This window comes from uncultured Maribacter sp., assembly GCF_963977385.1.
Taxonomy (GTDB): Bacteria; Bacteroidota; Bacteroidia; order Flavobacteriales; family Flavobacteriaceae; genus Maribacter.
Map to the genome: position 1 here is coordinate 230,687 of NZ_CAXBOU010000001.1, position 115,343 is coordinate 346,029.

Here is a 115,343-nt window from a genome sequence, read left to right on the forward strand (position 1 = left end):
GGTTTGGTCTATAAAAAACCAGATACCAAAGTATACAAGGTCAATTTTTTAATTTATGTGTTCAATAGGTTTGTTGGTAGGTTTATTGCCATTGCCATGGTAACTATTTGCATTGGGCTATTTCAATCTTTTGCACCATTTCAGACCAAAATGACATGGTATTGGTTTATTTATGCCTACATCATTTGGGAATTTGCCCATTTTCTATATCATTATTGGGGCCATAAAGTCCGTCTTTTTTGGTGTCTTCATTCCACACATCACGCACCTGAAAATATGAATCTTTCGGTAACGCATGCACACTTTTTTTTAGAGGCGCCTTATGCTGATACGATACGCACTACTGTCTGCATTTTGTTGGGTGTACAGCCAGAACTATTGTTCTTGATTATGTTTATAGACGGTACTTACGGGGCTTTCATTCATATTGGCGAAAATGTTATTAAAGATGCACGGTTTGGATTCTTGAACAAAATTATGCTGACACCGTCTCACCATCGTGTACATCATGCACGAAATCCATTATATATGGACACCAATTTCTGTAATCTACTCAACATTTGGGACCATGCTTTTGGTACGTATCAAGAAGAGAAAAATGAAATTAAAATAGAATATGGTATTACTAGAGAAATGGATTCGGGTAATTTTATGGATGTCTATTTTGGAGAATTCACCGCCCTTTTTAAAGATATAATAAAAGCTCCCGGAATAAAAAACAAAGTTATGTACGCTTTTATGCCACCGGGATGGAGTCATACAGGAGATCACAAAACCTCCAAAATTACACGAGCTGAGTTTTTTCGAAATAATCCTGCCTATAATGCATCTTTAACAGTTGAGCAGCCAAATCCAATAAATAGCGACCCTGTAAAGTAAGGTTCATACAAATTTCTTGTTGCGTTAAATAGGATTTGCTCGGTCGTGTTTCATAAATTACTGATAGAATTCAGCTTAACATACAATTCAATAAATTCAACCCCATTAGATTACCGACTTAGAAATTAACATTTCTTTTAACATAATCTTTCTCTGTATCATTTACTTATCGTTTCACTATTTCTTAATTTCCTATTTTAAACAAACTAATTCGAAAAATGACTACAAAAAACTCTAAGTGCAAGTCGGCATTATTGACCCTTGTACTAGCCATTTCGTGCATATCTGTGACGGTGGCGCAAACCGTACCTTCTCCAGAAGATGTTTATGGTTTCAAAGTGGGTACCGATTACAAACTAGCCGATTATTCACAGATTGAAGACTACCTAAGTAAACTTGATGTTGCTTCTAACAGGGTCAAAAAAGTTGAAATTGGCACTACCGTATTAGGTAGAAAAATGTACATCTTGTTTATATCAAGTGAGCAAAATTTGACTCAATTAGATAAGTGGAAAGATATTAGTACCAAATTAGCACGTGTGCAGGTTACTGAAGATGAAGCTTTAAAACTTTCAGAGGATGGTAAAGCGATTGTTTGGGTAGATGGCGGTATGCACTCAACCGAATTGGCGCACGGCCAAATGACATCTGAACTGGCGTATTCCTTGGCAACTTCTGAGACCACCGAAATGAAAAAAATCAGGGAGAATGTTATCACTATTTTAATGCCGGTAATGAACCCTGATGGGTTAGATATTGTTGTTGATTGGTATAGAAAGAATATGGGTACGGCGTATGAAACTTCACGTCCGCCAATTTTGTATCATTACTATATGGGCCATGATAATAATAGAGATTGGTTTATGAATACAATGCCAGAGACGTATAATGTCACTAAGATTTTATACAACGAATGGTACCCGCAGATTGTGTACAACCACCACCAATCTTCACCATCATGGACAAAAATTTCACTTCCGCCGTACGCAGATCCTGTGAACCCAAAAATTCACCCTGCCATTACTGCTGCTGTGAGTGAAGTAGGTTCTGCAATGACGAAACGATTTTCTTTAGAGAATATGCCTGGCGCAATTGCCGATAATTTCTATACGATGTTTTGGAATGGCGGAGGCCGTACAGTTCCTTATTATCATAATATGATTGGTATCTTAACGGAAGTAGGTCACACTACCCCAACACCGAGATTTTATGACCCAGAAAAATTACCTAAAACAGTAGCTGGTGGTACACCAACAGACGGTACGGACATCATGTATCCAGACCCTTGGAAAGGCGGCGAATCACATTTTCGTGATGCGGTAGATTATATGCTTACGGCAACATGGGCGACTTTAGACTTAGCTGCTGACCGTAAAAGCAACTACTTGCACAACATTTATAAAATGGGTGCTTCGGCCATTGAAAAGTCTAAAACAGAAGGTCCGTATGCGTATGTAATCAGTAAAGACCAATGGGATGCCTTTGAGTCCGTCAACTTGGTCAATGTTTTATTACGTGGCGGAATTGAAATTGAAAAGGCCACTAAGAATTTTGAGGCTAATGATAAGAAATATGAAGCAGGTTCGTATGTAATATATGCGGGACAAGCGTTTAGACCGTATTTGATGGATTTGTTGGAGAAACAAAATTACCCAACCCGTTTTCAATATCCTGGTGGACCACCGGATACACCATATGATTTAGCGGGATGGACATTACCTTTTCAAATGGGTGTTGCTGTAGATAGAATTGCAGAACCTATGGAAATTGCTACCGAAAAAGTAGCTGATTTAGCCAAGTATTATGAGGGCGATGTAAAGGGCAAGGCTTCTTTTGGCTATGCATTGAGCGCCAATACGAATGCCTCGGTTATCGCAACTAACAAAATATTAAAGGCTGGCGGTACGGCGTATAAAACCAAAGCGGCTTTTAAATCGGGAAAAATAACAATTCCGGCAGGTTCCTATATTGTTTCTGGCGGCAGTGAATCTATCGACGCATTGGCTAGCGAGTATGGTCTTGAGGTTACGGGTTTATCCGCAGAACCAAAAATTGAGAGGACTAAAATTCACCTTCCTAAAGTTGGTTTGTACAAGTCTTGGGTGTCGAATATGGATGAAGGCTGGACACGCTTTGTGATGGATGAATATGAGTTTGAAACCGATACCTTACATGATAGAGATATTCAAACGGCAGACTTATCTAAATACGATGTATTGATACTGCCTTCGCAACGTGTGAAATCACTTTTACACGGACATTCTACCTTAGATATGCCTGAAAAGTTTACTGGAGGATTAGGACTTGAAGGTTCTGTAGCCTTAAGTAATTATGTGAAGAATGGAGGTACTTTAATGGCTTTTGATGAAGCTAGTAATTATGTGATCGAACAATTTGGCCTACCGATTAAAGATGCTACAGAAGGTACGGATAATAAAGAATTCTTTATACCAGGATCCTTAATTAAAACCGGATTCGACACTACACATCCGTTGGCATTTGGTATGCAAGATACGGTAGCGGTATCGTTCAATAAAAGCCGTGCGTTTGAGATTGAAAAACAGGAAAAGAAGGGTGAAGGTGGTACAGAAGATATTAAAGATGCCCCTGTTCCTGAAATAGAGGTTATTGCCAATTACGCCGAAAAAGATTTGTTAATGAGCGGCTGGGCTATGGGTGAGAAAAAATACATTGCAAAAAAACCAGCTATGGTAAAAGCAAAGTATGGTAAAGGCGCTGTTGTATTATTTGCTTTCAGACCGCAGTTTAGAGCGCAACCTAGAGGCACGTACAAGCTTATTTTCAATACCATATATGAAGGAGCTTCAGACTAGTTGAAGTAGAGAAAATTAAGATTGATTTTTTAAGAGCGGTTTTAATCGTGATGTCACATTGAGCGCAGTCGAAATGCTTAATTGGTCAGCAAGTTTAAACTTCGATAAATGAATAATAAAAAAGCCCATCAGATTCTGATGGGCTTTTTTTAAATCAAGTTAGATGCAATTATTTTAAATAAGTAAACTTTTCATTTTATTAAAAGATACAATCTATTCGGTCATAGGTCTGTTATTAAGGTAACCTTTGGATGTTTCCATAAAATACTTGCCGGTAGAGTTGGGGTAATTTCCTTTGTGAGCCATTTAGTATATGCATCAGTTTTCCCCGTTCCGGTTACAATAAATAAGATTTCTTTTGCTTCCAAAATGGACTTTATGCCTAAAGTAACACCAATCGTTGGTTGAGTTTGTTCAGAGAGAATCATCGTATGATTTTGGGTAGATGGAGCCAATTGTGAAACATAACACGGATTTGAAGGCCATTTTTCACTGGGCTCTATAAAACCCAAATGTCCGTTTTTTCCCATTCCTAAAATGAGAATATCCAGCGGACCTTTCTCATCAAGTGCTTTTTGCATTGAAACTACTGAATTCGCAGCTTGAATTTTACCAATTAGATTTGAAGTAGGAGAAAAGTAATATGTTCTTTCTGCGGATATTCCCCATGGAATTCTCACCTCTTTTTCAATGTAACTTTTACAACTACGTTGATTTTCAGATAATCCCACCCATTCATCCAATTGAAACAAAGAGAGAGACTTTGTATACTCACTTCCTTTCTTTGCGATAGAGCGATACATTTCCAAAGGAGAATTTCCGGTGGCAATACCTATTTTTCCAACAGGGTTCTTTTTAACCTTTTGAAGTAACCATTCTGCAGCTGTTTCGCTTACTTCGTTATAGTCTTTACATTGATGTGTCTTCATTAGTACCATGCTATTTCATTAGTATAAGTAACGCAGCCTTTATAAGTTCCGGGGATAGGGTTGTATCGTAATCCTTCCATTATTCCAATTTTAGAGGAAAAATATCCCCACTGTGTAAGCGACTTAAGATCTTTAAAATAAGAAGGGGTTGTACTGGTTGGCGAATTTGCCTCTTCGTCTATTTTGGCAATGAAGTCATATTGTTTTTCTTCGGATAAGTCTAAAAACCCACTGCTCAATAATTGGTTTAGTCCAATGATGATGCGGTCTTTTCTTTCGATTTCATAACAGTCTTCTACTATGAGGCCAATAAAATGCTGTACGTTTGCCTCTTTTGCTCCAGGAGACGTTGGTGTTTCGGGTAAAATAATTTCAACGATAACTGCCAGAAGCGATTGATATTCGTGGTTTAATAAAGAGGGATTACTATCCTTAGCACACCCCTCAAGAAGCCAAGAAAAGGGTATAAAGCTTGCGGCAGACCATTGGGCTACCAATCCTAATGCATTTCTTCGATTTATTTTTTCCATAATAAGTACGGTTTTTTGGCATCGGTCTTAAAAGGCAACTTGATTTTTTTTCCTTCTCCTGCCGAAGCATATGCTGCGAAAAGGACCTCCAAAACGGCCTTACCATCCTCTCCGGTAACCAGGGGAGTACAGTCATTTTTAACACAATCTACAAAGTGGGCCATCTCTTGTGGAAACCCATAGTTCCACAGCTCTTCATACATGGTAAAGCTCCAGCCTTTTGTGTTTCCTGCTTTTTCCACGGCATAGCCAATCCCTTTTTCACTATAGGTTAATATGGAATTTCCTTGTAGTATATCGGCATAAGCGACTCCTTCGCTTCCATGTATTTCGGCTTTATCATCCATACCTCCCTTTTTAATCCAGCTTTCTTCTGCAATTGCGGTTACCCCATTGCTAAATTCTAAGATAAGCACGCTGTTGTCATCACCAATGGTTTTGTCTTTATGCACAGAGGTTTGCATTTGTGCATACACCGAAACAATAGAAGCGTTTGGGTTTAACCACCTGAAGAACTGAATGGCATGACATCCCATATCCATCATAACGCCACCCCCTGATTTTTCAACATCATAAAAATGGGCTGCGTGAGGGCCATCGTGCTTTTCAGACTGTTTAAAAAGCACCGGATACCCCAAAGCTCCTTCATCTAACAAGGCTTTTAAGCGCACATATTTTGGTGTAAAACACAATTCTTCCGCATACATAAGTTTCACCTTATTTTCTTTACAGGTTTCGATCATAAGATCTGCCTCCTGCAAGTTTAGGCAAAGGGGTTTTTCTACGACGACATGCTTTTTTGCTTGGGCAATTTTTACGGCTAATTCACAATGTAAAAAGTTGGGTGCTCCAAGAATAACCATATCAATATCGTCTAGGGCTAAAAAGCTATCTATATCAGTAAACCAATTCGGAATCTGGTGTTGTTTGGCAAAGGCTTTTACATGCTCTTCGTTGGGAGACATTACCGCAACTATCACTGCATCGGCTACTGTTTTCAATGCTTCAGCATGAATATTTGCGATAAATTGAGACCCTATAATACCAACGCCTACCTGTTTATGTTGCGTAATTTTCATAGCTGTTGTGTTTTTAAGTGTTCGGCGGCATAGGTTGCAGCTCTTGCTGTAAATGCCATATAAAGCAATGACGGACTTTGGTTTCCCGTACTCGTCATACATGCACCATCAGTGACAAATACATTCTTGCACAGGTGCAGTTGGTTATGCTCATTAAGCATAGATGTTTTTGGGTCGGTTCCCATTCTGCATCCCCCCATTTCGTGTATATCAAGGCCAGGTGCCTGTTTAGAATCGTTTTGTTCAATATCGATGCATCCCATAGTTTCAAGCATCGCTTTGCTTTCGGTTAAAAAGTCTTGCACCATCAATTCGTCATTATCGTCATAATTCACATCTGTAACGAGCTGTGGAATTCCCCAAGGATCTTTATCTGTCTTTGATAAATAAACCCTATTGGATGCTTTCGGAATCGTTTCGCCCTGCATATACATATATGCTTGCCAATCTCCCGGTAGTCGAAGTCCTTCTTTATAGGCCGCTCCAATACTTGGTCCATTTTCTTGAGCCTCTTGATTTCTAGGTCGTGATGCGCCACTGAAAATAGTGTATCCCCCAACAAAGGGCATATCATGCTTGTATACATTTCTATAATTGGCTAAAATTAATTCAGAGGGATTCCTTCCATAAACATACGTGTCTTTAAAACCATCAAACTTGCCCGAAGTCCATCCGCGGTAATTATGAAAACCTATATATCTCCCAAGGATATCATGATCATTTCCTAGGCCATTTGGAAACCGTTCTGAGGTGGAGTTTAATAGGATAAGATTAGAATTCAGTGCCGAGGCATTCACAAAAACGATACTGGCTTTTAATTCTTGCCGCTCCCCTGTAGTTGTATCTATATACTCAATACCCGTTGCCTTTTTTTTATCGTCATCATACATGATTTTAACCACTACCGCATCGGAGAGCATGGTTAAGTTTTCAGTTTTTTTTGCAGCGGGCAATGTGCTAGAATTACTGCTAAAATAGGCGCCAAAAGGGCATCCTCTCATACAAAGATTTCTAGATTGGCATTTTCCCCTGCCTAATGCTAAATGGTGTTCTTTAGGTTCGGTCAAATGTGCCCATCGTCCATGTACCAAGTGCCTGTCTGGATAGTTGTCGCTTAAGGTCTTACTCATGTGCTGTTCCACACAATTCATTTCAAACGGGGGCAAGAACTCCCCATCGGGCATAGATGCTAACCCATCTTTATTTCCACACACTCCAATAAAGTCTTCGACCATATGATACCAAGGTGCCATTTCGGTGTAATCTACGGGCCACTCAATACCATACTTATATTTGAAAGGAGATTCGAATTCCGATTGGCTCCACCGTTGGCACGCCCTACCCCATGTTAACGATTTTCCACCTACTTGATATCCACGGATCCAATCGAAAGGCTTTTCTTGTACATAAGGCTGATCCTTATCTTTAATAAAAAAGTGAGCAGTGTCTTCGCCAAAACCTGCCGCTTTAGAGATTAATGGGTTCTCTTCTTTGAAGGTATTTGTCATCATGCCGCCATGGGGAAAATCCCACGGTTGCAGGTGAGCGGTAGGATAATCTTTTTTGTGTTCCACATTCCTTCCCCGTTCCACAACACAGGTTTTTAGACCGTTTTCACACAATACTTTAGCGGCCCATCCACCAGAAATGCCGGACCCAATAACGATGGCATCGAATGTTGTATTCATTTAAAAAGGATTCTATTTCTTAAATATAATCAATACCTAGGGGATTTTAAAAGCAAAGTGACGGGGCGAGATACCTTATTTATAGCCTTACACTAAGAAATTGTCAATGCTGATGGGTGTGATTGTTGTAGTGTTCTTTTAGCAAGTCCCTACCAAAATCGCCATCAAAATCGCGCCATACCGAGTGTATGTGGTTGGCATTGTTTTGGCTGTTGTCAAATTCTATCATAAAGGTTTTACCCTGTATGCGGTAGTAGTGTGCTTTTCCAAGTTCTGTGGCACCCGCCCATGCAAATCGCATTTCATCGAGTTCCTCTTTACGGATGTTACTTATTCTCGCCATGGCCTGTTCTGCGGGGATAGTGGAAGCATATTCGTAAATAATATCCATTAACAGCTTTTTCTGATCAGCCGTCAGATTGTTGACCAATATACCTTCAACGGGAAGTTTTTCCGCAACGGGTTTGTTGAAGCTTACGATATCGTTATAAGCTTTTTCATTAAAAATGGCTGTTTGTTTCTGAGTTGTACTTAGCATGTTAATGAGCTGTAAACCCATGTCTTCTTCATTTACCAAAGGGCTAAATCCCTTTCGTGCGCCTTCCATAATCCTTCCAGGGTTTGAACCGAAGAATCTAGGGGTATATGAAACGGCATCTGCAACGGTAGTAAAATGTAGCGAAACATGATGCCCTTCAAAAGTCCACATCCAAACATCTTCCTGTGTTGGATCGCCGTAAATGGAAACGTAATATTGTTCTGGATCTCTGTAAACGGGGTCTCCTGAACTGGCCGCCAGTACTTTTTCTAAACCAATGATTTCAGTGGTTTGCTTATAACCTGTATCACTCAATGATGATTGTAGTAGTTTGTGTACTAGTTCTTTTTGCTCTGTACGTAACTCTTTTAACGGCAGCCCTTGTCGTTCATAAGAACTCCAAGGCAGAAAGTGCCAGTCGTCTCGGTCATCCGCTTTAAACTCATGAACAATCTTTGCTTTTTGGGGCGGTGTCAATGAGCTAATAAATTGATTGACGATGACTACATCTTGAGAGAATATCAATACTGGGAAAATAGTAATAACGAATAAAATAAAATGCTTTTTCATGTGCAGAGCTTAAATTAATACGTCACTTTAAAAATACTTCCACCAAAATCATCACAGACATATATGGCACCATCTGGCCCCTGTGCTAATCCGCATGGGCGATGTTTTAGTTCTCCACCTTCTAGGTTGGCCAAATCAAAACCGGCGAAGTTGTCTAAGAATATTTCCCAATCGCCACTAGGCTTTCCATTTTTAAAAGGAACGAAAGCCACAAAATAGCCTTTTTTAAGCGCTGACGATTGATTGTGAAATGCCACGAAGGCTCCGTTTTTATATTTTTCTGGGAACATATCGCCCGTATAGAAAAGTAAATCATTAGGTCCTAAATGCGCTGGGAATGCCACTATTGGATTAATAAAACCGTCTTCACTGGTTTGCTCGCCATCTCCACCATATTCGGGAGCTAGCATACGCTTATTTTTAATCGGATCATAATAGGTGTTAGGCCATCCCGCATTATCACCCTCCTTTAGCTCATATAAGGTTTCGGCAGGTAATTCAGCATCTTGTTTTTGTGTGTATAGTTCAGGATAAAAATTATGGAATCCGCCACGGCCATGGTCGGTGGCGAATAAGGAGTTCGTGTTATGATTCCATGTGATTCCCACTGCATTTTTAAGTCCCGTAGCGTATTGTGAACCATCGGCAAAAGTCTGATTCAATTTATCGGTTTTAAATTTCCAAATTCCTCCTGCAGAATCTAAAATCGTACAAGGCATCATTCCTGCTTTAGCATCGTTATCTCTACAGGCATCGTTCCAAGAACCAATGGTCACATAAAGGTTGTCATTATCATCAATGGTAAAAGGCTTGGCATTATCCATTCCCATATCAATGAGTCCGTCTACTATTTTTTCTGGAGTGTTTGTATCAATAACTTCATGGTCGCTATTTAATTTATAGCGAAATACACCAGAATTGGAGGACGCATATAAGTAATCGTCTGTTGCTAGAATACCGGTACCTGGCATATCGGCAAAGTACTGTTGTTCATCAATAGCACCGTCTTTGTTGTTATCCTTCAGTAAGACAATCGCCTTATCATCTTTTAAGACGGACCTGTTGGCATAAATATCTCCGTTTTTAGAAATCGTCAGATGCCGCACAGCCCCTAAATCTTTCGCAACCTCTGTGACCGAGAAGCCTTCAGGAGCTGTTAAGATAGTTTTATTCGTTATCGTTTTTACAACTGGTTTTGTTTCGGTTTTACATTGTACAAGAAACGTTGCACATGCTATGGTGGTAATAAACAGTAAGGGTTTTTTGGTGATGGATACTAGTATCATACGTTGGTTTTTGTTGATCGGTAAAGTTTGATTATTTATAATGTATGTGAAATAAGATGTGTTATCCTCTAGAAATTATGCTAAGTGATACTTCACGAAAAACCAATGATGACATCCATATGGTAAAAGATGACATCATCTAGTTTCCCTAGAATATTGTAAGCGGAATATGGTGTTATAAAATCGGAGTCAGCACTATATTTCTATAGGCAACATTACCGTGGTCTCCCTGTAAATAAAGAGGACCAGCAGCAAAAACATCAGAGCTGATTGCTCCGCCTGTTGGGCCTTCTGCAGGGGCATTATCGACAATCTTTTTTCCGTTTAAAATAACCGTTACATGGCGGTCTACCAGAGTAATATCCATGGTCTGCCATTCACCAGCGGGCTTTTCAGCATTTTCGCTAGGGGTAGCACGACTGTATAAGGCACCCATATTATGACTGTCAAGAGGCTGGCCGTAAGAGTCTACCACTTGTATTTCATATAATCCTCTAAGATAAACGCCACTATTATGTCCCTTTGGCACATTGACCTCTAGCTTTAAATTGAAATCTTCAAACTCTTGGTCGGTACGTAAGTTACCATAATAGATATGCTCGCCATTTTCTGGTTGTACGGGGTCATTCTGCAGGGTACCGTTTACTACTTTAAATCCGTTTGGGCTATTTGGGTCAATCGTCCTCCAGCCGGTCAAATCTTTTCCATTAAAGAGTTTTATGGGCTTACCGAATTTTAAGGCACTTAAATCTGGTGCTGGGCCAACGGCAGGCATACGTCTACCAGCGAAATAACTAAGTTCTTCTCCGTCATGACCCCAAGAAGGGCCTGTCATGGTTCCGGCAATTTCATCATTCTTTTTAGTAATGCGCATGGTCCACGTTCTTGTATGGGTGCGTTCTTTACCTGAAGTTGTTTTTAACTTTTGTTCAGACGTACGGGTAACCACTAGGGTATTTTCGTCTACTACATAGATATCGGATACCGGAAGCACACTGCCACCAATCCATAATAATTCGCCATCTAATACGCCTTGCTCTTCATGAACTTTTAGCCAAGCCACACCACCACCAACAACGTCAATGGTCCAAGTACCCAGAAAACTATTTTCTGATTCAGGGATTGGTTCACAGGGGGTATGTGCACATAAAGAGGCAAAGGCCAAAAGAAAGGCCATGAGAAAACTAGGAAAATTTTTCATGATGTCGTTGGTTTAAGTTTGTTGGTTTGGTGGTACATGAAGCATGTATCGTAATTAAAAATAAGGATAATAATAGAAGACGCTCCCTGTAGTTTTAAAGTTTAACAGCGAATTATGGTAAGCTTAACAAAGTTGTTTAAGCGGGTGTAGAACCATCACAATTGGTGTGTAGAGATGCGGATTAATTTTAAGATTTGAATGAACAATACAATGTTCGTATATAAAATGACAAAGGAGGGAATTAAAGGTTCAATTATGAATAAAAATGCGTGACCAATTTCCTGTGAAATAACATCTTTATATAACAGGGGAAAAGAAAATTATTATCTACTTTTTAACGTTTGTTTATAAACAGTTGCATTAGTGATTATGAGCACCTATGTATGCTAAGGGTTATTCAAAGTTAATGCGGTCGCGTATGGTGCCATCTTCTCTGTGAATAATGACATCGGCCTTGTATTTGCGGGCAAGGCGTTTAGCTTTGTTAATCGCTGTAGTCTGGAGTCTGTGCTTAGAGGTAATGCGTTTATTGCCTTCGCGCCGTACTGCCCATGCATTTTTATAGGGTACTACATGTTGGTGCCATGTTCTTCCTCTTTTGTCTTGGCGGGCACTATTAAAAAAAACTTCTACCAGTTCAATTAAAATAGTAAACCAAGATCGGGTAGTGTTGTTTTTGGGCATGGTACATTAGGTATAGCTATCGAAGATACTATTTTCAGAGAAAAAGGTGAACGCTTTGGAACCCGAGAGCTTCGCGATGCTAATTTTCTCGTACCTCAAAAATTCATTCGAAGTGACATTCATTTGTTTTTGCTGCTTCGTTGTTTAATGCTATCGTCAGTTCGAGTGAAACCCTGAAAGAGGTTTAATATCGAGAACACTTTGGTGCACGCGAGCTTCTCGATACATTTTTATTTCCGCTCTCGCTCAATGAAAACACTCGAAGTGACATAAGGGTCATAAGTGAGAAATGGATATCAGAGTATCAAATGTCAGTTCGAGTGGCGTCCTGAAAGAGACGTTGTATCGAGAACACTTTGGTGCACGCGAGCTTCTCGATACATTTTCATTTCCGCTCTCGCTCAATGAAAACACTCGAAGTGACAAAAGGGGTCATAAGTGAAAAATGGATATCAGAGTATCAAATGTCAGTTCGAGTGGCGTCCTGAAAGTGACGTTGTATCGAGAACGCTTTGGAACACGCTAGCTTCTCGATACAATTTCATTTGCGCTCTCGCTCAATGAAAACACTCGAAGTGACAAATTGGGTACGAAGTGATAATGGAATCTCAGGGTATCAAATGTCAGTTTTAGTGATGTCTTGAAAGTAAAAAAAGGAGTAATTTTATAAAGGAATAAACAATTTTTATGTTTGGTTTTACAATTAAAAGTTTAAAAAATAGTTTGAAAGAATTATATTACAAATCCTAAAATTAAAAAGTATACGTAGTAATGGCAAAGATTGAAATAAAAGGTTCCCCCGAAGAACTTGAAAGAGTAACCACTTTCTTGGCAAACAACAACATAAAGTTTAACGTCGTAAATGATTATGGAAATCACTCATTAGACGATATCGACAGGTATCAACATCTTATGCGTAAGTATACCTAGAATTTTTTGTACCTTATTTAAATATGTTCAAAATATTATGAAAGGCTTACAAGAAATTAAATCAGCAATAGACCTTTATGTAGACGATACCAATAGGTCTGCACTAGAGGTTGTAGATGCGCTTCACAAATATTACTTCAATAAGGCGGTAACGGCCGAGATTAAACTATACAAGAAGAAAAAGAAAAAGGTAGCTCAAATTACGAAGGACTTAAAAATATCGCACCGACGGTTTTATAGAATTTTGGAAGACAAGAAAGTGGAGTTCACCAAGTACAATAAGTCTAAGGAAGAAGACGAGGCGTAATTGTTAGCATCCTTTTTAAAAAAAGGATTGATAAAGGAGAATAAAAATGAATCAAGAAGCACTATCAAAACTTAGTTCAGTAGAATTGCTTAAAAGGTATACGGCAGTAAAAACCATGGTATGGCTGCTAGCAATAGGGTTGACAGGTGTGTTGCTATTCTTTATTTATATGTCGATACAAGATGGATTTACCCCTTTACTTGCGGTACCTTTAGCGCTTTCGGTAATTATTCCTTTAAATGTAAAGAACATGAAAGCACTTAAAAAGGAATTAGATTCAAGGAAATAAATAAATTTAAATGAAGAGAAAAACACTATCAATCATTGGGATGGTAATCGCCTTAATAACCATACTTTCTAGTTTTTTTGCTATGGGAGACACAGGCCAAATTTTCGGATTTGAAATGGATATTTGGGTATATCGCCTAATTTGGCTTGCATTGTTCGGTATAATTCTAAATGGGTATATCAAGGAAACTAAAAAATTCAAATAGCGGATTTATTCAAAAATGTAGTTACCAAAAGTTGAAGGTGATTATACCTCTAACCTTTATATCCCATGAAAATTCGAAAACCCAAAATCAGCGATATCATCTTTGTGGTGTTCATAGCCTTGTTATTAATCCCACAAACTAGAACACCCATTCAAGTTGCGCTCAATAAGTTAAAAGTTGCCGTATGGTCGCCAAGTATTTCAGACACCGAAGACCAAGAAAAGGTAGTTCCTTTTGAATATGCGGTACAAGAGTTGAATGGAACACCAAAACGGATTGGTATAGGCCAAGGGAAAGTTACTTTTTTAAGCTATTGGGCAACATGGTGTCCGCCCTGTATTGCCGAGCTTCCCGGAATTCAAGAATTATATGCCGATTATGGAGACAAAGTTGATTTTGTTTTGCTGACCCAAGAAGAGACGGAGAAAGTGCAGCGATTTATCACTAAAAAAGGCTATGATGTACCGGTGTATATTCCGCAAATGCAAGCGCCTGAACTATTACAAAGCAACAGTCTTCCTACCAATTATATCATAGATGCTAAAGGTAACATTATCATCAAAGAAACCGGTGCCGCCGATTGGAACAGTGCTAAGGTTAGGAAGCTCTTAGAGGGCTTATTGGCCGAATAGTTAAGGTGTCTAATGCACCCTACAATTGACGAAAAGGTACAAAAAAAGCCGAAACTAAGTTCCGGCCCTTTCCACATCTCCCAATCAAAGAAAAGTTAATCGTTTACCTCACTTAATACGTTACCACTGTCATTAAAGACAACATCTTTTTCATCATTCCATCCTTTTTCAAGTTCTACCTCATATACAGATGAGCCGTTTACTGTCGTCTTTTCAACAGAATCTACTTTGTAACCGGCATAATTGCTAGCAATAGCTGTTTTAATAGATTGCGGCAAATCGGCTTCCGTTATTTCTTGCTCCATTTTTGAGGTATTGCCATCTGGTGCATACCAAATTTCATAATCCTGCCTATCAATTTCAAATTCCACTTTATACGAAGTCCCCTCCATTTCCCATTCCACATCATGGGCTGTAGGGTAGCTTTGCACAAAGCTTGTTCTTAAATTTTCAGGTACCGTATTCGGATTAATATCTTGTGCAGATACGCTGAATACACCTAGTAATGCTAAAGTTGCTATTATTAAATTTTTGTTTTTCATCTTATGTAATTTTTAATTCCCTCCAAAGAAAAGGAGCAAATCTAGAATGAATTGGGAATGCTATTTTTTTGATAATTCATTCTAGTGGTACATACATAGTGGTAGTATTCCCATTTCTTTTTAGAATGTTATTATATTGTTGTTAGAAACAATACTCAATGAAGATTCTGATTATAGAAGACGAACCGCAAATGCTCGAGAATATGCGACAGACTTTAGAGCGTGAGCAATATATAGTAGAAACGGCATCTAATTTTGCCGATGCCAATGATAAAATTGGAGTTTATAACTATGATTGTATTTTGTTAGATATTACGTTGCCCGACGGTAATGGTTTAGAGCTTTTGAAACAGTTGAAAGCAATGGGAAAAGAAGATGGGGTTATTATAGTTTCTGCAAAAGATTCATTAGATGACCGTATAAAAGGGCTCAATTTAGGAGCAGATGATTACCTGCCGAAACCTTTTCATATGGCAGAACTACATGCTCGTGTTAAGGCAATTGTACGCAGGCGTAATTTTGAGGGTAATAATCGCATAGAAATTGGAAACGTTAGTCTAGACCCGGAAAGCCGAAGTGTTGTCATTCATGGGAAAGAAGTGGTGCTAAACCGTAAAGAGTATGATGTGTTGACCTATATGATTTCGAACAAAACACGCTTAGTTACCAAAACGGCATTGGCAGAACATGTGTGGGGCGACCATATTGACCAAGCCGATAGTTTTGACTTTATCTATTCTCAAATAAAAAACCTTCGTAAAAAATTATCCGATGCCGAGGCCACTATTGAAATTGATGCGGTGTATGGGGTCGGGTATAAATTACAGCTGATTTAAGGTGTAAATTCGAATCGTTTTTATGCTTATTATTTGCCTTTTATAAATTAACCTATGAAACTTCTTAATCACACTACAAAATACTTCGCAATACTGTTGATTGTGCTAATATCGGTGTGGGCGGTCATATTTTATTTTGCAATGTTAGATGAGGTATATGACAGCTTAGATGACGGTCTTGAAAATCAAAAGGAAATAATCATAAAAGCGGCTGTTAATAATCCAGAATTATTAAACGATACGGAATTCGGAGTCAATAATTACACGATTAAAGAAACCGATATAGAGGGACATAAAAAATTTAAGGACAGCTACCGTGATACATTGATGTATATGCAGAACGAAGAAGATTATGAGCCAGTTCGCATTCTAGAGAGTGTTTTTGAGCAAGATGGCTCGTACCACAAAATAAAGCTGATCACCTCTATGGTTGAAGAGGATGACCAGATAGAAAACCTGTTTATTTACCTTGTTGGATTATACATTGCCTTAATTCTCAGTATCGTCGTGCTCAACAATTTTGTGATGAAAAAGATATGGAAACCGTTCTATAAGCTCATCGATAGGTTGAAGACATTTCGTATTGAAAAAGATGACCCAATTACGGCTGAACCCACGAACATTGATGAATTTAAACTGCTCAATAAAAATGTAGAGCGATTAACAACAAAATCTCGTGATAGTTATGTTGCACAAAAAGAGTTTATAGAAAATGCGGCGCATGAGTTACAGACTCCTTTGGCGATAGCCATTAATAAATTAGAATTGTTATTGGAGAAAGACCAATTTTCGGTGATCCAATCGCAAGAAATAGGGAGTGTGTTAGACAACTTATCGCGATTAACACGGTTGAACAAATCATTGTTGCTGTTGTCTAAAATTGACAACCGACAATATGTTGAAGAAGAATATATTGATTTTAATCAGCTTGTGGAGGGCATCGTTGATGACTTCTCTGATTTTGCAACACACCGTAATATTCCGTTGCAGTTGTCTTCTAACGCGACACTTCATTTTAAAATGAATAGAGATCTAGCCATTGTATTGATGACCAATTTGGTTAAAAATGCTATAGTACATGGTGAGCAAGGGAATCCGGTAGAAATCAATATTGCAAAGAATCACATTAGTATCAATAATTTTGGGCAGAAAGAAACCCTGAAGAGTGATGATATTTTTAAACGCTTTCGAAAAACCGGAACTGATAACCGATCTACAGGTTTAGGACTTGCTATTTCAAAAGCTATTGCAGAGAAGTATGATGTGCGATTGAATTATGCATACCAAGAAAAGCACGAATTCTACCTTGATTTCCCCATAAAAAGTTAAGTTTTTTGTAAAATCTTCGAACACAGCCAAATTCCTAATTGTTTTCAGATTTGGCAGCTATTTTTGTAGTAATAAAGTTCCGTGTACATTTTTTATGCATTGCATTTCAATAAAACGCGAACTGATCTCGATAGTTGAAAAACCTCTTAAAATGTACAGCAGGTTTATAAAAATATGGAATGATGAATGCAACTAAGAACACAATAAATATGGTGAAAATAAAATTCTGGACAGTGGTAGCCTTAATTCTTTGCATGGGTTTTATGTTCATGAATTTTAAAGATTGGTCACCAATTGATACTACCGACAAGGTAGCTTATGAAATTGTGGGCCGATGGGAATTACCTGTAGCGCTTCGAGAGGTTTCAGGAATATCATGGCTTGATAACAATAGAATTGCAGCCGTACAGGATGAAGACGGAATCATTTTTATTTATGACCTAAATCAGAAAAAGGTTGTTGAAGAACTAAAATTCGGGAATGCAGGAGATTATGAAGGTTTGGCTATACAGGGTAAGAATGCCTATGTATTGGAGAGTAGCGGTAGAATTACCATCGTTGAAAATTTTCAGGACGATGATAGAACGGTACTATCTTTTGATACCGGATTTGATATTGAGAACAATATGGAGAGTCTTGAGTTTGACAAAGAGCATAACCAATTATTGATGATACCTAAAGACCGTGATTCAACTTCCGATAGAATAAAGTGTGTTTATGCCTTTTCTTTGGATAATAATAGATTGATTCCAGAACCAGTATTTAAGATTGATATGGGTGATGAGGTATTGAAGCATTTTAGGGAAAAGAAGCTATACAAAACTTTTCGCCCATCTGATATAGCGATTCATCCGCAGACCAAGGAAATCTATGTGTTAGAAGGTACTAAGCCGAAATTGTTGATTTTAGACAGCAATGGATCTGCTAAACGTGCCTATAAATTTGATTCCAAAATATTTCCGCAACCAGAGGGAATTACATTTAGTCCTGATGGAACACTATATATTTCAAGTGAAGGAAAGAAGGACGGTAATGGTACTATTACCGAACTAAAATTACAGAAATAAGCGAATACCAGGTTTAATTATACCAATTTTTGTTGAATGTACGAATGCATGAGATCCTTTTTCTCTAATGCCTTTTCGGCAAAATCAAAAAGACTCAAACACCTATCTAAATTTTGATTCTCATAAGCGACTTTATAGTACTTATTATTATCTAAATAATCCGTTAGCGCCCGCAACCCATGAATGAAGGGCATAAATACGGCACCAAGAGGTAAGCTTTGTTTTTCGGCTTCGGTTAAAAATGAGTCGTTAGATGCTAGTCCGTCAACAAAGGCTTCAAACAATTCTGTGTTAAAAGTAATGAGGTCATGATTTTGCTCATCCTCAGGGGCAACATTGACAACAGTTCTTATCGCATCACCAAAATCATAATAGAAATAGCCTTTCATAATAGTGTCCAAATCAATTAAGCAAAGTGCCTTATCGGTGGTTTGTGAGAACAACATATTATTTAGTTTGGTGTCATTATGACAGATACGCACGGGCAAAGTTTCATTGTTTAAAGCATCTAATTCTTTTAAAAAATGATGAGCTTTTTTTATAGCTTCCTTGGCTATTTGACGCTTTTCTGAATCGGAAGCCGCTAATGCTTCTTCAAACTCATTGGCCCTGTGTGCAAGGTTGTGAAATTTAGGAAGGGTATCTTTAAACAGGTCTACTTCAGTCTTTTTCAATAGCTTATGAAACCCGCCTACGATTCGCCCCGCTTCAAAAGCAGTATGGGTATTAGTGGTTGTATTATATGTAGTGCTATCAGGAATATAGGTCATAATTCGCCAGAAACCATCAGTACCTTTTAAGCAATTTTCTCCATTTTTAGTAGGCAGAAAAGTTATCTGAGCATAATCATCAGCCTTCAAATGAGGTAGCGCATAATTGATATTATCCATCAATATACCTGCGTTCTTAAATACATTTTGATTTATTCTTTGAAGAATATATTGTTGCTTCTCCTCATCTGTTACTAAAAACGTATCGTTTATGAGTCCCGCAGTTAAGGATGTCCATTGAAACTGATTTCCGTTGAGGTTAAATTCTTGAAGTATATCAAGAATATTATGCTGTTGGGTCATAGAAGTGCTATACAATTTGGGCACTAAAGATATTAAAACCATTTATGGCAAGCATAGGCTCTTGAGATTAGTTGTGCTAATTTGTTTCAGAAAAGTCAAAATGTTTCATTTTAAAAAACAGTTTAAAACGACACAAAGTGTTTTTCGGTAGAACACCTTCAACTTAACAAAATAATTAATTTAATTACGAACAAAGGCAATAGGGGCTATAGGTTATACGTTTGTAAGTCAATTCATACAATATTAAAATTTGAAAAGACAACGCGTTGTCAAACCAAAATTAGTGCCGGTTCAAGTTAAACAAACCGTTTAACCTTTTTTAAGGTAGTATACCTAATGCATAAATGATTTGAACCATTTGAAAGTTTTTGAAAGAGATTATAAAAACCCCCAAGAATGATTGAGATTAAAACCTATTTAAAAATTTCCGTATTATTTTTTACTTCTTATTACACACAAGCCCAATGTGAGGTTTTTAAAAGTGAAATTACCGATGTGCAGAATTATATGATGCAGGTAAGTCAACTAAGTGATTCGTTGAGTACCGCTGCTGAAACTGCTTCTTATGATGCGCGGTTGAGTACGGCACGCACAAATACCAAAACGGTTATGTTACTTATGGGACAAGCGGTTACTGCTGCCGATGAAGCTGTTGTTCTTGCTTCAGAAGCGCAATATGATTCTGAAAGTTGTGGATTAGAAGAAGCTGTTAGCTATACAATTGATGCAGAAAGAAACGCTATCGATGCACGTGATTTTTCTAGTGAGGCGTTTGAAAATGTAAAGAATGCTTCAAAATCAAAGAACCTTGGGAACCTACAGTTTTATATGCGTAAAGCACAAAGGTTAATCAGAGAGGCTCGAGATTCTGCCGATGCTTCGGCCTATGCTGCAGAAAACGCACACTATAGCTGTAGCCATGATATGGACCATGCTAGTTTAGATAGATAAATTTTCCTACTGGTTTTAGGCATAAATAATAAGAAAGGTTTGTTGTAGAGTTGCTACATCAAACCTTTTCTGCTTTTCCTGCGCCTAAACCCATATATAGTTTAATGAAGGAAATACCAAAAAGTACCATAATCGCATAGTCCCAATTGCCAGTTATGTCAAAAATGGCACCAAACAACATGGGTCCGGTAGCGGCTACTAAATAGCCGACAGATTGCGCCATTCCTGATAATTCTGTTGCGCTTTCGGTATCATGTGAACGTAAGACCAAGAATAGTAAGGCAAGGCCGAATGTGCCGCCTAAAGCAATTCCTAGTATTGAAACCCATAAAGCGACCATACCAAATTCAGGAAATAGGAGTCCGGTTAAACTGATTAGTTCAAGAAGCACCAAAACCACGACGATACCGCGTTGGTTTTTTTGTTTTCCAGCTAAATAGGGTATGACTAAAGACCCGATAAATCCCGTTGCTTGAGATAGGGAGAGCATCCATCCGGCGAAGGCGGCATCATAACCTCTACTTTGTAGAATGACAGGTAGCCACGCTAAAATTGTATAAAATACCATCGACTGTAGCCCCATAAATAAGGCTATTTTCCACGCCAATTTAGACTTCACCATTTTTTTCATAGCTACTGCAAAACTTCTATTGCTGGTACTTTTTTTCAATTTACCCACTTGCGGCATCCAAATAAAAATAGCTATAAATGAAAGTAAGCTCCAAACGACTAATGAACCACGCCACCCCAAATTAAGATTATCCGCCAAGGGTACACTTAACCCTGCAGCCAAAGCGGCCCCTACTGACATAATACTAGAGTACATACTGGTAATAAACCCAGAGTTTTCACTGAAATTTCGCTTGGTTAAACTTGGTAACAATACATTCCCCAAGGCGATTGCAATACCTAATAAAAAAGTACCTAAATAAAGAGCAGGTATCCATTCAATAGAGCGCAGGGAAATACCAATCGTCAACAAGATCATAGCGCCCAATAAAGTACCGCCAATACCAAAACGTTTAGTAAATAAAGGTGTTAGGGTAGAAACTACTCCGAATGCAATAAGCGGTAGCGTCGTCAACAAGCCTAAAAGTGTGTTCGATAGTCCTGTACTATCTCGAATTTCTTCAATTAAAGGACCTACACTTGCTAATGCGGGGCGTAGATTTAGGGCTATAAAAACAATACCGGCTATCAATAGATAGTTGGTAGTTTTTTTTGAATTTTTTATTTGGGATTCTGACATATTGATAGCCTTAAAAAGCCAATGCAAAAGTATCGAAACCTATTCCTTAAATGATGTATTGAAATTTAAAATTTATAGACAAAACCGAGCGAATAGCTATCCGCATCATTTGAAAAACTTAGCTGCATATGTTCTTTTTGGTAGGGTGTGGTAAAAATATAGGCACTACCAACACCCACGACGGCTCCTGCCAGTACATCCCAGCCATCATGTTTTTGGGCATTTATACGGCTGTAGCCCGTATAGCCCGCTAAAATATAGGCCGGTATTCCATAGCTCCACCCATATCTTTTTTGAATAAAGGCAGCACTTTGGAAAGTGGTTGATGTATGCCCAGAAGGGAAGGCCCTTTCCCCATTATTATAGGGTCTGTTTTTGTTCGTTGTATATTTAAGTCCAATAGTGACCGCTTGGTTAAGGGCAAAACTTTTTGCAAATTGTAAGGTGCCTTTATAATCGCCCGCAATAAGACTACCCGTAAGGGCAGATGCTGGCATTGCAAACAGTAAAACATCACCAGAAGTTTGTATAGCATCACTTTGGCTGTAAGCAGTTGTTGAAATAACTATGATAAAAAGAAGAGCCAGTTTAGTGCACAGTATTTTTGGCTCAAAATAAGTAAGCATATATCGCTGTATTTTAATTTTGATCGAAAATTAAAATACAATTCTAAAGAGAATTTAAAGTTGAGCTAATTCGTGCTGTTTCTGAGACAGTTATTTTGCCGTAAGCACACACAATGATTGTTCTAGCAAGGAAATCGTAAGCTCGTTATTATCAATTCGGTTATGCTCCCCATCTATCTGGGTGTCGAAGAAATCTGAATGTTCACACTTAAGGTTTACTTCTTTCGTCTGAAAGCTTCTCGATTCTTTTAACCAATGTACTTTTCTAATGAGGATTAAGAATCCTAACCAAAGCATTTTCAGCCTTCCAATTTTCTTGATGATAAGCACATCTAGTAACCCATCTTGTAATGATGCTTTTGGAGTCAAGCTAAGTTTATAACCCATTTCATTGGAGTTGGAAATAAGAATGATAAACGGATTTACTATTGGTGCTTCCCCATCGATACCAATGGAAAGTGGTGTATTTTTTTCAATATCACGAAAGGTAATTGCGCAAGCACTTATATACCCTAACAATGTTCTTTTTTCTGATGACTCATAGTTCTTTATTAGACGCGCATCAAAACCTACCCCGGTATTACTAAAGAAGTAATGGCCATTTATATTACCAACATCCATACGTTCGGTATGTTTGTCTCTAATAATTTCTAGAGCCTTTCGTCTTTTTTTCGGAATTTTAAGATTGGATGCCAAGCCGTTACCAGAACCCATTGGCACGATACCTAAAGCAATATCAGTACCTATTAAACAGGTAGCCACTTCGTTTATAGTACCGTCACCACCGCAAGCAACAATTATATCTGCCTTTTCTTGGATAGATGCTTTTGTTAATTCTGTAGCATGCGCTTTAAATTCAGAAACTTTTATGGTCAAATCATGTACGCCTTGTATAAAATAAGGCTGCAACTCTTCTTTGGTCAATGGAGCATTACCATGGCCAGCAATCGGGTTTACAATAAAATGTATGCGAATCATTGATTAAGCGATTTTAATTGGAGTCCGCTATTATGGTAAAGTTCATCTGCCACTTGATAGTTAGAGATGGCTATACTTTTAAACGACTCATTCATAGGTGTTATTTGTAGGCTATTGTCCATAGCATTCCAGTTGTAAAAATTAACGGTTTTTCCATCACCAAGTACCAATATTTTACCGTCTTTCAAATATCCTAATTTTCTATAATTACCTATAAGTGCACGTTCATCTTTCGGACCCATTTTAAGGATATCCATACCGAAAAGATTACTGTCATATTCCCACCCTAAGGTAGAAAACAATGTAGGAAAAACATCTATCTGAGAGCAAAGTGTATTTATTTTAGCGTTTTGTTGCTTAGGTACATTATAAATAAAGGCTGGTATGTGGTAGTTGGCCACGTCTAATTCCCATTTACCTGCACTACTGGCGCAATGATCACTCATGATTACAAAGACAGTATTTTTGAACCAAGGTTTAGTTTTGGCCTCTTTTAAAAACGCTCCAATTGCATAATCCGTATATTTTACAGCACCATTTCTTCCGGTACCTGAAGGAATATCTATTTTTCCTTCCGGATAGGTAAAAGGCTTATGATTCGAAGTAGTCATAACAAAATCGAAAAAAGGTTTACCAGAGGAATAAGCCATATCAGCTTCTTTCAAAACCTTGTTATAAATATCCTCATCACAAACACCCCAGGCATTTTCAAAAGTAACTTCGTCATCTTCAATATTGGTGCGTTTTACGGTAATCGCTTTATCTAATAAAAAACCACGACCCCTATCGATAATGTTGAATCCGTTTCCGCCAAAGAACGTATTCATATTGTCAAAATAACCGTCACCACCATAAAAGAAATTACGGTCATAACCTTGTTCTTTAAATACTTCACCAATAGTAAAAAGACCCGTGTTATTTTTTCTTTTTACAATACTACGCCCAGGGGTAGGTGGTATAGATAATGTAATGGCTTCCATTCCTCTAACGGTACGCGTACCTGTGGCATACAAATTGGTAAAGAAAAGACTTTGGTTGGCAAGGGCATCTAATACCGGAGTAATGTTCTCATCACTACCTAAACTGTTCAGATATTTACCACTTAAACTTTCGATACAGATAAATATTACGTTAGGTTTTTGTTCAATGCCAGTGGTATCAATAGCATGTATCGTTCTGTAAATTTCATTTTTATCAGGATGTGTAAATTCATCTTTAAAAGGCAAGTACTGACTTTTTACATTGGCAAAAGCTTCCTTTTCAGATATGGTGCTGTAAAATTCTGAAAATGCCAGCTCATTGTTTCTAAAAGCTGCGAAGAACGAATAAACGCCCGCTTTTGATATTTCGTTGTTATATCTGTTTTTCGACCATTCTGCTTGGTCGTTAGTAATGAAAAACACGAAGAGTAAACAAATGGAAACCCACGGCAAGGAAGCTGAGAATCGTTGTTTAAAAGAGGTGTTGTTTGTAAAGGTTTTATGAAACAGTTTTCTTTTATAGCAGATGAAAATGGTAACCGCCACCAAAGAAATCAGAGACCCTAAAAGTAACGGTAGCGGATACGATTCATTAATATTCTTGACCACCTCATAGGTATATATCAAATAATCTACCGCTATAAAATTGAAGCGTCGCTGAAATTCTTCCCAAAAAGTAAACTCACCAAAAAAGGATAAATAGATGATAAGTACGGCTAAGAAAAAGCCAAACCAAGTGCTGATTCTATCAGCCAAAGAACCATACCATTTCTTGGGAAAAATTAATAGATAAACCAAGAAAGGCATTAAGAATATGGAGAGGGTTCCTATATCATAAAATAACCCAGTAATGAATGTTCTGGCTATTGCACCGATATGAACATCTACCTCAGAAAAATCCCAAATAAAAAATGTAAGTCGTACTAAAAACGACATACAAATAAATAGTAGCACGAATGCTTTAAGAAGTGAAAAGCGTTTTGGAAACAGAAGAGTCCACATATATAACATTGTTAGGGTAATTTGACCCTAAATGTATATGTCGATTCTTAAGAGAATTTAAAGTTCATTCAATAATGGGTGGGTTTTTTCAAGTTTCTATGGGATATAAAAATTAAGGTACCCATTATTAGTATAGAAACAATTGAAGCTGGAAGCGTTCCTAAATCGAGGCCTCCTTTTTCTAGCGGTTTGGTCAAGAAATCACCGAAGGTTGCACCGAAAGGTCGTGTAAAAATAAAGGCAATCCAGAACAATACAATCTGGTTGGTTTTTGTAAAGTAATGTAGGACTACCACCAGTATAATGATACCGGCAGTAACCAAAGCGCCATTTAAATAACTTAAGCCAATAACGTCGGTTAAGTAATCACCAAAGGCGGTACCCAGGCTATTGGAAAATAATATAGCAATCCAATAATAGATTTCTTTACTTTTTTCGGCTATGGGGTATACTTCTAGATTATTGTATTTTTTGTACCAAAGGAATAAGGTTGTGAGTAGACCAAAAAACAACAATAGACTACCCCACGAATAGCCTAAGTGTAGGCTACGGTCAATAAAGTCAGATATTTCGGTGCCCAAGGTTGTAGTGGCTATAATAACAAGCCAAAACCAAATGGGGATGTACTTTTTACGGGTTAATTGAATTACTAAAACAATACCGAAAAAAGCAAAGGTGCTAAGTAGGCCTACGGTGTAGCCTAAATCTAATGTCTGTGCAATGAAATCTCCTAAGGTTTCCCCCAATGTAGTGGCAACGATTTTCATTAACCAAAACAATAGGGTAATCTGGGCAACTTTGTTTAAGGACTTCATATGGGTTTTCATTAAATTTTATATTTAAAGCCTAAACGGAATAATTGGGTCTCAAAATAATTATGATAGGTTGCGGTGAAACCTTCGTTTCGAACTTCTTGACGAATACCAAAACGGTTGAAGATATCGGTAGCAGAAAAGGTGAGCTCTGCTTTTTTGTTCCATAGGTTTTTCTTGATACCAAAGTCAATAGAAGAACGCGCCAATTCTTTTCCTTGAGGAATGTTTTTATCGGAATAGTAAACACCAGTCAATTGAAAAGTAAATTCCTTAGGTAAACTAAGTTCTGAAGTAAGCTTGGCATTCCATGCATTTGCGGTAGAGGCTTCAATAGTAAAAGGCCGTACAAAAGGGAAAAGCACGGTGCCTTCATATTGGTCAATAGCATTTGAGTACCAGTTTACCGTACTTGAAAGACGCCAATTTTGGGTAAGGTCTTGACTAGCCAACAACTCCAATCCCGTATTAGTTGCCCTGCCTGTGTTTTGGTAAATACGATTCACGATATCGTAATTAGGGTTCGAATCATCGATACTAAAAATACGCATGTACTGATCCTGTATAATTCGATGGTACACAGCTGAGAATAACGAGCCGGAATTCCATGAATATTTATGGGCTACTTCAAAGGCATCTGTAAATTGAGGGCGTAAATAGGGGTTGCCAACTTTCAGTAATTCTGGGTCATCATATTTAGGAAACACACGTAATTCTGGTTCACCTGGTCTATCGATGCGTCGATTATAAAATGCGGATATCTTATTATGCTCGTTTAGTTTATAGGTAAACCGAGCGCTAGGGAAAAGCTCGAAATAGTCGTACTTATCATTGTTCGGGTAGTACGTGTTTGCAGGGTCTAAGTCATAAAAAACATTGGTCTGTTCGGCTCTTAATCCCGCTTCAATATCATAGAATTCTTTTTCTAGAAGGTAATTGACATAACCCGCATATAAATTTTCTCCCCAATCGGAAAAAGAGCCAAGTCCAGGATAAATAATAGATTCATTACCTGGGGTAATCGTGTAATCTACAGGTAGCCTTCGAATACGAAGTTTCGCGCCAAGTTCTAGCCTACCATTACTAAGCGGTTTTACATAATCTGAGAATATGCTAGTGGTGTTTTCTATGGCCTTAATATTGGTTTTGTCTCTACCCACACGAACGGCCGAACTATCGTTTAATGAATAGGTTTCATCTTCTAGGCCTTGTGTATATTGAGCATTGGCACTTAAGGTATGACCGGGTTGTTCAAATGAATGTCGATAATTAACTGCGGCATTGATGTAACGGGTAACCTCTTCTTCTTGCCAATTATAAAATCGATTTCTAGTATTGGTATTCAAATCTATAAATGCTACTTGAGAAGTATCGATATGCCGTTCTCGGTCATATAAACCAGAGAACGTAAAGCTATTGTTGTCATCTAAATTATAGTCAATTCCGCCATTGATGATAGAACGAAATTGCTTTCTATTTTCAGGTACTTGAGAAATAATATTGCGTCCATCATCATAATTTCTAGTCGTAAATTCATTGTTTGGTAAGGCTTCTTGAATTATAAATTCTGACTGTAGAAAGTAATTGAGTTTCCCTTTTCTATAATTAAGATTTAGACTAGGAATTAGTTTTGGATTAATTGAAAAACTACCTAAATCAGTAGGAGTGTCAGCTCTTCTTTTGCCCAATGCACCAAGTCCGAAAGAAAGTCCCACATCACCATTTAAACCTTTTTGAGTCTCTTTTTTGTAGATAATATTGACGATTCCGGCAAAACCGTTAGCGTCATATTTTGCAGATGGATTATTTATAATCTCTATTTTTTCAATATTGGAAGCTGGTATGTTAGCCAAACCTTTTTGATTGCCAAAACCGGTTAAGCTACTTTGTTTGCCATCAATAAGTACTACGACTTTATCACTACCACGCAATACTACTTTCCCATCTTGGTCAAATGTAACCCCAGGCATAGTTTTCATGGCATCTAGTACAGAGCCACCTGCTTGGGCTATATTATTATCGAGATTAAATGATTTTTTATTGAGATCACTATTGGTAGTAGCTTCTTGTCCAACAACCTGTACTTCATTCAATTGTTCTGCACTTGGCTGTAATGCAATTTGTCCCAAGTCGAAGACACTGTTTAATCCGCCAGCGATAAGCTGTTTTTCTATCGTTTCATATCCTATAAATGAAAAAACTAAGGTGTATTTTCCTGTGGATAGGCCTAAAATTTCAAAACGGCCGTTGTCATCGGTTATGGCACCGGTCACCATCGAATTGTCTTCAGCGTTTTGAACGGTTACATTGGCAAATGCTAACGTTTCTTGAGAGATTACATCATTCAATTGCCCTGTTACACTTATTGAACTTTGAGAAAAAGCGGTGGTAAGGGAGCTGAAAACTAGTAATAAGTAGAAAAGCTTTTTCATAAAATGAACTTTAAGAGGCAATGATACTATTAGAATCTAAAGATAATTTTAAGAACATTATTGTTTTGGAAAGGAAATGGTAAAATGATGTTCGTTATTGGTATACCTATAGGAAGGTTGAAAGCCATATAAATCACATATCTTTTTTACAATTGCCAACCCTAGTCCGGTAGACTTTACTTCATCTGACTCTTTGTAAAATCGTTGAAACAACTGGTCTGGTTTTAATATGGCACGTTTGCCTTCGTTTTTTACAGAGAGTGATTCTTTTTCTAGATTCACCACTATTGGGGTATTGGGCAAGCTATACTTAATAGCGTTTGAAAGTAGGTTGTCGCAAAGAACTTCGGCAAGATGTGCATCCATTAAAAGAACAACATCTTCATTACTTTCAAATAGTATTTCTGACGGATAAAGTTCAGATAGATTTTCAATTCTATTATTTAGAATATGGTTTAAATTATACGGACTTATATTGGTAAATTGGTCATTTTCAATTTTGGAAATAAGGCCAAGTTTTTTATTTAATTGCTTTAGGCGTTGAATATCATTTTGAATCGATGATAATTGTTCAAATTGTACATCATTGAGATCCTCACCATTTATAATAGTATCTACTTTAGCCTGAATTATCGCCAAAGGAGTTTGAAGTTCGTGGGAAACATCTTCTGTAAATTGTTTCAGGTTTTTATAATCTGACCGAACTTTTTCTGTCAAGGTGGTTATTTCAGTATTGAGTTCAGAAAATTCTAAAATATCACTATCCATTAATGAAATCGGAGATTCTGAAGTCAGTGAAAACAGTTTCATCTGTTCCAAATTCTTAAAAAATGGAGTCCATAATTTTTGAGTTCTAGACTTGTTGAAATAGAAAAGAAAGACAAAAACTGATAAGATTACAATCAGGTACGAAATAATAACAGCAATTAAAATATCTTCCGATTCTACAATAAGCGTTCGTACGGTAATGCGATAATTGTGGTTATTAATTTTAGAATACGTGGTCAACTCACGAAAATCTTCTATCTCATCTTGAGAAGGATCGTAAATTAAAGTGTCTTTTAAATGTTCTACGCCCAAGTTTGAGACTTCGGTAACTTCCACCATTGGTGGCAATTGATATATCGGGTTATTACCCGAAATTGAACTTTCAATTCTCGCTTCGGTAGAGCGTAGTTCTTCTTCTATTTCGCTTTGTAAAAGGTTTCGAACATAAAAATAAAGGGCTACAGTACTGAATAACATTAAAACAATACCAATTGAAAGGAATGTTTTAGAGGTCTTACGTAATAATCCTATCTTTTTAGTTTGATTAGTCATGGATTATTCTTCTTTAAATTTATATCCGCTACCATAAGCGGTCTTTATATATTTTGCTCCGGTATCGGTCAGTTTATTACGTAGATTATTAATGTGAACATAGATAAAGTCGTAGTTATCTACCATGTCACTGTGGTCGCCCCATAAATGTTCGGCAATGATTTCTTTAGAAAGTACTCTTCCCTTATTGGTGATAAAAAATAAAAGTAGGTCATATTCTTTTCGCGTAAGTGCCATTGGTTTTTCACCAATATATGCGGTTCTAGACCGAGTGTCGATTGAAATTTCGTTAAACTCCAACCGATCTGTTCCGCCAAATTTCCCTCTTCGTAATACAGCTTTTATTCGAGAGTTTAGTTCCGCTAAATGAAAGGGTTTGGTAAGGTAATCGTCTGCACCTAAATCAAGCCCTTTTAACTTATCATCTAAAGAGTTGTTGGCAGAAATTATAATAGTAGCCGATTCCTTTTTGTCTTTCTTTAAAAGCTTAAGAATATCTAGACCACTGCCAGTAATTAAATTAATGTCGAGCACTAACAAATCATACTCGTAAAGGTCAATTTTATAAAGTGCATCTTCATAGGTAGATGCGGTCTCACATACATTTCCATCTTTTTCCAGGTAATTGGCGATAGATTGTAGTAAAGCAACTTCGTCTTCTACTATTAAAATTTTCATAGTATAAATCTAAGGCACTATTCTAAAGAAAACCTTAAGCCTAAAATATCTTTCACAAGACTTGTCAATCAATCCTCTTTCTTATTTACCAACCCCTTGGTAAACTCATTAAGTGTTTCAACTTTTTCCTCAAAATCGCCTTTAATAGTCTTTCGATATTCGTTGAGGTTCTTTACAAGGTCATCAATGTTTTCAGGAATAACATCTTCAAAAAATTGTCGTAATCTTTTGGCGGTAGTTGGAGATTTTCCGTTGGTAGAAATAGCCACTTTTACGTTTCCTTTCGTAACAATGCCACCCATATAAAAATCACAAAATGGAGGATTGTCGGCCACGTTTACAAGAATTTGTTGCGCTCTACAGTCGTGGTATACTTGTTCATTTACCTGTACATTATCAGTAGTTGCGATAGCTATATGTTTGCCTTTTAAATAAGAGGCATCATATGGCGTCACATTCATTTTAATATCGAATTTATTGGCCAATGCAATGGTTTCATCCCTAAACATTGGTGACACCATTTCTACCTGCGCATTCGGACTTGATTTCAACAAGAAAGTTAATTTCTCAAGGGCCACATTGCCGCCGCCAACAATTAAAATTTGAAGGTTAGAAACCTTTAAAAATACAGGGTAAAGCTCATTCTGTTCCATGTGCAATCTTATTTTCTTCTGTTTTATAGTTTATGGTCACACGTGTTCCTTTACCAAGTTCAGAATTGATAAATAAACGACCATTAATGTAGTCGATTCGCTCTTTCATAAAAAAGAGACCCATGCCACCTTCACTATTATTCTTAGGTAATTGTCCCAAAATGGAATCATCAAATCCTTTACCGTCATCATCAATTACAACACTCAGTATTGGGCTTGTATAATTTAAGGTAACCAAAATGTAATTTGCATCGGCATATTTTATCGCGTTATTAACGGCCTCTTGTGTTACCCTATAAATATTAGTCTCTGCCAAAGAATCGAAACGGATGTTTTCTTCCGTTTTGTTTTTAAATAGGATGTTCTTTCCGGTCAATTTAGAAAGTTCAGTGGTCATTTTCTGTAACGCGGGGAAAATTCCGTGATCACTTAATTCTGGCGGAGTAAGGTTGAAAGTTGCCGTTCTAACTCCTTTTATTAAATCTGAAGTCAAGGCTTTTAAATACGCAATCTTTTCGATTGTTTTGGTTTTGTCTTCGATATCAATTGATTCAATATTGAATTTTAGAGCTGTTAACATTTGCCCTATTCCATCATGTATATCCTTTGCAATTCGCTTTCGCTCTTCCTCTTGACCCTCTACAATCTGACTTGCTTGTGCCTTTTTCTGAAGCATACGTTCCTCAAAATTTTGTTTGGTAAGCTCGGCTACTTTTAACTGGTTTTGCTTGCGCTCGGTAATATCTGAACAAAGAATTAAAATGTCTTGTTCGAGGGTAGATTGGTGCATCGGTACAATTGACATATCTAGCCAAATGGTAGATCCGTTGGTAGTTACTACTTGTAACTCTTCATTTCGGATAACATTTTTTCGATTTACTTTTAAAACCTCCTTTAAATAGGCTTGTTGTCCTTCTTCAACGGTGAGAATTTCTGAAAATGGCTTATTAAGGGTGCTCTCTTCATGACCTAGTAAGGTTAAAAACTTCTTACTTATAAAAACGATAGTACCGTTTTTTCGGATACTTGCAAACAAGGCTGCATTGTCAATAACAAAATTGAGTTCTTGTAATTCTGTTAATGAGCGCTCTTTCTCATTGTATAAGGTTTGAATTTTATTAAGTTGAACTTTTGATTCTTCTTGAGTACCGATTAAATGACCAATAGTTTTTTTAATTTGAATTGATAACGGCCGGAATATAAAAAGAATTTCAAGTAGTAGAATCAGTAATGAAAATCCTAATAACCAATATTCTTTTTCCTTTAATTTTTGAAGTTGCTCATTACTACGGGCGTCGTATGCATTTACGATTTGGTCCATTAGATTTAAAAATGGACGCTCGTTTTTAAGGAGGATATTTGCATCAAGTTCCAGATTTTCTGGATTCAATTCACTAACTATTGAAGACGTTTGAAGAATATGTTCCAAAGCTTGAACCATTTCTCTGTGATAAGGTTCAATTTGTTCAAATAATGCCTGAATCTCTGGGTCATCCTCAAATGGAAGGTTGAATGATGCATCACCTAATTGCAACCCTAAATGAGAACTTTTCCAAACTGCCAAAGTGCTATCAATCTCAAAGAGCAGTCTGATTTTCTCATCAGAATTTGACACATTTTTCAAGAGTAATACCTCTTTTACCAATTTTTGGCTATACGCACGTTGTCGCCCGGCAACATTGATGACTTTTGAGTCGCCAGACTGGGATTTTATATGTAATTGTATGAGAATCTGCGCAAGAATGATAGCCAAAGCAATTGCCGCCAAAGCCAATAGGTACCAATTGCGAACACGTAAAAATGTAGCCGTATCTAAAGGTGTTTTGTGTTCGGTATTGGCCATAAAAATTGTATAGAAAGATTAATTAGGCGCTTAATGCCTTGGTAACCAAATCTAGGGCATATTTAGATAGCGGTAACTTTAAAGCTGCTTCTTGTCCCTTTGGTGACATTTTTCGCCATGTTTTTTGAAGGATATCAATGGTTTTATCCTCTGGATGTTTCAGGGCGAAAGGTTCAAAATAATACTGTAAGAAAACCAAACAGATTACATCTTCTAAACATTGCGTGTCCTCATTTCTTTTAAGCTGTTTTTTCTCTAACAGAAAAGTGACGGTATCAATTGTTTCTTGATCGTAACCAACTTCTTGTAAAATATCGGTAGCTTTTTTGGCATGGAATTTTTTCAAATCTTGTCTCCAGCGCAAATACCCTTCGCGATTCATATCATAAGATTCTCGTGGAATTTCCCATCTGCAAATATGTTGACAACGGGCGGTAAGACGCAATGCTTCTGATGCCGTAGGATTAAATTCATTCAAACGTTCGGTCATCCGAATTCCATAAAGCACTTCTTTAGGGTAGGTTGTACCCTCAAAAACTTCAGTGTTCGGGTCTTGTTTATTGGCAGCATCAAAATGTTGAAAAGCTTCTAATAATCTATCTTTGGTCGCCATAATCTTCGAGTATGCTCAAAGCTATTCAGAAAAGCCAACATACACAAAGCCATCTTCCACTTTTACAGGATAAGTGGCAATTGCCTCTAAAGAACCATTTAAGTTTTCGCCTGTTTTTAATGAAAAAGTGTTTTTGTGTAATGGGCATGCAACTTTTGCCTCCATATTCTCTTCCCCTATCATACCTCTAGAAAGCACCATTTCCATTTTATGAGGACAAAGATTTTGACAGGCATACCACGTTTTTTCTCTGGTAAAGTTGAAGACCGCAATTTGTTTGTCCTGGTATTTAATACAAGCTCCCCCATTTTTAGGAAATTTTGCTATAGGTGCCGCTTTGAACCAGACTTTTACATCACTTGTCTCTACACTTTCATAGGTGTTTAATACAGATATAGACATAATATTTATTTTACTTATTTAATATTTTAAAACTCACCATTGATTCATTTCTTACCATCAACCATCAACCATCAACCATTAAGCCCACTCCTTAGGCATTTTTTGGTCTCTAAGTGCTATAAATTCGATGTTGTTATCTGCTTCTTCAGAATTTACGAAATGGGTATATCGCTCTCTGATTTCTGGAGTTTCAACGGCTTCTTTCCATTCACATACATAAGAATCTACCAAGGCTTGCATTTCCGCATCTAATTCTTTAGCAATACCGAGTGAATCATTAATCACCACATTTTGTAAGTAGGTGACTCCACCTTCCAATTTTTCTAACCATGGTGCGGTACGTTGTAGAGGCGCAGCGGTTTTTATATAGAACATGATAAAACGATCAACATATTTTATTGCTGTTTCTTTATCTACTTTTTCTGCCAGTAAAATGGCGTGTTTTGGACTAGCGCCACCATTACCACCTACATACACATTCCATCCACCTTCAACGGCGATGAAGCCAAAATCTTTGCCACGCGCTTCTGCACATTCACGAATACAACCCGATACGCCTCCTTTAAATTTATGCGGAGAACGAATTCCCTTATATCTATTTTCTATTTCTATCGCAAAGCTGACACTCTCATCCATACCATACCTACACCATGTAGAACCCACACAACTTTTAACCGTTCGTAAAGATTTACCGTAGGCCTGCCCGGTTTCGAATCCTTCTTTTATGAGCTCTTCCCAGATAAGGGGAAGTTCATGCAGTTTTGCCCCGAACATGTCTATACGCTGACCACCAGTGATTTTTGTATATAAATCGTATTTCTGGGCAATTCTGCCCATGGCCATTAATTGTTTTGGAGTGATTTCCCCACCGGCTACGCGTGGCACGACTGAATAGGTTCCATTACGTTGAATATTTGCCAAGTAGCGATCATTACTGTCTTGAATAGATTCCTGTTTATTAGCAGTTTCATTATAGATACTGGCAAAAATGGCAGCTACAGCCGGTTTACATACCTCGCAACCATTACCGGCTCCAACTTCATCCAGCAAATCATCATAATCATCAATACCTCTTAATTTCACGATATCAAAAAGTTCTTGTCGTGAAAAGTCAAAATGTTCGCAAAGTCGGTCTTTTACGGTTTTGCCTAAAGTTTTTAAACTTTCCTTCACCAAATCGGCAACCATTGGTTTGCAACCACCACAACCCGTTGTTGCTTTAGTTGCTTTAGCCACAGATTTTACGGTTTCATTGCCATCTTCTAGTACGGAGCAACAAACAGCGCCTTTGGTAACCGCTTCGCAAGAACAAATAACAGCTGTATCGGGCAAGTCCATAGCGCTACCAAAAGCAGAGCCACCTTCACCACGAGAACCTACAATCAGCTCTTCTGCATTATCAGGCAAGGGCATATTATTAAGAAACATTTGGTGTAGAATACTATAATCTTCAGCATCTCCCACCATAATTCCTCCTAAAAGAGTTTTGCCATCATGACTAACATTTATCCTCTTATAAATACCCTTGGTCTTATTTTCATAAATTATAGAGAGTCCTTTGTTAGCAGGCATATAAGGGATGCCAAAACTTGCCACATCTACCCCAATTAACTTCAATTTGGTAGACATATCTATTTCAGATTTCATCACTACATCAGTTGAATTGAGAATTTGATTAACAGCAACTTCTGCCATTTCATATCCAGGAGCAACAAGTCCGTAAATCATTTGGTTATATAGTGCAACTTCACCAATAGCGTATATAGTTGGGTCAGACGTTTGCATTTTATTATTCACGATAATTCCGCCACGAATACCCATTTCTAAATTGCAGGTTTTTGCTAATTCATCTCTAGGTCGTATACCTGCTGATATTACGAGCATATCAACATCTAATGTGTCATCCTCCCCAAAATCCATTCCTGTAATGGCACCATTTCCCAATATGCTATTGGTTGCCTTACCGGTATGTATAGAAATGCCAATAGTTTCAAGGGTGAGTTGAAGCACATTGCTGCTTCTAGAATCTAATTGTCTGGGCATTAATTTAGGGGCAAATTCAACAACATGGGGTTCAAGGCCCATATCCATTACTGCTTTTCCAGCTTCAAGCCCTAAGAGTCCGCCGCCTAATATCGCTGCCTTTCCGTTAGATTTAGATTTTTTAATCTCTTCGGCATATGTTAACATATCTTCAAGGTCCTCTATGGTTCTATAAACGAACACACCTTTTTTTTCAACTCCTTTAATAGGAGGAACAAAAGGTGCCGAACCAGTCGCTAATACCAGATAGTCATAATTGAATTCCTTTTCACTAGCTGTGGTAATTGTTTTTTTAGTTCTATGAATGTCGGTTACCCTTTCATTAACAATAAGGTCTATATTATTATCGGCATACCAGTGTAAAGGAGCCAATTCTAAAGCCTTCGCATCTCTATTACCGAAAAATTCACTTAGATGCACACGATCATAGGCTACACGTGGCTCTTCACCAAATACGATAAGCTTGTATTGTTTGCTCTCTTCACGAGCTACAAACTTCTCACAGAATTTGTAGCCTACCATTCCATTTCCGACAACTAGTATAGTTTTCATACCCTTATAATTTATCTACGTAACAATATTACGTATTAATACGTATATAATATCTAATTATATTGAAAAAATTACGTATTATTGTTGCTGATTTGATAATTATTAATACTAAATCACACGAAAATGAAGTTGAATAAAAATGCAAAAGTATCCTTAGTTGGAGCAGGACCAGGAGCTGAAGACCTAATTACAGTAAGGGGTTTAAGAATTTTACAAAACGCAGATGTTATTCTATATGATGCATTAGTAAGCAAAGAACTATTATTACAAATACGTACTGATATACCTAAAGTATACATAGGTAAACGATGTGGTTTACACTCACATACGCAAGAAGAAATCAATGAACTCATCGTTACATATGCTTTTGAATTTGGACATGTAGTTCGATTAAAAGGAGGAGACCCTTTTGTATTTGGTAGAGCAAATGAAGAAATTGAATATGTAGAATCATTTGGTATACCTGTAAGTTTAGTGCCAGGTATTTCGAGTGCAATTGCCGTACCATCTAGTCAGGGGATACCCATGACAAAAAGAGGGGTTAGCAGTAGTTTTTGGGTGATGACCGCAACTAAAAGAGACGGTTCGTTTTCACAAGATTTAGTATATGCATCGAAATCATCAACCACAATGGTCATATTAATGGGGGTTCGAAAACTGAACCAAATAGTTGACGAGGTTATTAAGTACAGGGGTAAAATGACACCTATTGCTTTAATTCAAAATGGGACTACAGAAAATGAGCGCTGTATTGTGGCAACTTTAGAAACCATTAAAAAATATATAGAGGCTATTAGAATGGAACTGCCAGGTATAATTGTTATTGGCGATGTTGTTGCAGACCATCCTTCCTTTTTTGAAGAAGAAGTACAACGTGTTTTACACTCAGCATACTAGACCATAAGCGTTTTATTATTAGTAGTAGTATACTACGTATTTCAGGTTGACTTTGACCACTGCCGGAATGTTAGATATGTGAATTCTGCAAATTTTGGCAGTGATAATTCCGAATCATTTATTTTAAAGCACTTCAGATTCTAACTCAGATAAAAATACGTACTTAATCGTAAAAATTATTAAAACTAAGTATATATACGTATTTTAAATAGTAGGTTTGTACATCATAATTAATTAAAACCGTGTACATTATGGAAAATCAATCTAAAAAATCGACCACATTAAAGTTAACCAACTTAAAAAGTATGCCCATACGTACTTTTTGGATTACGTCTATCGCATTCTTTATATGCTTCTTTGCATGGTTTGGAATAGTACCTTTTATGCCAGATGTAGTGAAGGATTTAGGACTTTCTCCTGACCAAAAATGGAATTCCATTATACTGGCTGTAACCGGAACCGTATTTGCAAGATTACTTATCGGAAAATTGTGCGATAAATACGGACCACGATTATGCTATACCTATCTATTAATTTTAGGCGCAATACCCGTGATTCTAATAGGGTTTGTGCAAACTCCGACGCAATTTTTAATCTGTAGATTATTTATTGGTTTCATAGGAGCATCCTTTGTGATTACACAATTTCATACCTCTATTATGTTTGCGCCCAACATTGTGGGTACTGCAAATGCAACCTCTGCGGGCTGGGGAAATTTAGGAGGAGGCGCCAATCGTTTAGGTATGCCATTAATTGCGGCAGCGGTAGTTAGTTTTGGTGTTGCTGATGAAATTGCTTGGCGCTATTCTATGATAATAGCAGGCATAATTGCGATGCTTATGGGCGTAATTTATTTCTTCTTTACTCAAGACACTCCAGAAGGTAATTTTAAAGAATTAAAAGAGGCGGGTAAAATGCCAAAGTTTAAAAAGGATGAGGAGTCTTTTATGAGCGTGTTAAAAGATTACCGCGTTTGGATACTTTTCATTGTATATGCCGCATGTTTTGGAATGGAATTGACGGTTTATGGTACAATGGATGATTATTTGCAAAATACCTTTGGCCTTACGAGATCTACAGCTGGTAATTTGGTGCTATCGTTTGCACTGATGAATATTTTTGCCCGTACGTTAGGCGGTTTTTTTGGTGATCGTTTCGGAAAACTTAAAGGGCTGAGAGGTAGGGTAATCTTCTTGACGGTTATTTTAGCGCTTGAAGGGGCAATGTTATCTATTTTCTCACTTACGACCAGTTTCGCAATGGGAATTATCTTTCTAATCGCATTTAGTCTAACCGTTCAAATGGCAGAAGGCGCAACATTTTCTGTAGTTCCTTTTATCAATAAAAAAGCGATTGGTTCTATATCTGGAATCGTGGGAGCGGGTGGAAATGTGGGAGCATTTTTAGCAGCACTCTTTTTAAAATCAAAATCTGCGATGGCTGAAACTACCGCTTTAGCTGCCAACTCAAATTTAGGAGAAGAGGCTATGAAAGCAGCTCAAGCAGCTGCAGCTTCAAGCGCAGTATCAAGCGGATATTTTGTTATTGGAGGTTTGGTAGTGGTAAGTGCGCTTACAACATTGGCCATCAAGTTTTCTACGGCAGATGAAAAAGCGGTACAGGCAGAGCTTAAAAGAGAATTGTCATTTTCTACTGCGGAATAATTGCTAGAAACCCAATTTTAATTGGAAAACAATCAATTGTCCAATATTGGGCAGGTAATTTATTTCTCGATAACCTTAATCAATTCATCACATGAAAAATCAATATATAATAGTATTGCTTGCCGTACTATGCGTACAGTTTTCTGTTGCCCAATTTACTTTAGATGGTCAGTTTAGACCAAGAACAGAGTATAGGCATGGATATGGCAATGTAATACCCGACGCTGCAGATGCAGGTTTTGCCATATCAACCCGAGCACGTTTAAATGTATCTTACGATATCGATTCATATCTATTTTATTTGAGTTTTCAAGACGTAATGGTTTGGGGAGAAAACAGACAGATTTTACCCGATGACCAGAATGATTCATTTGCGGTGTTTGAGGCTTGGGCAGCTATTAATTTAGGCAAAGGCTGGTCGACAAAATTGGGCAGACAAGTTATATCGTATGATGACCAACGCATATTTGGGGGATTAGATTGGGCGCAGCAGGGTAGAAATCATGATGCTGGCCTTTTAAAGTATAAAAAGGAAAAATTCATGTTGGATGTTGGTCTTGCCTTCAGTCAAGATTTTGATAATCCTGCAGGGTTTCAATCCGTTGGAACGGCTTATAACACTACAGGATTTTTCACCTATAAAACAATGCAGTACCTGTATGCAAAACAGCAATGGACAGATTTTTCTGGAAGCATCCTAGCATTGAACAACGGATTTCAAAATTTCAACATCCTGGATGAAGCTGACGGAACGAGCAATCTACAGACCATAGGTGCGCATTTGGAATATAAAAAAGGAAGCTTCAATGCAAGTGCAAATGTATTCTTGCAAACAGGAGAACGACAAAATATTGTAAAAGTTGGCGGTGCTTATTTGATTGGTCTAGAGTTAGGTTACAAAGCTAGTGACAAGGTAGCTTTAGGTCTGGGAACGGAAATAATTAGTGGTAATAAGGCAGATACGACAGATAAAACGGAAGCATTCTTTCCGCTTTATGGTACCAATCATAAGTTCAATGGTTTTATGGATTATTTCTACGTAGGCAATCATGCAAACTCCGTTGGGTTGACCGATATTCATGCGAGTGCAAAATTTGATTTAGGTAAAAAATCTAGCTTACTGGTGAAAGTTCTGAATTTTAGTGGGCAGCAAGAATTAGCTAGTGGCGAAAAATCGTTAGGCACAGAATTGGATTTGGTATTTTCTAAATCATTCAATGGTTATGGTTTAGCTGTGGGATATTCTCAAATGTTTGCTTCAGATGGGATGTATGAATTGAAAGGTGTTACAGAAGAACTTGCAGCCAATAGTCAAAATTGGGCATGGGTTATGTTGACAATTAAGCCTAAGCTTTTTAGTTCGTCAAAAGAATAATTGATTTTTAACAATGCCTCGATAGGAGCTGTCTATACCTTTTTGTGGTACGGATGGCTCTTTTTCATTTTAAAATTATACGTAATTTAGCACGATACGTATAATTACCTATATTTTGAGTGAAGTAACAAGAATTGTATTGGCAGATGACCATGCCTTGGTTAGGGACGGAATCCGTTCTTTGTTGGAGAGCGAGGCCGATTTGAAAGTCATTGGTGAAGCATCAAATGGTCAAGAGGCGATTGAATTGGTTGAAAAGGTACAACCAGACTTGCTTATTATAGATATTAGAATGCCCGTTATGAATGGTATCGATGCTGTTGAAGCACTTACAAAGAGTAATACTCAGGTTAAATCTATAATTCTTTCAATGCACGATTCTGAAGAGTATATCTTAAAATCTATAAGCGCGGGTGCAAATGGGTATTTATTGAAAGATACCGATAAGACTGAATTTATAAAAGCTATACATACGGTTCGCGATGGTGGAAAATATTTTAGTGGAGATATTAGCAATGTTCTAGTGAACAATCTGTTGAGCACGAATAAGCCATTGGCTACAAAGGTGAATAAAAACGAAGTTGGTGACAATGTTTTTGATTTGACCAATAAGGAACTTATGGTATTGGAGCTTGTTCTTTCTGGGTTGACAAATCAACAGATTTCCGAAAAATTAAAGAATAGTAAGCGTACCATAGAAACGCACCGTTTTAATTTAATGCGTAAGATGGAGGTGAAGAATCTTATTGACCTCTCTAAAAAAGCACAAAAGCATAATTTGGTATAGAATATCGTCTACAATTCATTGCTTTTTGAATTAATCGTATCAATACGGGGTAATTATTCCTAATCCTGAGAAATTAGCCTATATCTTTTATTGAAAATTAACTACGTATTAATACGTATTTTTATAATTTGCAGTGTATAAATTTAGTTGTTCATCAACCTCCCTATTATGCAAAATAAAAAAACACATAAAACCATTTGTTCTTATTGCGGCGTTGGCTGCGGTATGTTGGTAAACGTTGATGCAAAGGGCACTATTTCGGTCGAAGGAAATCCTGATTATCCATCAAATAAGGGAATGTTGTGTACAAAGGGGCGTAATTTGAATTACGTAGCTCAAGATACTTCAGATCGCATTTTATATCCGGAGATGAAATGGAGCCGCAACCATCCTTTACAACGGGTTAGTTGGGATGCAGCTTTTGAACGTGCAGCAGCTGTTTTTAAGAGTATAATCGCTAAGTACGGCCCAGATAGTGTCGGTTTTTATGTTTCCGGGCAATGTTTGACCGAAGAGTATTATTTAATTAACAAGCTGACCAAAGGTTTTATTGGGACCAATAATATAGACACAAACTCTAGATTGTGTATGAGTTCTGCGGTGGTGGGATATAAAAAAACACTCGGCGAAGACTCGGTACCAATCTCGTATGAGGATATTGAATTGGCAGATTGCTTTTTAATAGCAGGTGCTAATCCGGCTTGGTGCCATCCTATTTTGTACCGTAGGTTAGAAAAGCATAAAGAAGAATATCCGCAAGTAAAAATAATTGTAGTCGATCCAAGAAAAACCCAAACCTGTGCGGCAGCAGATTTACACTTACAAATTTTACCAGGTACGGATGTTATTCTTTTCAATGCCATTGCACGTAGGCTGATTGAAAAAAGAAAAATCGATACAGCGTTCATTAAAAAACATACCGTAAATTTTGAAGCTTGTAAAGAAACGGCTTTCACGTTATCAATTAAAGAAGCTGCTAAAAAGTGTGGTATAGAATCTAGTGATATTAAAAAGGCTGCCGAGTATATTGGGAATGCCAAAAAGTTCATTAGTATGTGGACTATGGGGCTCAACCAAAGTGTTATCGGTGTCGCAAAGAATGTTTCGCTTTTAAACTTATCATTATTGACGGGCCAAATTGGGAAACCCGGTGCAGGGCCATTTTCGTTAACGGGCCAACCCAATGCCATGGGAGGTCGTGAAGTAGGTGGCATGGCTAGTTTATTGGCAGCGCATAAAGATTTAGCGAACCCAGTACACAGAAAAGAAGTATCAGATTTTTGGGGTAGTGGAGAAATTCAATCAGAGCCTGGCTATACCGCAACTGAAATGTTCGATGCGCTAGAAAATGGAAAACTAAAAGCAATCTGGATTATTTGTACCAACCCTGCAGTGAGTATGCCCAATGCCAATAAAGTTGAAAAAGCGTTAAAGAACGCAAAATTTGTTGTGGTACAGGACATTTCCCATAATTCTGAAACCACAAAATTTGCCGATCTTTTATTGCCGGCGGCTGGTTGGTTAGAGAAAGAAGGTACCATGACCAATTCTGAACGACGTATTAGTTACTTGCCCAAGGTAATAGATGCTCCTGGGGAAGCGTTGCCCGATGCTGAAATTATATGGCGATTTGCACAGGCAATGGGGTATCATGGTTTTGATTATAAAAATAGTAGTGAAGTATATGATGAGCATTGTTTGTTGACTAAGGGTACTGAAATTGACATTTCTGGGTTATCATATGAACGCCTTAAAAATGAAGGGAGCTTTCAATGGCCGGTTCCACATAATACACACCCCGGTACTCCACGCTTATTTATTGATCGTCAATTTTTCACTAACGATAAAAAAGCGCACTTTAATGCGCCTAGCACCTTATATAATAAATCTGAAGAAACAGATACAGCATATCCTTTAATTCTAAATTCAGGTAGGGTTCGCGACCAATGGCATACCCGCACCAAAACAGGAAAGGTAAAACGATTGCTTACCCATATTCCACAGCCGTATTTGGAAATGAATAAGGTAGATGCTTATTTAAGAAAGATTAGTGAAGGAGATATAGCGGTTGTAAAAAGCCGAAGGGGGCAGGTGCAGGTGAAGGTGCAGCTTAACTATGATATTCGTGAATCTGTTGTTTTTTTACCAATGCACTGGGGCAAAGTGTTGAACAATGATTTTGGTAGGGCGAACAACCTTACGAACGACTTGGTAGACCCTGTTTCTAAAGAACCGGATTTTAAATATTGCGCCGTTGAAGTCTCTAAGTTCGTAAAGGAAAAACAGAAGATAATTGTAATTGGGGCAGGAGCTGCTGCGTATCGATTTATACAATCGTATCGAGAAAAGAATACGACGGACTCCCTACATGTGTTTTCAAAAGAAAAAGACCCGTTTTACAATAGGGTCCTTTTGCCGGAATATGTGAGCAATGAACTTTCTTGGGAAGCTTTAGAGAAATTGAAAAAGGGAGAATTACAAAAACTGGAAGTTGAATTGCATTCGGGTATTGGTATCGACAATATAGATGCAGACAATAAGACGGCAGTAGATTCAAATGGTGTGCAGCATTCATATGATTTATTAATCATGGCGACGGGTAGTAGAGCATTTATACCAAGCGATGTTCAGATACAATTACCGGGCCGATTTACCATGCGCGAACGTGGCGATGCAGATAAACTAAGGAAGTACTTAATAGAAACCGGATTGCCGGCCCACGAACAAAATGTCGTTATCGTTGGTGGTGGATTATTAGGATTGGAACTTGCCGCAGCACTTAAAAAAATCAACATAAATATTAGTATTATTCAACGTGCGCCCCGTTTAATGGAGCGGCAATTAGATAATGTAGCCAGTCGCCTATTGGCCGAAGATGTAGTGGAAAGAGGTATAAATCTTTATTTTGATAATGAAGTAAGTACCGTTTTTGAAGATAGAGACGTAAAACACAGCCTTTCGGTCAACCTGAAAACGGGACGCACCATTCAATGTAATGCGATTGTATATGCCATTGGTACCCGGCCAAATATTGAATTGGCAAAGCATACAGGGATTAATACCCGAAGAGGGGTAGTGGTCAATTCTTATTTACAAAGTAGCGACCCTTCAATTTTTGCATTAGGGGAAATTGCGGAGTTCAATAATTCACTCTTTGGCATTACCTCAGCAGCCGAACAACAGGCCAATATTGCGGCAAATTATATACTTGGCGACTTTAGTAGCATATATAATGGTTCGGTATTAATGAACATTTTAAAGTTCGAAAATTTAGACCTTTGTAGTATAGGTATGGTTAACGCTCCAGTAGGTGACACATCGTACGAAGAAATAATTTTGATGGATGTAAGCAAGCGCTTTTATAAGAAGTGTATCGTAAAAGATGATACATTAAAAGGTGCTATTTTAATGGGTGATAAAAATGAGTTTGCCGAGTTTAAAAGGTTGATTGAGGAAGAAATAGAACTATCGGAAAAAAGAAATGAATTGTTGCGGGGAGCTTCTTCTTCTGTGCCGTTAAAAGGCAAGTTGGTATGTTCTTGTAGTCAGGTTGGAGAAGGTAATATCCAAGATGCTATACAAGGTGGGTGTACAAATTTCAATACGCTGTGTTCAGAAACAGGAGCTGGCTTAGGGTGTGGAAGTTGTAAGCCCGAAATAAAGGAATTATTGAAAAATCATATGGTTTTGACCAATTAAAATATCAGGTATGAACGACGATCTTCATAGAATATTGATTAAAGGCGGGGTGACCTCACCTGGTGAATTGAAAGATATAATTACGATGCTAGAGTCAGCAGGCCTTACAAGTGTTAACTTTGGGTCTAGACAAGATATTCTATTTCCGTTAAAAGATGCAAAAGAAGAACAACTAGAAAGTATCTCTAAGTTTAATACCGACATCATTGGCAATCGGTCTTATCAAAATATTGTAAGCTCGTATGTGTCTGCAGATATTTTTGATATGACCCATTGGTTAAAAGGCTCTACCTATCTCTATATACTTGAGGGGTTTGATTTTTTACCAAAATTGAAAATTAATATTACCGACCCTAAGCAGCGTTTGGTTCCTATTTTTAATGGCAACCTTAATTTTATAGCTTCTGATAATGAAGATTATTGGTATTTAAATATTAAGTTGCCACACTGGAAATCGTCTGCATTTTACCCGGTATTAATCTATAGTTGGGACATCAATTTAATCTCCAAACAAATTGAAGAAATACACGAGGATATATCTGATGTGGATGAGCTTTTTTTTGTGATGAATAAGAATCTTGAAACGAACAATAAAACCATTGAAAAAGAATTAAAGATTCCGTTTCAAACCTTTCCGTATTATGAAGGAATGAACAGGTTGGGTTCAGACTCCTATTGGTTGGGCCTGTATTGGAGAAACAATAAATACGACCTGTCTTTTTTGAAAGAATTCTGCGGTTTTTGTTTGGATAACAGTATTGGAAAAATTTGTATTACGCCTTGGAAATCGTTTGTTGTAAAAGGGATTAAAAAATCAAGCAGGCCAGAGCTGGAAAGATTTTTAGGAAAACGAGGTATTAACGTAAGACATTCACAGTTAGAAATGAATTGGCATGTGCCCATAGATGACGGTGAAGCATTGGAATTGAAGAAATTTTTGGTGCGTAGTTTTGACCAAAATGATATTAGCACTTACGGTCTCACATTTGGTATTAGCAATGAAGTGGGTAAACGCTCACACTTTGCCTCGGTGATTATTGAAAAGAACAGTTTACCCACTCTTGTTAAAGAATTTGAAGTAAGGCCTTCGTATAACGTATTGCATTTTGAGCATTTCGACCCCAATAGCCAGAACTATATAACGTATGCTCAGGACATTGATAAGATTGAATTACCAGGATTATTAATGGAATTAAGTAAAATGTATTTTGATCAATTGGGCAGGTCAGGTGATACTGAAGAAACCACGAGTGTTGAAATTATAGATGCAAAAACAACTTTATTTCAATGCCAAGATTGTTTTACGGTTTATGATGAGGCTTTTGGTGATGAAAGTTTACATATTTTGTCAGGAACAAAATTTCAGGATCTAGAAGATTATGAATGCCCTGTATGTTCAGCTCCAAAGAAGAGTTTTAAAGAAACTCAGATTCAGCTTTTCTAAGAAGTTCGATTAGTACGAACCAATTCTTAATACAGGTAACATAATCGTTAATCAAGTTAATACATGTGAGTTGTAGGTACTAAATTTGAATTTAGATAACCAAAATACTATTGCTCATGACCAGAGTTAACATTGATAAACAAGAAACGGAATCGTCAATTGTAAAAGCATTAAAGTTCACCATCGTTGTTGCTGTAATTGGTGTTCTATTATGTATAGTTTTTTTAGCTTTAGAACGATAAGGTTTTAACTTTTATAAATAATAAATTAGCCCACTAAGGCTGCATAACTGGTAGTTCCAATACACGGTCTGGCCCATAAAATTTTAGGGCAATACCAAATACAATAACTGATATTACCATACCAATCATAAAGATGGTGTACGTCCAACGAAGTAATCTGTACTTTCTTTCCAAAACAATTCCAAGAAAATAAAGGTCCTTCGTAAGAGAACTATAGATATAATCTTTATCCTTAATTAGCTCAGACATTGCCCATTCGTATTGAGACAATTTCATTTTATGAAAGTTACCAAAGAAAAGTAGGTTTACCTTTTTTGATTTCACTTCCTCTTCGGTAAACTGCCCAGAAGTAACATTAGGCTTAGTGGCTAAAATTGACATCACCATAGAAACGACACTAAAAAGTATAAATGTAAATGTTGGATAAATGAGATATTCGTTCGTCGGGTTATCTAACTTAGGTATAAGGTTGGCCAAGGCCATTGATATTATAATTGCATTGACCGATAGAAGAATGTTTGCTTTTGTATCAGCGATATCACTTAGTTTTAAGTGATTTTGTAACGTAACACGATATAAGGTTTGTATGCCCCTATCAGGCAGTTCTCCTTTAAACTGTGCTTTTAGACTTTCTTTCTTAACGAGGTCGTTGCTCTTCTTTTTTGCCTTAATGAGCCTTTTGATATTCTTGTCTTTTCCTTCTTGCCAATTTTCTAATGCATATTCGGTGTAAAAGCGATGTTCGGTTCTTAATATGCGAATATTTTCTTCTCTCCAGTCTGCAATTGAATACTTCTGTCTACCAATTGAGGCAAGTTCTTCGCGTTGTAATTCTGAGATTGCCATATAATTTTTAATAGCCAAATGCGAAGAGTCTGCATCGCAAATAATTTTCTCAAGGTGGTTCTTTGGCTCGTAATCTTTAACGGTGGCCATAATAAGTGCACATACACTATCTATAAATGATGGAGAACAATCATTTTTAGTCAAAAAATCTTTTACCAGTTCACAGCTGTGCTTTTCATGGTCATTGTAAGAAATCGTGTAACCAACATCATGAAACCACGCGGCAACCAAAAGTTGTTCAGCATTTTTTTCGTCAACTTTTTCACCCGTAATCAATTCTTTGGTACTATCAACTACATGTTGTGTATGCCTAAGATTATGATAAAGATAATTTGCGACAGAATCGGATGTCAATTTAATGGTAGCAAATTCTTCTGCTTTAGAAACTATAGTCGACATGTTTTTTGTTTAAAAATAACTCTTATGTTGAACAAATTTAAAGCGCCTATATTAAATAGAGAGTCCGAAACCTATTTGAATTAGGTTACTTTCTTTAGAATTAAAATATCCAATATTAAAAGTTAATGCTTTTAAACTACTAATCCAAAAGCCACCACCTTGAGAGGTATGCCAAACGTTAGAGTCTTCGTTAGGTTGCCAAACCCTTCCGTAATCAAAACCGCCATACACACCTATGGTCACCGGTGAAACTGCTGTTACATACCGCTTGAGCTTTAATTTCAGGTCAGAAGATTGATAGAAATATGATTTACCCGTAAATCGCTCGTCTCTAAAACCTCGTAAACCATTTCGACCACCTAATGCAGGAGTGTGGTAAAAGTATACATCGTTATAATCGAATAAACCTTTGTACTCGGCCATTGTACTATAAATTAAAGAGCCCGATGATTCTAGTTTGTGATCAAAACCAACTTTTAAAGAAGCATAGCCAAATTTGTTCGAATTAAAACTAAGGTTTGTTTTATAACCAGCCGAAAAACCAAAGTAAATTGCCTTTGAAGGAAAATCGCCAGCATCATCATGATCATATTCACCAGTTAATTCAAATCCGCCATAGTTTTGATTATCAAAAAGGGCTTCATCTAAATTCTCGGAATTAAAAAGTCGTTCTGGGTTGTCTGACACCTTAAAAGATTCGAATATCGTTTTGAACCGTAAATCATAATAAGCCAAGCCTGCACTCGCTTTAAATTTTTGAATTCTAGCCCTATAGTAATCCCTTCCAACCGCATCTTCATTATTTGCCGTTTCATTTCCATAACCAAAAAAATTACTAACGTAACGATCATTGGTATAGTAGGCATCTAATTCGAAATTCCATCCGGGAAAAACACTTCCATATTTTCCAGAATACGAAATTTCCGCAGCTTTAAAATTAAAAAAGTAATTAGCATTAATACTGTGTTGTTGTCGAAATGAATTACAGTTTATTCCATTTTGAGTATAGGTATTGGAGGCACCTAAAAACAAACCGTCATCTGTTCTAAAACCAAGAGTTGGCACTAAGATATTCGTATTAGGGGTAAAGTATCTAAAATGGTAGGTATTCGTCTTATAATTATCGGTTAGTACAGTTATCGGTTTTACTTGTTCGAAATTGATTTTTTCATGTTCCCAATCATAAATTCGAACTTTCTTTTTATTTTCAATATCGTAGGTGTCTTTTCCATAGCCGCCGATAATTTTAAGTTTCGTATTAGAATTCCCATTACCTTCTACAATAAAAATATCATCATCACCAAGACCGTAGATCCAAAGTTCTTTTGTTAGAGAATCATTAAAAGTTCTGGAATACATCAACTCATTTTTCTCATCAGATAATAGTCGTTTCACGGTGACTTCTGTATCTCCGTTACTGCTTTTTGTAATAGTGAAAATATCATCTTTTTCAGTCCCTCTAACGGCAACAATTTTATTTAGATATTCTGCGTAATCTTCGGCAACTTCAGGTAAGGCGGCAAGTCGCTGCATTAAATTTTCTTTGATAGAATTCGAAGTTTCATCTTGTACAGCAGTAGGAAGGCGTTTAAATGCTTTTTCAATAACCTCAGGCGTCATGCCTCTCTGAATTGCTTTTGCTTCTTCAATCCAAACATCTGGCCCATATGATGTCAATAAAGTTCTGTCTAATCTGTTGCCGGATAGGTTTAGCCATTTTACATTGTCTACATCACCATCAAAAGTTTCCCAGTTTCTTGCGTTTGGCACGAACCATTGAATAAACGGAATAACTTTACCATCGAACTTAGGAAAAGCATTGTCACGGTCTCTTGGTATCGGCATAAACTCTTTCTCTCCGTCGGGGCTTTCATATTCTACCCATCTCCATTGGTCTTGATGACGGTCCCAATCACCTATTAACATATCAAAAATTCGAGCACGTATTAAACCTCTTTCATCGACCGAATAAGATTCATCGCTTTTAATTTTTTCAAGCATATCGGTTGTACTTTCATAATCTGTCACCTTACCAGAATTAGTGTCTATACTTCTTCTGTACCCCTTATAATTTGCTTGTTCTTCGGATGGTCTTCTTTCTATAAAATACAATTCATCACCAAAATCTTCATTATATTCTTTTAAGCCATCTTGCTTTGGCACATAGAATAATTCGGTATCAGAATGATTTATTTCAGCAGATGCGGCTAAGGGATCTACCACCAATTGCATATACGGGTGTGCCGTGGTAAAAAAGTCAGAGATTGCTTTCTCTGCCCAAGTATCTTGATAATCGGCAGTGTTATAAGAAATGCCAGGTAATTTGAATTTTAGAAATTTTAAGGCGCTTTTACGCAAAGATCGCATTGCATATTGTTTACCGTTGGCATCTTCTAAACGCAATGAAAACGACTGGTGGCCACCACCTTCTTTTACCACTTTTAGTCCGCCATATAGCGTATCTAAATTAACGACAGGCGCTTCTACATTTTCACCGAAGTATGTACGGTAACGTTCTCCCCATAAAAATTTATAAAATTCGCTTTTGTTATAATCTTTTGGGTCGTCAAGGATTTTTTCTTTCTTGGTTTTGGTATTAATGATTGTAAAATTGGTGAACTCCTTTTTTGATTCTAGTTTAGGTAGTACAGGAAAAGTAGTACTTGCAGTTAGGTTTTCTTCTGAAATGAAAGTTACGGTAGAACTGCCGTCTTCAAAATAATCTAATCTTGCAAAACCACGGTCCCCAAAGGCATATTCACCTTCAAAATCCATAGAACCGCCAATAGCACTAATTTTACCTGGGCCTAATTTGGTTGCACTTTTGGTACCTAACGAGCCGCTTATAATTTGATGAATGCCACCACCTTCAAGTAATTGAAGGCTCTCTTCATGACCAGAAATTAAGGTAATTCTATCATTCGCTTGCGCTAAGGCACTAACAGCTATTCTTAGATAATTATATCTTCTTGAATTAACATGTTCTGGGTCAAAAGCACCTAAATCCATAACAGTGTTTTTAATGGTGCCGTATATCGGTAAGGGTTTTAAATGATCTTTAATAGTTGTATTGCCGGCATAAATACCATTGGTAAAAACAGGGTGATGCATAGCAATAACAATATTTTTTCCTTGGCCATCACCGATATAGCCCTCTAATTCTTCCATAAATCTTCTGCGGGTGATGATGTCTGTACATTTACTATTAATACCTTCTACTCTAGACCAGTTAGAAACAAACCATTTAGAGTCAATCAGAATTAAATCTAATTCATCATTTATTACCCTATAATCAATAGGACAACCGTTATTAGGAACTACTTTGGTATTCTCCCTATCAACATCTTTCAGGTAATTTTCAACCTTTTCAATTTTATCGAGTTTGTAGCTTTTCCATTCATTATTACCGGGTAAGAATACCGTTTCTCCTTTAAAGTTTGCAGAAAGATGTAATTGCTTATCGATTAGTACACTATCTATTTTCCAATTTTCAGTTGTCGGACTTATGTTGTCCCCAGTAAACACTAACGTGCTATTTTCAGGAGCATTATCCAGCTCTTTTTTAAATCGTTCTAAAAGAGAATTGTTTGATGTAGATGAAGTATTCCCTAACCCACCGGCAATATAAAATGAGTAACTAATTTTTTGACTAGTACTATCATTTTCTTCTACAATATTACTTTGCTCCTTAAATGTTGCACAAGATGAAATAAGTAATAGAACAATAAGAATACTTGTAAAGTTTTTAAATTTCAAGTTTTTATATTGATATTGAAAAGGCTGAATAGTCATAGATTATTTTGGTTGATTTTTTTTAATGTCTGTATTCTAATTGTTGAAAAACACGTTAGAAATGAGTATACCGATAATTAAAATGGCTAGAAATACGACAAGTATTGTTACTCCTATTTTTGTTTTTTTATTCTTTTGAAGAATGAACTCCTGAGTTTTATCTTCTGGTTCCTTAATAAATTTCGTTTCTTCTGTTCCTTGTTTCATATGTTCTATTTTTTGATATAAACTGTTTTTTTGTTGACAAACTCTAAAATACCTTCTCGTGATAATTCTCTACCATACCCCGAAGCTTTTGTGCCGCCAAATGGAAGTCTGGGGTCAGATTTGACCATATCATTTATAAAAAATCCGCCATCTGGTATTTCCGATATAACATTTATTGCGCCCTCTATATCTTGAGTAAACAGCATACTGCCGAGTCCCAGTCTAGAATTGGCGGCCAAAGAAATTGCTTCTTTTCGGTCCTTAGCTTTTATAATTGCCGCTACAGGCCCAAATGTTTCTTCATTAAATACGGGCATATCAACAGTTACTTCAGTTAAAATGGTTGGAGAAAAGAATGCTCCGTCTCGTTTGTTGCCCAAAACGACTTTTGCACCTTTTTTAATAGAAGCATCGATTTGGTCTTGTAATGTTTTAGCTAAATCTTCTCGCGCCATAACACCGATAAAAGTGTCCTTTTTCATGGGGTCACCAATTTTTAAGGCGTTCACCTTTGTAGTAAATTGTTCTAAAAACGAATCATAAATGTCTTCACAGACAATGAATCGTTTTGCCGCGATACAGCTTTGCCCCATATTTTGCATTCGTGCAGTTACCATGGTATCCATATACTTTTTTAAATCAGCATCTTCCCAAATAATACAGGCATTATTACCACCTAACTCAAGAACAGTTTTCTTAAGATTTTCACCAGCCGTTCTTGCAATTGATTTCCCTGCTTTTTCACTGCCTGTTAGCGTTACAGCTTTAATACCATCATGCGCAATCAATTTCTCAATGTCCTCATGTGTGGCCTTAACACTTTGAAAGCAACCTTCTGGATAACCAGCGTCGAGAAATAATTTTTCTATAGCCATTGAACACCCAGTTACATTTTGTGCGTGTTTTAACAGGGCTGTATTACCTGCGGTCAATGTTGGGGCGGCAAATCGTATTACTTGCCAAAAAGGATAATTCCAAGGCATGATTGCCAAAATGCATCCTAATGGGTCGTTGCTTATAAAACTTTCATCAGCATCAGTAGCAATGAGCTCATCTGCTAAAAGGTCTTCTGCATTTAGCGCATAAAAATCACAGGCCCATGCACATTTCTTAATTTCTGCAATACTTTGAGATATAGGCTTGCCCATCTCCCTAGTTATCAGTTCGGCATACTCCTCTTTTCGGTCTAAAAGTAAATCTGCCACTTTGGTTAGTAGATTACACCTATCATCAATTGGCGTGTTGGCCCAAGTAGTTTCAATGGCCAATGCTTTATCTAATTTGGCAATAATAGTACTTTGCGTATCTTTAGAATACGTTTCTAATATATCACCGTTATATGGATTCTTTGATTGTATCTCTTTCATGAAACAAATTTATAATTAACGACGGTTTACTGTTAATTCGTTCCGTTTAATTCTTAACCCTTTTGGGCTGTTATTACCGTTAATATTTCTTGGTTTAGAGTTAAGCGATGATAGAAAAATAGATGATCTTTGTAGTCGTAGAACAAGTTGATTCTACGTTATTTAAGAAAAAGTTTAATTAAAAATTTAGAATATGAACAACAGCGGAAATACATTACTAGCTATTATTGCAGGTTCTGCCATAGGAGCAGCATTAGGAATTCTATATGCACCAGATAAAGGTGAGAATACAAGAAGATTAATAGCAGATCAAGCAGCTGCGACAAGAGATAATTTTGCCGAAAGCGCAATCGACCTGAAAAACAGAGTAGCTTCAAAAGTTTTAGACGAAAGAGAAACCTTAGATACACGAGTAGAATCGTTAGTTTCAGACATAAGCTACAAAACGGAAGATGTGATTTCAACTTTAGAGAAAAAATTGGCTGAGTTGAAGTCTAAAAACAAGAAATTACAGAAAACAGTATAAATGGGAGTTATTGATTCACTTAACGAAACCTCTAATAAAGCTATTGACGTAGGTGAGGTATACTATAAGAAAACTCAAGAGTATTATAGGCTAAAAGTGTTTCAACAATTAACTATGACCACCGGTATGCTGTTGAAAATAGCAGTTATTGGTGGTCTTGGTTTTTTGGCACTTATGTTCTTAACCGTTGCGGGTATTATCTATTTAGGAAATATACTTAATAGCATGGTAGGTGCTTGCTTAATTGCAGGAGCCTTATTTATAGTTTTATTAATTCTTGCTTATGTCTTCAGAAGAAAGATTGATAATATGTTAGTAAAAAAACTATCTGTTAAATTCTTTAATTAAAGGAATATGTATAAAAATTTTGATGAAATAGAGTTTAATTTAAAACGCTTAAAATTAGAGCGTCAAATTGCTTTAGAAGAACTTAAGGGATTAAAACAAGATGTCCAGGAAGATTTGAGTCCATATAATTGGGTGTCTACGGCATTTTCTGCAGCAAAGAAATTCGGTATGCTTTATTTAATGCGTAAAATAGTCAAGTAGTATTATTTAAATACAAAGGGCTTTTTAACAATAAGTATAAAACAAAAAAACACCTCTTATTTAAGAGGTGTTTTTTTATATACGATTACTTAATAATTATTCTTTTGTCCAAGCATCAAGCATCCAACTTACTTTTTCAATACTACCAATATAACCGCCAATCATATCGATTGTACCTTCATCACCACCAGCTTCAGCTTTTTTAACAACTTTGCTCATTTGTTTTAGTAATACTTCATGTTGGTTAAGAATATGTTTTACCATTTCATTATCTGAAATAAGTGAAGAAGTTTCTTTTATAGAAGCGATTTCAAAATATTTTGAAAATTCACTTGTTGGGTTATGTCTTAAAGTCAAAATACGTTCTGCAATTTCATCAATTTTAATTCTTGCATCGGTATATAGTTCTTCGAATTTAATGTGTAAGTCGAAAAAGTTCTTTCCTGAAACATTCCAATGGTACCCTCTTAAGTTTTGATAGTATAAATTGTAATCTGCCAATAATGTGTTTAGTTCTTCAACGATTGGTTCTATATCTTTTGATTTAATGTCTAAATAGCTCATAATAATATTTTTTTAATTCTTGTATAAAATTAATGAACCTGATATGAATTTATTGACTCAGATGCCTTTTTATAGGCCCATTTAACAGTATTTAACGTCATTATGAATCATATTATTTAACCAATGGTTTCAGGTTGATATAAGAGTAGTTTATTTCGCCAACATGATCGTATTCGGTTGAATTTTGTTTTAAGGAACCCCAATCGAATTGATCATCTAAATTATTCTCTTTATAGTAGTCGGTCAAGCCTTCAGTTAAGAGTAGGTATTCGTTCATTCTAATTTTATTCTTTAAAAGCTTGTGGGCAACGATTAAGTCTTCTCCAAAGAGTTTTATGCTATTTCCAACTTTAGTCAAAGCGATTTCTTTGCCATAATGCAATATTATTTTCAGGCCTAATATTTCTGGTATGGTTTCGGCAGCTTCATCATTTTTATGTTTCACGCGAAGAGATTCTAGTTCTTTGTAAAACTCTGTGTAGAATATTCTACATTGATTTATTAAAGCCTCTAAACTCGGCATTTTACCAGTTTTGAAGAAAAGGACCGCATCGCCTTCAATTTCAGAAACTTTAAGTCCGATTTCATTCGTATAAATTATCTGATTTAATAATGCCGGAATTATTTTCGAGCTCAGTTCAAAATCAGTTTCGCTCATAAATTCTGTAAAACCACTTATGTCGGGTATACATATTAACATGGGTGATCCTTTCATAAGTTATAGTAAATAGTTGTGCTGAAAGATATCGAACATATCATTTTCAAATGTCGCCGTTCCATTAAAATTGTAATGCAATCCATTTAAAATAGGCTTTATTAAAAAATGTAAAACAAGGTAGTTTTATGGATTTAATTTGCGATCAGAATTAGAAATAAAATGAGGAATGGAATTAATAAATTAATTTATTCGCTCTACTTCATTCTCACTTTTAAGAACATAATTGCCATCATCTTGTTTAATGTATAAGGCTTTATTGTCCTTTTCTGCGTTTCGCGTTACCTCACTTCCTTTAATGGTTTTGGTGATTTTAGAGGTGTACGTTTCTTCAACTTTGCCTTCAGCTGAGCCATTACCCCAGTACCATTTTACAACTGTGCCTTTTCGAATCATTAAAAATAGATTTTATGTTTGTGCATTCCATCACTTCTAAATTCTGGAGAACAAGTGATGGAATATTCCTTGTAAATAAGGACACAAACTAGAGAACTAATTGAGGGTTACAAGTTCGATATTCAAAATAAAATTATTGTTTAAAAGGCACCTTTTTATTAACTCAAAAATCATCAATATTAACCCATTTCAAAGGAGTTAATGGTAATACGTTTTAAGGCAAAAAATCTACGAAATCGAAGTTATTTTTGAATTAGGATATATTAAAACATGAGTTATGGTAGAAATATTTGCAGGAATTTCAATAGTAATTGCTTCTGGCTTTATAGGCTTATTAATTAGAGATTATATAGCAAATATGTTTAACGCCCGTTCTAATGAAATTGAAGAAGATGCATTTTGCGAGATTGATATTAATCATATGTTAATGTATTCAAAGAAATCAGAAAGGAAAGATGTTGGAGAATTAAAACGAAAAATAGAAGAATTTAAGAATAGAAATAAATTTTATAAGATGTAATTGTGATTGACATCTTTAAATAAAAAATCACATAATTTAATACTACAAACAATGAGTACATATACAGAAGTAATTGGAGAGAAATTAAATGACCTTTTAGAAAAAACATATGATGCTGAAAAGGGCTTTAAAAAAGCAGCAGAGAATACAGACCATAAGCAGCTGAAATCTTTTTTCGAAAACAAGGCAAAACAGCGTTATGATTTTGGACATGAGCTAAAAGTAGAAATTAAAACTTTTGGTCAAAAAGTTGATAAAGGAGATAGTATTGCAGGAAAAGCACACAGAGCTTGGATGGATGTAAAAGCCTTGTTCTCATTAGACAGCGCCGAAGCTATGTTAGAAGAAGCTATAAGAGGTGAAAAAGCTGCAGTAGAGGAGTATAAAGAGGTTTTAGAGGATACTTCTTTGCCTTCATCAACAGCGGCTATATTGAGAAATCAAAAAGAAGCTATTGAAAACGGATTAGCTAATATTAAAATGCTAGAAGACTTAAGGTAGAGAGTATTATAATTATTGAAAAGAGACCTTTTTGGTCTCTTTTTTTATGCTCAAAAAAGTAATATTTTAAGGTTATTATTTCTAAATCTATTGAGAACTATAGACACCCCATTTCAATGAATCTTTATTATAGAGTGTTGAAAAATATTCAAGCTGAAAATAGAATAAATAACTTGTTTTTAATGGATTAGATTTAAATGGTTTTGCAATAATTACAACAGCGTTATTTGACGAACTTGCTTAATAAAAGCAAAAGATTGATATGTATTTTAAAATTTCAAATACAGCAGAAATGAAGGAGATAGAGCGTGAAGTAAATGCTTTATTTAAGTACCCAAACTTTTATACTCCACAAGTTGTTATAAGCGGCCTAGACGAAGTTTCTATACCTATTGTTACTATGGAAAATTCAAATGTCATTTCTTTAGCGATATGGGGTCTATTGCCCAAGAGCTATAACGATGACTGGGAACTATTTCAAAAATTAACCAACACCCTTAATATAAAATCAGACACTTTAGAATCTGAATTATGGTATCGAGATGCTCTCAGTAAAGGAAGGTGTATAATACCAGTAACAGGCTTCTTTACTTCCGTTTTAAGAAATGGGGAAATATATCCATATTTCATAAGTCCTAAAAAAGAGCGGTTATTATATCTGGCGGGTGTGTATACAGTTTTAGAAGATGGATTTATTACGTGTTCTGTGCTAACAGGCCCGCTTGAAGATGAAATGGTGAATTATCAAAACTTGGTCGATTTCATGCCAATTATTATTGATCATAATGATAAGTCAGATTGGCTTTCTAACAACATAGAATTATCTCAGGTTAAAAACATGATGAAACCACCGCATACTACTAAGTTAGATATAAAACCTATTGCAAGAGACCTCTTTAATCAAGATATATCATATGATAGTATGTTAATGCCGAATGATTGCCCTGAAGACTAGCTTAACGAAGAATTCTTGTTTTTTAAATGTTTTCTATAATCTGTAGGGAGAATTGCATAAGCCTCAAAGAATATTTTAGAAAAGTAACTTCTACTTTTAATACCTATGGAATACACAATTTCAGAAACTGATAAATCAGTGTTTTTGAGATAATCTCGCGAAATTTCAAGCTTCAATTGTCTGATATATTCATTCACTGTTTTTGAAAACAATATTTTGAAACCTAGCTGAAGCTTTTTTGGACTTAATCCAGATTCTGAGCTTAGAATATTTATTGAGATATCTTCAGAAATATGGTCTACAATGTAACTTGTTAGTTTATGAATTTTAGAGATATCTTCTTTTGAAATTGCTTCGGGTAAGTTCATTTTTTCTACAAAATTATTATGTTCCAACAGTTGTAATGATAATATGAGATAAAGTCTGCCCTCTAAAGAAAGTGATCTTAACATACCACTGTCTTGAACATTATTTAAGAGTTTGATCTCATCTGCAATTCTAAGACTAAAACTACCACCATGTTGATATGCGTCGTCGCCAACATTATCGTTAAACAATGTCACTAATAAGTCATTTAAATAACAGATATTGTTGTTTTTCTTTTTTAAATATTCCTTTCGAATTATTCGAATAAAATTTACTTTCAATTTCACACCTTTCGGAAAAAGAAAAGTGTTTTTAGCGGAGCGTTTGGGTGATATTATAGTGTTCTGAAATTGCGCTAATGTAGTATAAGAACTGGTATTGTTTTCACTGTAATTAAGAAACCCTTCGGTGATGAAAATAAATTCGATAGGAGATAATTTCTCGTTATCAAAAATAATTTTAGTTTCTTCATAAAGAGTCATATCACAATCAATTAAAGAAACCCCCCAATTGAAACTTATGGTTCGTATAATACCCTTACCTATTTCGTTATCAAACGTTAGTACCGTTTCGCCCCATTCTTGTCTCATTTCACCATTAATACAAGAATGTATTTGTGAAAATATCATTTTAGGGTCAGAACTTTTTATTATTAACTCTTTCATAATCCAATCATCGTGTAACGCTCTTAACGTTTCTACAAAAAAACTGGAAATCAAGTGATTGTGTTAACAGTTATGAAATGTTAATTAACACAAATGCGGACTTTTGAGTTTGTCAAAAATGTTAAAATTTATTATTATGAATTGAAAAGATGACTATTTTAAGGCTCTATTATATAGTTTCTGTCTTGCCTTGATTGATAGATTCTAATTTTAGCAGGTACTGTTTAGGTGTCATGGCATACCGCTGTTTGAATAGTTTTGAAAAATAACTTCTAGAATTAATACCTATTCTATAAGTGATTTCTGTGATGTTCATGGTGGTGGTTTCCATTAAATGGCGAGCCATTTCCATCCTTTTATTTTGAGTATACTCTTTTACAGATAGGCCAAATAGACTTTGAAAACCATTCTGTAGCGTGTTTTGGTTTAATCCGACTTTTTTTGAGAGGTTAATAATACTGGTCGCTTGTTCAAGAGTATCATCAATGATATTAGCAGCCTCCTCAATTTTAACTACGGTAGATTGTCTTAAAATGGTACGCTTTTCATCGGGTGAAGAATCATCTACATATTGTCTCAGATGATGTGCGAGTATTTCATAGCATTTGCCTTCAATGAATACACTTTTGGTAAACCCTGAATCTTCAGATGCGTTAATTTCTTCAATGCATTTAGCAATGTCTAGGCTATAATGGTCTGTATGAAAAAAGAGGTTGATACCGTTTACATCTCTAAAAAGACCTTCAAGGTCTTCATTCATTTCAGGAAGAAATGATTCTATTTTTTCTTCAAAAAGTTTTCTGTTTATCTCGAGATTAAAAAAACAAATAGGCTCATTTGCTTTTAAGGTAAGCACATTTCCATATTTACTATTACATGAAAAAATAGCACTTTCTAAATGCTTTATTTCTGTCTGTTTTTCTTGACCTTCGAACTCGTGATATAATGTTGTTTCTCTATTAAAAATTATTTCTAAAGGTTTTACTAAAGACTGATTGAGAACAAATCGCACTTCTTTTTTTAAACGTATATCTACATTCATAACGCCTACGCCATGAGAAAAACTAATTGCTTTTATATGGCCAATACCTGCTTCTTCAGGAATATCCATACAAATTTCATTATTCTCTTCTTCATAATCAACATTAAGTCTGTTGGCAATATCCCTGACAACATCAATTACGTTTAGCGCTTTAAGTTCCTTTTTAGTACTCATTCTTTAGTTAAAATAGACAAGTACAATATAAGGTAAATAATTTTAGACGTTAAGACTGTTTATTATCAAGTATCGTATCTTTTGATTCATTTAAAACCCTGACAATCAAGTAATTTAATACTTTTAGGTAGATGAGTTAATATTTGATTTTTTACAACCAAGGTTAACGGTTTTATAATAGCATTTTTGTTTGAGTAGGTAGAGATATACTAATAAATTATTGAGTTAATTTCTTTACTGAACAGTTAAAATGTTAACCTAATTATTAAAAATCTATAGTATGAGAAAATCACTATTTATGTTTGTATTTGCACTTATGACAATAAGTTTTGCAACAAGTTGTAGAGAAGAAAAATCTGCAGGAGAGAAAATGGAAGAAGGTATTGATGATGTTGGTGATGGTATCGAAGAAGGAGCAGAAGAAGTTGAAGATGCTGTCGAAGATGCCACAGACGACAACTAGTATAAAAGTAATTGTTATGAAAAGAAAAGCCAGGTAGTTATGCTAACCTGGCTTTTTAATTTCAAAGTAAATTATTCATCTTTCTTACCATTTCCTGTTAATACATCTAATAGGCCATCTTGTAAATTAATCCACAAGTAGTTGAAAAACGATTTATTTTTTGTCCGTTCGGTTGAGATATTTCCATATCTATAGCCCTCTGTATCTGCCTTTGAGCCGTCATTGACGAATAGGTTTCCAATAAAGGAGAGAACTTTCTTTACTCCGTTTCTTTCTTTATTTAATACTTGAAATTTAAAATCTTCATATCTCATTTTAATGTCACCAGTAGCGATATTTCCATCACCAGAAATTGTAAAATAGAGTTGGTCAATGGTGCCTGTGGTTTTTGTTCTTAGGTTAGGAACTAGAAAGTCATTTAAATTTGCTGTGTTGAAATTGGATAATTCCCCAGATATTAAGAATGTATTACGTGTGTCTTGAACTTTAAACTCCCAATCGAGATTAAAACTACCTACCCCCATTAAATTGGCATTTAGTTTAATCTTTAAATTTTCTTTGTTCGATGCTAAATTTGAAAAGTTACTTATATCGGCATCTAGTTTTTCAAAACTTAAAACACCAGCACTTTCTTCGTTCGGTAAATCTTCTTCATAGCGTACCATTCCATGCTTAATTAATATAGAATCAATAGCTACTTTAAACGGAAGTTCTCTGAATAATTCAGCATATAATGGTCTTCGATTAAAATTTTCTAATCTTGATTTGTCACGATACATTTCTAAATTCGGTGCATTTAATATCAGTGATTTAAAGTTGACCTGAAGAGAGTCGTTAGATACAATGTAATTATGATTTTCAATATTAATTTCTGGAATTTCTAATTGGATATGGTCTCGTTGGTAGGTTATTTCTTGGCTCAATGCTAACTTAGAAAGAGCGGTAGACAATGAAATATTAGTGATATGTATAGATGAGTTATCTAACTTCATAGTTTTCATTTGCAACACTTCAAACTTTCCTAAAGGTGCTGTCATGTTTTGAATAGTAATGCCATATTCTGAAAAAGTGAAAGGCACATACTTCTTAATTATCTGAGGATCAGTCGCCACATTTTTTAAATTTAGGTCGATAGACTTAACAGATAAAAGTTCTGTTTCTTCACTTGAATCCCAAATTTCAACTATACCAGAATCGAAAATAAGCTCCTCAATAAAAATCTCTTTTAAAAGATTTATCGGGTTCGGCTTTGTAACCTCTTTCTCGGTTGGATCTTTAGGGCAAGTCTTAAAATTTAAATGTGGTTTTGAAAGTGTAAGGGATTTTAAATAAATCGATTTCTCGAAGAGTAGTTTCCAATAACTGAATCTACTAATTGATAGATTATCAGCATTAATTAAAATTTCGCATGATGAAGTTTGGCGGCCAGAACTTTCAACTTCGACCTTTTCAAATTCTAAATCACCATTAAAAAGATTGATGTTTAGCTTTTCATATGAAAAAGCAATATGATCGGGGACCTTCTGATTTAAGAAATCTACAATTTCTTTCTTCATTTTCCAGGTGGCCACCATGTAGGCTCCTATGAAAAATACGAACAGCACTAAAAACCATTTGAGAATTCGCGTCATGAATGTTGAAGGTTAACTTATCCTTTTAAAATTATAGAAATTTAAGCCAAACCTCTACTACAATAATCATGAATAAAGAGATTGTAGATTTAATCTTTTTTATAGGGCTTATCAATACCTTTGCTATCAGGCTCCATATATTGTATGAAATCTGAAGCGCTTTTCAATTCAATAAATTCTTTGCCTTTTATAATAATAGCGTTTTTGAGTAAACTAGGATTTTTATCTAAAACCTTCAACCAACCTTCATCATCTAAGTCGATATCCGTTTCACCGTAGGCAGATTTAAAATCTGGATGGTCGGTATTTACCAAATCAGAAAGTTTTTTACCTAAACCATCAGCCAACTCAGCCCATTGAGTGCCGGTAACATTAGTCTTAGAGATATCAATTGTTAAATGTTTTTTACCTGAAGATTCGACATAGGCATTGAGTTGTTTGCCCAATGAATTCTTCGAACTATAATAGAGTGTTATCTGTTTTTTATCCATAGCAATTACTCCCATTACTTTTTTTTAAAAGTAGTCAGTTCTTTATGTAGTAATTAACTCGTTTCGAACGAAAAGTATCTGTAAAGGTTTTAAAAAGCAGGGCTTAGTCAATTTATGTTATCTTGTTATTAAACAATTAAACTAACAGATGAATACGATTTTATGGCTTGCTTATATATCGGTCACCTTATGGAGTATTGTCAATATAATCTTCAATGGTTCAAGGGCTACAAAAATGATAAGTTGGTCATTATCGGTAATAATTTTTCCTTTTTTAGGACCTCTTTTATATTATTTATTTGGTATTAATAGAAGAAAATTTAAGCTGTTTAAATTAAAACAAACAGAAAAGAGAAGGCTGTATACAGAAACCTATAAAGAGCTAGAGGGTGGTGAACAAAGTGTTCACACGTTTAAAGATTATAAGCAAGATAAATTAGCATCTCTCATTCGAAAGAATAGTTATTTCGCACCTTATGAAGGTAATGACATAACGTTGCTGAATAGTGGAGAAGAAACTTTTAGTGCAATTTTCAAAGCAATTGAAGAGGCAAAAGAATTTATACATCTTCAATATTATATTTTAGAAGAGGGTATTCTTTTAGACCGTTTTTATGAGCTATTTCAAAAAAAGGTGAAAGAGGGTGTAGAAATTAGAATGTTATATGATTCGCTGGGCAGTAATTCTATGCGTGGAAAAGTGGTAAAGCGATTTAAAGATATAGGCGTAAAAGCATTTTCTACCATGCCTATTAGATTCGGTAATCTCTTGTTTACCCTCAATTATAGAAATCATAGGAAAATCGTAATTGTAGATGGAAAGATAGGGTTTACTGGCGGATTCAATGTGTCTGATAAATACATGAAAGCAGTTTCTGATTTAGGAATATGGCAAGATTTACACTTAAGAATAGCAGGTCCTGCGGTGAATAGTTTACAGCGAGTATTCGTTAAAGATTACCATTTTGCAGGTAAAGAAGAGTTATTGCTTCAAGATAAATACTTTCCTAAGGTTGAACCCTCTGGAAATACTATAGCTCAAATAATTTCTAGTGGGCCTGATTCTAGATATCCTGCTATTATGCAACAATATTTGGCAATGATAAATATTGCGACAGACAGTATTAGTATAGCAAATCCGTATTTTATACCTGGCGAACCTGTATTAGAAGCGTTACGAATTGCAGCCCTAAGTGGAGTAAAAGTTACTTTGCTTACGCCTAAAAATTCAGATTCTCTTCTAGCTCAGTATAGTATGTTTTCAACATTTGATAGTCTGTTAGAAGTTGAAGCCAATATTTATCTACGACCAGATTTTTCGCATAGTAAGGTCATTATCATTGATGGTGAAATTGTGTCGGTTGGGTCAGGAAATTTCGACTACAGAAGCTTTGAACATAATTTTGAAACGAATGCCATTCTTTACGACAAAGAAAAAGCGACCGAAATTGAAGAACTGTTTTTGAGGCATTGTACTGATGACGTAAAGCTAGAACTTGAGGCATTTAGAAAGCGGTCGCCTGTCAGTAAGTTTTTAGAAGGACTCGCCAAATTCTTTAGTCCGTTACTTTAATAATAACATTATCTCGAAACATTTTGAACTATTTATTTCTTATTATTTTAAATATAAATATGGTTGCATACGCACAACATATAATTCCCAATGTAATAGAATCAGAGGCAAAAATAGCCTTGTCTCATTATCCAGAACTTGCTCAAACGTCAATAGAATTTAAATTTAAAAAACATATTAAGAAGTCTACAATGCAGGCGCAACCCACGTTCTTAAGTATTTTTAAAATGAAAAAGAAGAGGTCGTACAAAATATTGATTAGTGAAAGAATAAAGATTTCAGACTCGGTATATTATACAAAAGATATGCCTTCGAAAATTATGATAGGTTGGCTAGGTCATGAGTTAGGTCATGTGATGGATTTTGAACAACGTAGTGGTTTAAATCTAGTCAGTTTTGGCTTTAGTTATTTAACCTCAAAGAAATATATACGCGGAGCCGAACGAAGAGCAGATTCTTATGCGGTAACACATGGTATGGAAACTTACATTCTTGCAACCAAAGAGTTTATACTCGAAAAAGCAGGACTTACTCAAAAGTATATAGACCGTATTAAAGATTTCTACCTATCGCCAGAAGAAATTATGATACTAGTTGAAGAACGTGATACTGTAGCCAAGGATTAGGGAGTAGGTGATTAGCTTTGTTTCTCAACGAAGTCTTCCCACTCAGCAAATTTTTGCTCTTTCATGACTCTTTCCATTTTTACTTGACCACCTTTCTTTTTATTTGCGTCATTCCAATTATAAAATACATTGGGATCAACCATAAAAACTTTCACTCCTTTTAATGCCTTAGAGCGGGCGATCTTATAATTTTTGTTAGCAGTTTTAAGAGACTCATCTAACTTTTGAGCCACCTCTTCCGGGTCTTGCTTTGAAGCTGTGCCTAAGTACCAGGTATGATAAAATCCGTCTTCATATTTTTTTGCACATAGGGTATATTCCGGTATTTCAATATCAAAGGTTTCCATGATATCTTGCAATGCATCATCTAATTTGTTGACAGATAATTGCGAGCCGACCGTATTCAGGAAAAACTTAGTGCGGCCTGTTATCTTAATTTCTGCACGTTCAACATCAGTAAATTCGATAGTATCACCAATTAAATAGCGCCAAGCACCACTAACTGTACTAATAATCAACACATAATTCTGACCTTTTTCAACCTCAGAAAGTGAAAGAGATGTCGCGTCTTGTGAGAGAGAGCCATCTTCTAAAATATAATGAGGATTAAAAGGCACAAACTCAAAGTAAATTCCATTATCGGTAACCAGTTTCATAGCATCAGTTTCTGGTCGACTTTGAAAAGCAATGAAACCTTCAGAGGCCAGATAGGTGTCAATTACGGTAACAGGCTTACCCATTAAAGCATTAAAACTCTTTTCGTAAGGCCCAAAGGCTACCCCGCCAGAAGTATATACCTGAAGGTTCGGCCATATATCGTGAATGTTGTTGAGGTTGTGTTTTTTGATGACTTCTTTAAGCATTAACTCAATCCAAGAAGGAATACCACTAAGTGCACCAATATCCCAATCGGGAGCTTTTTCGGCAATCTTGGCAACCCTTTGGTCCCAATCTTCAATTTTGGCAATTTCTCGTCCAGGTTTATAATATCCACTAAACCATGAAGGAATATTGCTTGCGCTGATTCCGCTAATCTCACCTTCAAGATGGTCGCCATTTTCTATTAAATCTGTAGAGCTACCAAGCATTAGTATTCCTGTTTCAAAAAAATCTGCAGGCAAATCAAAATTAGAAAGCGCTAACACTTGTTTAATGCCAGCTTGCCTGATAGCATCAATCATTTCGTCGGTTACGGGTATTCGCTTACTAGTTTTGCCCGTAGTCCCTGAACTTAGCGCAAAATAATCAGGACTGCCGGGCCAAGTTACATCCGTTTGATCTTCATGTAATTTATGCCACCATTTATTATTGATTTCATTGTAGTCAAAATAAGGAACGGCGTGTTTGAAAGATGTCTGAATATCTTCATTTTCTAATATGCTATCAAATCCGTAAGCCTTTCCAAAGGAAGTGCCCTTCGCAGATTTCAATAGGCTTATGAGAACCTCTTTCTGCTCTTCAATTGGGTTGTCATCACCAGTAATTTTATCGGTTACGTTAATAACACCTTTTATGAAATTCCCAATAATATTCATATGATAGCGGATTTCTAGTTTAGTGATATAAAAGTATTTTTTATTCACCATTTAAATTAACCCGAATCTGTAATAAATAGACGGTATTCAACTTTGGTCTTTAAATTGAATTAATAACGTAATATGGGTATTAGCCAAGCATTATGAGAATTGCACCAACAGCAGTTAAGACTAGAATCATCTTTCTGAAAAAAGCTTCTTTAATCAATTTTATGAATCTTACCCCAATAAAAAAGCCAAGCAATATTCCCGGAAGAAGCATTAGGTTCAATGATAATGATTCAAATGTAATCGTCTCCCATACAAAAAAGTGGAAGGGTAGTTTTATTAAATTCATTATTAGAAATAGCCAAGCAGCCGTACCTATAAAATGATTTTTTGGTAATTGCATCGCCAAAAAATAGATGTTAGAAAAAGCACCGGCCAAATTACCGACCATTGTCGTAATACCTGCTATGGTGCCAATAGAACTGGCAAAAGCCCAATGTGTAGGCACTGTTTTAATTTTTTTACGATCCCACCAATACATCATAAAAACCGTAGTGATAATAATGATAGACATTCCGATTTTAAAGAATTTTTCTGGTAGGTCTTTACCAATAACTACACCAATCAAAACACCAAAAATCATCCAGGGTAATACTTTGAAAACATATTTCCATTGCGTGTGTCTATTGTAATAGATTACTGCAAAAATATCGGCTAGAATAAGCAACGGCACTACCATACCAGTTGATTCTTTTGCACCAAAGGCTAAAGCCATAAGCGTTACGTTCATTACGGCAATGCCTTTGATCCCAGCTTTTGATAATCCTATGATAAATGTTGCCCCATAAGCAAGAATCCAAGCTGTTGGGGTTATTTCAGAAGTTATTGATAGTAGCACATAGTACGTTTAGCGTATTAGCGACAAAAATATCCTAAAAAAACATATCTTTAGCCATCAACTTAAAACCATTTTATGGAACTAAGTACCTTAGACTATACTTTTATTATAGTGTTCTTCTCCCTTGTGTTAGGCATAGGCGTATACGTATCAAAAAAATCTGGAAAAAGTTCGTCAGAATTTTTTCTTTCTGGCCGAACGATGCCTTGGTGGCTATTAGGCCTTTCAATGGTCGCCACCACATTTTCAACTGACACGCCTAATTTGGTAACCGACATAGTTCGAACAAACGGTGTCTCAGGAAACTGGGTTTGGTGGTGTTTTCTAATAACAGGTATGTTAACCGTATTTGTTTATGCCAAACTTTGGCGAAAGTCTAATGTAAATACGGATCTAGAATTCTATGAAATGCGTTACGGTGGTAAGCCGGCAAGTTTTTTGAGAAAATTTAGAGCGATTTATTTAGGAGTTATTTTCAACGTAATTACAATGTCGGCCGTTACGTTGGCAGCTATTAAAATCGGAAGTATCATGTTAGGTCTTGAACCTTGGCAAACTGTTGTTAGTGCAGGTTTGATTACGGTAACGTTTAGTGCATTGGGCGGTTTTAAAGGAGTGGTATATACCGATTTTCTTTTATTCTTTGTTGCAATGGCAGGTGCAATAGGTGCGGCTTACTATTTGGTAAATATTCCAGAAGTTGGCGGTATTAAAGCGTTAATGGCAAATGAGGATGTAGCTTCGAAACTAAATATACTTCCAGATTTTAGTAATAAGAAGGCATTGATTACGCTATTTATAATTCCGCTTGCAGTGCAATGGTGGAGCTCTTGGTATCCTGGCGCAGAACCAGGTGGTGGTGGTTACATTGCACAACGTATGTTGGCTGCGAAAGATGAAAACCATGCAATTGGAGCTACCTTCTTTTTCAACATCATGCATTATGCTTTAAGACCATGGCCATGGATTTTGGTAGCCTTAGCGTCTATTGTGGTTTACCCAGATTTAGCTAGCATACAAGAAGCTTTCCCGAATGTGACTCCAGATAAATTAGGGCATGATTTGGCATATTCAGCAATGTTGACAAAACTACCTAGCGGACTTTTAGGGGTTGTTCTGGCCTCTTTGGTTGCTGCTTATATGAGTACCATTAGTACGCAGTTGAATTGGGGGTCTTCCTATATTGTTTATGATTTTTATAAGCAACAGATAAACCCTAATGCATCAGAGAAAAGGTTGGTGGCAGTAGGTAGAATTTCTACTGTAGTTCTAATGATTTTCAGTGCAGCCTTGGCTTTATTGCTTCAAAATGCACTACAATTATTTGATGTATTATTAGCATTTGGTGCTGGTACGGGACTAATTTTTATACTAAGATGGTTTTGGTGGCGAATTAATGCATGGAGTGAAATTACAGCAATGTTCGCCTCGGGTATTATATCAATCATTTTAAAATTGACACCGTTTGGAGCTTACCTTTTTGCCACGGATACAGGAATATTACCAGATTGGTCCGAATACATTTTTATAGTAGTGTTGACAACCCTAATTTGGTTGATAGCAACCTTTGTGACTCAACCCGAATCTAAGGATACCTTACGTAGCTTTTACATAAAAATACAACCTGGCGGTCCAGGTTGGGCTAAAGTTGTAAGTGATGCTGATACTGATTCTGTAGAGATAGTGAAATCGAAAGAGAAATGGAGTGTGCCAGCAGGTATAACAGCAATGTTATTAGGTGTAGTACTTATTTACTCCATCATGTTTGCTACTGGATATTGGATTTATGGAAGAACTACTCAGGCTATAGCTTTAACGGTTGTTTCTATAATATCAGGAGTGTTATTGATAAAAGCTTGGAATCGATTGAAAGAGAATCTCCTATAAAATTAGAATGGTAAAGGAAAGAATTCTATCGGTTGATATTTTTAGGGGAGCTACTATCTTGCTCATGGTTTTGGTGAATACACCAGGAACTTGGTCAAATGTTTATGGTCCTTTTCTACATGCCGATTGGCATGGGTATACACCAACCGATTTAGTCTTTCCTTTCTTTTTATTTATTGTAGGTACCTCAATTGCTTTTTCTTATAAGGGTAGAAAAGTTAATGCTGAAGTATACAAGAAAATAGGAGTTAGGACTTTGAAATTAATTGCATTAGGTGTTTTTCTTGGTGCCTTTATAATACATTTTCCGTTCTTTAAAGATTTTGAAAAAATCCGTTTTCCGGGAGTATTACAACGAATAGGGGTAGTGTTTTTCTTTGCCGCTATTTTATTTATCAATCTTGATTGGAAAAAATTAATTTGGGTAACGGCCATTTTATTAATAGGCTATTGGCTTTTAATGACGTTCGTTCCAGTGGAAGGAATTGCGTCAACCTTAGATAGAGCACCAAATAATTTAGCGAATTGGCTTGATGTACAAGTATTTGGAACGCATAACTACAAAGCGGATTATGACCCAGAAGGACTATTGAGTACCATACCTTCCATTGCAAGTGCCCTACTGGGTATTTTTACTGGTTTAATACTCACGTCTAAACAAGCAAAGAAAGCAACAATATTGATGGGTCTTGGCGGAAGCTTATTAATTATTGGGCATGTTTGGGATATCGTATTTCCAATCAATAAAGCACTTTGGACAAGCAGTTTTGTGCTAGTTACCGCTGGCTGGGCGAACCTCATTCTTGCCCTAATTTATTATTTAACCGATGTAAAGAAAATAGAATTCGGTTCTTTATTTCGATATGCAGGAGCCAATGCAATTGTTATTTACTTCTTGTCTAGTTTTATCAGTAAAATAATGGGTCAAATTAAAGTAGGAGACACTTCTTTACACGGGTGGTTATTTCAAAAAGTATATGTCCATGATTTTCTGGCACTTGAAACATCATCCCTTTTGTATGCCCTAAGTGTAGTGTTATTTTATAGCTTCGTCGGTTATTTTCTTTATCAAAGAAAGATATTCATAAAGGTATAATTTGCAGAATACATTCTTTTGGTATTATCTGTTAGCCATCAACTTTGCTACATACTTCCCAATAACATCAAACTCTAAATTCACAATGGTGCCAACTTTATATGTGTTGAATCGGGTGTGTTCGTATGTGTATGGAATTATCGCTACTTCGAATGTATTTTTCCCAGAATTGACTACAGTTAAGCTTGTACCATCAATGGTGATAGATCCTTTTTCTATGGTAGGGTTACCATTTGCTGAATCATACTTAAAAGAAAACATCCAACTACCATTATCTTCTCTTACGCCGGTACATTCTCCAGTTTGATCTACATGTCCTTGAACAATATGGCCATCTAATCTTGACCCCAAAATCATAGCTCGTTCTAAATTAACAGAGTCATTAGTTTTTAAGCGTCCAAGATTTGTTTTTTTTAAGGTTTCTGCAATTGCAGTAACAGTATATGTAGTATCTGTTAAACTCACCACGGTCAAACAAACCCCGTTATGAGAAACACTTTGGTCAATTTTAAGTTCTGAAGTTAGATTAGATTCTATAGTAATATCTAAGTTACCACCATTCGCCTTAAGAGAGGTTACCTTACCTAATGTTTCAATAATTCCCGTGAACATGTGTCGTTTAATTTAAGTAATTTTGGGTATTCAAAATTGAGTACAAAGGTACAGATTATCATGGAGGAAAATAGGAAAATAAGGTTAGGCATCTCGATAGGAGACTTAAATGGAATAGGTTGTGAGGTGGCATTGAAAACATTTGAAGATAGTAGAATGTTAGATTTTTGCACACCAATTATTTTTGCTTCTAATAAGACCATTTCCTATCAAATGAAGGAATTAGGACTTAATATCGTCTTTAATGGTATACCAGTTGCTTCAAAGGCAATAGACAATAAGATTAATATTGTGAATGTCTGGAAAGAGATACCTAAAATCGAATTTGGGCAACCTACGGAAGAAGCTGGTGCCTATGCTATTAAATCTTTAAAAGCAGCTGTCGAAGCACTTAAAAATGGTGATATAGATGTTTTGGTAACAGCACCTATTAATAAGAACAATATTCAATCTGAAGAATTTAAATTTCCTGGTCATACAGATTATTTGGCCCAAGAACTTGAGGGTGAAAGTTTAATGTTCATGGTCACTGATACTTTAAAGATCGGTTTACTAACGGATCATGTGGCGGTAAAAGATGTTTCTGCAGCTATTATTCCAAGATTAATTCGAGATAAGATTAATATCATTGAAAAATCGTTAATAATGGATTTCGGAATTCGTAAACCAAAGATTGCTTTATTAGGTATTAATCCGCATAGTGGTGATAATGGTGTTATAGGTAAAGAAGATGATGAAATATTGAGACCTGTTATTCATGAAATGTCTAATATGGGGCACTTGGTCTACGGACCGTACTCTGCGGATAGTTTTTTTGGGTCTGACGGATATAAAAAGTTTGATGCTATTTTGGCTGCATACCATGATCAGGGATTAATACCTTTTAAAACTATTTCTTTCGGTCAAGGAGTTAATTTCACTGCAGGGCTTGATAAAGTAAGAACTTCACCGGACCATGGAACTGCCTATGAAATCGCAGGAAAAGGGGTGGCCGACAAAAGTTCATTTGAAGAAGCGGTATTTATGGCGCTTAAGATTTTCAAAAACAGAACCGAGTATCAAGAGCTTACTAAAGACGTCTTAAAAAAACAGCGTTTGAAAAGAGAACGGTAATATTTTAACTACCTAAAAAGTTATAAAGATAAATAGTTGATAACTATTGTCTTTTATTAAAATAATAGTATCTTTGCACCCGCCTTTTATGGGTCGATATTGATAAATTAAGTGTGTACGTGATGAAGCAAAAGGAGTTTAAAATTCCTTTCTCAGGATTGAAGCAAGGAAAACACAACTTTAATTACCAGATTGATAATACGTTCTTTGATTCTTTTGGATACGATGAGTTCAATGATGCTGACATCACTTTAGATGTTGTACTAAATAAGACAAGTACAATGTTAGAGGTTGATTTAGAGGCTTCAGGAACGGTAAATGTTAATTGCGATATTACCAGTGAGCCATTTGATCAGCCTATAGATGCTAATTTGCATCTGGTTGTAAAATTTGGTGAAGAATATAATGATGAGGATATTGAAATCCTTATTATTCCTCACAGGGAACACGAATTGAACATTTCACAGTATGTTTACGAAATGCTTGTATTGGCAGTTCCACAAAAAAGAATTCACCCTGGTATTGAAGATGGCACTTTAGAATCTGAAGTGTTAGACAGGTTAAAAGAGCTTGAACCAAAAGAGAAAAGGTCAAACAAAGAAGAAAACGATCCCCGTTGGGATGAATTAAAGAAACTATTAACGGATAAATAAGGTTTAAATGGCACATCCTAAAAGAAAAATTTCCAAAACAAGGAGAGACAAAAGAAGAACACATTATAAGGCAGTAGCACCTACTTTGGCCAAGGATTCCTCAACAGGAGAAATGCACTTGTACCATAGAGCTCACTGGCACGAAGGTAAATTACACTACAGAGGTCAAGTTTTGGTAGATAAAACCGAAGAAGCAGAAGCTTAAGCCCTTACTATATTATACTAAGCTCCCACTTCATTTGAAGTAGGGAGTTTTTTTTAGCCCAATTTGTTTATTAGCTCTTTATCATATAGATGATTTAGGAAGCTTAAGGTATTTATTATTCGAAGAGAAATTTTCAGAAACCAGATAACTTTAAGGGAAAAGTCATTGAAAATCATTAATTTTCATGACTTTTGACTCGTTTTTTAAGTTTTTTTAAAAGAAAGCAAATTAAGTATGACCAAAATAACAGCAGCTATTACCGCTGTAGGAGGCTATGTTCCCCAATTTGTAATGACCAATAAAATGCTTGAGGATTTGGTGGATACCAATGACGAATGGATTACCTCTAGAACAGGTATAAAGGAAAGAAGAGTATTAAAAGAGGAAGAAGGAGAAGGTACGTCTTATTTGGCCATTAAAGCTGCAGAGGACCTTATTGAAAAGAGAGGTATAAACCCAGCTGAAATAGATTTGGTTATTGTCGGTACGGCAACACCAGATAGTATGGTGTCGTCAACTGCTGCGTTCGTCGCTTCAGAAATTGGTGCTGTAAATGCATTTGGTTATGATTTATTAGCCGCTTGTTCAAGTTTTTTGTTTGGTATGTCGGCCGCTGCCGGTCATATAGAAACTGGGCGTTATAAAAAAGTACTATTGATTGGTGCAGATAAAATGTCGTCAATTATAGATTATACAGATCGTACTACATGTATCATATTTGGTGATGGTGCAGGAGCAGCCCTTTTTGAGCCTAATACTGAGGGTTTAGGATTGCAAGATGAATATTTACGTGCAGATGGAAATGGTAGAAAATTCTTGGGCATGGAAGGTGGAGGCTCTATAATGCCTGCTACAGAAGAAAGTGTTAAGAATAGAAAGCATTTTATTTTTCAGGATGGAAAAACGGTTTTCAAATTTGCGGTATCGAATATGGCAGATGTCGCTGCTAAGATCATGGAACGTAACAATCTTAAAGAAGACGATGTAAAGTGGTTAGTGCCACATCAAGCTAACAAGCGTATTATTGATGCTACTGCTAGAAGAATGGGACTAGATGATTCAAAAGTAATGATGAATATTCAGTATTATGGAAATACTACATCAGCTACTTTACCTTTATTATTAAATGATTATGAAAGCCAGATTAAAAAAGGGGATAACTTGGTTTTTGCTGCTTTTGGTGGCGGATTCACTTGGGGTTCTATCTATTTGAAATGGGCTTATAACTAACTTATAACTACCTATATAACTTAATTAACTATGGATATTAAAGAGATTCAAAGCCTTATCAAATTCGTGGCTAAATCTGGCGCAAGCGAGGTGAAATTAGAGACGGATGATATTAAGATCACCATACGTACCGGAAGCCTTGGAAATTCTGAGCCTACCTATGTACATACGATGCCAATGGCGCAGCAATCAATGCCTGCTGCAGCACCTGTGCAGACAGAACAGCAAAAAGCTGCATCAGACAGTCTTGCCGAAGCTGAAAAGAAGAAATCAGAGGATGATAAATATATTACAATCAAGTCTCCTATTATTGGTACCTTCTATAGAAAACCTTCTCCAGATAAACCTGTGTTTATTGAAGTAGGGGATACTATTGGAACTGGAGATGTTCTTTGTGTTATTGAAGCAATGAAATTATTTAATGATATCGAATCTGAAGTTTCTGGAACTATCGTTAAAATTTTAGTAGATGATTCATCACCAGTAGAGTTTGATCAACCATTATTTTTAGTTGATCCCTCGTAACTAAATTTTGAGTAGTAATTGTTAGATGCCATATTTTATTAATGGTATGTAAGAATCATGTGAAACTTTGAACTTAAAATTTAAAAGATGTTTAAAAAAATACTGATTGCAAATAGGGGAGAAATCGCTTTGCGTGTTATTCGTACCTGTAAGGAAATGGGTATTAAAACCGTTGCTGTTTACAGTAAGGCTGATGAAGAAAGCTTGCATGTGCGTTTTGCAGATGAGGCTGTATGTATTGGGCCAGCTGCTAGTAGCGAATCCTATTTAAAGATACCTAATATTATTGCTGCTGCAGAAATTACAAATGCAGATGCAATACATCCAGGATATGGTTTTCTGTCAGAAAATTCCAAGTTCTCACGAATTTGTGCTGAGCACGAAATCAAGTTTATCGGAGCTTCTGGTGATCAAATAGATAAAATGGGAGATAAGGCTACCGCCAAGGAAACCATGAAAGAAGCTGGTGTGCCTTGTGTACCTGGTTCAGAAGGTCTATTAAAAGATGTTGCTGACGCAAAAAAGATAGCTAAAAAAATGGGCTATCCGGTTATGATCAAAGCTACTGCCGGTGGCGGTGGTAAAGGTATGCGCGCCGTTATGTCTGAAGACAAAATGGAGGAGCTTTATGATAGTGCCGTAAATGAAGCTACTGCTGCTTTTGGAAATGGCGGTATGTACATGGAGAAACTTATTGAAGAGCCAAGACATATTGAAATTCAAATAGTGGGTGATCAATACGGTAAAGCATGTCACTTATCTGAAAGAGATTGTTCCATTCAACGTCGTCATCAAAAATTAACGGAAGAAACACCTTCTCCGTTTATGACCGATAAGTTAAGGGAAGCAATGGGTGATGCAGCTGTTAAAGCGGCAGAATATATTAAATATGAAGGCGCAGGTACCATAGAATTTTTGGTTGACAAACACCGTAAATTCTATTTTATGGAGATGAATACCCGTATTCAAGTAGAGCACCCAATAACAGAGCAGGTAATAGATTACGATTTAATTCGTGAACAGATATTAGTAGCGGCAGGGGTACCTATTTCAGGTAAAAATTACTTTCCTAAACTACATTCTATAGAATGTAGAATTAACGCAGAAGACCCTTATAACAACTTTAGACCATCACCTGGCAAGATTACAACATTGCACATACCAGGAGGTCACGGGGTGCGTATGGATACACATGTGTATAGTGGCTACAGTATACCACCAAATTATGATTCTATGATTGCAAAGTTGATTACTACGGCCCAAACTAGGGAAGAAGCAATCAATAAAATGAAACGGGCTTTAGATGAATTCGTAATAGAAGGAGTGAAAACAACCATTCCTTTTCATAGGCAGTTAATGGATCATCCTGATTATTTGGCGGGCAATTATACGACAGCCTTTATGAATAATTTTAAAATGGACCCACCCAAAGAAGAATAATAAAAAACTCCAGCAGCAATGTTGGAGTTTTTTTATTCCCATGCTATAGTTTTAAACAATCTTATACTGAACCTGTTTAAGTATCTTTAGTACAATCAGCGAGACAAACTGCTTGATTCAAATTAATGACAAGGATTCTATCAATATCATGTATTCTATTTATTTTTTTATTTGGATGTAAAAATGCATCATCTAAAAAATCAGAAGATTCAATAACAATAGTTGAAGAAGTAAAAGCTTCTGGCCCTAGAATAAGTTTTACATTCGATGATGGAATTACGTCAGATTTAACTGGTTTCAAGTTTGAGGAATGGAATGGTATGATATTATCGCATCTTGAAAATGAAAATTTAAAAGCCGTATTCTACATAACTGGAAAGAACAAATTAAATAAAAAAGGACAGTATTTATTGAATAGTTGGAATGATAAAGGACATAATATAGCGAATCACACCTTCACCCATTCTAATTTTAATTCTAAAAAAAACAATGTTCAGCTATTTAAAAATGAACTGATAAAAACAGATTCTATTATTTCAAAACTGAGTAACAGGGTCAAGTTATTCCGATTCCCATATTTGAAAGAGGGAGCGGGTAAAGCTAAAGTAGATAGTATCCGAAACGTACTTCGAGATAACAACTACAAGAATGGATATGTTACAATCGATGCCTCTGATTGGTATATAAATCAACGTTTAATTAACCGTATTAATTCTGTTGGCATTGAAAATACCAAAATAGATAAGTTTAAGAAATTCTATATACAGCATTTGACAGATAGGGCTAATTATTATGAAATGCTTTCCTATCAAATGAATAAGCGGCATATTAATCACACACTTTTACTCCATCATAATTTAACATCAGCCTTATTTTTAGGAGATTTAATTAAGGAGTTCAAGAATAGCGGTTGGACAGTTGGAGACGCTAAAGAAGCTTATCAAGATGAAGTATTTGAAAAGCAACCAAAGTCAGAATATGCGGGTGAAAGTTTAATATGGTCGTTAGCGAAACAATCTGGTAAATTTGAACAATCACTTCGATATCCTGCGGAAGATAGCAGGTATGAAAAAGATGCGATGGATTCACTAGGATTATAATCTAAAAGACAAACCGAATATGAACCTTAGCTACTGGGAGCGAAAATCTTGGTTTTCCAATATTGATTTTACAATAATTGGCAGTGGCATTGTTGGCTTAAACTGTGCCATAGAATTAAAAAATAACTTTGCACAAGCCCGTATATTGGTTTTGGAAAAAGGAACTTTACCACAAGGCGCTAGTACTAAGAATGCAGGGTTTGCTTGTTTTGGCAGTATTTCAGAAATATTATCCGATCTAAAAACACATTCAGAGCAAGAGGTCATAAATTTAGTTTCTGATAGATGGAAAGGTATTCAGGCATTACGTAGTTTATTAGGGGATTCATCAATTGGTTTTGAAAAACATGGAGGACACGAACTTTTTTTAGAAAGAGACGAGGAGCTTTATCAACATTGTAGTGGGAATATCATTGAGATAAATAATTTATTGCGACCTATTTTTAAAGAAGATGCTTTTGTAACTACTCCAAACCAATTTCATTTTAGGGGTATAAAAAATGATTATATATCTCAAGTATACGAAGGTCAAATCAATACCGGTGAGATGATGAAATCATTATTGCAGTTAGCCTTAGAAAAAGGTATCACTGTATTAAATGCTACCAAGGTTGATTCTTTTAAAGATTCTGGCAACAAGGTTACCATATGCACAAATGAATTCGAGTTTCAAACCAATAAACTATTAATTGCCACAAATGGTTTTGCTTCACAATTACTTCCAGAAAAAGTAAGCCCAGCAAGGGCGCAGGTTCTCATTACGAAACCAATTCCTAATTTATCTATCAAAGGAACATTTCATTTAGATGAAGGTTATTATTATTTTCGAAATGTTGGTAATCGTATACTTTTTGGTGGGGGTAGAAATTTAGATTTTAAGACAGAGGAAACTTACGATTTTGGGACTACCAAATTGGTCGAAGACAAACTCAAAGAACTATTGAAAACAGTAATTCTGCCGAATAGTGAATTTGAAATTGATTACAGTTGGAGTGGAATTATGGGAGTTGGCCAACAAAAGAAACCAATTGTAAAACAACTTACCGAAAATGTAGCCTGTGGAGTACGTTTAGGCGGTATGGGAATTGCCATAGGAACAACAGTTGGCAAACAGTTGGCAAGTATTTTTAAATAGCTAGAATTCCTTTTAACTTTTTTTTTTAAATCTTATCCGAAAGTCACTTATTCTCTTGAATTTATTTTTAAATTGTACATCCCCTTAGCTTATCTATTACTCAAGTTTACGTATTGGTTTACCTAGAACAGTAAACCATTACAATGGTATGTAATAGCATTGATTACTATATGAAAAAATTGATAAAAAGGATTTTCACAGTTGCAATAATGACTGTGCTAGGGGCGGTATGCCTTACAGGATGCGGAGTGTCTCAAACTCATTACCAACGCGAATATGCTAAAGTTTGGAAGGAATTGATAAAATCTCAAGCATGGAAAGAAACGTTAAATGCAAATAAATCGAACACAGTCGATGAGTTATATGCAAGTAATGACAATGAGGTTTTACTAGCCAATGATGCAAAAATAAAAGCTGGTTTTGAAGACAGGTACCAGGTTCTGGTATCAAAAGCTTATTTTAAAATAATTACCGAAGCTGAGAAAGCAGATGCACGTATTTCTGCGGATTATAAATTATTGCAAGACAATGAATTGTCTATGTCAATTAGTAAAAAGCAGGAGCATGAAATCACTAAAAAATATGAAGCTCATAAAGCGATGTTAAGCGGACTAAAGTTATGGAATATTTTTAGTGAGGACCGTTCGGGCGATTTAGATTACTTTAAAATTGAAAATGAAAGTGCTATCCTAAGAATGATACAATCAGGTGATGCAGAACATCAAATGGTAAATTACTTGATTTATAAATTAGCAGATTTATACCACGTTGAAGAAAATTGAAGAATTCGAGACCTTAAAAAATGAGGCTTACAATTATTGTGGGCAGTTTGTGGCAGAGAGGCTAGGAAGAATACAGTCACAGATAAAGGAACTTGAAACCGCGCTAACTTCAGAAACAAAGAGTAGTGCGGGTGATAAGCATGAAACTGGTAGGGCAATGATTCAATTAGAGCGCGAAAAACTGGGTCAGCAGTTATCTGAATTAGAAAAAACACAACAACTTCTTTCTAAAGTTCCAAAAGACAGGAATTCCCAAATGGTTGGTTTGGGAAACTTGGTCGTTACCGATTCCTTCACATACTATGTAGCGATATCTGCGGGAGAGTATAAAAATTCGACCAATTCTGTGTATTGTATATCTGCTGCCACTCCAATCGGAAAATTAGTCTATGGTAAGGCTATAGGAGACACTTTTCAATTTAATGGCAAAACCTCAACGATACTAACAATTCACTAATATTTCGTGCAAATTATTTCGTTATCTTAATCGCGGCAAACTTTTCAATGCCTAATTAACAGTATGGATAAGAAAAGGAAATTACGAAGTAGTGAGTGGTTTGGTGGTAACGATAAAATGGGTTTTGTTCATCGATCTTGGTTAAGAAATCAAGGATATCCTGATGATTATTTTGAGGGGAAACCAGTAATAGGAATTTGCAATACCTGGTCTGAACTAACACCATGTAATGGCCACCTTCGAGATTTTGCTGAGGTTGTAAAAAGAGGAATTTTAGAAGCAGGCGGATTTCCATTAGAATTTCCAGTAATGTCTTTAGGCGAGACTATTATGAAACCCACGACCATGCTATTTCGCAATTTAGCGAGTATGGATACAGAAGAATCCATTCGCGCTAATCCATTAGATGGTATTGTTTTATTGACAGGATGTGACAAAACCACACCATCCACAATAATGGGTGCCTGTAGTGTAGATTTACCTACCATTGTTGTGCCTGGCGGGCCAATGTTAACAGGTCGCTTTAGAGGAGAGAAGATAGGCTCTGGTTCTATGAACTGGATGATAAAAGAACGCCAAGAGATTGGCGGATATTCTGCCGAAGATATTAAGGAAGCTGAGGTTTGCGTTGCTCGAAGTATTGGGCATTGCAATACCATGGGTACCGCTTCAACCATGGCTACTATGTGTGAAGCATTAGGATTAACATTACCAGGCTTTTCTTCAATACCTGCGGTTGATTCAAGAAAAAAATTATTCGCTCAATTATCTGGAAGGCGAATTGTAGAAATGGTAAAGGAAGATTTAACACTTTCTAAAATATTAACTAGAAAAGCGTTTGAGAATTCTATTATTACCAATGCTGCCGTAGGTGGCTCAACAAATCTTATAATTCATTTAACGGCAATTGCGGGTAGAATCGGAGTGAAACTAAATTTAGAGGACTTTGATACCGTGGGTAGTAAAGTGCCGTTACTCGTGAATTTAAAACCATCTGGAAAATATTTAATGGAAGACTTCTTTTATGCAGGCGGATTGCCTGTGGTCATGAAAGAATTAAAGCCATTATTACATAATGAAACCATTACTGTAAATGGTAAAAGTATCACAGATAATTACGAAAGCGAGGTATGTTATGATAGAGATGTAATTGCAGCTTTAGAACATCCTTTTCAGGAAAAAGCAGGTATCGCTGTTTTAAAAGGTAATCTATGTGAAAATGGTGCTGTTATTAAACCGTCGGCAGCTACACCAAAATTGATGAAGCATCGCGGTGAAGCAGTAGTTTTTGAAAGTATGGAAGATTACCATGAGCGAATTGACGACCCGAATTTGGAAATTGATGAGAATAGTGTGATTGTTCTTAAGGGTGTTGGTCCAAAAGGATATCCAGGAATGCCAGAAGTGGGTAATGTTGACCTTCCTAAAAAACTATTAGCAAAGGGAATAACTGATATTATTCGCATATCAGATGGAAGAATGAGTGGTACAGCTGCAGGGACCGTTATTCTTCATGTATCTCCAGAATCAACGGTTGGTGGAACGTTAGCATTTGTTAAAAATGGTGACATGATAGAATTGAATGTTGAAAAACGTACGTTACATCTCGATGTTGAATTAGAAGAGTTGATTAAGCGGAAAAAAGAATGGATTGCTCCAGAACCTTTGGCAAAAAGAGGGTATGTTAAAATGTATATTGATCATGTAGAACAAGCCGATAAAGGTGCCGATTTAGATTTTTTAGTTGGTGGGTCAGGGTCAAAAGTAGAACGAGATTTACATTAAATTATGGAAATACTTTACCTTATTATTGCAGTTATTGCTATCATCATATTAACGACCAAGCTTAAAATTCATGCATTTTTAGCGCTCTTCATTATATCTATTTTATATGGAATTTTTGCCGGGATGCCTTACGCTGATATTATAGTTTCAATTAATGACGGTTTTGGGGGTACACTTGGCAAAATAGGTTTGATAATTGTTCTTGGAGTCATCATTGGTGCATTTTTAGAAAATACTGGTGGTGCTTTTGCTATTGCAGAAAAGGTGCTGAAAATAATTGGAAGCAAAAGAGTACCTACTGCAATGGGTATTATCGGTTATATCGTGTCAATTCCTGTTTTTGCAGATAGCGGTTTTATGCTATTGCATCCGTTAAACAAAAGCCTTTCCAAGAAGGCAAAAATATCGATTGCTGGTCCGGCAATAGCTCTAGGTTTAGGTTTAATGGCTTCTCATACAATGGTGCCACCAACGCCTGGCCCCATTGCCGCTGCAGGAATTTTAGACGCAGATTTAGGGTTGGTAATTGCCTTTGGTTTTCCAACAAGTATTGTTGCATTAGTTGTCGGAATTATTTTCGCTAAGAAATATGCGTCTAAAACTTATATTGAGCCAGATGTTGATAATACATTAGTAGCAGAAAAAGAGATTAAAGATTCTCCAGGAGCGTTTAAATCATCAATTCCAATTCTTGTTCCGATTGTACTAATCGTATTGAAATCAGTTTTAAATCCAACAAGAACAGGATTGGATAATGGTTTTATAGAGGTCATAAATTTTGTTGGTGAACCGGTCATATCTTTATTGATAGGTGTTTTATTATGCTTGCTACTACCAAAAAAATTAAATTATGATATGCTGTCCTCTTCAGGGTGGGTGGGAAAAGCAATTAAAGACGCTGCATCAATAATTTTGATAACAGGAGCAGGGGGAATATTTGGAAAAATCTTACAGAACTCAGGTATAGCTGATGTTTTAGGACAAACCCTAACTGAATATAACATGGGTATATTTTTGCCTTTTGTTTTGGCAGCAGCTATAAAAACAGCTCAAGGTTCTTCAACAGTGGCTTTAGTAACTACAGCATCTATTATTATGCCCATGATGTCATCACTTGGTTTTGATTCTGAAATTCAAAAAGCTTTGGTTGTAATCGTAATAGGTGCGGGGTCTGCGGTTGTTTCCCATGCTAATGATAGTTTTTTTTGGGTAGTTACCCAAATGAGCGGCATGAATGTGAAAACAGGGTATCGATTATTTAGTTTAGGAAGTGGCTTACTCGGACTTACAGGCGCAATCACCGTTTTTATCTTCTATACAATCTTTGCATAAATTCATATAAAATGAAAGTATATAATACCAAAAGTGGAATCTTAGTAGAGCATGATTCAAAATTCCATCTACTTGATCAAGAGAATTGGGACGAGTTTATTAACGATGATGGCATTATCGTTAATACACTGGCAAAGCTAAATGAGAATAATAAAATTAAAGATGCCAACTCAATTATAGAAAACGAACTAAAAGCTCCTGTTCAAAGTCAAGAAATATGGGCTAGTGGCGTTACTTATTACAATAGCAAATTAGGTAGAGAAGAGGAATCTAAAGAAGCAGGTGGTAGTAGTTTCTATGCTAAGGTATATGAGGCTGATCGACCAGAGTTGTTCTTTAAGGCTACTGCACACCGAACGGTTGGCCATGGTGGTATAGTAAGAATAAGAAAAGACTCAACCTGGAATGTACCTGAACCAGAATTAACCTTAGTTATTACATCTACTGGTAAAGTGGTAGGGTATACTATAGGGAACGATATGAGTTCTAGAAGTATAGAAGGTGAGAATCCGTTGTATTTGCCGCAAGCCAAAACATATGATGGCTGTGCTGCACTAGGTCCTTGTGTGTTGTTAACCAACGATCCTTTGCCAACTAATACTAAAATAAGTTTGACCATCAATAGGGCAGGGAAAAGCGTATTTGATAAAAATATTGGTATTGATCAAATAAAACGAAAGCTAGTTGATATTGTAGAATACCTTTATAGAGAATGTTCGTTTCCTAATGGTAGTATTTTAATGACCGGAACAGGTATTATACCTTCTAGCGATTTTACATTAGAGATTGGTGACGAGGTTATTATTTCAATTGATGGCATTGGTAAATTGATAAACCGTGTGGGTTAAAACTCTGGTTTACCTCGATTCAATTTTTTAAGAGAGGCTATTTTTTTGCCCTTCAATCTTTTTTCAATTGAAGATCGGGTTGGTTTGCTTTTTTTTCTTGGCTTTGGTACTATTAAAGATTTTTCAAGCAATTTAAAAAATCGTTTGATAACTAATTGCTTGTTTTTATGCTGACTTCGTGATTCATCACATTGTAAAATCAACACCCCATCTTTCGTTAATTTGTTATCAAGCTTTAATTGAATTCTCTTCTTCTCACGTTCGGTAAGTCCGTTGGAAGTATTTAGTTCAAAAGAAAGTTCTACTTTAGAAGAAACCTTATTTGCATGCTGCCCACCGGGACCACTACTTCTAATAGCCTTGAACTGTAATTCAGTAATAATTTGGTCTTGATTCAAAATAGCATTTTTACAAAAGTAATTAAAAACGAATGTTCTTACTTTTCAACGAAAAATAGCTCATTCGATATAAACCATTTTAAAAGACTGTTAGTGAATAATGTAAGCTTTATCTTGTTTTTAGATTGAAGTAGCTTCTTGTATGCGCTGATTGATAGTTTCAATAGCCACATTTAGAAATACCTCTTTCCCCTTTGGTAGTAGTTGGTCTGCATTGAAAAAGATGACTTCATTTTCGGTACTTCTACTTTCTGTTAAATAGTGACTACCCATAGGATATGCTTTTTCAACAGTAACTTTTAATCCTGAAGATGGGGAAACTCTAAACTCATGAGTATAGACAATAATTTTTCTTTTAGTATTTGCATAGGTCTTAAGTACATCGATTGAAATCATACTTGCTTCACCAAATAAGGATGCCACATACAAGCTTTTCGGATTTTTGTAAAGTTCCATCGGCCTAGCCCTTGCGATTATTTCTTTGTCCCGTAAAACAACAGCACGATCAGCAAAGGGTAATACATCATTTACATCATGTGTTGCAACAATGGTGGTAATTCTATTTTCTTTTAAGTAATTGAAAATATTTCGTCGTAGGCTATTTTTAAGAAAATTGTCGATATGCCCGAAAGGTTCATCCAATAATAAGACTTCTGGTTTTTGAGCCAAAACCCTCGCAAGGGCAACGCGTTGCTGTTGACCACCGCTTAGGGTTTTTACTTTTTTATTAGCAAACTCCGTAAGTTCAATCATTTCTAGAAGTTCTTGAGTTCTTTCTTTAAGTTCTTCGGGATAGAAAACAGAAAGGTATTGACTGATATTTTCAGAAACGGAAATAAAGGGCATTAAATCAAAATCTTGAGAAAGGTACTTCATAAATGGAGCTCCGGGTACCAAGTTGTATGCAGGGCCTAGTATTTGCTCATCTTCCCAGAAAATTTCACCTTGTTCCAAATCCATTAATCCGTAGAGGAGTTTGAGTAAGGTGCTTTTGCCGCATCCACTTTCTCCAATTATGGCAACATGCTCTCCTCGTTGAATCCGTAAATCGATAGATTCTAAAACTTGAAGTTTATCATAAGAAAAGGAAAGATTTTCTACTCGTAACATCTATTTGTTCTTTGAAGTGTAAAATTGAAAAATCCGCTCCTAATTGAAACGGATTTTTCAATAAATTATTGACATTGAAATGATTTTACTCTTTAAAATCTTTTAATATACTCTTGTTCGGTAATTCTGTATACCCCATATTAAATAGCGTAAAGCCAAATATATCGGCATATTGTTCGATGATTTTACTAACAGGTGTTCCTGCGCCATGACCTGCATTGGTTTCAATACGAATTAAAGTAGGATTATTACCGACTTGTTTTTCTTGAAGTTCAGCTGCAAACTTAAAACTATGAGCAGGTACAACCCTATCATCATGGTCTCCAGTTGTAACCAAGGTAGCAGGGTAAGCGGTTCCGGCTTTTACATTATGAACAGGTGAATACCCTTTTAGATATTCGAACATTTCAATATCATCTTCTGCCGTACCATAATCATGTGCCCATCCGGCACCAGAAGTAAATGTATGATAGCGTAACATATCCATAACTCCAACAGCGGGCAGTGCCACCTGAATTATATCGGGTCTTTGGGTCATTATGGCACCTACTAATAGTCCGCCATTAGAGCCACCTCTAATAGCTAGATATTCTTTAGAAGTATATTTATTCGCTATCAAATATTCCGCCGCTGCTATAAAATCATCGAATACATTTTGCTTTTTGGTCTTTATACCAGCATCATGCCATTTTTTACCATACTCACCACCACCACGTAAATTTGGAACGGCATAAACACCACCTTGCTCCATCCAAACGGCATTGGCAATACTGAAAGAAGGGGTAAGGCTAACATTAAAACCACCGTAACCATAGAGAATAGTAGGATTTTTGCCGTTTAGTTCCAAACCTTTTTTGTAGGTAATAATCATAGGTATTTTAGCGCCATCTTTTGAAGGGTAGAATACCTGTTTCGATTCATAATCTTCTGGATTAAAATCGATTTCAGGTTTCCAATACAGTTCATAATTACCGTTCTCTATATCGTATTTATAGGTGGAACCCGGAGTGTTATAATTGGTGAAGGAAAAATAAAATTCTCTGTCTTCTTTTTCGCCCCCAAATCCACTTGCAGACCCTAAGCCAGGAAGTTGAACTTCACGTACCAATTTTCCATCATAATCATATTGATATACCTTGGAGATGGCATCGACCATGTATTCGGTAAAGATGTAACCACCACCAGTATTTGGACTAAGCACATTTTCTGTTTCAGGAATAACATCTACCCAGTTCTCTTGCTCCGGATTTTTGGCATCTACCGTAACAATTTTTTTATTGGGAGCATTTCTATCGGTTACGATATATAGTTTTGATTCAACATTGTCTATTACGTAATTATCCGATTTTGTATCTTCTACCATAGGAATAAGTAGACCACTAGGGTCTTCAAGGTCTCTAACGAATAACTTGTTGCCCGACGTGGAAACCGATGCGCTGATTACCAAATATCTATGGTCCTCTGTCACACTTCCACCGACATAACGATGTTTTTCTAAGGGTGTTCCCCCATAAATAAGAGCGTCAGTTTTTTGAGGAGTTCCTAATTTATGGTAGTACAACTTATGCTGATCTGTCTTTGCAGAAAGCTCACTACCTTTTGGTTTATCATAACTTGAATAATAGAAACCATCATTACCTCTCCATGAGATTCCACTGAATTTTATATCTACCAAGGTATCTTCGATAATTTCTTTGGTTTTGGCATTAAGTACAATTGCCTTGCGCCAGTCGCTACCACCTTCTGAGATAAGATAGGAGGCTAATGAACCATCTTTGGAAAAAGTTAAACCAGCTAAGGAGGTTGTACCATCTTCTGAAAAAGTATTAGGGTCTAAAAACACCTCTGGCTTTTCATCGCCTTTAGTTCTATAAACTACATATTGATTTTGTAAACCATCATTTTTATAGAAATAGGTATAGTCGCCTTTTTTGAAAGGAGAACCTAACTTTTCGTAATTCCAAAGTTTTTCTAAGCGGTTTTTTAGGTCATTTCTAAAGGGTATATTCTCTAAATAACCGAACGTGGTTTTGTTTTGTTCTTTAACCCAGGCTTCGGTTTCTGAACTTCTGTCATCCTCTAACCAACGATAGGGGTCTTTTACTTCGATTCCAAAATAAGTGTCTATTGTGTCAACTTTGGCAGTAATTGGGTAATTCACGATAATAGGTTTGGGTTTAGATTCATTTTTACATGAAGAAATTAGGATAATGGTCAATATGCTAGTCAGCAATTTATTCATTCGTAGTAGTTCTACTAAAATACCATAAAAAAACCTTCAAAACTGATAAGTTCTGAAGGTTTTAACGTTCTTAAAGCTTAGATTAAACTAGTCCTTTTTCTACTAGGTATTCTGAAATTTGTACTGCATTCGTTGCGGCACCTTTTCTTAAATTGTCAGCAACAATCCACATGTTCAAGGTATTTCTTTGAGTTTCATCTCTACGTATACGCCCTACAAAAACTTCATCCTTGTCATGCGCGTATATTGGCATAGGGTAGGTGTTTGTATCTGGATTATCTTGAACCGTTACGCCAGGCATATCGTTTAAAAGCTGACGAACTTCATTAAGTTCAAAGTCATTTTCAAATTCGACGTTTACAGATTCTGAATGTCCACCAGCAGTAGGTATTCGAACAGCTGTGGCGCTAATAGAAAATGTACGGTCGTCTAATATTTTTTGAGGTTCACGAGCGAGTTTCATTTCTTCTTTGGTGTAGCCGTTTTCCATAAAAACATCGCAGTGAGGCAATGCATTTCTACCTATAGGGTAAGGATAAGCCATTTCGCCTTGTATACCTGCAATTTCATTTTCGAGCTGTTTTACTGCTTTTACCCCAGTACCGGATACCGACTGATAGGTAGAAACAACAACGCGTTTCATTTTATATTTTTTGTGTAATGGATAAAGGGCCATTACCAATTGTATAGTAGAGCAATTGGGGTTGGCAATTATTTTATCTTGAGCTGTAAGCTCATGTGCGTTAATTTCAGGAACCACTAATTTTTTAGTTGGATCCATTCTCCAAGCAGAAGAATTATCTACTACTGTTGTGCCTACTTCAGCAAATTTTGGAGCCCACTCTAAAGAGGTGTCTCCACCTGCAGAAAAAATAGCAATATTCGGTCTCGCAGCTACAGCATCTGCTAAACCAATTATGGTATGCTCTTTACCTTGAAAGCTCATTTTTTTACCAACAGAACGTTCAGAAGCAACCAACAATAATTCCGTTAATGGAAAATTGCGTTCTGCCAATACTTTCAACATTACTTCGCCTACCATACCTGTGGCACCAATTACAGCTACTTTCATTTGTATGTTCATTATAATTAAGCGGCAAAAATAATCAATACTATAATCTGCACAAGCAAAAGGCGTAAGAATAATCAAAATATAACAAAATGTTTAAAATATAACAAATGTCGTTTAGAGGAGAGTAAGGGTGATGCAGTTTTAAAATACGCTCTATGATGCAAAAAAGAACCGTCAACAATGTTAGCGTAACAAAGTTGACGGTTTTAATTAATATAAGTTGCAGTGCAACGGTACCTTGAATAAAATCAAGGAGTTATTTTAATTTACTTTTTTAAAGCATCACGAATCTCTACTAATAACTCTTCAGCAGTAGGTCCTTTTGGAGCTTCTTCAACTGGTGCTGGAGGAGTTTTTGATTTATTGTAAGCTTTCACGATCATGAACATTACAAACCCAACTATAATAAGGTTTACAATAGTGTTAACCCATGCTCCCCAACGGATAGCATTTTCTGCAGTTGTAACAGTTCCATCAGCGCCAACAACAGCTTCGTCTAAAACTACTTTCATTTGTGAAAAATCAATTCCACCTGCAAAGTGACCTACAACTGGCATGATGATGTCAGCAACAAATCCATTTACTACTAATCCTACTGCTCCGGCTAATATAACTGCGACAGCAAAATCAATGACGTTACCCGTCATAATAAAATTCTTGAATTCTTTTAACATGTTTACTTAATTTAAGTTAATGGTTAACTTAATAAGTATCGCAAGGTACTAAAAAATTTGAAACCTTAAGGAAATGTTAAATAAATCAAAGTATCACTTTGCGCTTTATGCGCTGAGAAAGTCCTGTAATTAACTCATATGAGATAGTGTTAGCAGTCTGTGCGAAATCTGATGCAGGTAATTCTTTTCCGAAGATTATTACTTCATCTCCTTCAGAACATTCAATACCTGTTACGTCTATCATAATCATATCCATACAAACATTTCCAATTATAGGAGCTTTTTGTCCATTAACCAGAACAAAGGTTTTTCCATGGCCGTATTCTCGACCTATTCCGTCTGCATGACCCAAAGGTAAGGTTGCGGTAATGGTTTCTGAATTAGATGAATACTTGCGATTATATCCTACAGATTCTCCTGCAGGAATACTATGTTTCTGTGCAATAATAGTTTTCAATGTTGCCACAGGTTGTAATTCTTTATCTACACCTGGTTCGTTACCATAGCCATACAGACCAATGCCACTTCGTACCATATCATATTGTGCTTGTGAATAATTTATTATTCCAGAGGTGTTAAGAACATGTTTAAAGGGTTTGTTCTTAAAGGAAGTATCTGCCTCCTGGCAAATAGCATCAAAACGATTAAGTTGCAATGTTGTAAATTCAATTTCATTACTATCTTCTGTTGCTGCTAAATGAGATAAAACAGCAACAACCTTAATGGCATTTTGTTTATTTATAAGTTCTGAAATTTCAGGTAGTTCTTCTGCGGAAAAACCTAACCTATTCAGTCCGGTATTAAACTTCAAATGAATAGGATAATCAGTAACTCCCATTTCTTGAGCCATTAAGATGAAATCTGATAAAATTGACTTTGAATAAATACTAGGTTCAAGGTTGCTTTCAATCAACACTTTAAAATGAACCTTTTGTGGGTGAAGTACTAAAATAGGAATAGTAATACCACTATTTCTTAAATGAATTCCCTCGCTGGCATAAGCAACAGCAAAGTAGTCTATTCCTAATTCTTGTAAGTATAGCGCAATGGCTAGTGAATCACTACCATAAGCATATGCCTTTACAACTGCCATAAACTTAGTTTCCTGCTTTATTTTGGAACGTAAAAAATGGTAGTTGTGCTTTAATGCCTTTAAGTCAATTTCTAAAACTGTCTCTTGCGCCTTAGCCATTTTTATTCTTTTTGATAGTATCGACCTCTTCAGATTCAACATCTATGGTTTTAACCTTTTCCTTTAGCATTGCTTTATAATACGCCCCACGACTTAAAGGTTCGTATTCATTTACTTGACCTAACATAACTAATTTGTCATTGTTAGATTTTCTAAAACTATAATTGGCCAAATTACCGGTACGGGTGCAAATGGCATGTACTTTAGTCACATATTCGGCGGTTGCCATAAGTGCAGGCATTGGGCCAAATGGCTTTCCTTTAAAATCCATGTCAAGACCGGCAACGATTACCCGAACACCTTTATTTGCCAAATCATTACAAACGGTAACTATTTCGTCATCAAAGAATTGTGCTTCGTCAATACCAATTACATCACAGGTCTCAGCGAGTATACGAATGTTAGCCGCAGCAGGCACAGGTGTAGAGCGTATTTCATTGGCATCATGTGAAACCACCATTTCATTATCATAACGAGTATCGACCATAGGTTTAAAGATTTCCACCTTTAATTTGGCAAACTGGGCTCGTTTAAGTCTTCGGATCAATTCCTCTGTCTTTCCAGAAAACATAGACCCGGCAATGACTTCAATCCATCCGAATTGTTCTTTATGATTAACTGTATTTTCAAGAAACATTTTGTAATTTTAGACGAAAATAAGGGGTTTTTCGTTTATTATTTAAGAATGTTAAAGTTATTAAAAAAAGGCGCTTTATAGGTCTTGACCTAAAAAATTGTGAGATGAAAAATAAGTTGAAAGAGGAATTAAGAAAATTATCTACAGAAATACTAACTGCAGAAAATTTAGATGATATAGAAGGTTTATATGAAGCATCTAAGAAGCTGTATGAAAAACTTGCCGTGCTAAAGTTTATTGAGGTTGAACTCAATGATATGGAGGTAGATGTTTCTAAAAATGCTATAGCCGCTAAGTTCGAAGAAATGGCAAATGCAGTATTAAGCGCAAATAAATCGGTACCTGAAAGCAACCCGCACGAAGAAGATATTATTATCCCAGGAATGGATACGATTAAGGATATGGTTTCTGAAATGCCTAGTAGTAATGAGTTAGAAGATGTTTTGGCAGAGTTTATGTCAAAACCTAACTATATGAAAAACGACAAAGAGCTTTTCATGCCCTCTAAAGAGGACTTGAAGAAAGACGAATCATTACCTAAGTCATTAAATGACCGTTTAGCTAAAAGTAACGTTAAGGTAGATTTGAATGATCGATTGGCATTTGTAAAGCATTTGTTCAATAATAGTATGGAAGATTATAACCGCGTTTTATCTCAATTAAACACTATTGATTCTGAGGAACGATCTATTTCTTTTATTAAAAACATGGTGAAGCCAGACTATAATAATTGGGTTGGTAAAGAGCAGTATGAAGAGCGATTTATTGAGTTGGTCGCGCGTAGGTTTTCTTAACAATAAAAATAGCTACATCACATACCCAGCACTTGTGTTGGGTTTTTTACTAGATAATCGAGATTTAAATGCCCCGAGGCTTACCTCGCTATATTTAAGTCGTTTCGTTACTTATGTCTTGGGCCTGTCCCGAGATTGTTTACTTTACAAATTCATGGGAAAACTTTATTTAGTTCCGACACCGATAGGTAATTTGGAGGATATGACCTTAAGGTCTATTCGCATACTCAAAGAGGTCGATTTAATACTAGCCGAGGATACTCGTACTAGCGGAAAATTATTACATCATTTTGAGATTAGTACCCCTATGAAAAGCCATCATATGCATAATGAACATAATATGGTCGATTATTTAGTAGGGCGATTAAAGAATAATGAAAACATCGCATTAATTTCAGATGCCGGCACCCCTGCAATATCAGACCCTGGTTTTTTGTTGACGCGTGCTTGTGTAGAAAATGATATTGAAGTAGATTGTTTGCCGGGAGCTACGGCATTTGTACCCGCTTTGGTCAATAGTGGTTTGCCGAATGATAAGTTTGTTTTTGAAGGGTTTTTACCCGTAAAAAAAGGAAGACAGACAAGATTAAAACTTTTGGCTGAAGAACCTCGTACTATTATTTTTTATGAGTCACCGCATAAATTGTTGAAGACGTTAACCAGTTTTGTTGAGTATTTTGGCGCCGATAGGCCTATTTCCGTTTCAAGAGAATTAACCAAACTTTACGAAGAAACCATTCGCGGCACAGCTGAAGAAGTCTTAAAACATTTTACGGATAAACCACCAAAGGGAGAAATTGTAATTATTGTTGGGGGTAAAAAATAAATAGAATGACATTAGAAGAGTTCAAGAAAAAATTAGCAACTAGTCCGTCAGATATTTCATTTTCAGAAACGATGATAGCAATTGATTCTAAGTATACTTTCGCACCTACAGCGTATACCAATGGTGGAGTAAGTAATGAAGTAGGACAAAATTCGGGATCCTGTAAATTATTTGCTTTTGCAATAAAAGAAGGGTTTACAAAAGAAGAAACATTGGCTTGTTTTGGGGCTTATTATTTTGATGAGGTATTGTTGGATCCTCAGGGAAATGGTCATCAAAATATCAGGAACTTTATGAAAACCGGATTTGAAGGATTGAGTTTCGTTGGTGAGGTATTAAAATTAGTGTAATTAGTAAATGTTTTATTCCTTTATGAGTAAAGCGAGGCAATCTAACTAATCTTGGCTATTGTAGTAATTTACAAGGCATTTCATAAGTAGGATATAAGAATAACGTGATGCAAGATTTATTATCGGAAATAAGAGGTTGTCAGGTTTGTAAGGCCCATTTACCTTTAGATCCACGACCAATTGTTGCAGGTAATATTAATTCAAAAATAGTGGTGATAGGTCAAGCACCAGGGAGAAAAGCACATATAGAAAATAAACCTTGGGATGATCCTAGCGGAAGAAAACTACGCGAGTGGTTGGGTGTTACTGATGAAACATTTTATAACCCCGATAATTTTGCAATAATACCTATGGGTTTTTGTTATCCAGGTAAAGGTAAATCGGGCGATTTACCCCCAAGAAAGGAATGTGCTCCTTTATGGCATGGCAAAGTCTGGAAAAGCTTAAAAAACGTTCAATTAATTCTATTGATAGGTAAATATGCACAAGACCAATATTTAGGAAAATTAGCTAAAAAGAACTTGACGGAGAATGTGTTGCATTATGAAGAATACTTGCCAAAATACTTTCTATTACCGCACCCATCTCCTGTTAATCGGTTTTGGCGAAGTAAAAATCCTTGGTTTGAGGAAGATGTTGTTGAGGTGTTGCAGGAAATAGTGTCTCAAATCTTAAAGGAATAATATGTCTTTTCACTCTGTACAATGTCACTTCGAGTGAATTTTTGAGGCACGATAAAATTTGTATCGAGAAGCTTTCGTGTTCCAAAAGGTTCTCGATACACTTTATATTTCAACGAAAATATTGAAAAATAAACCACTCGAACTGACAGTAATGACACAAGTACGACTGTACAGCTAGAATAATTCAGATTGTTATAGTGGTCACAGACGAATTTTTCAATTTCCATCAACCATCAACCATCAACCATCAACCATCAACCATCAACTAATAAACCGAACCATCATGCTTTCCTTTCTCCCAGCCATGCTTGCCTAAATATTGGTCGGCACTATCAACAGCTCCTGTTTCAATCGATGTTCCCATAGAGTCGTTCCATCGGTTGAGGTATCCAAAGAGAGAAATTACTCCTAACATTTCAACAATCTCGCCTTCGTTCCAGTGTTGGTAAAGTCGTTCTTTTATTTCGGCATCTACTCCGTTAGGTACTTGAGAAGCTTGTAAAGAAAAATCTAAAGCAGCACGTTCTGCATCTGAAAATGCAGCGTGTGTTCTATATTCCCAAATATTATCTAATTGTTCTTGTTCGGCACCGTAACGTTCTGCAGCTCTTATGGCATGGGCTTGGCAATACCTACAACCTGTAGCATTACTGCTCACCCAAGCAATCATTCTTTTTAGGGCAGAGGTTACACGACCTTCATTTGCCATTACAGCTTTATTAAGATTAATAAACGCTTTAGATATAGCAGGCCTATGCTGCATGGTTAATACGGAATTCGGACAAAAACCAAGTGTTTCATTAAAGAAAGCTGCCAGTTCTTTAGTTTCTGGGTCATGATTTGGGTCAAGTGGTGTTACTAATGCCATCGTTGTTTTTTTAAGGTTTTAATATATTAATCAATCGAATTATAGCTTTCAATGTTCACTTCGGTGCTAGAAATGACAGCCGAGATTGTTGTATTTTTGTATCCTTACAAGAAACAAAAAATTATGAGTACAACAAATCATATTAGCACTAAATGGTTGGGCAACATGTCCTTCGAAAGTAATAACCCTTCAGGAAACTCATTAAGAATAGATATCGCCAAAGAAGATGGTGGTGATGGTACCGGTTTTCGTCCAAAGGCACTTATGTTATCTTCCCTAGCGGGTTGTTCTGGCTTAGATATAGCTGCAATGATTAAGAAAATGAAACTTGAAGTAGCTGAGTTTCATATTGAAACTATAGCGAACTTAACAGATGAGCATCCAAAGTATTATGATAAAGTAGTTGTGGAATATCATTTTTATGGAGAAAACTTAAATGAGAAGAAACTTCAGAGAGCAGTAGACCTATCTATAGAAAAATACTGTGGAGTAATGGAAATGTTCAGAAAATTTGCTGAATTAGACATAAAGACTGTTTTTCATAAAGGCTAAAGTTCAAATACAATATTCAAGCTCAAGTTCAAAAAATAACGGAGGGATAAGAAATTTGATTTAGAAGATAGATTGGTCAATTTTGCTGCCACTGTCGTTCTTTGCTGTAAAGACTTACCTTCTTATTTAACCGGTCAATATTATGGAAATCAATTGTTGCGCTCTGCCGATAGCTCAGCCTTGAATTTTGGCGAAGCACAAGGCACAAATACGGACAAGAATTATATTAATAAGGCTTCCATCTCTTTAAAAGAATTGAAAGAGTCAAGGGTCAATCTTAAAATATTATCCAAAGTTGATTATGGTAAAGCTTCTAGAAGAGTAGAATTATTAGATGAATTGGAACAAATAATAAGAATTATAGCAACAATTATCAAAACCAAAAAGTAATAATTGAGGTTGAAATTTTTTTTGAATTTGAGCTTGATTTTTGAACTTGACACTTGAATAGTAAAAACTATGCGCTGGACAATAAAACCAAAACCTAAACAAGAAGACATTGAAATTCTATCGAATGCTCTTCAGGTAGATGATTTGGTGGCTCAGTTACTCTTACAACGGGGTATTTCTACGTATGAAGAGGCAAAATCTTTCTTTAGACCACAGCTTAGTGATCTTCATGATCCCTTTTTAATGAAGGATATGGATATTGCCGTGAAGAGAATTGAGGAAGCCATAGGAAATGGCGAAAATATTTTGGTTTTTGGTGATTATGATGTAGATGGTACTACTGCAGTTGCCTTGTTATCGTCTTATCTTTTAAGTTATTACCCGAATGTAGCTACATATATTCCGGATCGGTATGATGAGGGTTACGGAGTGTCTTTTAAAGGAATCGATTTTGCTGAGGATAATGGTTTTACATTGATTATTGCTTTGGACTGTGGTGTGAAAGCAATTGACAAGGTTGCTTATGCAAAGGAGAAAGATATTGATTTTATTATTTGTGACCACCATAGACCTGGTACAATATTACCCAATGCAATAGCTATTTTAGACCCTAAACGTGAAGATTGTTCATATCCTTATGATCAATTATGTGGTTGCGGTGTCGGTTTTAAGCTAATTCAGGCATTAGGGTCACGATGTGGAGAAACTATAGATGATTTAGTGTATTACCTTGATTTAGTGGCAACTGCAATAGGAGCAGATATAGTTCCGATAACTGGAGAGAATCGAATTCTAGCTTATTATGGCCTACAGGTTATCAATCAGCAACCTAGAATCGGTTTTAAAGCAATTATAAATCAAATTAATAAAAAAGTACTTACCATTACCGATGTTGTATTTATAATTGCTCCTCGTATAAATGCGGCAGGAAGAATGAAACATGGTCAATATGCGGTAAATTTATTAACAGAAACCAACATGGACCAAGCGATAAAAATCGCTTCTGAAATAGAAAAATTTAATACAGATAGAAGAGGATTAGACCAAGAAATCACACAAGAAGCTTTGGTTCAGATTCATGATAACGAGGAGGAAGAAGGTTTTACTTCCGTAGTTTATAAAGATAGCTGGCATAAAGGAGTCATTGGTATAGTAGCCTCAAGATTGATAGAAACGTATTATAGACCTACATTGGTCTTTACCAAAAGCGGAGATAAATTAGCCGCATCTGCTCGTTCAGTAAAAGGTTTCGATGTGTATAATGCTTTAGAAGGATGTACTGATTACATTGAGCAATTTGGCGGACATAAATATGCTGCTGGCCTTACCTTGCTTGAAGAACAGTACCTGAACTTCAAGCACCAGTTCGAGAAGGTGGTCAAAGAAAGCATAGACCCACAGCTACTAATACCTGAAATTACTATAGATACGGTTATAGATTTAAAAGATATTACTCCGAAATTAATGCGGATACTAAAACAATTTGCACCATTTGGCCCAGGTAATATGTCGCCTGTATTTATGGCTGAAAACGTACAAGATACCGGTTATGCAAAAGGGGTAGGAGCAAATGCTGCACATTTAAAAATTTCTGTGGTACAGCAAGACAGTCATAAAATTGATGGAATAGGTTTTAATATGGGAGATAAGCTACCCCTAGTTACGGGTAGAAAGCCATTTAGTGTAGTTTTTTCAATAGATGAGAATGAATGGCAGGGCAACATTAGCCTGCAGCTGAAACTGAAGGACATAAAATGAAAATAGAGCATATAGCTATTTGGGTAACCGATTTAGAGGAAATGCGTTCTTTCTATGAAACTTATTTTAATGTGGTTTCAGGAGAGAAATATTATAATCCTACCAAGAACTTTTCATCTTACTTCTTAAGTTTTACTAATGGTGCTCGACTTGAAATTATGCATAAGACATCGATAAAAAAAGCTACTGGAACTGAGGTAATACATACTGGTTTTATACATATAGCTATTTCCATTGGTACAAAGCAAAATGTCGATTTATTGACTGAGCGAATAAGAAAGGACGGTTATACTATTGCTGGTGAACCAAGAACTACAGGTGATGGTTACTATGAAAGTGTCATCTTAGACCCTGAGGGGAATCAAATAGAACTCACGATTTAATTACACTATTTATAATTATTCTAAATAAGATTCATATATTTATATGAAATAGTTAGATAGTTATGAATGAGATCAGTCCTATTTACCAAAATGAATTTGGTATAGCGTTTCAATGGAAACATGATAAGCCCCAAATAGCAAAGAAAGTTCAATTGATATTTAGAGATATTGGCTTACTTCTTACGCCAAACGAATTACAATACTTTTCTAAGTGCATAAATGAAACATTAGAGAGCGGTAAGGGTAATTTATGTAAAGACTGCAAAGTAAAAGGTGAATGTAGATCACTGCTTTTAAACTCGCCTGCGCATCAAATTACATTTGCTGTTAGTTTTCTTGAAGTATTAGAAATTAAAGATTTAATTAAAGGGACACTTTTTAAGTTACAGTTAGATTCTTTTTTTGACGAGATGGGTATTGATTAATTATAGCAAATCACATACTACTTTTTAATTTTTTTTAAAGCAACAATTAGTTTCACTAACATGAAACCGCACATCATTTATTAAATATCTTTGATTTTTATTTAGCGATTTAAATATGAGCGTAAATGATCCCTATGCTGCCTTAAGATATAAGGAATTCAATATTTTTCTTTTAGTTCGCTTTGCGATGGTGTTTGCATGGTCAATGCAGTTTATTGTCATAGAATGGCAAGTGTATTCTATGACGAAAGACCCTTTATCATTAGGTATAATTGGTTTGATGGAAGTAATACCTGCAGTGAGTATGGCTCTTTTCGCAGGCCATATTGTAGATCAGAAAGAGAAAAGGAACCTCCTAATTAAATGTATTTTTGGCTTCTCTGTGATAAGTTTTGGCTTATTCATATTAAGCCTGCCCTCAATCTTAGAAACGTATGAAACCAAAGTGATACTTTATGGAATTTATGCTTTGGTCTTTTTAGGTGGTTTGGTTCGTGCCTTTTTAGGTCCAACTATTTTCTCATTGATAGCTTTAATAGTTCCCAAAAAAATATACCCGAATGCTGCCACTTGGAGTAGTACAACATGGCAAATGGCTTCGGTATTAGGCCCGGCTTTAGCTGGTTTTTCTATTAGTTTTATAGGAGTACATTGGTCAATGTGCGTCATATTCGGTTTTTCGTTAATTGCCTTAACTGCACTTTTTAAAATTTCAAGAAAGGCGATTCTTAACCCTAAAATTGGGGAGCCTGTTTTTCAAAGTTTAAAAGAAGGACTAAATTTTGTTTTTAAAACACGAGCCATATTAGGGGCCTTAACATTAGATATGATTGCGGTTTTATTTGGTGGTGCAGTAGCCTTATTACCCATTTTTGCACAAGATATTTTACATGTAGGTTCAGAGGGTTTCGGTGTTTTAAGAGCAGCACCAGCGGTGGGCGCAGCCATTACTATGTTAGGATCTACACGTTTTCCATTACATAAAAACGCAGGAAAAAAATTGTTATTTGCCGTTTTCGGTTTTGGTATTTGTATGATTGTCTTTGGTCTATCTACCTATTTCTGGTTATCGGTAATTGCATTGTTTTTAAGTGGCGCCGTAGATGGTGTTTCTATGATTATAAGACAAACGATATTGCAATTAAAAACTCCTGATAATATGCGAGGGCGAGTTGCATCGGTAAATTCAATGTTCGTAGGCTCCTCTAATGAGCTTGGTGCATTCGAAAGTGGATTAACTGCCAAATTGATGGGAACGGTTACAGCTGTTGTCTTTGGCGGTACAATGACCTTACTAACTGTGGGTCTTACTGCAATTGTCTCCCCTGGCTTTAGAAAACTAGATTTGCAGAAAGATGTTGATGAACATGAAAACTAGGTGTTCTAATATACATCATAAAAAAAAGCTCCAATTTAGGAGCTTTTTTTACTGTAGGTTACACTTAAGATTTGGGTCATTAAGTGGGGGGAACTTGTAGGTAAACTGAAGATTTGGGAATCAACACTTAATCTAAACAACACAGTAAAGGTATAATGCAGGGTTAGTTTTTTAAAACAATTGTTGTGAACGCCTTAAATTTCGTTGTAAGAAAAGGATTACAGTAGTGTGTGAATTGTTTTTGAGGCTTAGGTTTATAAAATTACAGCAATATAATTTTAGTTTGCGAGAGATATTTCAGCGGGTAGTAATTATAAAAGAAGGTGAAAAGTATATTTATATATTTGAAATAGATTATCATTATAAATCACACTCAAAAATAATTTCAGAAAGTATATATACGAAAAAGCCCCTAAAAATAGGGGCTGTTCTTTAATGTAGGTAACACTTAAGATTTGGGTCATCAAGTAAGAGTACTTGTAGGTAATGTAAAGATTTGGGCTCAACATTTAAACTTAACAACACAGTAAAGATATAATGAAGAACTAGTTTTATAAAACTATTGTTGTGAACTCCTTAATATATGTTGTAAGAAAAGGATTACAGTTGGTTTTAATGAATTTTAGGGTAAATCAGAATTGATTATTTAAATTCTTTTAAAGAAAGTTCTTCTCCGTCAAATTCTGCATAGGTATAGAAATTGACCCAATCTCCAAGATTGGTGTATTTTGATGATTCGTTCAATTTTATCTCTAGTGGAAGATGTCTATGACCGAATATAAAATGATTGTAATCATTGTTTTCTAGTTTTCGATGAGCATATTGAACAAGCCATTCTTTATCATCTCCTAAATATTTGGCGTCATCGTCACCAGAGATCAATTTATTTTTTACGGAGAAATACTGCGCTAATCGTACTCCAATATCTGGGTGTAACCATCGAAAGAACCATTTAGCAACAGGATTGGTAAATACTTTCTTCATCCGCTTATATCCTTTGTCATCAGGGCCTAAACCATCACCATGGCCAATAAAAAAGGAAGTTCCATTAATGTTATATTGCTGAGGTTTGTGATAAACAGGGATATTCAGTTCATCTTCGAAGTAGCCATTCATCCATAGGTCATGATTACCTACAAAATAAAAAAGAGAGATTCCTGAATCAGAAAGTTCCGCTAATTTGCCCAGTGTTCTTGTAAATCCTTTAGGAATAACGGTTTTATATTCGAACCAAAAGTCGAATAGGTCGCCCATTAGAAAAATAACACCTGCATCAGACTTAATAGAGTCTAACCAACTTACAAATTTGAGTTCCCTAAGCCTACTCTCTTTCATTGTAGGTGCGCCTAGGTGGTTGTCGCTAGCAAAATATACTTTTTTCCCTTTCGGAAGTTCAATGTTCGTCATTAGGATGTAAATATATAAAAACTGTTTTGCGTATAAAGGCGGTATTGAGTTCTAAATACGATATCACTTCTGTTTGAATATAAATTTAAGCCGTTAAATCTTTTTCTATAAGTACTATTTTTATGGGTAGATGGTCGCTATACCCGTTCTGATTAAAAGTAGAAGAATTAGGTCTGCCAAACTTTACTGGTTTTTGATAAGAACCTGATGTAAGCTCAGGATAATCAATAATAGCGGCAGAACTTAACTTAAAGGGTAATGATGTTTTTTCGGATAAAATGCTTTTTGAAATCATAAACTGGTCAAGCATGTTATACTCGTTTCCGAACACGAACGTACCAATTTGCGCATCTAAAAATCGATGCATGACATTATAAAAATATTTTAATCGTACTCGATTACTTTTCACCAGAGCTTTATTATTTATGGCTAAAAGGTATTCGGTAATCGATTTGTTATATGGATTATCATTAAAATCACCCATTAATAAGATAGCGGCATCTTTACCCTGCTCTTCGTAGATTCTTTCAATCCAGTACGATAGATTTTCGGCAACCATTATTCTGAAAGGTTCACTTGTAAGTTCGCCACCTGAACGAGAAGGCCAGTGATTAAGTATACAGATAAGCTTATTACCAGTTGCGGTATTTATATGTACTTGAAATAAATCTCTTGTGGTATTTCGTTTTATAATCCTAAGGCTAAAAGTATTTTGCTCAGGGCCATATTTGGCTTTGTCATAAATTAAAGCCGTATCAATGCCTCTTTTGTCTTCCCCTTCTGAAATTACAAAACCGTAATCCTTATTTAGAGCCAAATTCATGGCATCGATTAAAAGTTCGATTACAAATTCATTTTCTACTTCACAGACTCCTAAAATATCTGGACCTGCACTATCATTGAATTTAGAAATTACTGTAGTAAGGTTGGCTATTTTTTGATTCAGAACAGTTGCATTCCAACCATTGAGTTCAGCACCTAAATGGTTGTTTAAAAACTCGCTTCTTCTGGGTGAATTCTCAACATCAAATAAATTTTCAAGATTCCACCAATAAATATGATGCTTAATCATGTTATTGTGTATTAGGGTATTACCTATAAAATAACATAATATTTGTAGATGAAAACGATGTTTGCCGTTAAATTTAGACGAACTTAATTATCACTGGCATACCATTCTGCAAATGAGCTATCTGTTTCTTGAAGTTTAAGAGAAAACAATGAAATGTTTTTTGGAAGTCTTGACTTTATTTTTGCAGCAAAATCTATAACCATATTTTCACTTGTAGGTTGATAATCGGCCAAAATTACATTATGGCCGCGGTCAATCAATTCTTTGGCCAATTCTACATGGGGTGTATTTTTATTAAAGACAGTGGCATGGTCGAATTTATCCACTATATCTTCCTTCACGATTTTTTTTAAATCGCCGAAATCAATGACCATTCCTAATTTTACATGAGAAGTATCTGTAATAGGTCGTCCAATAACTGTTACCGATAGTTTATAGCTATGGCCATGTACATTTCTACATTTTCCATCATAGCCATAAAGTGCATGACCTGTTTCGAAATTGAACTGTTTGGTAATACGAATGTTGCCCATAGCATTTAATTATACGGCAAAGGTAGGGAAACTTTAAACGGATTTTTAGGTAGAAATCAATCCAAAACAATCTCGGTATTTCCAGAGATACGGCGTACGTGACAGCAGTCTGCACCAACAATGAAATCCTCAGTTACTACTTCATTATCTGAAATGTATCCTTTAAAAGAAATGGTTGCTTTTGAATTCTGATATTGAACCCGAAAGGCATCGCTAAAAATGGGATAGTAACCAGTATCGCGGTAATTTTCAAATTCTTCATTACTGTAAGATATGGTCAAATCTTCCTTAGTTGCCATATCGATTACCGTATAACTATCAAGAACAATTTTAACACCAAAACTGTCTTTGATAGTTACACCTATAGTTTTATAATTTTGAGTGCAGGCGGTATTTTCACCACAATCCTCTTTGCTTTTTTCATTGTCATTGGAACAGGATACAATAATAAATGCCACATATACCAATGTAAGAATTCGAAACATTATCACATCTTTTATTGAAGATACACAATGCGATAAAAGTTGCGTACGATTTACCTTTTATACTTTCTTTTTGCACGTACTTTATTTACAAAATAGATGACTAATACAGATAGCGCAAGAACTGGAAAAACAAGGTTACCGTTTAAAAATTGAAAGAATTCCATAATAATTATTTAGAAACAAAACGAACAGCTGTTTCAGTTATTGTTTATTTTTTGAATTTTGACAAGGCATTGCGAGTAAAGTCAGAAAGGGCTAATTTTCCCGTAATGGCCGCGCGGTCTGTCAATAATGTATCCCAATGGTCGGTACCTTCCCACAAAACTTTCTTCCATTCGGTTAATGCATCAGAATTATAACTTGCCAGTTTATGAATAAAGAAGTCTAATTCCTTATCCATTTCTTGAGCCGATTCGTATACTTTTGAAAACAAGCCTTTTTCTTGTGCCCAATATGCACTTTTCCATTCGGTAGGGGCGAGCGATAATTCTGCCAATGCAGCAATTCCTATTTTGCGTTCTACAGCTGGTGCTATGACCAATGGAGCAATACCGATGCTAAGTTCAGAAAGTTTAATAGATGCTTCAACATTAGAATATACATAGTCACAAGCTGCAGCAAGACCAACGCCACCGCCAACAGTTTTACCATGCACACGACCAACAATTATTTTCTTGCATTTACGCATAGCGTTTATGACATGTGCAAAACCGCTAAAAAAAGCTTTGCCCTCTTCTAAGTTCGAAACGGCTAACAACTCATCAAAAGAAGCTCCTGCACAGAATGCTTTTTCACCTTCAGATTTTAAAAGGATAACAGATACACCTTCATTTTCAGATAGCTCATTTATTGTATCTGTAAGTCGTAGTAATAAATCTGCTACAAAAGAATTGCTTGCTGGGTGGCCAAATTCTACATGGGCGACCTTACCATCTATCCGTGTGTATAAACTTCCATTTTTTCTTGAAGTAACCATAGCATTTTATTTGATTCAAAATTACTGATTTTGCAATAAAGGTTTAAATTTTCTTCTAAACTTCCACACCAAAGCACCGCCTCTTATAAGCATCCATACCGTAAAAGATAGCCAAATACCAGTTAGTCCCCAGTTTAAATACTTTCCTAAAAAAAGCATGGGGACGAAACCTAGAAAAGTAGCGACTAACAAAGTATTACGTAAATACTTCATTTCACCAAGGCCCTTAAACACTCCGTCTAAAACAAAAGCGACACTATTCGTTGGTAATCCAAGAATAATAATGTAAAAGATGCTGTAAAATGCCGAGAGCACTACACTTTCGTTAGAAAATAGACTACCCAAAGGTTTGTAGAAAACGGTGGCCATTACCATGATAAAAATACTTACATATAGGCCATAAGTTGTAATCTTTTTGGCCAATAACCATAGTCCGGCATAATTTTTTTCACCCAATAATCTACCACCCATAATATTGCCAGCTGCACCATAACCATCAATGAAAAATGCGGAGAATAGCCAAAGATTTATGGCAATGGTATGCGCGCCAATATATTTGTCACCTAATGCAGCCGCTTCCCTTACTGCTAATATTAAGGCAGTGTTCAATGCAATTGCCCTAACAAAAAGATTAAGGCTCATAATAACTAATCTCTCCAATTCTGGATGTAAAGGAAATTTGAGTTTCAAGCTAATATCTGTTTTGGTCAAGAGCAGGTAGAAGGCCATTAGTGCCATAATTGCTTGTGCAAGCAAACTTGCCCAAGCTGCGCCTTCTAAATACATGGGTTCAAGTATACCTTCAATGCCATATACGAATGCGAAATCGAAAATTACATTAAGTAAAGCTCCGGTAATAGCAATTACCATGGGCCAATAGGTATTTTGTAAACCTCTAAATATACCCATAACAGCGAAAACAAAGAGGGTTAAAGGAAAGCCCCATACCCTTATGGAGTAATAGCTGATACAATATTCCAATATTTTGCCTGATGCATTTAGTAGTTCGAAAATCTCTTTGATGACAAAAATGGTAGAAAGTAAAATGAGAATGCTTAACGCTATATTTAGGTATATTGCTTGAGCGGGTAAAGTTTTTACCTCATCTAATTTACCGGCGCCTAAATACTGCGAAATAATAGCAGATATAGCACTTCTGGTTTGACCGAGAATCCAAATAAGCATAGATAGAAAAGAGCCAACAATACCTGCCGCTGCGAGAGACTCTAGTCCGTCTACCGGAATATTACCAACAATAGCGGTATCGGTTATGGACAATAAAGGTTCAGCGATACCAGCAATAGTAGCAGGTATAGCCAAGGCATTTATAGATTTAAAATTAACGGAAGTTTTCAAAAAATATGGTTTCTATAGTACAAGTTCGTAGCAATGAAATGGGTGTTGGCTTTGTTTAGGAAAAAAGATATCTTCTAATTTGGTATAGCCACGTAGCTCGTAAAATTTTTGATTTCTTTTGTTTTGGCTAAAGGTATCTAACCTCACGGAGAGGGAATTGTTATCTCTAGCAAAGTTTTCCCCGAAATCCATCAAACGTTGTGCGAAGCCTTTTCCTTGAAACTCCGGATGTACCGCTAGTCTGTGTATATAATAATTTCGACCATTATCTGTAAGCCATTTAATGGAACGATATTCTTCATCCATAGATAAAGAAATAACAATACAGCCAACTATTTTTTCATCATTTAAAAGAACAAATAATTCGTTTCTAACTATATCATTTTCAAAAACTTCTTTAGATGGATATGCTTCTGTCCACTGATAAATTCCATTAGCTTCCATCGACACTCTACAAGCAGCTGTCATGCGAAGAATTTCATTTAATTGCGATATCTTTGCCGGTTCAATCATAAAAGCGATTTATATAAATCGTAAATTTAGAGTAATAATCAACAATTTTTATCATGATGAATATTCTTGTTCCTATCGGAACCTCTTCTAACGCCAATGAGACTTTACAATATGCAGTAGATTTTGCAGCAGATTTTGGCGCTCAAGTATATGTAATGGAGGTTTTTAACGCTACCGGTAAAGCGGGTACGCTAACCAATGTTACCCAAAAAATTGCTGAAAGTGGTAAGGAACGATTGAAGGAAGTAATAGCCAAAGTTCAAACTAAAGACGTTTCTATCAAAATCGCCAGTTTTAATGGCGAATTACAAGACGGACTTAAAGAAATAGATAAAGGTATTGGAATTGATTTAATTATTTTGGCACCTAGAAGTAATGATATTAAAGAAGAAAATTATTTAGGGCAAACTTCTGGAGCCATTATTAAGAAAACCAATATACCAACCTTAATAGTACCAAAAGGAACAGCTCATAAAACGTTCAAAACTATTTTAGTTGCTTTTAAATCAGGAATTCTAAAAAGAAAGAGAATACTAAATCCATTGATTGAAATAAAGAATAAACATAAATCGAGTGTGAACTTACTGATGGTAAAGACACCAGGTTATTCTGATGATGATTTGAAGATTAATACTGCTTTGATGGATATTAGTTCTCAATTGACATTTACCGAGAATTCAACTACTTACCATGGTGTATTAGAGCATTTTCAAGCACAACACCCAGATTTGTTATGTGTTTTTAGAAGAAAACGTGGATTTTTCAAAAAATTATGGGAAAAAAGTACGATTTCAAAATCTGAATTTTATGCGCCAATACCAGTGTTGGTTCTTAGTGTAAAGAAAGATTAAGAAGGACTTTGATACGTTGCTAAAATGTATTTCCTTTGATCTTCTCGAAAACAGGGGGATTAGCTCAGTTGGCTAGAGCGCTTGCCTGGCAGGCAAGAGGTCACCGGTTCGAATCCGGTATTCTCCACCAATAAACACAGGGCTTCAAGAGTTTTTGACTTTTGAAGCTTTTTTCATTTGCACGCAATTTGCACGCAAAATTGAATTTATATTATAGTTGGTAGCATTTGATGCAAATTGGTTTATTTTGGTACTGCTCCAACCTTTAAAGAAGGTTTTTTTGTAAAATTTCTCAAATTAGGTGTTTCAATCTTCAATTTTAGATTAAGGAATTTAAGTCCCATAAAAGGTTCATTAACGAGAATACTTAAAAAGACCAACAAAAGGACAATCTGTGAATAAGAATTGTGAATTTAAATGCTTGTCCTAAAAATCGGCCGATTTATGAGACTGTTTAAAGTCTATATTTTTCGCAATAGCCAACCGTGATAATTTATCCCCTCCCACTTGAAAACACTTAGTAACTTTTAGTATGGGTAAAATTAAAGTTTCAGGGTCATCAGTATTTCATGAGTACCGTTATCTATATTACTTATATTGTTTTCCAGGGCTATTTCATAGGCATAGCCGATATCGATCCAGCCGGTCTTGAACATAAACAGGCCGCTTATACTCTCGTTGAGACGATATGCGGCTCCTAGTCCGAATTTTCGATTGAACTCTAAGATGCCTGTTATGTCCACTGAAAGAGGGGCCGCTTCGACATAGCGAATGGATGTCGAAGGTTTAAGAAGCATGTTACTGCCCAGATTGAAATCATAGCCACCGACTAGGTACATGTGTGGCTTATCCATTCCCAGTCTCGCAAGGCCGTCGTTCTGCTCAAGGCGATCCGGGGTCAATATCTTTGGTACCGATAATGAAATGTAGTAGGATTCATGCCTGAGAAGAACGCCTGCCCCGACGTTCGGGTTGAACCGCCCGTCGATGTTCATCAAAGAGGCATCCTGCAGGATGCCATAGGTCAACAGACCATCGGTATTGGCATCGTAGGAAGTAAAGCCTCCCTTTAACCCAAAATAGAGATTGTGGCTCTCGCTCAATTTTAATTTATAGGATATATCCAATGCTATCGCCGTTTGGTTTTCTATAAAGGTTTTGTCGTTGATGATAGAAAGGCCGATGCCCACATTTTTCCCCAATGGAGTTCCAAAGACAAAACTCTGTGTTTCGGGAGCTCCTTGTACACCTGACCACTGACTTCGCAGGTTCATACCGAAATTAGTGGTTTCGTCCGCACCTGCAAAGGCGGGGTTGATCAGGTTCATGTTGAATCGATAAAAGGTGTAATTAGGATCTTGTTGCGCTGATATCCGGCCAACGGCAATTAGTGAAAAAACGATAATAAATCGGTATATATAATTGGTAGTCATTTACGTATTTTTAGTATTAATAGTTGATAAATATCCATCCCTGAATCGGTGCGCTACCGTTGCCCAGGTCGATTACGTACAGATAAGATCCCGGGGGTAACAAATCTGAATTGGAACTGTAGTTACCTCGCCAGTCGTTGCGATAGTTGAGAGCCGAAAAGACCTCATGGCCGTACCGGTTGTACACCGTGACCCTTGTATTAGAATAGTTATCGATACCGGGTATCATCCAACTGTCGTTAACCCCGTCACCATTTGGTGTAAAGGCCTCGGCAGGTCTTAGGACAGGTTCGTTGTTGGTCGGGAAGTCGTCTTGTATATCCGTCACCCCATCGTTATCATCGTCGTCATCGGCATTATCCCCCGTTCCATCACTGTCCGAGTCGGTATCCTCATTTTCATCCAATGGGAAATCGTCTTCATCGTCGGTCGTACCATCATTATCATCATCTTCATCAGAGTTATCACCGGTGCCATCACCGTCCGTGTCGGTATTCTCGTCTTCATCCAATGGGAAGTCATCGTCCGCATCAGGTGTACCGTCATTGTCATCATCTTCATCTTCCGAGTCTGGAATACCATCATTGTCGGTGTCGGTCGAATCTTTCGGCTCGCTGTCCTCTGAATCTGGGATACCATCGTTGTCATCATCGGTATCGGCATTGTCCCCTGTACCGTCTCCATCGAAATCGGTATCCTCATCTTCATCCAACGGAAAGTCATCCTCCGAATCCGGTGTTCCGTCATTATCGTCGTCGGTATCGGTATTATCTCCGGTGCCATCACCGTCCGTGTCGGTATTCTCATTCTCATCCAAAGGAAAAGCGTCGTCATTGTCCGGAACACCGTCATTATCGTCATCGTCGTCCTCCGAGTCGGGAATACCATCATTATCGGTATCGGTAGCATTGTTCGGCTCGCTGTCCTCGGAATCTGGAATACCATCATTGTCATCATCGGTATCGGCATTGTCCCCTGTACCGTCTCCATCGAAATCGGTATCCTCATCTTCATCCAACGGAAAGTCATCGTCCGAATCCGGTGTGCCGTCATTATCGTCGTCGGTATCGGTATTATCTCCGGTGCCATCGCCATCCGTATCGGTATCCTCTTCGTCATCCAAGGGGAAGTCGTCGTCCGCATCCGGTGTGCCGTCGTTGTCGTCATCGGTATCTTCATTATCGCCAGTGCCATCTCCATCGGTATCGGTATCCTCGTCCTCGTCTAGCGGGAAGTCATCATCCGTATCGGGAGTACCATCGTTATCGTCATCGGTATCCGCACTATCTCCGGTGCCATCTCCATCAGTATCGGTATCTTCGTTTTCGTCAAAAGGGAAGTCATCGTCCGCATCCGGTGTACCATCATTATCGTCATCGGTATCTTCATTGTCCCCCGTACCGTCACCATCCGTATCGGTATCCTCATCCTCGTCTAGCGGGAAGTCGTCGTCCGTATCAGGAGTACCATCGTTATCGTCATCGGTATCCGCATTATCACCAGTGCCATCGCCATCGGTATCTGTATCCTCGTCTTCATCCAATGGGAAGTCATCGTCCGCATCCGTTGTACCATCATCATCATCATCGGTATCTTCGTTGTCCCCTGTTCCATCGCCGTCGGTGTCGGTATCTTCGTTTTCGTCAAAAGGGAAGTCGTCGTCCGTATCTGGCGTTCCGTCGTTGTCATCATCCGTATCACATTGGTCAGCCATTAAATCACCATCATTATCATCTCCGGCAACTGTGAGCAACGCCGTATCTGTCGTCATGAGACCGTTAGCATCGGTCAAGGTAATCGTTATAGTATACTGACCTATATCTGCACAGTCAAAATTCGTACGGTCTAGTGCGGTATTGGTCACTTCGCAATTATCATCGGAACTACTGATAATGTTCTCAGGAGCTATGGTAAGTAAACCATTTTCATCTAAGTTTAAGGTAATATCTTGTGTAATTAGTGTGGGAGGACTGGCATCTTCTACTGTCACAACAGCTGTGGTTGCATTGCTATTTCCGGCTATGTCGGTAACCGTTAAGGTCACGGTATTCTCACCAATATCCGAACAGGTAAAATCTGTACGGTCAAGGGCAAATGTTGCCACGGAACAGTTATCCGTTGAACCATTATCTATATCAGCAGGTGCAATCATAGCATTTCCACTGGCATCCAATTGTACCGTAAGATCTTGGCTTATGGCCACCGGATCTATCTGATCCTGTACCGTAACTTCTGCATTTACAGTTGATGTATTACCATTATTATCTGTCACCGTCAAGGTAACCATGTTCGGATTCGTTGCAACATCGGAACAACTGAAATCCGTTTTGTCCAACTGTAGAGATGCTATACCAAAAGCATCATTTGAACCATTGTCTACAGATGCCGCCGTAGTAGAACCACTTCCTGAAGCATCCAACATAACAACTACATTTTGTGCAACGGCGGTAGGGTTCACATTGTCCTGTACTTCAATATTCATGTTGTAAGAAGAGGTGCTGATACCACCTCGGGAATCAACTACCCTGAAAGTAAAACTAGCATAGGGGTCACCAAGTGAACCGGATGGGGATATAAAATTTAAAAGGGATACATCGCTGATCAAAGTTCCATCAAATACGTCTGATCCCTCGTATTCCAAATCACCGGCCGTTTCCGCCGTTACAATGCTAATTCCACCAAAGGTATCACCATCGGTATCGCTAAAGGAAAAGTCACTACTACTGAAGACATAGTTGGAACCGCTGTCCATTTGAATCTGACCATCTGCACTTGTAGGTTTGTCATTATTAACGACTGTAATCGTAAATACTTTGGTTGTGGATGCCCCAAAAAGATCGGTAGAACGTACCGTAATATTGTAATCACCGGGGGTTAAAAGCGAAGAATTCGCCACGACCAAATTATTACCATTCACCGTGAACCTTCCACCTCCGTTATCAGCTAAGGAGTAATCATGTTGATCGTCCGGATTGTTTGCATCAGTGGTGGTAAGGGTGCCAATATTAGTGTTCTCGGTAGCTCCCTCACTGATGGAAACGTTGGATATTTGTATATCCGTTGGGGCTTGGTTACTATTAATAACACCAATGGTAACCGTTCTTACAGCAGACTCCGCACCATTATCATCTTGCACCAATTTGTAGGTGAAGGAATCTACACCTTCATAATCAGTTGTTGGCATATAGGTGAAACTACCATCATTGGTATCTAATGTTAAACTACCATTGCTAACATCGGAAACTTGGACTATGGTAAAATCATCGAGGTTTGCATCATAGTCGTTTCTAAGGATACCACTTATAAAGTCTACGTTCAGGGTCGTATTTGGTGATGTGCCATAAGAATCGTCTTGTGCGGATGGTGGTATTGGTTCATCCGAAGCGGGTGCATTCTGGATATTGCCAAAAGTAACGTTACCCTGGGAGTAGTTGTAAAAGCCAAACCTTCCCGGGGGGAACTGTGCGACCCCGGCGTCAGCCGCAGATACGTTGAATTTTTCAACCCCGTTTACTTTTACACGTATATTATCTGCGGTATAAAGAATCTCGACCTGATAGGTTACACCTGGGGACCAAGGATCATTATTTGGTCCTTGGGCTATTAATGCACCCGGTACAGAAGTAAAACTCGATGACTGGTTTTTATAGTACAATAGATGGGCACCACCGCTTCTTACTCCCATATTGACCCCGGCATTGTCCCAAGACCAAATATAGGTATCGTTTACACCATTAAAACCAAAGGCAAAACCAATATCATCATTGTCTGTTTCACCAGAATTAACAGTTATCGTTCCCTTGAAGACTTCATTTAAATACCCAGATTCGGCGCTTAACAAATAAACGGGTTGACTTGTATTATTAGATTGAAATGCAGTTCGCCCGGTGCCATCGGGGTATGTCCAATTACCATCGCCAGCGGTACCTTCATCTACCTCTTCAAAGTTCCTTAAATCGGCAAAGGTCAAAGACTGTAAAGTATATGCGTAGTTCTCCACTTCTTCAGAAAAAGCAATGGATGATTCTATTGGACCTGTACTATACTCCAAATCCCAATCGGCGTTTAAAGAAGCGTGCCCTGTTAGATTGGTTGAAGCCGTCGCATCCATACCAGTTAGAGAGGCAATTAAATTAACGGTACTTTTACCCTGCGCTGTTTCCGCTAGAGAACATCCATACAAGAATAAATCGGCATCATCTGAAACATGGCTTTTCCATGAGTTCAATTCTTTTCTGATCATGTTTAGATCATCCCCCAAAAAATTATCTGAACCTATAATAAGTTCCGCCTGCTTGGCATGACCAACTATATGAATGGACTGAAGCCTTTGGTGCTTTTCAATTTCTTCGGTCATTTTAACTATTCCCTCGAAGTTTTTTGGGTCCAAAAGAATAATTTTGGAGTTAGGTAATGAAATACTCCGCGCTAATACTTCATAATCATCAAGAGACTTATCTATAAAAACCAGATGGGATGTTCTCGCATTTTCGTTGCTCATACCGCTGGCAAATAGTCTAACATTGTTAGACACAAGAGATGATTTTTTATTTTCTTTTACGGATTCCGCGGTGATCGTATGTGTCGTTCCGAAAGATTTCTTATCAGCAGCTACAAGGAGAGGGTGCGTTCGAGTGACAAATAGGCCAAAGATTAGGATTGCAAAGGTAAGGTTGGTTTTTATGCTCATGCTGGAAGTTTATTTCGATTTCAAAGCACAAACCTAATTAATTATGTAAGAATTATACTACCTTTGTTGTAATCTTAATTATTCTTGTTGTGTATTTCTAATTTTCTGTGGTAAGCATTAAATATGATGTATTTTGACAGTGACAAAACTATTATAATTCAACCAAAAACTCGCTTTGCCGAGAAGAGTTCCGAAAAACGAACCTTTTTTGGGACATTACAATGAAACTATTTTCAGATGGCTAGCTTTTTACCTTTTAACTACCCTTATTTTCTTGATAGTTAAATTGTCAATTGTTTATAACTTAAAATTCTTCCTTTTTTAACAAAAATCAAATGGTATCATTTGAATCGTTTTGAAACCAAATGAAATTATCCAAATTTTACTTGGTTCGATTTGTATTGATTTAGTATAAATAATTGTTTTTCAATATTTTGTGAATAAAAATATGGACATAATTGAGTTTGTACACCTCTCTCCAATTACCTTTATCCAAAGAATTCTACAAAGGAAAACAAAAGCGCTTTTGTTCATTTAATAATCTTAAAAAAAAACAAATGGACACTATTTTAATCTTTGAACGACTTGATCGTTTGGAAAGGCTATTGACGGCCAATAAAGAGGTACTCACCTTCGAGGAGACCTGTGACTATACCGGAATATCAAGGAGCTATCTTTACAAACTAACGGCCTCGGGAAATATTCCGCATTCAAAGCCCAACGGTAAGATGATCTTCTTCGAGAAATGCAAACTCAACGATTGGCTTCTCCAGAACGGTAGAAAGTCGAATGCCGAAATTACCAACGACACACTTAAGTACACTTTCAAAAATAGAAGGTGATGGACTCGCTAGGTAATGGCGAAAAACTTTACCATGTAAAGGACGCCAAGAAAAAGACGGTCTACGACTATACCATGGAATATTTGGAGAGTAAGTACGATATTACATTTAACGAGATTTCGCACGACTTCCAGATTGCCTTCAATGATTCCATGGAATGGCAGTATCTGAACCTGAATTCGCTTATCATTGAATTGGCAAAAGCGGGTATCGATATTCCCAACGGAAAATTGGAAACCCTTATCCGTTCGGAATGTATTCCCAAATGTAACCCCATCAAGGAATATTTTGAAAACCTTCCGGAATGGGACGGGACGGATCATATCTTGAAACTGGCCTCTTTTGTGCCGACCTATGAACGAGTGGCGTTCGATTATCATTTTGAAAAATGGTTGGTGCGTACCATTAAATGTGCTTTGGAAAAGAACTATTTCAACAAGCAGGCCTTTGTGCTTTCGCATCAAGGCCAGAACTCGGGAAAGTCCACCTGGTGCCGTTTTCTTTGTCCGCCGGAACTGGCGGAATATATGGCCGAGGATATCAGCAACGATAAGGACGCACGGATACAGTTGTGCAGAAACTTCCTGTACAATCTGGACGAGCTGGCCGTGCTTTCCAAAAAGGATGTGAATGCACTAAAATCATTTTTCTCCAAGACCTTTATCAATGAACGGTTGCCTTATGATAAAAAGAACACCACCCTCCCCAGGATATGTTCCTTTATCGGGTCTACCAATATGGCCTCCTTTCTTAATGATGAAACCGGCTCCGTTCGTTGGCTCTGTTTTGAGTTGAAAGGGAAAATCGATTTTGGGTATTCCAAGGAAGTAGATATTGACGGGGTATGGTCACAGGCATACCATCTGGCCTATACCGAACCAAACTACAATCCCGAACTATCCATAAAGGATATCCAGGAGAACGAGGAACGAAACAAGAAATACACCAAGTTGACCACAGAAGAGGAACTGGTCTCGAAGTATTTTGAAAAGTCGGACGACCTGAAGGATTTTGTTACCGCTTCGGACGTGTTGGTCCAGCTGAGCTGCCTGAACCTTCGCCTGAACCAGATAAACTTGGGACGGGCATTGTCTGGTTTCAACTTTCAAAGGATAAAACATCCTAAGCGACAGGTGTACGGTTATCTTGCAAGACCCGTCTTCGTGGACAGCCCTTGGCAAATGGAATTTTCGAAAAAACAGGAATAGTACCTACCTAGTTACCTAAGAGATGGAAAAGTCAATAATAACAAGAGATAACTCTAGGTAGGTTCTTTAACCCCTTCTTGCCTAAGTATTACCTACCCTACCTAACAAGGTAACATAGGTAATCACAAAAACCAATCCGACCTAGATAAAAGACCGCGTAATCATTGGGTTAGGTAGGAAGGTAACCGGAATTGAATAAAAAGAAGCTGATGAAAAGAAAAAGAACAAAAGGACTAACGTGCGAAAAAGCCCGAGCTTTTCCCATCGAAAGGGCGCTGGCAAAACTAGGGCACTTTCCGACAAGGACGACCCCCAAAGAAGCTTGGTTCCTGAGCCCGTTTCGCTCAGAAACCCAAGCCTCTTTCAAGGTATGCAAGAAACTTAATAGATGGTACGACCATGGAGCAGGAAAAGGCGGGAATGTCATAGACCTGATTTGCCAAATCAACAGATTATCGGTCAAGGATACATTGCTGTTTTTAAGTTATGATGAACCTCTTTTTTCTTTTCAGCAGCAACCTGTTTTTAAAGGACCTGTACCTGGTAATGAAAAAGTCATCATAACCAATGTCAAGCCGATATGCCA

110 protein-coding genes and 1 tRNA gene (2 of these 111 running past the window's edge) are annotated in these 115,343 nt (G+C 36.5%); 57 read left to right on the plus strand and 54 right to left on the minus strand.

Translation table 11 applies throughout. From position 1 onward, the window contains the following. Together AAC084_RS00930 and AAC084_RS00935 are read left to right on the plus strand one after the other, a co-directional pair. Positions 1–879: the 3' portion of a sterol desaturase family protein gene (locus AAC084_RS00930; protein ID WP_339835636.1), read on the plus strand. 168 nt of this gene lie to the left of the window's left edge; 879 of the gene's 1,047 nt are visible here — the last part of the coding sequence; its start codon lies off the left edge, out of view; the stop codon is at positions 877–879. Positions 880–1,097: 218 nt separating this feature from the next. Next, positions 1,098–3,713 carry a M14 metallopeptidase family protein gene (locus tag AAC084_RS00935; protein ID WP_339835640.1) on the plus strand — a complete coding sequence of 872 codons (2,616 nt, stop codon included), beginning with the start codon at positions 1,098–1,100 and terminating at the stop codon, positions 3,711–3,713. Positions 3,714–3,934: 221 nt separating this feature from the next. Here the strand turns inward: AAC084_RS00935 and AAC084_RS00940 are convergent, their stop codons facing one another. The 8 genes from AAC084_RS00940 to AAC084_RS00975 all read right to left on the minus strand — a co-directional run bounded on the left by AAC084_RS00940 (position 3,935) and on the right by AAC084_RS00975 (position 12,218). Beyond that, a complete protein-coding gene (locus AAC084_RS00940) occupies positions 3,935–4,642 on the minus strand; it encodes a 6-phosphogluconolactonase (protein WP_339835643.1) in 708 nt (235 codons plus the stop codon). Further along, positions 4,642–5,172, minus strand: a complete 531-nt coding sequence (locus tag AAC084_RS00945) for a gluconate 2-dehydrogenase subunit 3 family protein (protein ID WP_339835646.1) — start codon at positions 5,170–5,172, stop codon at positions 4,642–4,644. Before AAC084_RS00945 ends, AAC084_RS00940 begins: the two co-directional genes overlap by 1 nt. Beyond that, entirely contained in the window at positions 5,160–6,251 is a 1,092-nt protein-coding gene (locus AAC084_RS00950; protein ID WP_339835649.1) for a Gfo/Idh/MocA family oxidoreductase, read from the minus strand. Before AAC084_RS00950 ends, AAC084_RS00945 begins: the two co-directional genes overlap by 13 nt. Continuing rightward, complete coding sequence (locus tag AAC084_RS00955; protein WP_339835651.1) at positions 6,248–7,939, minus strand: GMC family oxidoreductase; 1,692 nt, start codon at positions 7,937–7,939, stop codon at positions 6,248–6,250. Before AAC084_RS00955 ends, AAC084_RS00950 begins: the two co-directional genes overlap by 4 nt. Before the next feature lie 103 nt (positions 7,940–8,042). Further along, positions 8,043–9,047 (minus strand): DUF3500 domain-containing protein, encoded by a 1,005-nt coding sequence (locus AAC084_RS00960; protein ID WP_339835654.1) that lies wholly within the window; start codon positions 9,045–9,047, stop codon positions 8,043–8,045. A gap of 14 nt (positions 9,048–9,061) precedes the next feature. Next, positions 9,062–10,333, minus strand: coding sequence for a PQQ-dependent sugar dehydrogenase (locus AAC084_RS00965; RefSeq protein WP_339835658.1), 1,272 nt, complete (start codon positions 10,331–10,333; stop codon positions 9,062–9,064). A gap of 175 nt (positions 10,334–10,508) precedes the next feature. Next, positions 10,509–11,534, minus strand: a complete 1,026-nt coding sequence (locus tag AAC084_RS00970) for a DUF1080 domain-containing protein (protein ID WP_339835661.1) — start codon at positions 11,532–11,534, stop codon at positions 10,509–10,511. A 393-nt stretch (positions 11,535–11,927) separates the two neighbouring features. Continuing rightward, on the minus strand, positions 11,928–12,218 hold the full coding sequence (locus AAC084_RS00975) for a DUF2188 domain-containing protein (RefSeq protein ID WP_339835664.1): 291 nt from the start codon (positions 12,216–12,218) through the stop codon (positions 11,928–11,930). Between the two features lie 771 nt (positions 12,219–12,989). Here AAC084_RS00975 and AAC084_RS00980 point away from each other — a divergent pair. The 5 genes from AAC084_RS00980 to AAC084_RS01000 all read left to right on the plus strand — a co-directional run bounded on the left by AAC084_RS00980 (position 12,990) and on the right by AAC084_RS01000 (position 14,581). Then, positions 12,990–13,148, plus strand: a complete 159-nt coding sequence (locus AAC084_RS00980; RefSeq protein WP_339835667.1) for a hypothetical protein — start codon at positions 12,990–12,992, stop codon at positions 13,146–13,148. 37 nt (positions 13,149–13,185) lie between these two features. Further along, complete coding sequence (locus AAC084_RS00985) at positions 13,186–13,455, plus strand: hypothetical protein (protein ID WP_339835670.1); 270 nt, start codon at positions 13,186–13,188, stop codon at positions 13,453–13,455. Between the two features lie 46 nt (positions 13,456–13,501). Beyond that, positions 13,502–13,744, plus strand: coding sequence for a hypothetical protein (locus tag AAC084_RS00990; RefSeq protein WP_339835673.1), 243 nt, complete (start codon positions 13,502–13,504; stop codon positions 13,742–13,744). A 10-nt stretch (positions 13,745–13,754) separates the two neighbouring features. Further along, a complete protein-coding gene (locus tag AAC084_RS00995; RefSeq protein WP_339835676.1) occupies positions 13,755–13,949 on the plus strand; it encodes a hypothetical protein in 195 nt (64 codons plus the stop codon). A 65-nt stretch (positions 13,950–14,014) separates the two neighbouring features. Further along, positions 14,015–14,581, plus strand: a complete 567-nt coding sequence (locus tag AAC084_RS01000; protein WP_339835680.1) for a TlpA disulfide reductase family protein — start codon at positions 14,015–14,017, stop codon at positions 14,579–14,581. Positions 14,582–14,676: 95 nt separating this feature from the next. Here AAC084_RS01000 and AAC084_RS01005 read toward each other — a convergent pair whose 3' ends face one another. After that, positions 14,677–15,123 (minus strand): PepSY-like domain-containing protein, encoded by a 447-nt coding sequence (locus AAC084_RS01005; protein WP_339835683.1) that lies wholly within the window; start codon positions 15,121–15,123, stop codon positions 14,677–14,679. Positions 15,124–15,281: 158 nt separating this feature from the next. On the opposite strand from AAC084_RS01005, the gene AAC084_RS01010 reads away from it, so the two are divergent. The 3 genes from AAC084_RS01010 (at position 15,282) to AAC084_RS01020 (ending at position 18,355) form a co-directional block, all read left to right on the plus strand. Continuing rightward, complete coding sequence (locus AAC084_RS01010) at positions 15,282–15,959, plus strand: response regulator transcription factor (protein ID WP_339835686.1); 678 nt, start codon at positions 15,282–15,284, stop codon at positions 15,957–15,959. A gap of 54 nt (positions 15,960–16,013) precedes the next feature. After that, a complete protein-coding gene (locus AAC084_RS01015; protein ID WP_339835688.1) occupies positions 16,014–17,288 on the plus strand; it encodes a HAMP domain-containing sensor histidine kinase in 1,275 nt (424 codons plus the stop codon). A 179-nt stretch (positions 17,289–17,467) separates the two neighbouring features. After that, positions 17,468–18,355 carry an SdiA-regulated domain-containing protein gene (locus AAC084_RS01020; protein WP_339835690.1) on the plus strand — a complete coding sequence of 296 codons (888 nt, stop codon included), beginning with the start codon at positions 17,468–17,470 and terminating at the stop codon, positions 18,353–18,355. Between the two features lie 17 nt (positions 18,356–18,372). On the opposite strand, the gene AAC084_RS01025 is transcribed toward AAC084_RS01020, so the two are convergent. Continuing rightward, positions 18,373–19,470, minus strand: a complete 1,098-nt coding sequence (locus AAC084_RS01025) for an aminoglycoside phosphotransferase family protein (RefSeq protein ID WP_339835693.1) — start codon at positions 19,468–19,470, stop codon at positions 18,373–18,375. 354 nt (positions 19,471–19,824) lie between these two features. Here AAC084_RS01025 and AAC084_RS01030 point away from each other — a divergent pair, with 354 nt between their 5' ends. Continuing rightward, positions 19,825–20,379, plus strand: coding sequence for a hypothetical protein (locus tag AAC084_RS01030; RefSeq protein WP_339835695.1), 555 nt, complete (start codon positions 19,825–19,827; stop codon positions 20,377–20,379). A 58-nt stretch (positions 20,380–20,437) separates the two neighbouring features. Here AAC084_RS01030 and AAC084_RS01035 read toward each other — a convergent pair whose 3' ends face one another. The 13 genes from AAC084_RS01035 to nirB all read right to left on the minus strand — a co-directional run bounded on the left by AAC084_RS01035 (position 20,438) and on the right by nirB (position 36,562). After that, positions 20,438–21,628, minus strand: a complete 1,191-nt coding sequence (locus AAC084_RS01035; protein ID WP_339835698.1) for an MFS transporter — start codon at positions 21,626–21,628, stop codon at positions 20,438–20,440. A gap of 65 nt (positions 21,629–21,693) precedes the next feature. Beyond that, positions 21,694–22,254 carry a phosphatase PAP2 family protein gene (locus AAC084_RS01040; RefSeq protein ID WP_339835701.1) on the minus strand — a complete coding sequence of 187 codons (561 nt, stop codon included), beginning with the start codon at positions 22,252–22,254 and terminating at the stop codon, positions 21,694–21,696. A gap of 90 nt (positions 22,255–22,344) precedes the next feature. Next, positions 22,345–23,232, minus strand: a complete 888-nt coding sequence (locus AAC084_RS01045; RefSeq protein WP_339835705.1) for a diacylglycerol kinase family protein — start codon at positions 23,230–23,232, stop codon at positions 22,345–22,347. Further along, complete coding sequence (locus AAC084_RS01050; RefSeq protein ID WP_339835708.1) at positions 23,229–25,148, minus strand: sulfatase-like hydrolase/transferase; 1,920 nt, start codon at positions 25,146–25,148, stop codon at positions 23,229–23,231. The genes AAC084_RS01045 and AAC084_RS01050 overlap by 4 nt, the downstream gene beginning before the upstream one ends. A gap of 134 nt (positions 25,149–25,282) precedes the next feature. Further along, entirely contained in the window at positions 25,283–26,041 is a 759-nt protein-coding gene (locus AAC084_RS01055; protein ID WP_339835711.1) for a hypothetical protein, read from the minus strand. Then, complete coding sequence (locus AAC084_RS01060; protein ID WP_339835714.1) at positions 26,041–28,458, minus strand: TonB-dependent receptor; 2,418 nt, start codon at positions 28,456–28,458, stop codon at positions 26,041–26,043. The genes AAC084_RS01055 and AAC084_RS01060 overlap by 1 nt, the downstream gene beginning before the upstream one ends. A 57-nt stretch (positions 28,459–28,515) precedes the next feature. Beyond that, the gene (locus AAC084_RS01065; protein WP_339835718.1) at positions 28,516–29,778 is read right to left on the minus strand and encodes a HAMP domain-containing sensor histidine kinase; all 1,263 of its coding nucleotides are present in this window, start codon (positions 29,776–29,778) and stop codon (positions 28,516–28,518) included. 3 nt (positions 29,779–29,781) lie between these two features. Further along, entirely contained in the window at positions 29,782–30,456 is a 675-nt protein-coding gene (locus AAC084_RS01070; RefSeq protein ID WP_339835721.1) for a response regulator transcription factor, read from the minus strand. Positions 30,457–30,524: 68 nt separating this feature from the next. Then, positions 30,525–31,109, minus strand: a complete 585-nt coding sequence (locus tag AAC084_RS01075) for a bifunctional precorrin-2 dehydrogenase/sirohydrochlorin ferrochelatase (protein ID WP_339835723.1) — start codon at positions 31,107–31,109, stop codon at positions 30,525–30,527. Further along, the gene (locus AAC084_RS01080) at positions 31,096–32,952 is read right to left on the minus strand and encodes an ATP-binding protein (RefSeq protein WP_339835726.1); all 1,857 of its coding nucleotides are present in this window, start codon (positions 32,950–32,952) and stop codon (positions 31,096–31,098) included. The genes AAC084_RS01075 and AAC084_RS01080 overlap by 14 nt, the downstream gene beginning before the upstream one ends. Before the next feature lie 22 nt (positions 32,953–32,974). Beyond that, positions 32,975–33,565 carry a DUF4202 domain-containing protein gene (locus AAC084_RS01085; RefSeq protein WP_339835729.1) on the minus strand — a complete coding sequence of 197 codons (591 nt, stop codon included), beginning with the start codon at positions 33,563–33,565 and terminating at the stop codon, positions 32,975–32,977. Positions 33,566–33,586: 21 nt separating this feature from the next. Then, complete coding sequence (gene nirD, locus AAC084_RS01090) at positions 33,587–33,967, minus strand: nitrite reductase small subunit NirD (RefSeq protein ID WP_339835731.1); 381 nt, start codon at positions 33,965–33,967, stop codon at positions 33,587–33,589. 78 nt (positions 33,968–34,045) lie between these two features. Beyond that, on the minus strand, positions 34,046–36,562 hold the full coding sequence (gene nirB / locus AAC084_RS01095) for a nitrite reductase large subunit NirB (RefSeq protein ID WP_339835734.1): 2,517 nt from the start codon (positions 36,560–36,562) through the stop codon (positions 34,046–34,048). 123 nt (positions 36,563–36,685) lie between these two features. Here nirB and cobA point away from each other — a divergent pair, with 123 nt between their 5' ends. The 7 genes from cobA (at position 36,686) to AAC084_RS01130 (ending at position 46,670) form a co-directional block, all read left to right on the plus strand. Beyond that, on the plus strand, positions 36,686–37,459 hold the full coding sequence (cobA, locus tag AAC084_RS01100) for a uroporphyrinogen-III C-methyltransferase (RefSeq protein ID WP_339835738.1): 774 nt from the start codon (positions 36,686–36,688) through the stop codon (positions 37,457–37,459). Positions 37,460–37,710: 251 nt separating this feature from the next. After that, positions 37,711–39,123 (plus strand): NarK family nitrate/nitrite MFS transporter, encoded by a 1,413-nt coding sequence (locus AAC084_RS01105; protein WP_339835741.1) that lies wholly within the window; start codon positions 37,711–37,713, stop codon positions 39,121–39,123. Between the two features lie 91 nt (positions 39,124–39,214). Then, positions 39,215–40,498 carry an alginate export family protein gene (locus AAC084_RS01110; RefSeq protein WP_339835744.1) on the plus strand — a complete coding sequence of 428 codons (1,284 nt, stop codon included), beginning with the start codon at positions 39,215–39,217 and terminating at the stop codon, positions 40,496–40,498. Between the two features lie 115 nt (positions 40,499–40,613). After that, the gene (locus tag AAC084_RS01115) at positions 40,614–41,285 is read left to right on the plus strand and encodes a response regulator transcription factor (RefSeq protein WP_339835747.1); all 672 of its coding nucleotides are present in this window, start codon (positions 40,614–40,616) and stop codon (positions 41,283–41,285) included. A 168-nt stretch (positions 41,286–41,453) separates the two neighbouring features. Further along, complete coding sequence (locus tag AAC084_RS01120; RefSeq protein ID WP_339835750.1) at positions 41,454–44,984, plus strand: molybdopterin-dependent oxidoreductase; 3,531 nt, start codon at positions 41,454–41,456, stop codon at positions 44,982–44,984. Positions 44,985–44,994: 10 nt separating this feature from the next. After that, on the plus strand, positions 44,995–46,428 hold the full coding sequence (locus AAC084_RS01125; protein ID WP_339835752.1) for a rubredoxin: 1,434 nt from the start codon (positions 44,995–44,997) through the stop codon (positions 46,426–46,428). Between the two features lie 116 nt (positions 46,429–46,544). Continuing rightward, the gene (locus tag AAC084_RS01130; protein ID WP_339835755.1) at positions 46,545–46,670 is read left to right on the plus strand and encodes a hypothetical protein; all 126 of its coding nucleotides are present in this window, start codon (positions 46,545–46,547) and stop codon (positions 46,668–46,670) included. A gap of 33 nt (positions 46,671–46,703) precedes the next feature. Here the strand turns inward: AAC084_RS01130 and AAC084_RS01135 are convergent, their stop codons facing one another. The 4 genes from AAC084_RS01135 to AAC084_RS01150 all read right to left on the minus strand — a co-directional run bounded on the left by AAC084_RS01135 (position 46,704) and on the right by AAC084_RS01150 (position 53,281). Then, entirely contained in the window at positions 46,704–47,915 is a 1,212-nt protein-coding gene (locus AAC084_RS01135) for a Pycsar system effector family protein (RefSeq protein ID WP_339835758.1), read from the minus strand. A gap of 51 nt (positions 47,916–47,966) precedes the next feature. After that, positions 47,967–51,671, minus strand: a complete 3,705-nt coding sequence (locus AAC084_RS01140; RefSeq protein WP_339835761.1) for a hypothetical protein — start codon at positions 51,669–51,671, stop codon at positions 47,967–47,969. 72 nt (positions 51,672–51,743) lie between these two features. Then, complete coding sequence (locus AAC084_RS01145; protein ID WP_339835764.1) at positions 51,744–51,914, minus strand: hypothetical protein; 171 nt, start codon at positions 51,912–51,914, stop codon at positions 51,744–51,746. Positions 51,915–51,919: 5 nt separating this feature from the next. Beyond that, on the minus strand, positions 51,920–53,281 hold the full coding sequence (locus AAC084_RS01150; protein WP_339835766.1) for an NAD-dependent succinate-semialdehyde dehydrogenase: 1,362 nt from the start codon (positions 53,279–53,281) through the stop codon (positions 51,920–51,922). A 193-nt stretch (positions 53,282–53,474) separates the two neighbouring features. Here AAC084_RS01150 and AAC084_RS01155 point away from each other — a divergent pair, with 193 nt between their 5' ends. From AAC084_RS01155 to AAC084_RS01165, 3 genes are read left to right on the plus strand one after another with little or no spacing between them, the layout of a single operon-like run. Continuing rightward, positions 53,475–53,807 (plus strand): YtxH domain-containing protein, encoded by a 333-nt coding sequence (locus tag AAC084_RS01155; RefSeq protein WP_339835769.1) that lies wholly within the window; start codon positions 53,475–53,477, stop codon positions 53,805–53,807. After that, positions 53,808–54,155 (plus strand): phage holin family protein, encoded by a 348-nt coding sequence (locus AAC084_RS01160; protein WP_339835772.1) that lies wholly within the window; start codon positions 53,808–53,810, stop codon positions 54,153–54,155. Positions 54,156–54,161: 6 nt separating this feature from the next. Beyond that, positions 54,162–54,356, plus strand: a complete 195-nt coding sequence (locus AAC084_RS01165; protein ID WP_339835775.1) for a hypothetical protein — start codon at positions 54,162–54,164, stop codon at positions 54,354–54,356. A 96-nt stretch (positions 54,357–54,452) separates the two neighbouring features. On the opposite strand, the gene AAC084_RS01170 is transcribed toward AAC084_RS01165, so the two are convergent. The 3 genes from AAC084_RS01170 to AAC084_RS01180 form a co-directional block, all read right to left on the minus strand. Continuing rightward, positions 54,453–54,920 (minus strand): Dps family protein, encoded by a 468-nt coding sequence (locus AAC084_RS01170; protein WP_339835778.1) that lies wholly within the window; start codon positions 54,918–54,920, stop codon positions 54,453–54,455. A 112-nt stretch (positions 54,921–55,032) separates the two neighbouring features. After that, positions 55,033–55,635, minus strand: coding sequence for a DUF2652 domain-containing protein (locus tag AAC084_RS01175; RefSeq protein WP_339835780.1), 603 nt, complete (start codon positions 55,633–55,635; stop codon positions 55,033–55,035). Between the two features lie 183 nt (positions 55,636–55,818). Then, positions 55,819–56,031 carry a DUF2945 domain-containing protein gene (locus AAC084_RS01180; protein WP_339835783.1) on the minus strand — a complete coding sequence of 71 codons (213 nt, stop codon included), beginning with the start codon at positions 56,029–56,031 and terminating at the stop codon, positions 55,819–55,821. Between the two features lie 277 nt (positions 56,032–56,308). Here AAC084_RS01180 and AAC084_RS01185 point away from each other — a divergent pair, with 277 nt between their 5' ends. From AAC084_RS01185 to AAC084_RS01195, 3 genes are all read left to right on the plus strand, one after another. Then, on the plus strand, positions 56,309–56,551 hold the full coding sequence (locus AAC084_RS01185) for a hypothetical protein (protein ID WP_339835785.1): 243 nt from the start codon (positions 56,309–56,311) through the stop codon (positions 56,549–56,551). Positions 56,552–56,602: 51 nt separating this feature from the next. Beyond that, a complete protein-coding gene (locus tag AAC084_RS01190) occupies positions 56,603–57,052 on the plus strand; it encodes a PA2169 family four-helix-bundle protein (protein WP_339835787.1) in 450 nt (149 codons plus the stop codon). Positions 57,053–57,314: 262 nt separating this feature from the next. Continuing rightward, on the plus strand, positions 57,315–58,007 hold the full coding sequence (locus AAC084_RS01195) for an SOS response-associated peptidase family protein (protein ID WP_339835789.1): 693 nt from the start codon (positions 57,315–57,317) through the stop codon (positions 58,005–58,007). On the opposite strand, the gene AAC084_RS01200 is transcribed toward AAC084_RS01195, so the two are convergent. Together AAC084_RS01200 and AAC084_RS01205 are read right to left on the minus strand one after the other, a co-directional pair. Then, complete coding sequence (locus AAC084_RS01200; protein ID WP_339835791.1) at positions 58,004–59,038, minus strand: AraC family transcriptional regulator; 1,035 nt, start codon at positions 59,036–59,038, stop codon at positions 58,004–58,006. The genes AAC084_RS01195 and AAC084_RS01200 overlap by 4 nt on opposite strands. 169 nt (positions 59,039–59,207) lie before the next feature. After that, positions 59,208–60,254 carry an AraC family transcriptional regulator gene (locus tag AAC084_RS01205; protein WP_339835793.1) on the minus strand — a complete coding sequence of 349 codons (1,047 nt, stop codon included), beginning with the start codon at positions 60,252–60,254 and terminating at the stop codon, positions 59,208–59,210. 280 nt (positions 60,255–60,534) lie between these two features. Here AAC084_RS01205 and AAC084_RS01210 point away from each other — a divergent pair, with 280 nt between their 5' ends. Then, positions 60,535–60,717: a hypothetical protein gene (locus tag AAC084_RS01210; protein ID WP_339835796.1), complete on the plus strand. Its 183-nt coding sequence runs from the start codon at positions 60,535–60,537 to the stop codon at positions 60,715–60,717. Positions 60,718–60,788: 71 nt separating this feature from the next. On the opposite strand, the gene AAC084_RS01215 is transcribed toward AAC084_RS01210, so the two are convergent. Beyond that, on the minus strand, positions 60,789–62,348 hold the full coding sequence (locus AAC084_RS01215; protein ID WP_339835798.1) for a hypothetical protein: 1,560 nt from the start codon (positions 62,346–62,348) through the stop codon (positions 60,789–60,791). Positions 62,349–62,437: 89 nt separating this feature from the next. Further along, the gene (locus AAC084_RS01220; protein WP_339835800.1) at positions 62,438–62,854 is read right to left on the minus strand and encodes a hypothetical protein; all 417 of its coding nucleotides are present in this window, start codon (positions 62,852–62,854) and stop codon (positions 62,438–62,440) included. A gap of 133 nt (positions 62,855–62,987) precedes the next feature. Between AAC084_RS01220 and cls the strand changes: the two genes are divergently transcribed. Then, entirely contained in the window at positions 62,988–64,412 is a 1,425-nt protein-coding gene (gene cls / locus AAC084_RS01225) for a cardiolipin synthase (protein WP_339835803.1), read from the plus strand. A 59-nt stretch (positions 64,413–64,471) separates the two neighbouring features. Next, a complete protein-coding gene (locus AAC084_RS01230; protein ID WP_339835806.1) occupies positions 64,472–65,038 on the plus strand; it encodes a hypothetical protein in 567 nt (188 codons plus the stop codon). Between the two features lie 11 nt (positions 65,039–65,049). On the opposite strand, the gene AAC084_RS01235 is transcribed toward AAC084_RS01230, so the two are convergent. After that, positions 65,050–66,573, minus strand: coding sequence for a GH3 auxin-responsive promoter family protein (locus tag AAC084_RS01235; RefSeq protein WP_339835808.1), 1,524 nt, complete (start codon positions 66,571–66,573; stop codon positions 65,050–65,052). A 130-nt stretch (positions 66,574–66,703) separates the two neighbouring features. Then, positions 66,704–67,459 carry a sulfite exporter TauE/SafE family protein gene (locus AAC084_RS01240; RefSeq protein WP_339835811.1) on the minus strand — a complete coding sequence of 252 codons (756 nt, stop codon included), beginning with the start codon at positions 67,457–67,459 and terminating at the stop codon, positions 66,704–66,706. Between the two features lie 75 nt (positions 67,460–67,534). Between AAC084_RS01240 and AAC084_RS01245 the strand changes: the two genes are divergently transcribed. Continuing rightward, positions 67,535–69,346 (plus strand): sodium:solute symporter family protein, encoded by a 1,812-nt coding sequence (locus tag AAC084_RS01245; protein ID WP_339835814.1) that lies wholly within the window; start codon positions 67,535–67,537, stop codon positions 69,344–69,346. A gap of 7 nt (positions 69,347–69,353) precedes the next feature. Then, complete coding sequence (locus tag AAC084_RS01250) at positions 69,354–70,442, plus strand: DUF5009 domain-containing protein (RefSeq protein WP_339835817.1); 1,089 nt, start codon at positions 69,354–69,356, stop codon at positions 70,440–70,442. 24 nt (positions 70,443–70,466) lie between these two features. Here AAC084_RS01250 and AAC084_RS01255 read toward each other — a convergent pair whose 3' ends face one another. Next, positions 70,467–71,054, minus strand: coding sequence for a riboflavin synthase (locus AAC084_RS01255; RefSeq protein WP_339835820.1), 588 nt, complete (start codon positions 71,052–71,054; stop codon positions 70,467–70,469). Positions 71,055–71,114: 60 nt separating this feature from the next. Between AAC084_RS01255 and pdxA the strand changes: the two genes are divergently transcribed. The 13 genes from pdxA to AAC084_RS01320 all read left to right on the plus strand — a co-directional run bounded on the left by pdxA (position 71,115) and on the right by AAC084_RS01320 (position 83,659). Beyond that, positions 71,115–72,167: a 4-hydroxythreonine-4-phosphate dehydrogenase PdxA gene (pdxA, locus tag AAC084_RS01260; RefSeq protein WP_339836838.1), complete on the plus strand. Its 1,053-nt coding sequence runs from the start codon at positions 71,115–71,117 to the stop codon at positions 72,165–72,167. 122 nt (positions 72,168–72,289) lie between these two features. Continuing rightward, a complete protein-coding gene (locus tag AAC084_RS01265) occupies positions 72,290–72,820 on the plus strand; it encodes a DUF177 domain-containing protein (protein WP_339835823.1) in 531 nt (176 codons plus the stop codon). 7 nt (positions 72,821–72,827) lie between these two features. Then, on the plus strand, positions 72,828–73,025 hold the full coding sequence (gene rpmF / locus AAC084_RS01270) for a 50S ribosomal protein L32 (protein ID WP_079511443.1): 198 nt from the start codon (positions 72,828–72,830) through the stop codon (positions 73,023–73,025). Positions 73,026–73,259: 234 nt separating this feature from the next. Further along, positions 73,260–74,255, plus strand: coding sequence for a beta-ketoacyl-ACP synthase III (locus AAC084_RS01275; protein ID WP_339835825.1), 996 nt, complete (start codon positions 73,260–73,262; stop codon positions 74,253–74,255). A gap of 30 nt (positions 74,256–74,285) precedes the next feature. Further along, positions 74,286–74,780 (plus strand): acetyl-CoA carboxylase biotin carboxyl carrier protein, encoded by a 495-nt coding sequence (gene accB, locus AAC084_RS01280; RefSeq protein WP_339835827.1) that lies wholly within the window; start codon positions 74,286–74,288, stop codon positions 74,778–74,780. Between the two features lie 87 nt (positions 74,781–74,867). Beyond that, on the plus strand, positions 74,868–76,220 hold the full coding sequence (gene accC, locus AAC084_RS01285) for an acetyl-CoA carboxylase biotin carboxylase subunit (RefSeq protein WP_339835830.1): 1,353 nt from the start codon (positions 74,868–74,870) through the stop codon (positions 76,218–76,220). Between the two features lie 125 nt (positions 76,221–76,345). Then, complete coding sequence (locus tag AAC084_RS01290) at positions 76,346–77,320, plus strand: polysaccharide deacetylase family protein (protein WP_339835832.1); 975 nt, start codon at positions 76,346–76,348, stop codon at positions 77,318–77,320. A gap of 19 nt (positions 77,321–77,339) precedes the next feature. Continuing rightward, a complete protein-coding gene (locus AAC084_RS01295; protein WP_339835835.1) occupies positions 77,340–78,455 on the plus strand; it encodes an FAD-dependent oxidoreductase in 1,116 nt (371 codons plus the stop codon). A 170-nt stretch (positions 78,456–78,625) separates the two neighbouring features. After that, positions 78,626–79,237 carry a hypothetical protein gene (locus tag AAC084_RS01300; protein WP_339835838.1) on the plus strand — a complete coding sequence of 204 codons (612 nt, stop codon included), beginning with the start codon at positions 78,626–78,628 and terminating at the stop codon, positions 79,235–79,237. Then, positions 79,224–79,694 carry a 3-oxoacyl-ACP synthase gene (locus AAC084_RS01305; RefSeq protein WP_339835841.1) on the plus strand — a complete coding sequence of 157 codons (471 nt, stop codon included), beginning with the start codon at positions 79,224–79,226 and terminating at the stop codon, positions 79,692–79,694. Before AAC084_RS01300 ends, AAC084_RS01305 begins: the two co-directional genes overlap by 14 nt. Before the next feature lie 63 nt (positions 79,695–79,757). Next, complete coding sequence (locus tag AAC084_RS01310; protein WP_339835843.1) at positions 79,758–81,479, plus strand: IlvD/Edd family dehydratase; 1,722 nt, start codon at positions 79,758–79,760, stop codon at positions 81,477–81,479. Positions 81,480–81,482: 3 nt separating this feature from the next. After that, entirely contained in the window at positions 81,483–82,811 is a 1,329-nt protein-coding gene (locus AAC084_RS01315) for a gluconate:H+ symporter (RefSeq protein ID WP_339835845.1), read from the plus strand. Positions 82,812–82,822: 11 nt separating this feature from the next. Further along, positions 82,823–83,659 (plus strand): fumarylacetoacetate hydrolase family protein, encoded by an 837-nt coding sequence (locus AAC084_RS01320; protein WP_339835848.1) that lies wholly within the window; start codon positions 82,823–82,825, stop codon positions 83,657–83,659. On the opposite strand, the gene arfB is transcribed toward AAC084_RS01320, so the two are convergent. The 7 genes from arfB to AAC084_RS01355 all read right to left on the minus strand — a co-directional run bounded on the left by arfB (position 83,656) and on the right by AAC084_RS01355 (position 90,984). After that, the gene (arfB, locus tag AAC084_RS01325; protein ID WP_339835851.1) at positions 83,656–84,057 is read right to left on the minus strand and encodes an alternative ribosome rescue aminoacyl-tRNA hydrolase ArfB; all 402 of its coding nucleotides are present in this window, start codon (positions 84,055–84,057) and stop codon (positions 83,656–83,658) included. The genes AAC084_RS01320 and arfB overlap by 4 nt on opposite strands. Before the next feature lie 120 nt (positions 84,058–84,177). Next, on the minus strand, positions 84,178–85,167 hold the full coding sequence (locus AAC084_RS01330) for an ABC transporter ATP-binding protein (RefSeq protein ID WP_339835854.1): 990 nt from the start codon (positions 85,165–85,167) through the stop codon (positions 84,178–84,180). Positions 85,168–85,252: 85 nt separating this feature from the next. Beyond that, positions 85,253–87,409, minus strand: a complete 2,157-nt coding sequence (locus AAC084_RS01335; protein WP_339835857.1) for a prolyl oligopeptidase family serine peptidase — start codon at positions 87,407–87,409, stop codon at positions 85,253–85,255. Between the two features lie 82 nt (positions 87,410–87,491). Further along, positions 87,492–88,481, minus strand: a complete 990-nt coding sequence (locus AAC084_RS01340) for an aspartate-semialdehyde dehydrogenase (protein WP_339835860.1) — start codon at positions 88,479–88,481, stop codon at positions 87,492–87,494. 266 nt (positions 88,482–88,747) lie between these two features. Beyond that, positions 88,748–89,155, minus strand: coding sequence for a large conductance mechanosensitive channel protein MscL (gene mscL, locus AAC084_RS01345; protein WP_339835863.1), 408 nt, complete (start codon positions 89,153–89,155; stop codon positions 88,748–88,750). Between the two features lie 85 nt (positions 89,156–89,240). Then, complete coding sequence (alr, locus tag AAC084_RS01350) at positions 89,241–90,347, minus strand: alanine racemase (RefSeq protein ID WP_339835865.1); 1,107 nt, start codon at positions 90,345–90,347, stop codon at positions 89,241–89,243. Beyond that, positions 90,340–90,984 carry a thymidine kinase gene (locus AAC084_RS01355; RefSeq protein WP_339835868.1) on the minus strand — a complete coding sequence of 215 codons (645 nt, stop codon included), beginning with the start codon at positions 90,982–90,984 and terminating at the stop codon, positions 90,340–90,342. Before AAC084_RS01355 ends, alr begins: the two co-directional genes overlap by 8 nt. A gap of 104 nt (positions 90,985–91,088) precedes the next feature. Here AAC084_RS01355 and AAC084_RS01360 point away from each other — a divergent pair, with 104 nt between their 5' ends. From AAC084_RS01360 to AAC084_RS01375, 4 genes are all read left to right on the plus strand, one after another. Next, the gene (locus AAC084_RS01360) at positions 91,089–91,778 is read left to right on the plus strand and encodes a hypothetical protein (RefSeq protein WP_339835870.1); all 690 of its coding nucleotides are present in this window, start codon (positions 91,089–91,091) and stop codon (positions 91,776–91,778) included. A gap of 154 nt (positions 91,779–91,932) precedes the next feature. After that, complete coding sequence (gene rsmI, locus AAC084_RS01365; protein ID WP_339835872.1) at positions 91,933–92,604, plus strand: 16S rRNA (cytidine(1402)-2'-O)-methyltransferase; 672 nt, start codon at positions 91,933–91,935, stop codon at positions 92,602–92,604. Between the two features lie 5 nt (positions 92,605–92,609). Next, the gene (locus AAC084_RS01370) at positions 92,610–92,954 is read left to right on the plus strand and encodes a HopJ type III effector protein (protein WP_339835875.1); all 345 of its coding nucleotides are present in this window, start codon (positions 92,610–92,612) and stop codon (positions 92,952–92,954) included. 107 nt (positions 92,955–93,061) lie between these two features. After that, the gene (locus tag AAC084_RS01375; protein WP_339835878.1) at positions 93,062–93,637 is read left to right on the plus strand and encodes a uracil-DNA glycosylase family protein; all 576 of its coding nucleotides are present in this window, start codon (positions 93,062–93,064) and stop codon (positions 93,635–93,637) included. A gap of 265 nt (positions 93,638–93,902) precedes the next feature. Here AAC084_RS01375 and AAC084_RS01380 read toward each other — a convergent pair whose 3' ends face one another. Next, positions 93,903–94,505, minus strand: a complete 603-nt coding sequence (locus AAC084_RS01380) for a carboxymuconolactone decarboxylase family protein (protein ID WP_339835881.1) — start codon at positions 94,503–94,505, stop codon at positions 93,903–93,905. A gap of 123 nt (positions 94,506–94,628) precedes the next feature. Between AAC084_RS01380 and AAC084_RS01385 the strand changes: the two genes are divergently transcribed. The 6 genes from AAC084_RS01385 (at position 94,629) to AAC084_RS01410 (ending at position 99,391) form a co-directional block, all read left to right on the plus strand. Further along, positions 94,629–95,057 (plus strand): OsmC family protein, encoded by a 429-nt coding sequence (locus tag AAC084_RS01385; RefSeq protein WP_339835884.1) that lies wholly within the window; start codon positions 94,629–94,631, stop codon positions 95,055–95,057. A gap of 72 nt (positions 95,058–95,129) precedes the next feature. After that, the gene (locus AAC084_RS01390) at positions 95,130–95,447 is read left to right on the plus strand and encodes a four helix bundle protein (RefSeq protein ID WP_339835887.1); all 318 of its coding nucleotides are present in this window, start codon (positions 95,130–95,132) and stop codon (positions 95,445–95,447) included. 69 nt (positions 95,448–95,516) lie between these two features. Then, positions 95,517–97,205: a single-stranded-DNA-specific exonuclease RecJ gene (gene recJ / locus AAC084_RS01395; protein ID WP_339835890.1), complete on the plus strand. Its 1,689-nt coding sequence runs from the start codon at positions 95,517–95,519 to the stop codon at positions 97,203–97,205. Further along, entirely contained in the window at positions 97,202–97,588 is a 387-nt protein-coding gene (locus tag AAC084_RS01400) for a VOC family protein (RefSeq protein WP_339835891.1), read from the plus strand. The genes recJ and AAC084_RS01400 overlap by 4 nt, the downstream gene beginning before the upstream one ends. A 62-nt stretch (positions 97,589–97,650) precedes the next feature. After that, positions 97,651–98,013 carry a hypothetical protein gene (locus tag AAC084_RS01405; protein ID WP_339835894.1) on the plus strand — a complete coding sequence of 121 codons (363 nt, stop codon included), beginning with the start codon at positions 97,651–97,653 and terminating at the stop codon, positions 98,011–98,013. A gap of 115 nt (positions 98,014–98,128) precedes the next feature. Next, a complete protein-coding gene (locus AAC084_RS01410) occupies positions 98,129–99,391 on the plus strand; it encodes an MFS transporter (RefSeq protein ID WP_339835896.1) in 1,263 nt (420 codons plus the stop codon). 642 nt (positions 99,392–100,033) lie between these two features. Here AAC084_RS01410 and AAC084_RS01415 read toward each other — a convergent pair. The 7 genes from AAC084_RS01415 to AAC084_RS01445 form a co-directional block, all read right to left on the minus strand. Continuing rightward, positions 100,034–100,789: a UDP-2,3-diacylglucosamine diphosphatase gene (locus AAC084_RS01415; protein ID WP_339836841.1), complete on the minus strand. Its 756-nt coding sequence runs from the start codon at positions 100,787–100,789 to the stop codon at positions 100,034–100,036. 94 nt (positions 100,790–100,883) lie between these two features. After that, positions 100,884–101,870, minus strand: coding sequence for a hypothetical protein (locus tag AAC084_RS01420; RefSeq protein WP_339835898.1), 987 nt, complete (start codon positions 101,868–101,870; stop codon positions 100,884–100,886). Positions 101,871–101,953: 83 nt separating this feature from the next. Beyond that, positions 101,954–102,403 (minus strand): 6-carboxytetrahydropterin synthase, encoded by a 450-nt coding sequence (locus AAC084_RS01425; RefSeq protein ID WP_339835901.1) that lies wholly within the window; start codon positions 102,401–102,403, stop codon positions 101,954–101,956. 56 nt (positions 102,404–102,459) lie between these two features. Next, complete coding sequence (locus AAC084_RS01430) at positions 102,460–102,888, minus strand: hypothetical protein (RefSeq protein WP_339835904.1); 429 nt, start codon at positions 102,886–102,888, stop codon at positions 102,460–102,462. A gap of 208 nt (positions 102,889–103,096) precedes the next feature. Further along, a complete protein-coding gene (locus AAC084_RS01435) occupies positions 103,097–103,864 on the minus strand; it encodes an enoyl-CoA hydratase/isomerase family protein (protein ID WP_339835907.1) in 768 nt (255 codons plus the stop codon). Between the two features lie 21 nt (positions 103,865–103,885). After that, positions 103,886–105,220, minus strand: a complete 1,335-nt coding sequence (locus AAC084_RS01440; RefSeq protein ID WP_339835909.1) for an MATE family efflux transporter — start codon at positions 105,218–105,220, stop codon at positions 103,886–103,888. Between the two features lie 12 nt (positions 105,221–105,232). Continuing rightward, positions 105,233–105,733 carry a GNAT family N-acetyltransferase gene (locus tag AAC084_RS01445; RefSeq protein ID WP_339835912.1) on the minus strand — a complete coding sequence of 167 codons (501 nt, stop codon included), beginning with the start codon at positions 105,731–105,733 and terminating at the stop codon, positions 105,233–105,235. A gap of 53 nt (positions 105,734–105,786) precedes the next feature. Between AAC084_RS01445 and AAC084_RS01450 the strand changes: the two genes are divergently transcribed. Further along, the gene (locus tag AAC084_RS01450; RefSeq protein ID WP_339835915.1) at positions 105,787–106,584 is read left to right on the plus strand and encodes a universal stress protein; all 798 of its coding nucleotides are present in this window, start codon (positions 105,787–105,789) and stop codon (positions 106,582–106,584) included. Positions 106,585–106,637: 53 nt separating this feature from the next. Then, positions 106,638–106,714: transfer RNA gene (locus AAC084_RS01455), tRNA-Ala, on the plus strand. A 412-nt stretch (positions 106,715–107,126) separates the two neighbouring features. On the opposite strand, the gene AAC084_RS01460 is transcribed toward AAC084_RS01455, so the two are convergent. Beyond that, a complete protein-coding gene (locus AAC084_RS01460; protein ID WP_339835918.1) occupies positions 107,127–108,017 on the minus strand; it encodes a type IX secretion system membrane protein PorP/SprF in 891 nt (296 codons plus the stop codon). 16 nt (positions 108,018–108,033) lie between these two features. Further along, positions 108,034–112,707 carry a DUF4347 domain-containing protein gene (locus tag AAC084_RS01465; protein ID WP_339835921.1) on the minus strand — a complete coding sequence of 1,558 codons (4,674 nt, stop codon included), beginning with the start codon at positions 112,705–112,707 and terminating at the stop codon, positions 108,034–108,036. 458 nt (positions 112,708–113,165) lie between these two features. Between AAC084_RS01465 and AAC084_RS01470 the strand changes: the two genes are divergently transcribed. From AAC084_RS01470 to AAC084_RS01480, 3 genes are all read left to right on the plus strand, one after another. Continuing rightward, positions 113,166–113,549, plus strand: a complete 384-nt coding sequence (locus tag AAC084_RS01470) for a helix-turn-helix domain-containing protein (RefSeq protein ID WP_339835923.1) — start codon at positions 113,166–113,168, stop codon at positions 113,547–113,549. Then, entirely contained in the window at positions 113,549–114,757 is a 1,209-nt protein-coding gene (locus AAC084_RS01475) for a VapE domain-containing protein (RefSeq protein ID WP_339835926.1), read from the plus strand. Before AAC084_RS01470 ends, AAC084_RS01475 begins: the two co-directional genes overlap by 1 nt. A gap of 209 nt (positions 114,758–114,966) precedes the next feature. Further along, on the plus strand, positions 114,967–115,343 hold the 5' end (the start) of the coding sequence (locus AAC084_RS01480) for a toprim domain-containing protein (protein ID WP_339835929.1). 583 nt of this gene lie beyond the right edge of the window; the window shows 377 of its 960 coding nt (coding positions 1–377); its start codon is at positions 114,967–114,969; the stop codon falls past the right edge of the window.

Coding starts and splice junctions, on each gene's coding strand:
- AAC084_RS01340 (WP_339835860.1), bottom strand. CDS start 88,481: ATGAAAGTAGCTGTAATTGGTGCCACAGGTATGGTAGGCGAAGTAATG.
- AAC084_RS01245 (WP_339835814.1), top strand. CDS start 67,535: ATGGAACTAAGTACCTTAGACTATACTTTTATTATAGTGTTCTTCTCC.
- AAC084_RS01205 (WP_339835793.1), bottom strand. CDS start 60,254: ATGAGTACTAAAAAGGAACTTAAAGCGCTAAACGTAATTGATGTTGTC.
- pdxA (WP_339836838.1), top strand. CDS start 71,115: ATGGAGGAAAATAGGAAAATAAGGTTAGGCATCTCGATAGGAGACTTA.
- AAC084_RS01200 (WP_339835791.1), bottom strand. CDS start 59,038: ATGAAAGAGTTAATAATAAAAAGTTCTGACCCTAAAATGATATTTTCA.
- AAC084_RS01230 (WP_339835806.1), top strand. CDS start 64,472: ATGGTTGCATACGCACAACATATAATTCCCAATGTAATAGAATCAGAG.
- AAC084_RS01185 (WP_339835785.1), top strand. CDS start 56,309: ATGGTAGAAATATTTGCAGGAATTTCAATAGTAATTGCTTCTGGCTTT.
- AAC084_RS01070 (WP_339835721.1), bottom strand. CDS start 30,456: ATGAAAATTTTAATAGTAGAAGACGAAGTTGCTTTACTACAATCTATC.
- AAC084_RS01235 (WP_339835808.1), bottom strand. CDS start 66,573: ATGAATATTATTGGGAATTTCATAAAAGGTGTTATTAACGTAACCGAT.
- AAC084_RS01375 (WP_339835878.1), top strand. CDS start 93,062: ATGCAAGATTTATTATCGGAAATAAGAGGTTGTCAGGTTTGTAAGGCC.
- AAC084_RS01120 (WP_339835750.1), top strand. CDS start 41,454: ATGCAAAATAAAAAAACACATAAAACCATTTGTTCTTATTGCGGCGTT.
- AAC084_RS01145 (WP_339835764.1), bottom strand. CDS start 51,914: ATGAAACAAGGAACAGAAGAAACGAAATTTATTAAGGAACCAGAAGAT.
- AAC084_RS01210 (WP_339835796.1), top strand. CDS start 60,535: ATGAGAAAATCACTATTTATGTTTGTATTTGCACTTATGACAATAAGT.
- AAC084_RS01065 (WP_339835718.1), bottom strand. CDS start 29,778: ATGACTAATCAAACTAAAAAGATAGGATTATTACGTAAGACCTCTAAA.
- AAC084_RS01010 (WP_339835686.1), top strand. CDS start 15,282: ATGAAGATTCTGATTATAGAAGACGAACCGCAAATGCTCGAGAATATG.
- alr (WP_339835865.1), bottom strand. CDS start 90,347: ATGGCTAAGGCGCAAGAGACAGTTTTAGAAATTGACTTAAAGGCATTA.
- AAC084_RS01050 (WP_339835708.1), bottom strand. CDS start 25,148: ATGTCGTTTTTAGTACGACTTACATTTTTTATTTGGGATTTTTCTGAG.
- AAC084_RS01075 (WP_339835723.1), bottom strand. CDS start 31,109: ATGGAACAGAATGAGCTTTACCCTGTATTTTTAAAGGTTTCTAACCTT.
- AAC084_RS00950 (WP_339835649.1), bottom strand. CDS start 6,251: ATGAAAATTACGCAACATAAACAGGTAGGCGTTGGTATTATAGGGTCT.
- rsmI (WP_339835872.1), top strand. CDS start 91,933: ATGGGAAAACTTTATTTAGTTCCGACACCGATAGGTAATTTGGAGGAT.
- AAC084_RS01405 (WP_339835894.1), top strand. CDS start 97,651: ATGAATGAGATCAGTCCTATTTACCAAAATGAATTTGGTATAGCGTTT.
- AAC084_RS01425 (WP_339835901.1), bottom strand. CDS start 102,403: ATGGGCAACATTCGTATTACCAAACAGTTCAATTTCGAAACAGGTCAT.
- AAC084_RS00940 (WP_339835643.1), bottom strand. CDS start 4,642: ATGAAGACACATCAATGTAAAGACTATAACGAAGTAAGCGAAACAGCT.
- AAC084_RS01430 (WP_339835904.1), bottom strand. CDS start 102,888: ATGTTTCGAATTCTTACATTGGTATATGTGGCATTTATTATTGTATCC.
- AAC084_RS01385 (WP_339835884.1), top strand. CDS start 94,629: ATGAGTACAACAAATCATATTAGCACTAAATGGTTGGGCAACATGTCC.
- AAC084_RS00980 (WP_339835667.1), top strand. CDS start 12,990: ATGGCAAAGATTGAAATAAAAGGTTCCCCCGAAGAACTTGAAAGAGTA.
- cls (WP_339835803.1), top strand. CDS start 62,988: ATGAATACGATTTTATGGCTTGCTTATATATCGGTCACCTTATGGAGT.
- AAC084_RS01435 (WP_339835907.1), bottom strand. CDS start 103,864: ATGGTTACTTCAAGAAAAAATGGAAGTTTATACACACGGATAGATGGT.
- AAC084_RS01220 (WP_339835800.1), bottom strand. CDS start 62,854: ATGGGAGTAATTGCTATGGATAAAAAACAGATAACACTCTATTATAGT.
- AAC084_RS01380 (WP_339835881.1), bottom strand. CDS start 94,505: ATGGCATTAGTAACACCACTTGACCCAAATCATGACCCAGAAACTAAA.
- AAC084_RS01320 (WP_339835848.1), top strand. CDS start 82,823: ATGAAAGTATATAATACCAAAAGTGGAATCTTAGTAGAGCATGATTCA.
- AAC084_RS01275 (WP_339835825.1), top strand. CDS start 73,260: ATGACCAAAATAACAGCAGCTATTACCGCTGTAGGAGGCTATGTTCCC.
- AAC084_RS01015 (WP_339835688.1), top strand. CDS start 16,014: ATGAAACTTCTTAATCACACTACAAAATACTTCGCAATACTGTTGATT.
- accB (WP_339835827.1), top strand. CDS start 74,286: ATGGATATTAAAGAGATTCAAAGCCTTATCAAATTCGTGGCTAAATCT.
- AAC084_RS01055 (WP_339835711.1), bottom strand. CDS start 26,041: ATGAAAACCCATATGAAGTCCTTAAACAAAGTTGCCCAGATTACCCTA.
- AAC084_RS00965 (WP_339835658.1), bottom strand. CDS start 10,333: ATGATACTAGTATCCATCACCAAAAAACCCTTACTGTTTATTACCACC.
- AAC084_RS00960 (WP_339835654.1), bottom strand. CDS start 9,047: ATGAAAAAGCATTTTATTTTATTCGTTATTACTATTTTCCCAGTATTG.
- AAC084_RS00935 (WP_339835640.1), top strand. CDS start 1,098: ATGACTACAAAAAACTCTAAGTGCAAGTCGGCATTATTGACCCTTGTA.
- AAC084_RS01460 (WP_339835918.1), bottom strand. CDS start 108,017: ATGACTACCAATTATATATACCGATTTATTATCGTTTTTTCACTAATT.
- AAC084_RS00970 (WP_339835661.1), bottom strand. CDS start 11,534: ATGAAAAATTTTCCTAGTTTTCTCATGGCCTTTCTTTTGGCCTTTGCC.
- AAC084_RS00955 (WP_339835651.1), bottom strand. CDS start 7,939: ATGAATACAACATTCGATGCCATCGTTATTGGGTCCGGCATTTCTGGT.
- AAC084_RS01190 (WP_339835787.1), top strand. CDS start 56,603: ATGAGTACATATACAGAAGTAATTGGAGAGAAATTAAATGACCTTTTA.
- AAC084_RS01165 (WP_339835775.1), top strand. CDS start 54,162: ATGTATAAAAATTTTGATGAAATAGAGTTTAATTTAAAACGCTTAAAA.
- AAC084_RS01025 (WP_339835693.1), bottom strand. CDS start 19,470: ATGGTTTTAATATCTTTAGTGCCCAAATTGTATAGCACTTCTATGACC.
- AAC084_RS01135 (WP_339835758.1), bottom strand. CDS start 47,915: ATGTCGACTATAGTTTCTAAAGCAGAAGAATTTGCTACCATTAAATTG.
- AAC084_RS00985 (WP_339835670.1), top strand. CDS start 13,186: ATGAAAGGCTTACAAGAAATTAAATCAGCAATAGACCTTTATGTAGAC.
- AAC084_RS01045 (WP_339835705.1), bottom strand. CDS start 23,232: ATGATTCGCATACATTTTATTGTAAACCCGATTGCTGGCCATGGTAAT.
- AAC084_RS00945 (WP_339835646.1), bottom strand. CDS start 5,172: ATGGAAAAAATAAATCGAAGAAATGCATTAGGATTGGTAGCCCAATGG.
- AAC084_RS01335 (WP_339835857.1), bottom strand. CDS start 87,409: ATGAATAAATTGCTGACTAGCATATTGACCATTATCCTAATTTCTTCA.
- AAC084_RS01250 (WP_339835817.1), top strand. CDS start 69,354: ATGGTAAAGGAAAGAATTCTATCGGTTGATATTTTTAGGGGAGCTACT.
- AAC084_RS01475 (WP_339835926.1), top strand. CDS start 113,549: ATGGACTCGCTAGGTAATGGCGAAAAACTTTACCATGTAAAGGACGCC.
- AAC084_RS01180 (WP_339835783.1), bottom strand. CDS start 56,031: ATGATTCGAAAAGGCACAGTTGTAAAATGGTACTGGGGTAATGGCTCA.
- AAC084_RS01110 (WP_339835744.1), top strand. CDS start 39,215: ATGAAAAATCAATATATAATAGTATTGCTTGCCGTACTATGCGTACAG.
- AAC084_RS01410 (WP_339835896.1), top strand. CDS start 98,129: ATGAGCGTAAATGATCCCTATGCTGCCTTAAGATATAAGGAATTCAAT.
- accC (WP_339835830.1), top strand. CDS start 74,868: ATGTTTAAAAAAATACTGATTGCAAATAGGGGAGAAATCGCTTTGCGT.
- rpmF (WP_079511443.1), top strand. CDS start 72,828: ATGGCACATCCTAAAAGAAAAATTTCCAAAACAAGGAGAGACAAAAGA.
- AAC084_RS01170 (WP_339835778.1), bottom strand. CDS start 54,920: ATGAGCTATTTAGACATTAAATCAAAAGATATAGAACCAATCGTTGAA.
- AAC084_RS01080 (WP_339835726.1), bottom strand. CDS start 32,952: ATGGCCAATACCGAACACAAAACACCTTTAGATACGGCTACATTTTTA.
- AAC084_RS01130 (WP_339835755.1), top strand. CDS start 46,545: ATGACCAGAGTTAACATTGATAAACAAGAAACGGAATCGTCAATTGTA.
- AAC084_RS01450 (WP_339835915.1), top strand. CDS start 105,787: ATGATGAATATTCTTGTTCCTATCGGAACCTCTTCTAACGCCAATGAG.
- recJ (WP_339835890.1), top strand. CDS start 95,517: ATGCGCTGGACAATAAAACCAAAACCTAAACAAGAAGACATTGAAATT.
- AAC084_RS01020 (WP_339835690.1), top strand. CDS start 17,468: ATGATGAATGCAACTAAGAACACAATAAATATGGTGAAAATAAAATTC.
- AAC084_RS01105 (WP_339835741.1), top strand. CDS start 37,711: ATGGAAAATCAATCTAAAAAATCGACCACATTAAAGTTAACCAACTTA.
- AAC084_RS01215 (WP_339835798.1), bottom strand. CDS start 62,348: ATGACGCGAATTCTCAAATGGTTTTTAGTGCTGTTCGTATTTTTCATA.
- AAC084_RS01355 (WP_339835868.1), bottom strand. CDS start 90,984: ATGTTTCTTGAAAATACAGTTAATCATAAAGAACAATTCGGATGGATT.
- AAC084_RS01175 (WP_339835780.1), bottom strand. CDS start 55,635: ATGAAAGGATCACCCATGTTAATATGTATACCCGACATAAGTGGTTTT.
- AAC084_RS01085 (WP_339835729.1), bottom strand. CDS start 33,565: ATGGCGACCAAAGATAGATTATTAGAAGCTTTTCAACATTTTGATGCT.
- AAC084_RS01035 (WP_339835698.1), bottom strand. CDS start 21,628: ATGTCAGAATCCCAAATAAAAAATTCAAAAAAAACTACCAACTATCTA.
- nirD (WP_339835731.1), bottom strand. CDS start 33,967: ATGTCTATATCTGTATTAAACACCTATGAAAGTGTAGAGACAAGTGAT.
- AAC084_RS01400 (WP_339835891.1), top strand. CDS start 97,202: ATGAAAATAGAGCATATAGCTATTTGGGTAACCGATTTAGAGGAAATG.
- AAC084_RS01000 (WP_339835680.1), top strand. CDS start 14,015: ATGAAAATTCGAAAACCCAAAATCAGCGATATCATCTTTGTGGTGTTC.
- cobA (WP_339835738.1), top strand. CDS start 36,686: ATGAAGTTGAATAAAAATGCAAAAGTATCCTTAGTTGGAGCAGGACCA.
- AAC084_RS00975 (WP_339835664.1), bottom strand. CDS start 12,218: ATGCCCAAAAACAACACTACCCGATCTTGGTTTACTATTTTAATTGAA.
- AAC084_RS01315 (WP_339835845.1), top strand. CDS start 81,483: ATGGAAATACTTTACCTTATTATTGCAGTTATTGCTATCATCATATTA.
- AAC084_RS01445 (WP_339835912.1), bottom strand. CDS start 105,733: ATGATTGAACCGGCAAAGATATCGCAATTAAATGAAATTCTTCGCATG.
- AAC084_RS01300 (WP_339835838.1), top strand. CDS start 78,626: ATGAAAAAATTGATAAAAAGGATTTTCACAGTTGCAATAATGACTGTG.
- AAC084_RS00995 (WP_339835676.1), top strand. CDS start 13,755: ATGAAGAGAAAAACACTATCAATCATTGGGATGGTAATCGCCTTAATA.
- AAC084_RS01290 (WP_339835832.1), top strand. CDS start 76,346: ATGACAAGGATTCTATCAATATCATGTATTCTATTTATTTTTTTATTT.
- AAC084_RS01125 (WP_339835752.1), top strand. CDS start 44,995: ATGAACGACGATCTTCATAGAATATTGATTAAAGGCGGGGTGACCTCA.
- AAC084_RS01330 (WP_339835854.1), bottom strand. CDS start 85,167: ATGTTACGAGTAGAAAATCTTTCCTTTTCTTATGATAAACTTCAAGTT.
- AAC084_RS01040 (WP_339835701.1), bottom strand. CDS start 22,254: ATGCTTACTTATTTTGAGCCAAAAATACTGTGCACTAAACTGGCTCTT.
- AAC084_RS01465 (WP_339835921.1), bottom strand. CDS start 112,707: ATGAGCATAAAAACCAACCTTACCTTTGCAATCCTAATCTTTGGCCTA.
- AAC084_RS01155 (WP_339835769.1), top strand. CDS start 53,475: ATGAACAACAGCGGAAATACATTACTAGCTATTATTGCAGGTTCTGCC.
- AAC084_RS01420 (WP_339835898.1), bottom strand. CDS start 101,870: ATGATTAAGCATCATATTTATTGGTGGAATCTTGAAAATTTATTTGAT.
- nirB (WP_339835734.1), bottom strand. CDS start 36,562: ATGAAAACTATACTAGTTGTCGGAAATGGAATGGTAGGCTACAAATTC.
- AAC084_RS01360 (WP_339835870.1), top strand. CDS start 91,089: ATGAAAAATAAGTTGAAAGAGGAATTAAGAAAATTATCTACAGAAATA.
- AAC084_RS01150 (WP_339835766.1), bottom strand. CDS start 53,281: ATGAAAGAGATACAATCAAAGAATCCATATAACGGTGATATATTAGAA.
- AAC084_RS01060 (WP_339835714.1), bottom strand. CDS start 28,458: ATGAAAAAGCTTTTCTACTTATTACTAGTTTTCAGCTCCCTTACCACC.
- AAC084_RS01195 (WP_339835789.1), top strand. CDS start 57,315: ATGTATTTTAAAATTTCAAATACAGCAGAAATGAAGGAGATAGAGCGT.
- mscL (WP_339835863.1), bottom strand. CDS start 89,155: ATGTTAAAAGAATTCAAGAATTTTATTATGACGGGTAACGTCATTGAT.
- AAC084_RS01370 (WP_339835875.1), top strand. CDS start 92,610: ATGACATTAGAAGAGTTCAAGAAAAAATTAGCAACTAGTCCGTCAGAT.
- AAC084_RS01310 (WP_339835843.1), top strand. CDS start 79,758: ATGGATAAGAAAAGGAAATTACGAAGTAGTGAGTGGTTTGGTGGTAAC.
- AAC084_RS01030 (WP_339835695.1), top strand. CDS start 19,825: ATGATTGAGATTAAAACCTATTTAAAAATTTCCGTATTATTTTTTACT.
- AAC084_RS01265 (WP_339835823.1), top strand. CDS start 72,290: ATGAAGCAAAAGGAGTTTAAAATTCCTTTCTCAGGATTGAAGCAAGGA.
- AAC084_RS01160 (WP_339835772.1), top strand. CDS start 53,808: ATGGGAGTTATTGATTCACTTAACGAAACCTCTAATAAAGCTATTGAC.
- AAC084_RS01295 (WP_339835835.1), top strand. CDS start 77,340: ATGAACCTTAGCTACTGGGAGCGAAAATCTTGGTTTTCCAATATTGAT.
- AAC084_RS00990 (WP_339835673.1), top strand. CDS start 13,502: ATGAATCAAGAAGCACTATCAAAACTTAGTTCAGTAGAATTGCTTAAA.
- AAC084_RS01255 (WP_339835820.1), bottom strand. CDS start 71,054: ATGTTCACGGGAATTATTGAAACATTAGGTAAGGTAACCTCTCTTAAG.
- AAC084_RS01005 (WP_339835683.1), bottom strand. CDS start 15,123: ATGAAAAACAAAAATTTAATAATAGCAACTTTAGCATTACTAGGTGTA.